The following is a 115343-nucleotide window of genomic DNA, read 5'->3' as shown; positions in this document are numbered from 1 at the left end:
GTTTCAATGCAAACGCTCGAGCGATACCCACCCGCTGCTGCATGCCTTGGGAGAGCTCAGTCGCTTTTTTGTGAAAGTCATTACCTAGCCCGACTTTGTCCAGGTAGTATTTGCAGATTTCTAGTTTTTCGGCCTTTGATGCCGAAGGAAATACCTGCTTGACGCCTATCAGTACATTTTGCAGCGCGGTAAGCCAGGGCAGTAAGCTGGGAGACTGAAATACCACAGCCCGATCTGGGCCTGCTTCTCGCACCGGTTCTCCGTCTACGTAGATGGTGCCTCCGCTGATTTCATTGAGGCCGGCGATCATGGTGAGTAGTGTGGATTTACCACAGCCCGAATGCCCGATGATGGATACAAATTCGCTCTGCTTGATTTCGAGTTGTAAATCATCCAGTACCACGTAATCTCCTGTGGGCGTTGGGTAGACTTTTTGGAGGTTTTCACACACCAGCATGTTGGGCATGTGATCCAGGTGATGGTTTACCTTGGGTGCTTCTTTTAGTAATGCTTCCATGAGTGTGTGGTTTTAGAAATATTTGACTTGTACTTTTTTCTTACGTTTTCTGAAAATGACCCTGCCGGGCATGGTGGGCTTTAGGTCTGGTAGCATGTAGCGCTGATCACTTACCTGTTTGCGGGTGGCCCCTACATCCATGAGGTACTCCAGGATGTTGTTGCGTAGGTGTTTGTACGCCTCATCCTTGTTAATTTCGGTAACGTCGCGTGGACGCTCAAACCCTACTTTGAACTCCGGCCCGAGGGTAGCTTTTGGTCCCGGAGTAAGCGGAATGATGCGATCGGCCATTAGGATGCCTTCGTCTACGTCGTTGGTAATGAGAATAGCCGTTTTTTTATCCTGATTCCAGATTTTGATGATTTCCTCCTGAAGCGAACCGCGTGTAAGGGCATCCAGAGCCGAAAGGGGCTCATCCATCAGAAGTATCTCTGGATTCATGGCAAGGGCACGGGCTACTGACACTCTTTGGCGCATGCCACCGGAGAGTTCTGAGGGTTTTTTGTCCAAAGCTGGAGTAAGGTTTACCATATCGATGTATTTCTTGATGTGTTCGTCTCGCTCTTTTTTGGAGAGCTTTGGGAAAACTTCGTCTACTGCCAGTTTCACATTGCTATAGACCGATAGCCAGGGGAGCAATGAATAGTTTTGAAATATCACTCCTCGATCCGGTCCTGGTCCTTCGACAGGGCTGCCGTGAAGCAATACTTCACCCTGGTCTGGGAAAAGCAGCCCATTGATCAGGTTGATCAAGGTGGTCTTGCCACTGCCAGAAAACCCTACGATTGCTACAAATTCTCCCTCGTTGACCGACAGATTAATGTCTGAAAGTACCTCTATGAGGCTGCTGCCTGATCCAAATGATTTGGATACATTTTTTAGTTCGAGTATTGGCATATCAGGCGGTGGTTTTGTTGAAAGTCATCAGGTTTTGTACGCTGAGCATGATGCGATCTAGCAGAAATCCGATCGTCCCGATCACAAACATGGCTACAATGATTTTGGCGTTGGAGTCGTTGGCACCATTTTGAAATTCCTCCCAAACAAATGAGCCGAGTCCCGGACTTTGTGCTAAAAGCTCTATGGCGATGAGCACCATCCACGCTACGGATACGGTGATACGCAGCCCCGTGAAAATCAACGGAAGAGAGGCTGGTAGGATGATTTTGAAGATGTTTTGACCGATGTTGAGCTTGAGTACCTTAGCTACGTTGATGTAGTCTTTGTCTACGCTGGCCACTCCCATGCTTGTGTTGACCAGGGTGGCCCACATAGCACATAGCCCTACACTGATAAATGAAATGATAAAGGACTTGTCCATGGTGGGGTCTGTGATGAGCGTTTTTACGATCATAAAAACCAGTAAAAGCCACACCACAGGAGATACGGGTTTGAAAATTTGGATGAGCCAGTTGAATGCGGTACGCAGGGAGTCACTTAGCCCCATAATGATGCCGATGGGGACTGCTATGAACATGGCCAGTAGGAATCCTGCCGCTACTGTTTTTAGGCTTGTGCCGATCTGATCTACAAATGAAGGGCGGCCGGTATAGGTAATGGGAGCCAGGCCTTGTGCAGCGCGCTGTTCATTGGTGGCGGCTACTTTCGATTGAAATTCTTCTTTTTTCTGTGCGATTTGCACATGATCTGCCCAGAGAGCTTTGTAGGCAGCCCATACTTTGGCTGGTGAGGGTAAGGTGTTTGGCTGACAGCTAATGTCTCCAGACTCAATGCATGCCTTCATGGCAGTGGCGGCCGCTTCGCCCTGTTCTGTACGTGCTTTTTCTATACGTGCAGATGCCTCGCTGTTGTAGAGAGCGGTGGCCCCAGTATGCCATATCAGCACAAAGATGAATATGGATGCCACGGGCAAAATGGCTTTTTTTAAGAAAAGTGACGCGTTTTTTTGTGGTTCCTCACCGCTGATGAGTCTGATCAAAGGCTCTAGAAATCCAAGCCCGATAAATCGGAGAGTTTTGATGATTTTAGTTTTCATGTGTAGAGTGATATGTGTTGTTGGTATAATCGCTTTAGCTGTGTGGAGGTATGGGAGGTGGAGAGGGGCGGCCGTCACCGTTACCCTCTCGCACCAACCTCTACACATTAGATTCCTTCGTCTTTGTTGCCAATTGCGAAGCTGTTGATGTATCCAAGGGGATCTTTGCCGTCATAGGTTTGCCCATCTATGAATTCATTCGTTGCGGGTTTGTAGCCGTCGGTTTCCGGTAGGTCTTCAGCGGGAATGTGTCCTTCTTCTACCAGTAGTTTAGCTGCTTTGCTCCAGATGTCCGGGCGGTAGATGTCTTTGATAGTGCTGTGGTACCAGTCTGCAGGTTTGCTATCGGGAATTTGGCCCCATCTGCGCATTTGGGTCAGGAACCAGATGCCGTCTGAGTAGAAAGGATACGTGGCGTTGTATCTGTAAAACACGTTGAAATCAGGCATAGAGCGCTTGTCTCCTTTTTCGAACTCAAATGTGCCCGTCATGGAATTGGCGATCACTACCGAGTCTGCTCCCACATACTCCGGCATGCTGAGGATCCCTACAGCTTTAGGGCGGTTGCCTGGGGTGTCTAGCCACTTTGCCGCACGGATGAGTGCCTTGGTGACGGCCGTGGCGGTGTTCGGGTACTGATCCACAAATTTTTTGGTCATGACAAATACTTTCTCAGGGTTGTTTTTCCAGATGTCGTAATTGGTGGTCACAGGTACGCCTATGCCTTTAAAAACTGCTTGCTGATTCCAGGGCTCACCTACGCAGTAGCCATAGATGGTTCCCGCTTCTAGAGTGGCTGGCATTTGAGGTGGAGGTGTTACCGAGAGGAGTACATCTGCATCTACCTGCCCTTGAATGTTATCGGCGGTGTAGTAGCCAGGGTTGATGCCAGCGGCAGCCAGCCAATAACGGATTTCGTAGTTGTGGGTGGATACGGGAAAGACCATGCCCATTTTGAAGGGACGTCCAGCAGTTTTAAATTCTTTGACTACCGGAGCGAGGGCATCTGCAGTGATTGGGTGTACGGGTTTGCCCGATTCATCTTTGGGTACATTAGGCTTCATTTTGCTCCATACTTCGTTGGATACCGTGATGCCGTTTCCGTTTAGGTCCATGGAAAAGGGTGTGACCAGCTCAGCCTGACGGCCAAAACCCGCGCCTGCCGCTATGGGCTGACCTGCAAGCATATGTGAGCCATCCAGCTGCCCATCGATTACTCTGTCGAGTACGTTTTTCCAGTTGGACTGAGCTTCGATGGTTACAAATAGCCCTTCATCTTCGAAGTATCCTAACTCTTTGGCTATAGCCAAAGGTGCCATATCAGTAAGTTTGATAAACCCAAAGGTGAGCTGTGGCTTTTCGATGGCCAGTTTGGCAGCAGTGGTTTCTGTCGCTGCTTCTACTGAAGCTGTCTTGTTTTTAGCGGTGCTGCCTGAGCACGCTGCCCAGATGAGGGCAGACAGTGCTAGTACTATGGTGGATTTGAATAATTTCATGGTTTAGTGTTTTTATGCTAGTGGTTATTTATTTGCTAGTGAAAAAGGTGGGCTTGAAGGTGATCATGGTCCATGCCCAGCATTGGAGCGCGCTTTTGTCTCCTCCACGTAGGGCTTCCATGGTGTCGGTGGCAAAAAGCTGAGAGTAGCCCAGGTTCCAGACCACCCCACCTTTGAGCTTTTTGGCATATACCAGGTCTACCTCAGTTCCCATGGTTTTGCCTAGTTCTTGTCCTTCTGCATTCAGCTGTGTAGAGCCAGTCATAAACTCGTGTATGTGTGCTTTCAATGCTCCTCCAGCTACTTGAAAGCTGGTCTTTAGGTAGATGTCTGTGACGCCCACGTTACCATTAGCAGGACCTACGAAGAAGTAGTCCATGAATCCATTGTGTGCGTGGTTGGTGCCAAAGTCCGGGCTGAAATTGGTGATGTCAGAGGACGTGTCATCGTCATCTTTTCCAGAGATGTATTCTACTCCTATAGTGAGTGGTGTCACTGGTGTAGCTAGCGTGGCATTGATTCCTGCGAGCATGGCATTCACTTTGCTGGTGCCTAGTTCGCCTGTCTGGTAATAAAAGTCACCGGCAAGTTTGAGTCCGCCTAGCTTTTTAGAGGCTACCAGACCAAAGGTTTGCTTAAATGATACCGTAGTATCCGGGTTTTGGTAGCCTGCATTGAATGCAAGCAGGGAAAGCGAGCCGGTTTCGAAGGATTGGTTGTACCAGGCGTATTGAAAGGTTTTGTAGTTGCCTCCTACACTATAGTAGCCGGCACCATCTCCCTGTAAGAATGCAGGTTCGGGTACGTCATCGTCTTGATTGTAAGCCAATCCTGTGTGGAGTTTAGTAGCTCCTTTTTCGTAGAGAAATAGAAGAGCATCATGTCTGCGGCCTTGCTGTGCCCATTCCAGCCCACCGAGAAATCGCTGGTTGTCATAGGAGATGATCTGACGACCTACTTTTACAGAAAATGCAGGTGAGAAATAATATTGTCCCCAGGCTTCGCTGATGAATGTTTTTCCATATTCTTCTTTGAATATTTGTGGTGTTTCGCCCCAAAAGCGGATGTCTTGAAAGGCCAGCTTAAACTTGAAGGTAGAATCTGAGTAATTGAAGTAAAGCCTGGAGCGTTGCTCGGTGAAAAATGAAGCCTCTCGACTTTCGTCTGTGAGCGTTTTAAATCCATTTCTGAATTCAGTTCTTGGTCTGACTTCTCCGGTGATGGAGAATTGTGCGGTGGCATTGTAGCTAAGCAATCCCAGAAGGAGCACGGTTAGGTAAGCTAGTTTGTTCATGTCTTTGTGTTTTGCAGTTATCATTTGCTTTTGAGATACGTATAATTACGTAGATGATGCAAACATAGAGGCACGAACAGTATCTGTTTGTGTAGTAAGTGCAGGGTTGGTGGGGCTTTATAGCACAAAAAAACCTGCGATAGCGCAGGTTTTAATCATAAGTTATTGTTTGGTAGCTTGTTAGCTGTCAAGGAAGTAGTTGTGCACTGAGATTTCTTTTCTAAGTAAATCTACGTTTGTGATGCCTATTTTTTTGTTTTTAGTGATGATCAGTCCTTCTTTCTTTAGAGCTGACAGTACACGGGTTACCTGTTCGTCTGTAGTGCCGGCAAAATCAGAAATCTCCTTACGGGAAAGCTGTAAATTGAGTAATTCGCGTGATTGGCCAAATTTTCGGTTGATGTAAAGGAGGGCATCGATTACTTTTTCTCTTACCGTCATTTGCGCAAATTTTTTCACTTTGGTTTCACTGCGATTGAGCTCTTCGGCGTAAAAAGTCATCAGGTCGTAGGTGAGTGCGGGTACCTGATGTAGCATGGCGGTCATGGCTTCTGTAGAAAAGTTGCAAAGTGTAGTGTCTTCTAGCGCTACTGCACTTATTTGGTAAAATTGGCCCACTCCAAAGCCGCGATGCCCTATCGTTTCGCCTTTGGTGGTGAAGCGAACAATTTGTTCTTTGCCGTTCAGGCCTGTTTTCGCCACTTTTACTTTACCTTCACGGATAAAGTAGAGCCCGTGGACAGGTGCTCCTTCTATGATGAAACTTTGACCCTTTTTGCACTGCAACGTGTTTTTTTGGTCCATAAAGGTTTTCATTCCTTCATGACGGCTGTTGCGCTTGATGATGCAATGTTCGTTGTGGCAAGTGGAGCAGTCCATGATCGTTTCATTTAGATAATTACGTAAAAATACGTAATTAATATTTAATCATCTACGTATCTCTTGTGCGTATCAATTAGATTTGTAGAAATGGAGTACAGTTTATTGATCATTTTATTTGTGGTATCCGTCCTGTATGCCTCTGTGGGGCATGGGGGTGCCAGTGGGTATTTGGCTGTGCTGGCGTTGTATGGTTTTTCTCCTGCATGGATGAAGCCTACTGCGCTCCTGCTCAATTTATTTGTGGCGGGCATTGCCTTTTGGCAATTTTACCGCAATGGGTATTTCAAGCGAGACTTGTTTCTGTTGTTTGCCGTTACATCTATACCTGCAGCATTTGTGGGGGGGATGATTGATCTGGACCCTGTCCTTTATAAGAAGGTGTTGGGGGTATTGCTGGTTTTTGCGGTTCTGCGCTTGTCGGGAATTTTTGGCGAGCCAGTAGATGGACAAAAGGATATACATGGCCCTCTGGCCCTGATAATAGGCTTAGTAATTGGCTTTTTTTCGGGTATGATAGGTATCGGCGGAGGCATTATACTGAGTCCGGTCATCATGTTGCTGGGCTGGGCCAAGGCAAAACAGACGGCAGCCATCTCGGCATTGTTTATCTGGATCAATTCGCTCTCCGGTCTGGCTGGCAGCGCAGTGACGGGAATTTCTGTGGGATGGGAAGTGATGCCCTACATCGCGGTAACGCTGATTGGAGGACTTTTGGGTGGCTATATGGGCAGTTTTAAGACTTCAGATCGAACACTTAAATACGTACTCTCAGCCGTTTTGGCTTTGGCATCTTTAAAACTAATTATATGGTAAGGATTACGATGTATTATTTCGGGCTCATTGCTGAAAAAGCAGGTGTGGCCACTGAGCAGCTGGAGTTGCTGCAAGGGGCAGATGTGGAGTCAGTACATCAGGCGCTGCAGGAGAGGTATCCTTCTTTGCAGTCCGACAGCTATCAGGTGTCTGTCAATCGAAAAATCTGTACGAACGGCCCTGTAAGCGAGGGTGATGAAGTAGCTATTTTACCGCCTTTTGCGGGCGGGTAATTGATAAAATTGAGACTAATGAAGAAAAAGCCTAAGAACATTTTTGTGGAAGGAGCCATTCCTCCCGAGAAGCTGGCGACATCAGTGGCCAATCATCAGGATCGCACCAACATTGGTGCGCATAGCATTTTTCTGGGGCAGGTGCGTGCCGACGAAATCGATGGGAAAGTAGTGGAGGCTATCGAGTTTTCAGCTTATGAAGAGATGGCCAACGAAACGTATGCAGCCATCCGTGAAGAAGTCTTCGAGAAATTTGACCTTACCTGTGCGCACGTGTACCATAGTTTGGGTACCATTCCGGTAGGGCAGTTGTGTTTTTATGTTTTTACTTCGTCGCAGCGAAGAAAGCAGGCCATGGCTGCAACGGAATATTTTGTAGAAGAAATCAAAAAGCGTGTTCCGATATTCGGGAAGGAACTTTTCGAAGGAGAGGGGCACCAATGGAAAGTAAATAGCTAAATGGTAGACATTACACATAAGTCCACAACGCTGCGAGTAGCTACCGCTCAGGCAATAGTACGCGTGAGCAAAGAAGAGACCATCCAGTCGATCAAGGAAAATCGGGTGCCGAAAGGAAGTGTATTGGATATGGCCAAAGCTGCAGGCTTGCTTGGAGTAAAAAAAACATCGGAGCTACTACCTGACTGTCATCCACTACCTATCGAGTTTACAGGCATTGAATACGAATTTGATGGGTTGGAGATCCGTGTGCTGATGACGGTAAAAACCATCTACAAAACCGGGGTGGAAGTAGAGGCTATGCACGGAGCCAGCGTAGTGGCGCTTACCATGTATGACATGCTGAAGCCTATCGATAAAGGTGTAGAGATTTCGAACATTAAACTGCTGACCAAAAAAGGCGGTAAATCTGATCGTAATCCAAACACTTCCGGATTGAGTGCACACATAGTCGTCTGCTCCGATAGCATTGCTCGTGGTGAGAAAGAAGATCGGGCCGGTAAAGCCATTCAAGCTAAACTGGCGAGCTACGGGCTTACACAGTCTTCTTATCAAATCATTCCGGATGATCCGGACAAGATTCGCAATGAGCTGGAAAACTCGGATGCATCACTTGTCATATTCACAGGTGGCACAGGCGCAGGTCCAAGAGACAGTACGCCAGATACGCTGGTGCCGATGCTGGATACCCGCCTGGATGGTGTAGAAGAAACGATGCGGCGTTATGGGCAGGATCGCATGCCGTTCGCGATGCTGTCTCGCTCGGTGGCAGGGATACGAAACCAGCAGGTTGTGCTTGCTGTTCCGGGCTCTACCAATGGTGCCACGGAGGCAATGGATGCTGTATTGCCAGGCCTTTTTCATGTTTTTCACGTACTAAAAGGAGGGAGACACGACTAATGGCTATTAAAGACACTTTCGGACGGACACATACCTACTTGCGCATTTCGGTTACGGACTTGTGTAACCTGCGCTGTTTTTACTGTATGCCAGAGGAAGGTGTGGAGCTTACAGATAAAGCACATCTGATGACTTTGGAGGAGATCGTAAGCATAGCCGGTGAGTTCGTAAAGGAAGGTGTGGACACCATCCGGCTAACCGGAGGAGAGCCGCTAGTGCGTAAAAATTTTGCGTTTCTGATCGAAGAACTAGCAAAGCTTCCAGTCAAGCTTAAGCTCACCACCAATGGAATCCTGCTGGATAAGTATTTTGAGCTGTTCGAAAAAGTAGGGCTGAAACATCTTAACATTAGTCTGGATAGCCTGGAACAAGCCAAAGCGGCATTTATAACCAAGCGAGATTATTTTGAGCGCATCATGCGCAATATCGAAACGGCGCTGGAAAGAGGTTTTACCGTTAAGCTCAATGTGGTGGTCATCAAAGGTGTCAACGACAATGAAATTGTGGATTTTGTGCGATACACTAAGCATCGCAACCTATCTGTGAAGTTTATTGAGTTTATGCCTTTCAAAGGCAATCAATGGGACTGGAGCAAAGGGGTAAGTGAAGAGGAGATCTTGACTGATGTGAGAAAAGAGCTTGGAGAGGTGGTAGCACTTGAAAAACCTGCACATAGTACCTCCAATAATTTTCAGGTTCCGGGTTTTGACGGTTCGTTTGGGGTGGTGAGTACCGTGACCAAGCCTTTTTGTCAGGACTGCAATCGATTAAGACTTACTGCTGATGGTAAAATGAAAAACTGCCTTTTTGCTCGCAATGAGACTGATTTACTCTCAGCATGGAGGTCTGGAGCAGCTATTTCACCTCTCATACATCAGAATATTGCTCAAAAGAAATATTCGCGAGATGGAATGACTGTGTTTGCAAAGGAGGAGTTTGAGCAGAATCGTACCATGATAGGTATTGGGGGTTAGTCTACAAACAATTCAGATACAAGTACCTCGAACCCGGCTAGCACTTCAGAATTTACTGATTGGCCGTTTACGTACTTGACCGGTGGGCTGTACTTGCCGTCTGCATTTAGTAGGTATGTCTCTACGACCGCCACTTCGGGATAGATAACCCAATACTCCTTCACCCCATTTTCTTCATAGAGCTCAAATTTATCTTTGAGGTCTTTGGCCGCCGTACTGGGGGAGAGGATTTCAATAATCAGATCTGGGGCACCATTGCACCCTGCATCATCAAGCTTTGTGTGGTCGCAAATCACACAAAGGTCGGGCTGCACCACGGTATATGTTTTCTGGTCGTTGGTATTTGGGAAGCGCACATCGAAAGGAGCTGCATAGACTTTACATGTCTTTCCTTTTAAGAAGTTTCCGAGGGCCAGACTTAATTCGCGGCTTACTTCCTGGTGTTTCCTACTGGGTGCTGGAGACATTTTGAAGAGCTTACCTTTGATCAGTTCTACGCGCTCTTCGAAGCTCCACCGCAAGTAATCCTGGTAGGTGTATATAGCATCTGGCTCCAGTGCGGAGATGTCTGTGATTTTGGTATCGGTAGACTTGTAAGGTTTCATGGAAATGTTCTTACTTTAAAGTTAACGATCTGCAGGCAATAGTGCTATTGATCTTTGCTTGTGCTAAGTTCGTTTAATAAGAAAGAAGCTCAATACCACTAAATGATATAGCTATGATTTCAGTAGAAGACGCATTGGATCATGTCAGCCGTCAGACGGTAAATAGGAGGTCCAGCAAACGAAAAGTAGAGGAGGCTACAGGATGTATCCTTGCTACCGACATTAAGGCCCCCATCCATATACCCATTTTTGATAACTCAGCGATGGATGGTTATGCGCTGGGCAGCGCGGGACGCTCCTTTACCCTTGTGGGTGAGGTGGCTGCCGGTGTGAACCCTGAGGAGGTCTTAAAGCCTGGTGAGGCTGTGAGGATCTTTACGGGAGCAAAAGTTCCAGAAGGTACTTATGCCGTGGTGATGCAAGAAAAAGTAGTAGCCAAAGAAGGTGAAATCACGCTGGAGGAAGACGTGGTAGAGGGCGCCAATGTGCGAAAAGCTGGGGAGGAAATCCATGAGGGTGATGTGGTTTTTCAACAAGGCCATTTGCTAAATGCTGCTACCGCTGGCTTGCTTTACACACTGGGGATTACTGCGGTAGAGGTGTATAAGCCTCCAAGAGTAGGGCTGATGGTGACTGGCAATGAGTTGGTGACACCCGGAGAGCCGCTGGGGGCTGGCCAAATCTATGAAAGTAACGGAGGAATGCTCAAAGTAGCTCTGGAAATGGCGGGTGTGACCAACATACAGGTACGTCAGGTGAAAGATGACCTGGAAACTACCCGAGCCACAGTAGCAGAGCTGCTGCATACAGTAGATATACTGCTCGTTAGTGGTGGTATTTCTGTTGGGGACTATGATTTTGTAAAGCAGTCGCTGGAGGCCAATGGAGTAGAGGAGGTCTTTTACAAAGTAAAACAGAAGCCTGGCAAGCCTTTGTATTTTGGTAAACATGAATCCTCTTATGTCTTTGCGCTTCCTGGAAATCCAGCTTCATCGCTGAATTGCTTCTATGTATATGTCAGGCCGCTCATTGAAAATTATCTGGGAGTCAAGTCCTCGCGTCAGTTTGAGGAGGCGGTCTTGAGTCATGCTCACGAAGTGAAAGGGGATCGTCCCGTGTTTTATCGATCCAAATTAGCGAAAGGGCAAATCGAAATTCTGGGTAAGCAAAGCTCTTCTATGCTGCATTCATTTGCTTTGGGCAATGCGCTGGTTTACCTGCAGCCGGGATCATATCCGAAAGGTGCATCCGTACCTTACATTGCTTATTAGTGTCTCACTTTGCCTGCTTGAGCACCCGGGCCATGGTGGCTATCTGCCCACAGTGCCACATAGTGTGTTTGATGTTCCAGTCCAGCGACTCAAATTTGGTCTTGGCTACTGGGTGAGGGGTGCGTGTAGGCTCCAGCGGCTTGAGTAAATCTTGTGTAGTAAGCTGGCGTAGAATTCCTAGTGATTCCAGTTGGATTTGATCCAGGTGGTTGCTTAAGTTTTCTGGTTTTTCGGGATGAGTTCCCGAGTAATTATCCTTATACAACCGATCATATGTTTTTATGGGCACCTGTTCTAAAATATGGCTTTGGTGTCCGGTGATGGTGATGATAGCATGCAAATATGTGTGAGTGACCAAGTGACCCACCTGCCAGGAGATAGAAGAGTCAATAACCGGGACCTCTTCTTCCCAGTACTTTTCTGGTATTTGAGATACAAGTGTTTTGGACCAGTGATAAGCATCCAATGTTTGTTTTTCCAGAAATTCTACCTGATTGATTTTGACCATTTGTGTTGGGTTGTCGCCTGATAGAGGATAACGGAAAAATGAACTGAAAATTATGTGTGGACTATTTGTCGTAAGATTAATTATTGCATTTAAAACTGAAACCCGAAAGTCACGCTGGGCAGGTTTTCTTCTTTGGTGAAGGCCATGTTGAAGGTAAACACAAAGCGATTGATGGGTGCGAGCCATAGCCCGACACCATGCCCGCGGTGCCAGGTTGTTGAGGATTCGTCCTTGAGCCAAACTCGCCCTACATCATGAAAACCGAGTATGCCTATGGTAGCTGGGAAAAGATAGGTTCTCATGGTAAATAGCCGGATACGTACGTCGAGGTTGTGATAAAAAGACGCCCTCCCGATGAAGCGGGTACGGCGATAGCCTCGGAGGGTTTCGCGGCCCAGAGTGGCTCCATTAAAAAACTGGAGCGTACCCAATGTCCATTCTGCTCCTATCCGGTTTGCGATGGTGAGCCGGGAAGGGTTAGAAGAGGAGAGTAAAAACCTGAAGTCTGCCGCGATATGGGAAAAGTCGGCCTGAGCAGTATTCATTCCATAATATTTTGCATAAGAAAACCCAGCGTAAACTCCCCTTGTTGGCAACGCTTCATGATTGCGTGTGTCGGCTGTGATGGCTGATCGGAGACCAATAAAATGGTGGGCCTTCTGAAGTGCATTGGAGGGTACTTCTTCCGATTGGGTGTAGATGTATCCGTCGCCTGTTTCATCTTCCATTCGGAAATAAAGGTGCTCAGGGCCAATGCGCAGATTGCCTTTTGGTCCCAGATTGTAGGTCAGGTTTACAAAGCTTCGTGCTTTTTCATAGCGTATGCGGTAGTAGTCTATAGGGTCTTCGAAAGAACCTGCCTCTCCTTTGCCTTCAAAATCAAAATTGGATTCATTGCCAAAGCCGAAAAAGTTGGACACTCCATAGGGGCGCTGTAAGTCAAAGTTGGCATTGAGGTCCCATTCGCCAACCACGTCACCGAAGGTGACATCATAATTAAAGTTTAATGCCCCAGTAGCAAAGGCTCTATTCGCTTTAAGCTTATGCCTGGCGGCAAAAGGGTCCTTGCGCCAGCCTTCTTTGGTGTATATAAACCCTGCGCCGAGGTAGAGCCCATCGTCAAAATTGAACTGGGCACTGAGGAGCGGTAAAAACTTGTTGTACTTAAATGCCGTGCGGTTGTAAGCGTTGATGCTGATATCGTCATCTAAGTGGTTTCTGGTTTCTTTTGATGCATAGAGTTTTGTGTTGTTTTTTAAGTCATATACATGTGTCAGTTTATTGGGGCCGCTCACGGTGGATTTGTCCAGGATTTCATCTTTGCCTTCACCTCCGATGATTCGTATTTTCAAGCCATTCCTGGCATCACCTGTCACTTCAAAATAATCTTGCCCGCCTCTGCCATATATACGGACCTCTTTAGTGAGGTTATGATCAAAGGTCCGGTCATAGAGCATCTGCTTTTGTTCGTCATCCTTTTTTTGCTTGTAGATGGTTATCCGTGTGCTATCATTCATCCGTTCCACAAAAACCTGTTCATGTTTGTCGGAGCAAGCAACGGTGACGGATTGGGAGATAAACTCATAATGAATGCGTGCAAAGCGGCGCATGTCATCTCTTCTGGCTTTCAGGATATTTGCAGTTTGCTGTGCCGAAAGTTCTTGAATAGTGTCTGGCCAGACGCGGAATGCTGCCTCGATGATGCTGTCAGTGAGGTGCTTTTCGATAAAGTCTATTTGTTTTTCCCAATCTGTCCAGGAGAGACCATTGAGAAATGTACGGTCAAAAAACCGGGCGCTGGTGTTGAATCCTGGTGGATAGTCCATTTTTGCTTTGAACCCTTCAGTATTTGGTAGTGCAAATTTTCGGGAGGCTATCCAGCCTACCAGTCCTTCACTGTCGAAAAATGCCTGGTCTCTGTCTCTCGGGATCGGCCGCCAGATGTGTCCCTTGGGCTCTTTATCAAATCGCACCCATCGCCATTGGTCTTCATGGCGATCCCAGTCGCCTATGATCATGTCAAAGAGCCTGTTGCGTAAAGCAAAAGCCTGATCCACGATTTCGTCATTGTCTTCTTGCAAGATCTCGATCAGGTCGGGTGTGCCTTCTATTTCTTCACCACCTCCAAAATACGGCTCATGAGCAGCCTCATCGTTTGGGCGCTCTTCGTAGAGCACAGGCAGGTTAGCAAAGAGTCCCTGATACTTGCCAAAGCGCTCGTCGTTTGGAATGAAAACCAATTGAGGGTTGGTGTGGTAGATGCCCAGGGCGTCTGCAAGTGGAGGTATGGCAAATGCGCCATATGGGTTGGCCGCAGAGATTTGGTCCTGTACTATATCAGATGCCAGCGTCTCATGCAGTGCCTGTGGGAGCAGTTTGTCAGTGTATTTATCCAGAGACCGGAGCACATACTGTTTTCCGTTCTTTGCTTCCAGGCGGAGAGATCTGGTTTGGTTGCCACCTCCTAGCTTTACTATTTTCAGCCCTCCGTGTTCCCGACCTATGTTAAACACTGGCATTTCCACCGGAGTAGTCCAAAGTTTGCGATAGTTTTTTCCCAGCCAGTAGTTGTGGGCTTCACCATCAGATTCATATCGGTCACTGATAGCCGATATCACTGTACTGTCCTGAAATGTACTTTCGGCAGTTACTGGTGGATACGTTTCTACGTTCTTATGATACAATGGCTTGTGGTAGATGGGTTGCTGAGTGTCGCCATTGTAAAACGTAAGCGATACGGTATCGCTGGTTTGGAAGCTTAGCTTCGCAAACCCATGGGCCTGAGCAAAAAATTGGGTACCAAACCCGGCAGCAACATTGGAAACTTTAGACCCAGAACCACTTACTACAAAATGTAAGGAATCTCTGGTGATGTACTGCAACGAATGCTCATGACCGCTCACATATACAGTGTTTTTTGCCTCTCCCATGGCCTTTACCAATGCATTTCGAATCATTTTGTAGCGAGGATTTGGGAGGTCTTGTCTGCTACCTAGTAGTGACCTGAATAGCGGGTAGATACTGCCTATTACAGGTAGAGGCACCAGAAGTTTTTTGTTGAAATCCGTGAGTGGGAAAATGTGCTGCTTGAAGGTGTATTTGCTGCCGTGCGGGCCAAAAGAGTACATAGGGTGGTGGCCGGCTACTACCACATGTTTGTGGTCATTTCTGCTTATCAGGTCTTTTAATTGCAAAATGGCGTCAGCACTGGAGGAAGCATCGCACCCGTCATTTTCGTCGGGTTTGTCCCATTTGTGGAGAAAATACTGCGTATCGATGATTACGAGCAGGATTTCTGGTGACACATCTACTTCTAGTGGTCCCGGGCAGCCACCCCGAGGTAAAAATACTGTGGGCGTTCCCATGTAGTCGTCTACGTATCGCTGCATGTTGCGCAGCTGCTGCCATCCCTCTCGTTCGGAGTTGGCCCAGTCATGGTTGCCCGGAATCATGATGGCTCTTCCGGGAAAATCCTTCATGATCGACAGAGAGGCGTTGAGCTTGGCTTCCATGACTTTGCGCTGAGGGTGCTCTCTTTCAGGGAGGCCTTCGGGGTAGATATTGTCTCCCAGAAAAATCAAGATGTCGGTGCTGTCTGCTGTTTGGGTGACTTCTCGCAGATAATCCAGCGTGCTGTCCCCTTGCAGGTTGGGTTTGCCGGCATCTCCTATCAGGTATATATCAATTGGAGTCTGGCCATATGCTATGGCCGAAAGTAGCAATAGCGTAGATGCGATTAGTTTTTTCATTTGAACAATGGACTGAATCGTATGATGTATCCTTTGTCTCCTTCTCCCTCTGAGCTGATGTACAGGTGGCCTTCAGGAGAGAACGATATGCCTTCGGGCTGACTCAATATTCTGGGAGCAATGGGGTAGGTGGCTTTTATGTCTCCTTCAGGAGAAAGCACAATTAGCATTTTCCCTGTGGATGCCAGTAGGTAGAAGTAGCCATCCAGTGGGTTGAGAGCGATGGCAGACGGCTCAAATTTGATGCGATCTTTGTCATACTTATAATCTCTATTGGCTTCAAAAAAGTCGTCCATTTTTCCCGCAGAGACTTCAAATATTGGTTCCTTGATGAGTTTTTTCTTTTTCAAATCAAAGGCATAGATGGTTTTGCCTTTTGCGTTTACACCTTTGATGTCCTCTTCTTCTTTGCAGGCAATTAACAATCGGTGATGTGTGGGGTCATACCCGAGTCCTTCAGTATCATTTTTAGTGCTCAGGGGCGTCTCGTATTTTTCAGTTTTTGCTTCCTTTTCACTGGTGTACCTAAACTCGTATACATCACCGTCGCTTTCTAGTGCGTAGACTGTGTCGTTTACATACTCCACCCCTTCAAAATCCCCCGGATCACTAAAGGTAATGGCATGCACGATTTCGCGTTTATCCAAATCGTACACATACACACGTCCGCCTTCGTCTTCCACGCAGAGTACGGTAGAGGCATTGAGGTGTGTAAGGCCTGATACCTCCGACAGTACATAGGGAAGAAAATGTTTTTCTTCAGGGCGCTTGAGGTCATAATAGACATTTACATGGTCTGTGATTAGAAACAGGCTATCTGCGCGCTCTCGAAAAGAGGTCGGGGTACAGCTGGAGGTGCCCAAAATCAATATGCTTAGAATAAATATCACACCTGTAGTAAGAAACAAGGCAGTGGATTTGTTATATATGTACATTCGGAAAATTCAATTCTTCAGAGTAGGACCAAAAATATTTTATAATGGCTAACGATAAAAGCCGGAAAATGGATGGCGCAAGATCAGAACTCTTGAGTCGAGCGCAAAAATTTGCTGAGAATATTCTTACAAACGAATTGCCAGAGGCCATCAAATATCATTCGGTGGAGCATACCCGTGATGTGGTGCAGGCAGCTCGCGAGATTGGGCAAGCCAGTGCTGTAAGTGCTGAGGACCTGGAGATTGTGGAGTTGGCGGCATGGTTTCACGACCTGGGCTACCGTGAGACCATTGATAATCATGAAGAAGTGAGCGCCGAGATAGCGCTGGAGTTTATGGGCGCTCAGGGCGTGGATGATGATACTGCTGCCAGGGTAGTGGGCTGTATTATGGCCACCAAGATGCCTCAGTCGCCACGCAATCCGCTGGAGGAGGTCTTGTGTGATGCTGATTTGGCACATCTGGCCAAAGACAACTATTGCGATAGGTCCGAACTACTACAAGAAGAACTTCAAAAACTAAATGGTAAGAAGATATCTGATGAAGAATGGTATAAAGGAAATAAGGATTTTATCACCGAGCATCGTTTTTTTACTGACTATGCACGAGCGCAATTTGCTGACAAGGTGAAGGCAAACCTAAAACTGGTGAACGAAAGGTTGAGCACAATGAACCAACAGGATGATCAGGTACAGGATCTGGAGCAACAGGTGAAAAAGCTCAAAAAGAAGGTGAAGAAAGCAAAGGCCATCAAGCCTACACGAGGCATAGAAACGATGTTTCGGCTTACCTCAAAAAATCATTTGGATCTGAGCGCCATGGCAGATACCAAAGCCAATATCATGATTTCGGTTAATTCTATTATTCTGTCTGTGTTGGTGTCTGTATTGTTTCGGAAGCTGGAAGAGTACCCACATCTCATCGTGCCTGCGATCATCATGACACTGGTTTGTTTATCTACCATCGTGTTTGCCATTTTGGCAACCTTGCCCAATGTGTCTAAGGGTACGTTTACCGAGGAGGATATTACGCGCAAGCGTACCAATCTGCTCTTCTTTGGTAATTTTCATAAAATGGAGCTCAACAAGTATGAGTGGGCGATGAAGGAGATGATGAAAGATGGAGACTATCTGTATACCAGTTTGATCCGTGATATTTATTACCTGGGAGTAGTCCTTAGTAAAAAATACAAGCTGCTGAGAATCTCCTACACCATTTTTATGTTTGGGTTCGTGGTGGCAGTGTTGTCTTTCGCTGTGGCGGAAATATTTTTCAAAACACCGTATCCGTACTAGTGTACTTTGATGATCTCGATTTCTTCATCCAGGCCTTTCATTTTCACCAGGCCTTTGATTTCAAAAGTTTGGATTTTGTCTTTTAGCAGGTTGAAAAGCTGACGAGAGATCAACACGGTGCTGTTCAATTCTTTGTTGAGCTGTTCTATGCGGGATGCGATGATTACCGGCGTACCGGAAATGGAGAGTTGTTTGCGCGTTTCTGTACCAATGTTGCCCACCAGTACCTCTCCGCAGTGCAGTCCCATGCCTATTTCTAAGGTGGCATGCTCGGGGCTTTTTGTTCGAAACTCGCCCAAAAAGTCCAGTATTTTTTCTACCGCCATCCAGGCGCAGTTATAGTGTGTTTTGTCCGTAACCGGAGCGCCAAAAGTGGCCATAAGTCCATCACCCGTAATCTGATTGACAATGCCTTTGCTTTCGTTGATAAGCTCGATCACTGGTGAGAAAAACTCATTTTGAAATTTATTTACTTCCTCTGGCGACAGATGCTGTACTCGCTGAGTGAAGTCCCGGATGTCTAGAAACAGAATGGTCACGTCTAGTCGGGCGGAAAAGTCTTTCTTTTCCTTGAGAGCCACTACCATTTCTTTGCTCACCTGCTGGTTAAACAACCCTTCGATCTCCTCTTTTTCTCTGATTTCTCTGTTGGTTCGGCTGAGTCGTATTTTCAACTCATTGGCTACCAGTCCTGCCAGTATACCTGCTAAAAAATACATCAGTGAGCGGAGGTAGTAGGTCACCATGGGCAGGTGAAAGTCGATGGGGTACTGGGCGGTGACCCAATAAGTATACCCCATAAAAAACAGGGCGATCAGTAGCCCCATGGCGGCACTCACCCAAAAGTCCAGGTGCAGTGGCGATACGATGATCAGGATGTAGTAAAGAAAGATGATGGGAGAGTCTAACAATGCGCTGGTTTCTTCCACCTGAGAGGCCACTACCAGCCATGCAGAAGGGATAAATACCTCCAGTAGTACCGTGTACCAGTAGTACTTTCTGGGAAGTTTTCGGTTGTGTTTTTGAAGCTGTATTACCCACCGCCTACCGATCATAAAGGTAATGACCATGGATACTGTGGCGATGATGATCAGCGGGTAAGAAACGGGGTTTTTGAATGTGTCGCGAAGAATCTGGTAATGCGAAAACTGTATGAAAATTGTAACTAAAGTAGTTGTGAGCAAAAAGCCTATAAAGACTTCTAGTCGTTTTTTTTCTGACTTTAGTATTTCGGCATCCAGGTAGTTGGCTTGCATAAAATCGCGCTCAGGTAATTATGTGGTGATTTGGGCTGACCCAAATACACTAAACTCCTTTTGACGGAAAAAAGATACGCAAATTTTGGTGGTCGTTTAGAGTGTCTGAGCAATACCTTCCCGGTCTAGCTTTTTGAGTAGTTCGGTGATGTTGTTCACTTCTAGCTTTTTCATGATGTTAAACCGATGTGTTTCAATCGTTCGGATGCTTTTGCCGAGCTGTTCAGCAATGTCCTTATTGGACACTCCTTCGTAAATGAGTTTTAAAATTTGTTTTTCGCGCTTGGTGAGCTGGTAGTCAGTGTTGGCTGCAGGTTGAGCTTCGGTGGCTGGTTTGCCTGAGACAAACGAATTGACAATGGTGGTAGAGATGTCGCCACTGAAGTACTTCTGCCCACTGTGCACCATTTTCACTGCTTTGTTAAACTCTGTCTTGTTGGTGTCTTTGAGCAGGTAGCCGTCCGCACCGAATTGCACGGATTTGAGTACATACTCAGAATCGTCATGCATGGTAAGCATAATGATTTTCACAGAAGGGTCATCGGATTTGAGCTTTTGAGCTACTTCCAGACCATTGAGTAGTGGCATGCGAATGTCTGCTACCAATACATCCGGGGCAGTCTGGTGCATTTTGTCGATGGTTTCCTGGCCGTCAGAGGCTTCCCAGATGACTTCTATATCCGGGTCGTCTTCCAGTACCATTTTGATGCCATACCTTACTATTTCGTGATCGTCTGCTAGTGCTACCTTAATCATTTTTGTCCAGGGATAATGTGATGGATATTTTGGTGCCTTTGTCCAATTCGGTCTCTAAGTTAAAAACTCCTCCGATATAAGAGGTGCGCTCTTTCATGTTGAAGATGCCGTGGCCCGCTTTTTCGAAGTGGCCACTGCGCTCTACACGGCTAAAGTCAAACCCACGGCCATCGTCTTCTATGCTGATGACCAGGGAATTGATGTTGTGAGCAAATCGTACGGTTATGTTGGAAGCCTTGGCGTATTTGAGTGCATTGTTTACCGCCTCTTGAATGATCCGGTAGAGGTTGGTTTCGATGTTGCTCTCCAGGCGATTGATAAATCGTGTTTCGTTAATAAACGTCAGTTTCGCCTTGGCTACGGTATTTATTTCTTCGCAAAACTTATTGACTGCAGGTACTAGTCCAAAGTCGTCCAGGCTGCTGGGGGTGAGGTTAAATGAGACCCTTCGTACCTCCTGAATGATGCTTTTCATGAGGCCTTTGGCATCTTCCAGTCGTTTTTTCATTGGTCCGGATGTGGGGCCAAAAGATTCTAAAAGCAGCTTCATGGCTGAGAGCATTTGTCCTACACCGTCGTGGATTTCTCGAGACAGGCGTTTGCGTTCTTCTTCTTGCCCTTGCAGGATCAGTGCCGAGCGATATTGCTGCTCTTTTACAGATTTTTCGATACGTTCTTTATTGATCTCGCGAGATCTTATTTTCGCTTCTTTCAGCTCTGTAATGTCTCGTGCTATCCATTTGATTTCGTTGGCCGAATGGATGGGAATGAGAAAAGATTCCAGCCAGATAAAATCCCCGGGCTCTGTGATTAGACGAATTTCGCCGCTCCAGTTTTGTTTCTTTTTTAGAATAGGGAGTAGTCCATCTATAAAGTCTTGCTGGTAGCCACTATCGGCGAGTAAAAATCGAATAGACGTGGGAGGTAAGTTTTCTTCCAGCTCCATAAGCTCTATAAACTGTGGAGCCAGGTAGGTGAATTCTCCCTTTGCATTAAGCGAGGCAAACAAAGAGGGGGAATTTGGCTGAACGTTTACAGCTTCCAGGTCCTGATAAGATTTGCCCAGTTCGTCGTAAAGCTTGGAGAGCTCGCGAGTCATTTTCTGGGAGGCTTTTTCAGAGTCCAGAAGCTCCTGTACAGTGGCGCGAATGCTTTTGGCGAGTGGAGTAAACACAAAGATCAACTCCAGCACTATGATGAGTATCGAAATAATGAAGAGGTATATTTCGGTGTGCCGTAGTGAGCGTACTTTGTCCTGAGCTTCTAGGTCACGCTGCAATACGATACGGTCCATGCCCTGCAAAAACGCGTTTTCATGCTGTAGGATTTTCTCTACATGTTTGTTGATCTGGGCGTTAGTAAGATCCGGAGCCAGTAGGGCGGAGGCATGCTGGTAGATTTGTTCGAAATGTGGGTTGATTTCTGCGAACATGCCCTGAATAATGGCAGATGGAGGCTCTCCAGTCTGTAGCGAGTCTTTGCCCGTTTGCAGTTTTTCATGGGCAGATTTCCAGAGTCTAAGGGCCTCCTTTAGCTCTTTTTTGTTCGCAGTTTCATTTCCTGTTTGGGTTTGTATTTTGAGGGCAACCTTACTGATTTTTTGGCTCAGCATGCGCTGGCGCCCTGCGATATTGATAATGTGGGAGTCGTCTTGCTGCCTGCTGATGGAGGTTTGAATCAAGATCTGACTAACCACAATGCTCAAGGCTATGCAGCCCAGTGCAATGAGGTAAAAAAGTCCTAGCTTTTTGAAGCGTTGGTGTGCCATAGCGTTTTGAAAGAGGGATCAGGGGCTGCATAGTCCCTGATCCGGAGCTAAAAGTAAATATTTGCTGGCACGATGTGTTATGGATTTACGTATTTTTACGCAAACCCTACATAAACCGTCTCGTTTTCAACTTTTACGGGATAAGTAGCCAGTTTGCATTCATTTCCGTTGAGGTTTTCTCCGCTTTTGAGCGAAAAGGTTTTCTTATGAAACGGGCAGGCTACTTTAGGTTCTTCTCCTTCGCTACCTACCATGCCTCTGCTAAGGATCATCTGATGCTTGTGAGGGCACAGATTTTGGGTGGCGTACCATTCTTTTCTTTGTGAGAAGTTAAACACGGCAATCTGAAGACCTTGATAACTGATGCACAGCCCTCCATCCTGAGGGAAGTCTGTTACTTTGCAGGCTTCATGCCAGGTGGTCACTTCGTCTGGTGATACGGTTTTATAGTTGAGCAATTCTGATGTCATAGTGTTATTTCGTTTCGTTGGCAACCAGTCCCCATTCTGCTGGCTTTTTCATTTCCCTCATGGGTACAAAGTGCTGGGTAGGGTCGTGATCGTCGGTATTGGCAAAATGCTTGAATTTGGCTTGCATGGTTGGGTTGCTGATTGCTTCTTTCCATTCGCAGTGGTAGGCTGCGATGAGCGCTTGCATGTCTTTTTCTAGCTCTTCGCCAAGGCCCAGGCTATCGTTTACTACCACATCACGTAGGTAGTCGATGCCTCCTTCCAGTTTGTTGAGCCAAACGGAAGTTCTGTTTAGCGGTTCAGCCGTTCGTATGTAAAACATCAGGAAGCGATCCAGGTACTTAATGGCGGTCTTTTCATCTATGTCACCGGCGAGTAGCTGAGCATGTTGAGGATTGGCTCCTCCGTTGCCACAAACGTAGAGGTTGTAGCCTACTTCGGTAGCTATCAGTCCAAAGTCTTTGCCCTGAGCTTCCGCACACTCACGCCGGCAACCGGATACGCCCCCCTTGAGTTTGTGGGGAGAGCGGATGCCTTTGTATCGATTTTCGATCTCGATGGCAAACCCCACAGAATCATGAAGGCCGTACCGGCACCAGGTGGACCCTACGCAGCTTTTTACAGTGCGAAGGGCTTTACCGTAGGCATGGCCGCTCTCAAAACCTGCGTCAATTAATTCGCGCCATATTTTCGGCAGGTCATTGAGGCGGGCCCCAAATAGATCGATACGCTGGCCTCCGGTAATTTTTGTGTACAAGTCGTATTTTTTAGCAACAGCTCCGATGGCAATGAGCTTGTCAGGGGTGATCTCTCCTCCGGGTACGCGTGGTACCACAGAGTAGCTACCTCCTTTTTGGATGTTGGCCAAGAAGCGGTCATTGGTATCCTGAATGGTGTCTTGCTTGAGAATGGGCTCGTTCCAAATACTGGCGAGAAGAGAAGCCACTGCTGGCTTACACGTTTCACATCCATCCCCAGAGCCATATGCTGAGAGTAGCTCAGCATAGCTTTTGATGTTTTTTACTTTGATGAGGCTATAGAGCTCCTGACGCGTATAGTCAAAGTGCGCACAAATGGTTTTGCGAACCGTTTGGCCCATGGCTTTGAGTGTGTCAGTAAAAATATCAGCTACCATTGGTGAGCAAGCTCCGCAGCCTGTGCCGGCTTTGGTGCAGCTACGTACCTCATTTAAGTCGGTGAGCTCTTTGTCTTTGATGGCGCACACGATATCTCCTTTGGTTACATTTTCGCAAGAGCAGATCTGAGCAGTGTCTGGAAGCTGCATTTCGGTGCCACTGTCGCCACCGCGTGCTCCCAGGATCAGGTCTTCAGGGTTTGGCGGTAATGCCATGCCATTTTGGGTGATCTGTAGGAGCATGCCGTAGGCTTCAGAATCACCGACCAGGATGCCTCCAAGCAATTTTTTGCGGTCCGATGACAGATTTATGCGCTTGTAGGTGCCGGTGTTTTTGTCTTCAAAAGCAATAGGAGTGGAGCCAGGTGTATCGCCAAGTGCATCCCCAAAACTGGCTACATCTACACCGATGAGCTTCAGTTTGGTAGACATGTCAGCTCCCGTGAAGGTTTTATTGCCAGTGCCTATAAGTTGCTCTACTACCGTATCGGCCATGTCATAGCCCGGCGCGACAAGCCCATAGACCATGTCATTGTAGGATGCTGCCTCACCGATAGCAAATATGTTGGGGTCATTGGTTTGTAGTTGTTCATTTACTTTGAAACCTCCTCGTTTTCCTGTTTCCAGTCCTGTTTTCTCTGCCAACTCATCACGGGAGATAATACCGCAGGAGATTACGAGCATGTCCGTTTCCAGAGTGGTGCCATCGGCAAAATCCAGCCCGTCTAGCTTGCCATTGCCACGGATTTGTGAGGTGTTCTTGTTGAGTAATATCTGTATGCCCAGGGACTCTATTTTGCTTTTGAGCATGTCGGACCCTGCCTGATCCAGCTGGCGTGGCATCAGTCGCGGAGCAAATTCGATGACCTGTGTATCCAGGCTGAGGTCCATGAGTGCTTTGGCTGCTTCCAGTCCGAGCAGGCCGCCTCCGAGCACAGCACCTCGCTTTACGGTTTTAGCGTAGGCTATGATCTGCTCCAGATCTTCGATAGTGCGATAAACGAAAACCCCTTTTTTATCCACGCCCTGTATAGGTGGCACCATGGGGCGAGACCCTGTGGCCAGTATGAGGTAGTCGTAGGATTCTGTATCTCCTGTATGCGTCTGTATGGTTTTTTGGTCGCGGTTTATGGTAGTGACAAGCTGTGAGGTTTTGAGCGTGACCTGATGTTCGTCATACCAGCTGCGTGGGGCCATGTAGAGGTCTTCTTCAGACTGGTTGGTGAAATACTCACTCAAATGGACTCTATCGTAAGCTGGTAAAGGCTCTTCTCCGTATACTATTAAGGAGATCTGGGATGCGTCTGCTTTAGCGCGAAGCTTTTCGCAAAACTTATAGCCTACCATGCCATTTCCGATGACGATTACCTTTTTCATACGCAATTAATTTTTACGTAAAACTACGTATTAATACTTAAAAAATGAAAATGAAAATACGTATATTTACGAAAATAATTTAAAAGCTATGTCAAGACTTATAGTAGTAGGAGCAGGACCTGGAGACCCGGAATTAATTACGCTAAAGGCAGTAAGTGCCTTAAAATCAGCAGATGTGGTGCTTTATGATGCGTTGGCAAATGAGGAGTTGCTAGATATATGCGCTCCATATTGTGAGAAAATTTACGTAGGTAAAAAATGTGGTTTGCATCAGTTTCAGCAAGTGCTGATCAATGATATGATTGTAGACTATGGTAAGAAATATGATACGGTGGTGCGGCTCAAGGGTGGGGACCCGTTTGTATTTGGGCGCGGCTATGAGGAGCTCGCTCATGCCAAAAGCCATGGTATGGAGGTAGAGGTAGTGCCGGGGATTACCAGTGCACTAGCTGTGCCGGCTTTGTCACAAATTCCTGCTACTTCTCGAGGAGTGTCCACAAGTTTTTGGGTAATGACGGGTACTACTACCAGTTTGGAGGTTTCTGATGATTTGCGAATAGCTGCTCGTTCGCAGGCTACCCTTGTCATTCTCATGGGCATGCGTCAGTTAAACACCATCGTGGAGCGCGTGGCTGATGTGCGGGGGCAAGACGAGCCAGTGGCTATTATCCAAAATGGAACCCTTCCGGAAGAGCGATCAGTATGGGGAACGCTGGCTACTATACAAGATCAAGTAGAAAAAGAAACCATCGGTTCGCCGGCAATCATCGTAATAGGTGAGGTGGTGAAGCTTGGGAAAGGGGTTTTAGGAGAGCTTTCTGCAGTAATTAGTGCGTCAGGAAATTAAATTTGGAATTAAGGTAGGGTATTTTTGAAGGTTGCCTTTTTATCATCAACCAAACAAAAATATCTTATGAAAAAGTATCGCGTATTATCTGGTTTGCTATTGAGTGCTATACTGACATTTTCAGCATGTGATGCTGTAGAGGATGCGGTGGCAGATCAGCAGGAAGAGGAAGAACAGCAAGAAGGGGATAAAGGACCGGACATAAGTGTGCTGGCGGAGAAGTTTTACTACGACGAATCCGTGACTGTAGTGGTAGGTGAAAATGAGCTCACCATCACTTCGCACAATGAGCCTGATCACAAGAGCATGTATTATGCTCAGAATCATGAACTCTACGAGCCTTATAATGAGCCTAATAATCCTGATTTTAAGAAAAACCCTAACAATATAGAGGCGCAAGATATTGTTTTCAAAGTGCCTAGATATCCAGCAGAGGCTACTACCAAAGAGTCCACCCCTATGGGTCCGATGGGCATTGCTATAAATGGTGTGGTGCTGTTTAATCAGCAAGCGGCACCCGGAGATGACATTCTGGACGAGCTCAATACCTTTGATCAATACGAAGGTCATCCACAAGACCGGGGAATGTACCACTATCACAACGAGCCTGTTTACCTCACCGCTTCCAAGGGTAATTCCGCCTTTATTGGGCTGTTGATGGATGGATTTCCTGTATACGGACCAGAGGAGAATGGTAAACGAATCACCAATAGTGACCTGGACGATTATCACGGCCATGTGTCTGCTACAGCGGAATTTCCAGATGGCATTTACCACTACCACATTACTGATGACCTCCCCTGGATCAATGGGGATGGCTTTTTCGGAGCGACTGGTACGGTGACCTTCTAGAAAATGAAATCATTAAGCTTATTTACGATCATTGTTTGGCTGGTACTGGGTTGTGCGGGCGTGCCTTCAGTAGAGGTATCCGAAAGCCGTTCGGATGTTGCGTATGATCCAGCCGGAAGGGTGCTTCTCAAGGAAGCACCCTTTTCTGGATACCTGGTGAGTTATTATCCAGACGCGACAATGAAAAAGAAATCAGGATACTTGAATGGATTGAAAGAGGGGCCATCCTGGACCTTTCATCCAGATGGAAGTATCCGCTCAAGGCGGACTTACCTGGCCGGCGAAAAACACGGTACCCATAGAGGATATCATGAAAACGGTGCCAGGCAGTTTAAATACCACTTTGAAAATGGCCTTAGCGTAGGCACCCACGAAGAGTGGTATGACGATGGAAGCCCTGCGAGGCTCATGAACTATGTGGAGGGCAGGCCTTTTGGTACTCAAAAAGTCTGGCGTCCGGATGGTAAACTTCGCTCCAACTATGTAGTGCGCGAAGATGGAAGGCGTTATGGGCTGGTGGGCATCAAGCGATGCAAAAACATCGATACAGAGGCGGAGCGAATTAAGAAACTAAGTAGTGCAATTTATGCAAAGAAATAAATGGATCGGATGGATACTCATTCTGCTGGTTTTGGCGGGTTGTAGTGCGAAAAATCAAGGGCCTACGGAGGTGCCTTTGCCTTATTATAATCAGGCGGACTTCACTCCAGAATGGATCGAGCGCTCGTCGGCTAGTGGCTTACATGCCATCGGAGATTTCAACCTGACCAATCAGCTCGGTGAGCCCGTAACCCGTGATAGTCTTTTAGGGAAAATTTATGTAGCCAACTTTTTCTTTACGATTTGTCCTACTATTTGTCCGCGGATGGCCAGCAACCTGGATCGGGTGCAGCAGGCATATCTGGATGACGATCAGGTGATGCTAGTGTCTCACTCGGTAATGCCCTGGGTGGATAGTGTGGCCGTTCTTAGGGACTATGCAGCCCAAAGAGGAATCCTCAGCCACAAATGGCTGCTACTTACGGGTGACAAAAAGCAAATTTATCAGTTAGGTAGATCGTCGTACTTTGCTGACGAGGGTTTTGGTAAATCCGTAACCGATGAAAGTAACTTTTTGCACACCGAAAACATCGTGCTAATAGATCCTAATATGCACATCCGAGGCGTCTATAATGGCACTTTGCCATTGGAAATGGCCCGGCTGATCGAAGATATCGAAAAGTTGAAACGTGAACAGTCAGCGACTTAATTGTCGCTGAGTTTCACTTCTTCCAGTATAGATTCTCCCCTGGAGCCATCATTGTCCCACTGCCATTGCTCATGTAGTTTGATACGGCCATCTTCAAGGATCTCGGGCTGCGATACACACTTGCCACTTTTTATCTCTCCATGTTCGTTTACATGCTGGTAGGAAAACTCCAGCGTGCCGTCTTCTTTTACTACACCAGTGATGGTGCCAAGACGGATTTTGGAGCCCTGATATACAGCCCAGAGCACATCTCCCTCCTGAGAGTAATGAAATAGGGTATTCTGATCCACTTCGCCAGTAGCACTGTTGTCTACGGCCTTGAACTTCTTCTTGTGATAATTAATCTTCAACGATTCGTAGTTTAGCAAAACTCAACAATAATGTCTTTTCTCCCGCTTTTTCAAAATCCACGCGTGCCTTCTTGTTGGCACCTTCCGCGTCAATTACTGTGACTTTACCAAAGCCAAACTTAGGGTGCTCCACCAGCATGCCTTCAGCAAGTTTAGAGGTGTCGCTAGGTTTAAAATCTGCGCTTGGTTGATGTTGGGGTGCCGAAGCAAATTTGCGATTGCTACGGTCTTTCTTGAGGTTATTTACAAAGTTTTTGGTCACGTAGCTGTCCGCCGATGATAGCGGAGCTGTGCTCGAAAACTTCTTATTTACTTTGATAAACTGAGGATCTACTTCCTCCAAAAACCGGCTGGGCTCACAGGCTTTTAGCCTTCCAAATCTATACCGGTTAAGTGCATAGCTTAGGTGGAGCTTTTTCTTTGCTCTGGTGATAGCTACATAAAACAGGCGTCTTTCCTCCTCCAGGTCGGCCCGACTGCTGAGCATCATTTGTGATGGAAACAGCTCCTCTTCCAGGCCTACGATGTACACGTAGTTAAACTCCAGTCCCTTGGCCATGTGGATGGTCATCAGCGTGATGGCTTCCTCTGGGTCGGCATTGCGATCTTCGTCTGTGAGTAGCGTAACCTCCTGTAGGAAAGCGCTGAGGCTTTTGTCGGTGCGCTCAGGATCATCGGTAAATTCCTTGATGGCATTGAGGAGTTCCTGTACGTTTTCGTACCGGCTCATGCCTTCTATGGTCTTGTCGGCATAGAGCTCCTTGAGGATACCAGTGTTTTTGGCTACCTGCGCTGCACAGTCGTAGGCGTCTTTCTTTTCAGCTGTGAGGCGAAAGCTTTTGATCAGGCTCACATACTCTTCCACCTGCTTGCCTCCACGTCCGCTTATATAAAACTGTGCATTGTCCATGATGTCCCATAGCGACTTGCCGTGCTCTGCAGATGCTACTACTAGTTTTTCTACGGTGCCAGGACCTATGCCTCTTTTGGGGAGGTTGATGCTTCGCCGCATGGCCTGCTCGTCGTTTGGGTTGACGATAAACCGCAAATAGGCGATCAGGTCCTTGATTTCTTTGCGCTGGTAGAAGGATAAGCCACCTACCACGCGGTATTTGAGGTTGTTGCGGCGCAAGGCTTCCTCCATCGCACGAGACTGACTATTGGTACGGTAGAGGATGGCAAAGTCATTGTTTTTTGCCTGACTTTGCATCTTGGTTTCAAATATAGAAGAAGCAATCAGTTTGCCTTCTTCGTTATCCGAAGTAGCTTTTATCAGCTCTATGAGGTCACCGTCTTCATTGTCCGTCCAGACGTTCTTTTTCAGCTGCGCGGTGTTTCGGTTGATTACCGAGTTGGCGGCATTTACGATCGTTTTGGTGGATCGATAGTTTTGCTCCAGCTTGATCACTTTGAGGTCGGGGTAGTCCCGCTCAAAATTGAGAATGTTTTGAATGTCTGCTCCCCGGAACGCATAGATACTTTGTGCGTCATCACCTACTACGCAGATGTTTTCGCGCACTGCCGCCAATTTCTTGGCAATCTGGTATTGGGAGATGTTGGTATCCTGAAACTCGTCGATCAGCAGGTAATGAAAGCGCTGCTGGTATTTGTTGAGCACTTCGGTGTGTTCTTGTAGCAGTACATTGGTATTGAAGAGCAAGTCATCAAAATCCATCGCATCTGCCTTGTAGCAGCGTAAGGCATAGGTTTGGTACAACTTTCCCATCTCAGGACGCATGTTTGATGCATCATCCTCGGTAAAAACGGGATTATTGATGTAGTCTCTCCAGCTGATCAGTCGGTTTTTGGCGGCTGAGATTCTATTGAGCACCACGTTTGGTTTGTAGAGCTTGTCGTCTAGTCCTTGTTCTTTTACGATTTGCTTGATGAGCGTTTTGGAGTCATCGGTATCGTAAATGGTGAAGTTGCTGGAGTAGCCGAGCTTAGATGCCTCAGCTCTCAGTATGCGTGCAAAAACGGAGTGAAACGTGCCCATGTACAGGTTTTTGGCTTCTCCGCCCACTACGCCTTCTATCCGCTCACGCATTTCACGTGCTGCTTTGTTGGTAAAGGTCAGCGCCATGATGTTGAAAGGATCCACCTTGTGAAACTTCATGAGATGAGCAATCCGGTAGGTCAAAACACGGGTTTTGCCTGAGCCTGCGCCAGCTATCAGCATGGTAGGTCCTTCGGTATTAACTACACCTTCACGTTGAGGGGGATTGAGCTCTTTCAGATAGTCGTCCTGCACTTCACTTGCCATCCCGCAAATCTAATTTTAATCGAGCAAACCCTATGGAGAGAATGTAAAAAATCAGGCGTCAGCAGGACTACTTTTGGCGTGATGCCGAAAGAATGTGAGGGGCTGGTCAATCATAAGTGTTTCTTAGGTGTTGTATCTGTAAACTGATGGCTATGAGGTTGATGATTTTTACCGCTGTGTTGTTGGGAACATATTTTGCAAAAGCCCAATACTACTTTCTTGGCACTGCTGCGCCCATGCAGGATGGATGCATACAGCTAACTCCTGATCAGCCCTATGCAGAAGGCTTAGCCTATAACCATTCGCCTTTGGATCTTACTCGCTTTTTTGAGATTCAGTTTGATTTGTATCTCGGTGATAAAGATGAGGGCGCTGACGGTATCACTTTTGTGATCCACAATGATCAGCGGGGCTATGATGCGTATGGGCAGTGGGGAGAGTGTATGGGCTACGGTCAGTTCAACCCTTTCAGTCAGGGGGTGGGGATAGCACCGTCTGTGGCTGTGGAGTTTGATACCTATCCAAATTCCGTTCAGAATGACCCAATGTGTGATCATGTGGCTTATTTGGAAAATGGTGTGAGCAGACATCAGGAGTCCTGGTTTGGATCAGATAGCACTTACAATATAGAGGATGACTATCTGCATGATTTTCGATTTCGGTGGCGACCGGAAGATCAGCTTATTCAGGTGTTTTGGGATGGGCGTGAAGTTGTGCGGCGAAAAAGAGATTTAATCAACGATGTTTTTGGAGGAGCTACCCAGGTAATTTGGGGTTTTACTGCTTCTACAGGGCGCGCACACAATTTTCAGTATTTCTGCCTGCGGAAATTTGCCGGTTACGTTAGAGTAGAAACCGATAAAAATGGTTGAGAACAACCATGATCAAAAAACTAACCGCAAGGCCAATCTCTACGATCAGCCATATCGTTTTCCAGTTTGTTCTACCTTTTTTCACAAGGCTATGTATGGGTTCTTGCAATTTGAAAATTTGATGTTCACCGTACATAAAGGATGAATGCGAAGTTACTCAATCATTAATTAACGATTACTTCCGTGTTAAAAAACTATCTATTGGGAATGTTGATTAGGAAATCGTTTCGTAAGAAATCTGGTAGATTCGCCTTATGAACCCAGAACCGGAAATCTACTTTCACGTGGGGTTGGGCAAAGTTGCGTCTACTTGGCTTCAAAAAAAAGTTTTCCCAAAACTAAAAGGACTCCAATATTTTGGTCCACATCGCTACCGTAAGGTTAAAAGCTTGTTACCAAAAGCAGGGTCTGGTAAAGTGCTGGTGTCGCGTGAGTTTGATCGACAGTTAGAGGAGGAGTTGCGAGATTTCGGACAGCATTATCCACGTTTTCGAGTCGTGGTGATTTTTCGTAGGCATGATGAATGGATAGCCTCCCAGTATCGGCGCTATGTAAAAAATGGCTGGTTGGGTACGTTTAGTGATTTTTATGACCTGGAAAGCGATCAGGGGTTTTGGAAGCGAAAAGAGCTTGATTACCGGATGAAGATTGAAACCATAGAGCGTATATCAGGTCAAAAGCCCGTCGTTTTGATTTATGATGATTTAAAGAATGATCCTCGTGCATTTGTCGCAGCACTAGCTGATAGTTTGGGTGTCAAGCCTCCAGCACGGCTTTTTACGGGGAAGGTTCATGCCTCCTACAGTGAGAAACAGCTAAAAGTTTTGCAGGCTTTTTGCCGCCGATTCATAGGAAGGGTGCCGCAAGGGAAATCCAACAAACTCTTGCACTGGTTGACTTATAAGCCGTATTGGGCTGTGAATCATCTCGTGCTGTACGGGGCAAGTTTTTGGCCGGTTAGCTGGATGAGCTCTGATCCATTGATTCCAGAGGGCCAGTTGGAGGCCGTTCGCACACATTTTGCGGAAGATTGGAAATACATCCAGACAATTAGCCAGCCCATCGACTAGCTGATGATAGCTGACAAACGCTTGAAAAGGCTTTCGGGGGAGTTTTCTATTATTAGTGAATTTCTGGTGTTCTGGTCCAAGAAACCTTCTGTTACCATCTGGTCGATAAAAGCAAAAAGCTTGTCGTAATACCCGTCAGTATTTAAAAATGCACAAGGTTTTTGGTGGTAGCCGATTTGATGCCAGGTGAAGACCTCTACAATTTCCTCCAATGTGCCTATGCCTCCGGGTAAGGCAATGAAGCCATCGGAAAGCTCTGCCATCAGCGCTTTGCGCTGGTGCATGGTGTCTACCACATGGAGTTCAGAAACCTCGGTGTGTGCTACTTCCGCTGTTTTAAGTTTTTTGGGGATAACCCCGATCACCTCTCCGCCATTTGCCAGGACCCGATCTGCCAGAATGCCCATCAGGCCCACTCTGCCACCACCAAAGACGGCTCCAATGGAGCGTTCTGTAAGTGCGTCTGCTAGTGCCTCAGTAGCGTGCATGTAGGAGGAGTTGTTTCCGGTTTTGGAACCACAAAATATGGCCAGGCGATTGATGTTCATTTTAAGGCTTTAGATTAAAAATAGGCATTCTATTTTTGTTCGAACCTTTTTGGGACCCAAACAATTTATGACTTCATTCATTCTCACCTTAAAAAAAAGAAGACTATGCAATATAGAATGCTTGGCCGCACAGGACTCAAAGTATCAGAAATTTCATTAGGAACCTGGCAGGTAGGTGGAGGCTGGGGTGGTGCATTTGATCGCAAGGCTGCAGATGCCATCATCCAGACAGCCATAGAACATGGTGTGAATTTTCTGGATACTGCGGACGTATATGACGATCAGCAAAGCGAGCGTGCAGTGGCTGATTTTGTGAAAAAAGACAGGGATAAGCTGCTAATTGCTACCAAAATAGGGCGGAGGCTGGACCCACATACTGCAGACGCTTACACTCCCGATGCGATGGAGGAGTTTGTAGATGATGCTCTGAAAAATACAGGCCTCGATTACCTTGATTTGGTGCAGTTGCACTGTCCACCTTCGCCGGTATATAAAGATGATGAACTTTTTGCCCGACTGGAAAAAATCCGTAGCTCTGGTAAGGTTCGTCACTTTGGAGTAAGTGTGGAAAAAGTAGAAGAGGCGATGGCTGCTGCAGATTATGAAGTGGTGGAAACCGTTCAGATCATTTTTAATATGTTTAGACAAAAACCTCTGGATGACTGTTTTTCGGTGCTTAGAGAACGTAATATTGGGATAATTGCCCGAGTGCCATTGGCTAGTGGACTGCTGAGCGGAAAGATGACTGCCGACCGAGAGTTTGATACCAATGACCACCGAAACTTCAATCGAAATGGTGAAGCATTTGATAAAGGGGAGACTTTTTCAGGGGTGCCATTGGATATGGGATTAAAGGCTGTAAGCGAGCTAAAAACGCTCTTTGGAGATGAGGAATTGTACAAATATGCGTTACGTTGGATTTTGAATTTTGCGGAGGTGAGTACGGTGATCCCAGGAGCGAGTAGGCCTGAGCAGGTGATCAGCAATGTCAAGGCAGCGTCTTTGCCAGCATTTAATGAAGATCAGCTCAAATCTGTGAAAAAGATTTATGATGAGTACATTCGGAGCGCTGTGCACGAGAATTGGTAATTTGCTGCTTATGTATTACATTTGTAATACAAGTTTGTGAGTCATGAAAAAGAAAATGTTAAATGTGCGCCTGGATGATACCACCGAGCAAAAACTAAAGCAGTATGCTCAGGATCATGACATGTCCAAGTCGGATGTGGTGCACGATGCCTTGGAGCAGTACCTCACCAAAAAAGAAACCGAACAGCGTCCTTTTGCTTTGGGGCAGGATTTATTTGGTGTGGCGGGTTCGGAGGCTACAGACCTTTCTAAGACCTACAAGTCACGCCTTAAAAAGCTTTTGAATGAGAAACACGCTCATTGATGCAGGGCCACTGATCGCACTTTTCAATAAGTCCGATCAGTATCATCTGGCGGCAGTACGGTTTTTGGAGGATTATAACGGCTATTTGATTACCACCTGGCCGGTGATCACAGAGGCTTGCCACATTTTGGGCTTCAATGTAAAGTGTCAGCTTGCACTGCTGGAGTGGGTGCGCAGAGGAGGTGTGCGTATTTTTGACTTGAACGAATCACATCTCTCACGTCTCATTCACCTCACTGAAAAGTACGATGACGTGCCTATGGATCTCGCGGATGCCAGTCTCATTATTGCTTCTGAAGAGACTGTATGTCACAAGATAGCCTCCATTGATTCTGATTTTTACATCTATAGAGATATCCGCAATAAGTATCTGGAGAATGTGTTTGGAAACAACTTGGGTTAAAAAAATTACGCGCCAAGTGGCGCGTAATCTGAAGAGGATTTTGAAGAAGTAAATAGATACTCAATCACCTCTAAGTTCGGGAAAATGCCAGCCAATAGCAATACCCAGAAGGGGGTATTTCTGTAGACTATTTTTTCAGTTTGATGTTGTAAAGGTCCAGCCGTCGATCTTTTAAGTTTCTCACACTACCAAATTCATGCAACTCTTTGAGTAGCTCCAGGTCCAGGTCGCCAATGACGGTCATTTCCGTATTCGGAGTAGCTTCTGCCTTGATGGCATTCGTAGGAAATGCAAAATCTGAAGGTGTGAATATCGCGCTCTGCGCATACTGGATGTCCATATTGTTAACCTTCGGGAGGTTTCCTACACATCCCGCAATAGCCACGTAGCATTCGTTTTCAATTGCACGAGCCTGCGCACAGTAGCGCACCCGGTTGAAGCCATTCTGGGTGTCGGTGAGGAATGGGACGAACAAAATCTGAACACCCTGCTCAGCATACAATCGTGCGATCTCCGGAAACTCTACATCATAGCAAATAGTAATGCCAATTTTACCTGCATCCGTATCAAAAACCTTCACTTTGTCACCGCCTTCCATGCCCCAGGAGGTCTGCTCAGAAGGTGTGATGTGAATCTTTTCATAGCTATCCCACGAGCCGTCTCGTCTGCACAGATAGGAGACGTTATAGAGCTTTTCGTCTTTGATCTCTGGCATGGATCCGGCGATGATGTTTACATTGTAAGCGATCGCAAACTCCACAAACTTTTCTCTGAGCTGGTCGGTGTATTTGGCTAAGCCGCGGATGGCCTCTGGCTCTCCAAGGTGGTTAAACTCGGCCATCAGCGGAGCATTGAACAGCTCGGGGAATAAGATGAAATCGGACTGATAATCTCCAAAAGCATCAATAAAGTACTCCATCTGCTCTACCAGAGCATCGAAATCTTTTAGCGGTCGCATCTGCCACTGCACAAGACCTACGCGGATGTACGTCCGAGGCTTATTGATCAGTGTTTCTTCCTCCTGGTAGTAGATGTTGTTCCATTCCAGTAGTGTGGCATAGTCTTTCGACTGATTATCGCCGGGGAGGTAGTTTTTCAGGATCTTTTTCACATGGAAATCATTCCCCATCTGAAAGTTCAAAATAGGGTCATGGATTTGCCGGTTTTTTACTGCGTCTATGTATTGCCGTGGAGTCATTTCATCGGCATGTTTTTCGTAGTTCGGAATTCGTCCACCAGCTATGATAGACTTGAGGTTCAGGTTTTCGCAGAGCTCCTTGCGGCCGTCATAAAGCCTGCGTCCCAGTCTCATGCCTCGATATTCGGGATGCACAAATACATCTATGCCATACAGGACGTTGCCATGGGCATCGTGCGTGTCGAAGCTCTCATTTCCGGTGATCTGGTTGTAGCTGTGGTTGTCACCAAACTTCTGATAATCTACGATGATTGCCAGGGCAGCAGCCACCATTTTGCCTTCTACCTCTATACAGAGCTGGCCTTCAGGAAAGATCTGGAGAAGTTTCTTGATGTCCTTTTTTTCCCAGTAGGGATCTTCCACACCCACATATGCCTGGGTCATGATCTCCCTTAGTTCGGGATAATCCGAAATTTGCAGGTTTCTCAAATGTACATTGAGGTTTACTGCCTGATCGTCGTTTGTACTCATAGTGGTAATGATAACCTGAGAAATTCTGATTTGGTTAATCGCTGTTAAAAAGAATCTTTACACGGTAGCCTTACGTTAGCTATTTCCATAAATTTGTCAAAAATCAAGAGAACAAGTAGCATGCAATACTACAATACGCTGATCGAAGCGATCGGTAACACCCCGCTGGTAAAGCTCAATAGCGTAACCAAAGGAATCAAGGGCACAGTGCTGGCCAAAGTGGAGTATTTTAACCCTGGCAACTCTGTGAAAGATCGTATCGCCCTGAAAATGATAGAAGATGCGGAAAAGGACGGTACACTAAAGCCTGGAGGAACCATCATAGAAGGTACATCTGGCAATACCGGAATGGGCCTGGCGCTAGTGGCTCAGGCGAAAGGTTACAAATGTATTTTTACCCTGGCTGATAAGCAGTCTCAGGAAAAGATAGACATCTTACGAGCTGTGGGAGCTGAAGTTATTGTATGCCCTACCAACGTGCCTCCAGAGGATCCACGGTCTTATTATTCTGTAGCGCGTAAGCTCAATGAAGACATTCCAAATTCGATCTACCCAAATCAATACGACAATCCGTCCAATGCCAGGGCGCATTATGAAACAACAGGGCCAGAAATTTGGCGAGATACCGATGGTAAAATCACACACTATGCGGCTGGAATAGGTACCGGGGGTACTATTTGTGGTACTTCCAAATATCTAAAGGAACAGAATAGTCAGGTGACATCCATTGCCATAGATTCCTACGGCTCGGTTTTCAAAAAATACAAGGAGACCGGAGTGTTTGATGAAAACGAAATCTATCCATACCTCACAGAGGGAATTGGTGAGGATATACTTCCTAAGAACGTAGATTTCGATATGGTAGACCATTTTGTAAAGGTGACCGATAAGGACGGTGCTGTGATGGCACGTAGACTGGCGAGAGAAGAAGGTCTTTTTACAGGCTGGTCGTGCGGATCTGCTGTGCATGGAGCGTTGGAGTATGCTCGTGAAAACCTCAAAGAAGATGATGTGATGGTAATCTTGCTGCCGGATCACGGAACTCGATACCTGGGAAAGGTTTACAACGACAACTGGATGAAGGATCATGGCTTCCTCGAGTCCAGACAGTTTGCTACAGCACGTGATATCATTACCAGCCGCAACGGAAGTGCCGGACTAACTACGATAGCCAAATCGGTGACTGTAGGTGAAGCTATACTTACGATGAATAAAAACGGAATAGATCAGGTGCCTGTGGTAGACGGCAATGGTGAGTTTGTGGGCAGCCTAAATGATACAAAAGTGCTGAAAAGTTTGCTGGAAAATCCGGAGATCAAAAAACAGCCTGTAGGAGAGGTGATGGACGCTCCATTTCAGTTTGTGGGTATGGACAACACCGTGGATGTGCTTTCTTCGCTCATCAACAAAGATGCTCATGCCCTGCTGGTGCGTGACGAGCAGGACGAGGTGCACATCATCACTAAAAGTGATTTATTAATGGCTATTAGTAGCTAAGTCAAATCATTTTGTGTTTCATGGTTGATTCCTTACATTTGAATCAACTAAAACAATTCTTTAACTCTTTGCTTGCAAACCCCTTTTCCATACGCGAAAAGGGGTTTTTTCATGTTTGGTGAATTAGCTACTTTGCCGTCACTTCTTTGATAGCGTTGTGCAGCGTATCAGAAGACATGAGGTCTGCTTTACTCAAAAATTTATCAATAGGGATTTGTGCGTCAGTATTCGCGCTGAGGTGTCCAGATATTACGATAATCTTTGGGAATTTGTCGAGCGTTTCGAGCGCTTCGAATCCAGAAAGGTACGGCATCTCTAGATCCAGGAGTAATACATCCGGCTTTGCTTTTACACAAGCCATTACACCCTCTACAGGATTTTCATAGGTACCTACTAGTTCTACATCGTCCATGTCATTGCAAAATACAGCAAGCATCTTCAAGAACAGCGAATCATCGTCGATTGCTAGACATCTGGTCATTGATCTGGTTACATTTGGTTTTACCCTTCGAATATATCCATTTTTATTCTGAACCAGTCGTCTACTCCGAATACTGTCGTAAATCTTTTATTCTGCGAGATTTTTACAGGTTTTTTTATGAATTGGGTAACGATCGCGCTTGAATGTCGTTCCTTTTTGAGTTACATGACTTATTGAAATTATCGTAGATGAGATATTTAGAATTTAAAAATGGAGACCGAGTGGCTTCATTGGGGTTGGGTACCTGGAAATCTGCCCCAGGAGAAGTGTATGATGCAGTGAGAACGGCTATTAAGATTGGCTATCGTCACATCGATTGTGCGGCGGTATATGGCAATGAAGCCGAGATAGGAAAAGCTTTTGCGGATGCCTTTAAGGATGGCGATGTGAAGCGTGAAGAGCTGTGGGTGACTTCCAAGCTGTGGAATACAGCGCACAAAAAAGACGATGTGAGACCGGCGCTGGAGCAAACACTTAAAGATTTGCAGCTGGATTATTTGGACCTGTACCTTATTCATTGGCCCATAGCCATGAAGCCCGGGGCGGGTTTTCCCCAAAGCGCGGATGATTTCCTTACATTGGCTGAAGCTCCGCTAGAAGATACGTGGCAGGAGATGGAGGCGGCTCAGGCTGATGGACTTGTAAGACACATTGGGGTGAGTAACTTCAATATAGCAACCATAGAGCTCATTGCTCAGTCAGCTAAAGTGATGCCTGAGATGAATCAGGTGGAAATGCATCCTTTCTTACCACAGCACAAGCTTGTTAATTACTGTCAGTCTAAGGGCATACACCTCACTGCTTATTCACCGTTGGGGTCATCGGATAGGCCACGCAAGCAGGAGAATGAACCTTCACTGATGGGCCATGAGGTGGTGAAAACCATTGCCGATGCTCAGGGGGTGACGGCCGCTCAGGTGCTACTTGCCTGGCAGGTAAATCGTGGGGTAGCGGTTATTCCCAAGTCGACCAATGAGGGCCGATTGAAGCAAAACCTCGAAGCAGCCAGTATTGAGCTTTCGGAAGACCAAATGAAACATCTCAATGATCTGAATGAAAGCTTTAGGTACATAGATGGGACCATTTGGACGATAGAAGGCTCTCCATATGCACTGGAAGACCTGTGGGAGTTTTAAAAATTTGGTAGATCCAGATTTAATGTTTGAGCAATTCTTTTAAACTCTGTATGAAAAGCTGATCGGAAGGTCAGCTTTTCGTTTGTAGTAGGGTGAGTGATGGTAAGCGCTGCTGCGTGGAGCATCATTTGCTCCAGTTGCCAGCGTTCTTTGAACAGTCTGTTTTGCTTGTTGCAGCCATGCGGGCGGTCACCAATGATGGGGTGCAATATGTGCGCGAAATGCTTACGGATCTGGTGCATACGACCAGTTTCGGGGCGCACACGTACCAGTGAATAACGAGAGGTAGCATGTTTGCCAAAAGGAACATCTACTTCAGTTTGCGCTATCGTCTCATAATGAGTGATGGCATCCTGTAGCTTTCCGTCTTCGCGTTTTAGCGCATAGTCTATGGTAGCATTTGCTTGCGTGTAGCCACGTACTATGGCGTAGTATATTTTTTCGGTGGTCTTCTCTGCAAACTGCTGTTGAAGCAGTTTGTGTGTTGGTTCGTTGAGAGCGAATAGCAGGCAGCCAGAGGTCTTGCGGTCGAGCCGATGGGCTGGGTATACGTGAATGTCCAGCTGATTTCGCAGCTGCTGCACCGCAAATTCGCTCACATCTCTGGCAATGGGCGAACGATGAACCAATAAGCCAGGAGGCTTGTTTATTACTACCAAATCATCGTCTTGATGTACGATCTCTAACATTCCGAATACTACAGTTTTTACAAATCTGAAATATATTTTAGGTTTGAAGGACAAAAAAGAGAACAATTCACTTCACTCTTGTTAGCTTTGAGTTTCAATTCATTGTGAGTCAATCAAATACCATAACAGTTTATCAGCCCCTTTTGCAGGCCATCGCCTACAAGATGCTCGGGTGTATGCACGATGCTGAGGATATGGTGCAGGACGCCTTCCTGAAGTACCTGTCTGTGGATCACCAAAAGATTGAAAACACAAAAGCCTATCTCATACGATCGGTGACCAATAATTGCTTAAACCATCTAAATAGCCTTAAGGAGAAGAAAAAGGACTATTTGGATTCGGTAAAGCTTCCTGAGTTGTTCGAAAAGCTGGATTTTTCTCATTTGGACCTCAAGCATGAACTAGACGCAGCATTGGGTGTTTTGCACAAAAAGCTGGGCCCTTTGGAGCGTGGGTTGTTTTTGTTGAGAGAAGGATTCGATTTTGAGTATGACGAACTGCAGCAGATTTTCAATAAAAAGAAAGATCACTGCCGGCAGATGGTTTGTAGAGCTAAAGAAAAGCTCAACAAAGAGACCGAAAGATTTACTTATTCCTTTGATTCCGAAAAATACTTCGAAGCACTACGAAAAGCCTGTGCAGAAGGTAGTTTCGAGGAATTACTCACGCACATCGTAGGCGACAGTCAGCCAGAAAAATAATTTTTTTTAAATTTTTTTCGGCTTTTTGTCACAAAGCCAATTCCACATTGTCTTGTATTAAAAAGGGGGAGCCCTAATTAGACTAGAATTTCAAAATTTATTTAATACAGTTCAATGGAAGTAATAATCCCATTCTTTATAGCGCACTGGTACTTGTCGCTATTTTTCCAAACTTTCTTTTTGCATAGATATGCAGCACACAAGGCGTTCACCATGAGCCCGTTTATGGAGAAAGTGTTTTTTGTACTTACCTGGATCTTTCAGGGATCAAACTATCTGAGTGCGTATGGATATGGTGTGATGCACCGCATGCACCATGCATTTGCGGACACGCCCAACGACCCACACTCTCCGAAGTATGACGAGAGCATCTTCAAGATGATGTGGAAGACGAAAACGATCTATTCGGACATCACCAGTCAAAAAGTAGAAGTAGACAAAAGGTTTACTGATGGTGTGCCTGCATGGCATTCATTTGATAAGTTTGCTCGCTCATGGGTATCTCGTGTTTTTTGGGGTGCTTCTTATTTCATGGTATACTGGTTCTATGCTGACGCCTGGTGGTTGTGGTTATTGCTGCCTGCGCAGTGGATGCTGTCGCCTATTCACGGAGCCATCATCAACTGGTTTGCACATATCTATGGCTACACCAACTTCAAGGTAGGAGATACTTCTAAAAACTTCCTTCCGTTTGATTTCTTGATGATGGGTGAAAGCTATCATAACAACCACCACAAGCACGGTTCGCGTGCAAACTTCGGTGGTGTGAGATGGCACGAGATTGATCCTACTTATCAGGTGATCAAGCTGCTCAACTTTGTGGGTGTCATCCAGATGGCCAAGCAAAAAGAAGTGAAGATGGATAAGATAGAAAAGAAGAAGGCAGCTTAAGCAGCTAAAACATAATTGTATTAAAAGCCGTTTCGGAAATACTGAAACGGCTTTTTTATGACCTTTTGCCTCTAAGCTTATGAATTGGATACTGGCAGTATTGATTTTGACTTTTGCTCAGCAATCGCGCACGCTTACCTTGCAAGTCACCGGGGTGGAGGCGGCTGGAGGCACTCTTCGTGTGGCTGTGTATGATAGCGAAGAGAATTTTATGAACGAAGAACAAATTGCTCATTTTGCAGAAGAACGGGTAAAGGATTCAGGACCCCAAAAAGTGACGCTGCAGCTACCAGATGGTGTATATGCCCTGGCCATCTACCATGATCTAAACGACGATCAGGAGCTCAATACCAATCTCCTCGGCGTACCCAAAGAGGCATATGGGTTTTCCAATAATGTGATGGGGACTTTTGGCCCGCCATCTTTCCAGGAAGCGAGTTTTTCCGTTTCTGATGATACTATATTGGCGATAGACTTACGCTAAAATGGGTTTTCTATAAACGCCCGCAAGTGCTCTACTTGCTGATCGGACATTTTTTCAAGCGTGTAATGCGGCATGTATTCCTGGTGGCCGTATTCGGCGTAAGTTCCTTTTCGGATGATTTCATATAGCGACTGTTGGGTGTTTGCTGGGATGTGCTTTTTGAGCCAGTTGTAGGTCAGTGAGGTGTTGTCAAAGACTACATCGCTTTCGCCTTCTGGTCTATGGCAATGCTGGCAACCCAGTTGGTAAATGGCTTTTCCGAGCCTTCGATCACCCTTATAGGGATATCCGGCCTCCTTGTCTTGAGGCACCTCCCCAAATGTGGCCGGTGATAATACCAAATAGCTCTCTTTGATGAGGTTAATTTTTTCGCTTGCGCTGAGCTGTTCACTTTCTATAAGTGAGCTCGTTTTTTCACTAAGGTTTAAATCTCCAAGCTTCATTTCCAAGGACCAGAAGTAAGCCAGTATTTGCTTCATTTCCCAGTCATTGACCTCACGTCCCTGAGCGCAGACCGTAGCGCAAAGTTGGACCGATTCCTTCAGGCTATTGCGCGCAGGCTCGACCAGTTGGCCATATTTTTTTTCATAGTCTCCATTGTACCAGGTTTCACGATTTACAATACCCCAAAAGGTAGATGCCTGTAGGTAAGGAATCTGATTGGCAATAGCAAAGTCCAAACGTGCGTCCGGATCTACTAGCGTTAAGTCGGGGTCCTCGCGAACAGTATTGTGGCAGCTGGTGCAGGTATAGTATTTGCTGATGTAGGCAGATTTGGCGCCGCTAGGCAGAACCGTACGCCCTTCCGTGACGAGCTCTCGCCCGGCTTTGATCATTTCGGGGGTTGGTTCCAGGTAATGAGCAGGCTTTTCGGCCCCTAGAGTAAACAGCACTTCGGAAACGGGTGTGTCGTTCGTCCAGCTTGTATGTGGAGCTTTTAGTGAAAGGACTGCAGAGAGGGAGGTGAGCCCAATGAAGAGTGTGAGTACCTTTTTCATCTGATGTTCCTTCCTTTTACCGTAAAGTCTCTAGTGATGTTGAAGCCAAAATGGATGCCTCCGTCTAGCCAGTTATCAGCAGTTTCAGCAATAAAGAATTTTTCGATCATGCCACGGCTATTGCTCAGGTGAAGCTGAAAAACATGGCCTTTGGTATCTATCTGCACCCCAAAAGAAAGGGACTGAAAATACGCTATGCTTGGCCCAGACCCATCGGGAAGTTGATCGGTTGGAGTGGCGTAATATTCAACCGACAAGCTCCAGTTTTTGAGAGGCCGATACTGGCCTGCAACGCCTATTGACAGGATATCATTCTTTTCGTCATCTTGCACCAGATTTCGGTGCAGGTAGGTGGGCATCAGCTGTGCGCTCAATCTAGGGCCAAATTTTCTGGCTAGCAAGAGTTGAGTAGTGTACGACATTTTTTGGCGCCATACCAGATCCACCCCATCAAAACGTTTGAGGGTTTTCCACGCCGCTGTGCCTAGCAGTGATGCCGTGATCGGTATATTTCGGTCTCCGGTGGATTGGGCGAGAAACTTGTATTTGAAGTATCCATCTATTGTTTTTTGATTGGTGCTGCGCCCAATTCCCAGTGTAAGGTTTTGAGTGAGACCATAGTCCAGTCCCATACGCATAGATGCATTGTCTAGTCCCCACATGTTATAAGCACCATCATTGAGGGTGCCAAAGCGGTGTGAAATGATAAAGGTAAGGATGCCTTCCATGTTGGTTTCTACTGAGTGACCATTGACGATGCGCGTGTCGTCAAAGGTTTGGTAGGCATACTGTGTTTGTGCGAGGCTTGTCAACGACCAGCAAAAGAGTAGCGAGTATAAGAGGTGTTTCATGTGTGTGAAGTTGTGTGTAGCTACATGCTTTATTAAAGGTAATCAAATATATTCCTGACGCGAAATCAGCTAAGCTGCTCACATAGGATATACGACCGATTGCATTGGAATAGATGCGCTGGCATAAATTGGGCAGAAATAATCATCGTTTATTCGTAAGACCTAAAACCAACTAATGCTACTCTTATGATCTGGAATTACCTAAAAGTCACCTACCGTACTTTTCTCCGACAAAAAGTGTATTCACTTATCAATGTCACAGGCCTGGCTATTGGTTTAGCGTGCTTTGTACTTATCTACCTCTACATCAGTGATGAGCTGAGCTATGACAAGTTTCATGAGAAATCACATCGCACTTACAGACTGATTGAGCACTTTGAAAGTGAGGGAGTAGGAGAGCATTCGGCTTCTCAGCCTTTTCCGGTAGGTCCCACACTCAAAAATGATTTTAGCAGACAGATAGAGACGTACGTTCGGCTTTTCAACTTTCAGTCTCCATCTCTCGCGCTGGCCAACCGGAAGCTGGATAAGTCATTTAATGAATCGCGAATCTTTTTTGCAGATTCCACTTTTTTCGAGGTATTTGATTTTGAGCTGATCAAAGGCAGTAAGGCTACTGCGTTGGACGAGCCCAATTCGATACTGCTGACTGAGTCTATGGTAGAGAAATACTTCGATGGGGAAGACCCTATGGGACAGCTGCTGGAGTTTCAGGGAAACCAAAACCTGAAAGTCACAGGAGTGCTGGCTGATGCCCCGCTCAATGCCCATTTTCAGTTTGATTTTATAGGATCTTTTTCGAGTCTGAAGTCTTCTTTCGGGGGTGGGTATCCGCGTACCTGGTATTGGAATCCATGCTGGACCTATGTGGTGTTGGATGAAAACACGCAGCCTGATCATTTGGAGGAGCAGTTTCCTGCTTTTGTAAAAAAATACTTTCCCGGATTTATCGTGGATGATGTCACACTGGAGCTTCAGCCTTTGGAAGACATTCATTTGCATTCCAGGCTAGATTATGAGATCCTGGCCAATGGCAATGAGGCTAATTTGAAAATATTTGGTCTGGTGGCCATTTTTGTGTTGCTTATTGCCTCCATCAATTTCATCAATCTGAGTACGGCACGCGCCAGTAAACGCGCCAAAGAAGTAGGGGTGCGTAAATCTCTAGGTAGCGGAAAAAAGCAGCTCATTCGTCAGTTTGTATTTGAATCCGTATTGCTGACAGCTCTGGCTGTGGTTTTTGCCATACTCATCGTTGGGCTGGTACTGCCGTCATTTAATCAGCTTACCGAAAAAGCCATCGATGTGGCGGTTTTGGCACAGGTACACGTCATTCTGGGATTGGTGGTGCTTACGTTGGTGGTAGGTGTGCTCTCAGGCTTTTATCCGGCGTTTGTGCTTTCCTCTTTCAATACGGTGCTGGTATTAAAAAATGCCTATCAGCGAATGGATGGCTTTAGTTTCCGACGGGTATTGGTGACAGTTCAGTTTGCAATATCTATCATGCTGATTATCGGAACGATTATAGCGATGAAACAGCTTCAATTTTTGCAAAATGATGAGCTTGGATTTAGTAAAGATCATGTAGTGATGCTGCCCGTCATACGTTCACCAATGGCCAAACATTACGAGCAGTTTAAAAACCGAGCCTTACAGAGCCCGAGGGTTCATTCAGTGACAGCTGTGGAAGAAATAGTAGGTGCCAAACATCAGGTGGCCAATTTTCAGTTTGAAGGTGTGGACCAATCAAAGCCCTATCCGCGGTTTGTGGTGCGTCATGATTTTACCGAAACGATGGGGATCGAAATGGCTGCTGGTCGTGATTTTAGCTATGAAGTTCAGACAGATGATTCGCTAGCTCTGGTAGTGAATGAAACGCTTGTACGTAGCATGAACTGGGGTAGCCCGGAAGAAGCCATCAACAGACGATTTATGTACCGTGGCCAGCTTAGGGGTAAGGTAGTGGGCGTAGTGAAAGATTACAATTTTGTGAGTAAGCATCACCCCATTGCGCCGTTGGTAATTACGCTAAACTCTCACCCGGGTGCTTTTAATTTATTTGTGAAGTATGTGGCGGTGAAAATAGATGGAGCCGATATGCGATCGAGCATAGAGGACATTCGCGAAGCCTGGTATGCTGTAATGCCTGAGCGTCCGTTTGACTACTTTTTTCTGGATGACCGACTCAATGACTCCTATAAAGCAGAGCAAAAACTAAGTGTAGTAACCATGATCTTTTCTGGGCTTGCAATTATTGTAGCCTGTCTTGGGTTGTTTGGTTTGGCTACCTATTCAGTAGAGCAGCGCAAAAAAGAGATTGGTGTGCGTAAGGTTTTGGGCATTAGTACCTCACAAATATTGATGTTGCTTTCAAAGGAATTTGTGTTGCTCATCTGTTTGGCCTTCGTGGTAGCTGTACCTTCTGCATATGTTTTGCTTCGTGGTTGGCTGGATGGCTTTGCCTTCCGTACAGATATAGATGCATGGCCTTTTGTGGCAGCTGGCGTGCTTACCATGCTCGTGGCAGTCTTTACGATCAGTTTTCATGCATTTCGTGCCTCCAGAATCAACCCTGCTGAGACCTTAAAGTATGAGTAGATGCCGTCTTTTTGTGGAAAAGGAGCTGATGTCCTCTTTTAAATAAAACGTATTGAAAAACCCATCATGCTCAGGGTAGTGAGTGTTTCGGTGTATGAAGAAATGCGTTATTCAATGGTAATGCGTTTTGTTTCGCTGGTTTTTTGGGTCCTTCTTGTTGATTGTTTTGGGTAGGTTTTGAGAAAGAAATTCCTAACAAAAGGCCAATTCTTGTGGTCAGAAATTCAAAAAGAGCTATTTTGGATAATCAACCTTAAAACCTGATTTAGAATGATTACTACGATGCGCAAATTAGTGTACTTTGGAGGAGTGTTCATTGCCTTCCTGGGTATCTTTATGCTGTTAACCAAAAACGAATTAGGATACATTCCCGAAGCTCTCGAGATATCATTGCTCAGCCTTATTTTTGTGATAGGCGTCATGCTGGTGGTAATTATTTCCAAAAGAGGGTTAGGTGGGTGAATGCATAGAATATGTCTGAGGTAGTAAAAATCCTGTATGTCGATGATGAAAAAGGTAACATCGATTATTTCAGGTCTGTATTTAGAAGGGAGTATGAGATTATCACTGCCAATAGCGGTGAAGAAGGTCTGGAAATACTTTTAAATGATCAGGATATTCCTGTTATCCTAACCGATCAGCGCATGCCACGCATGACGGGGGTGGAGTTTTTGAGGAAGTCCATAGATATATCAAGAGACAGCATTCGTATTCTGGTGACGGGCTATGCGGATATGGAAACCGTAATCAATGCCGTAAACCTTGGTCATATCTATTATTACATATCCAAGCCATGGACCTATGATGAGATGAAAATCATCATAAAAAGAGCAATTGAGACTTACAGACTCAGGCTGATTAATAAGGAGTTGCATCTGCAGTCTGAGCGGATGGAAAAAGACCGGGTAGTGGCGCAATTGGAAAACCTAAGAAATCAGGTAAATCCCCACTTTCTTTTTAACTGCCTCAATACGCTCCATGCTTTGGTGCATGACAATGACCTGGCCAGAGACTTTGTCAAAAACCTTGCGAGTACTTACCGCTACTTGTTGGAGCACAATGAAAACCTGGTTCCGCTGCGCTCAGAAATCAATTTTGTTCATAATTACATCTATTTGCAGAAAGTACGTTTCAAAAATGCATTCAAGTTTGAAATGTCAGTAGAGGACGAGCACATGGACTGCATGCTACCCAATGCATCATTGCAGCTATTGGTGGAAAATACACTCAAGCACAATATCGCTACCAAGGAAAAACCGCTTACGGTAAACGTGTTTGTGGAAGATGATTGGCTGATAGTGCGCAACAACTACCAGCCCAAAGATGCACGACATGAATCTACTGGCGTGGGGCAGGAAAATCTTAAAAAACGGCTCAGCTATCTGACAAAAAAAGAACCTGAGTTTTATTTAAATGGGGATTTTTACATAGCTAAAGTTCCATTATTCGAAGATAAATCTTAACTTGATTCAAAGCGTTTCTATATGTTGAGTGTAGTTATAATAGAAGATGAGCCTCTAGCAGCAGAGGATCTGGAGAAGACCTTGTCATCCGTGGATACCGAAGCACAGGTAGTGGCCAAGCTGGACAGTGTAGAGTCTGCGACTAACTGGCTAGAAAACAATGAGGTAGACTTGATTTTGTCAGATATTGAGTTAGGAGATGGCTTGAGTTTTGATATCTTTCGTCAGGTTAATAGCAAGACTCCCATTATCATTACCACTGCTTATGATCAGTATGCTATTCGTGCATTCAAAGAAAATAGCGTAGACTACCTTCTCAAACCAATCGACAAGTCAGAACTGGCAGCAGCCATTGCCAAGTACAAAGACTGGAAACAAAGTGAGCAGGAGTTTGATATGAGCAACTTGCTGGATGTACTGCGTCCCAATGCTGGTCAAAAGTATCAGGAGCGGTTTTTGGTGACTTTGGGAGAAAAAATCCACTCTATACCAGAGCCTGATGTAGCTTATTTTTTTAGTGAAGATCGATATACCTTTTTAGTCACCAAACAGGGTACTCAGCATATCATCAATACTAATCTGGGCGATCTGGAAACTAATCTGAACCCTAAGAAATTTTACAGGATCAATAGAAAATTCATCATCAGCTATGCGAGTATCCAAAACATGGTTTCCTACTCAAAAAGCAGGGTGAAGATCGATCTGGTACCTCCACCACCCAAGGCCATGGAGGTGATCGTCAGTGTGGAACGTTCTGGGCCATTTAAGCGCTGGCTAAACGACTAGTTGCTGCGGTTTGTCAGGTTACAGAGTAAAGAGCAATCCATAGTTTTTTGCCATTTTAGGAAACCTCTGGGTGTTTTGGTAGTTAGAACATCTAAGCGAACCTACAATCTGAATGTCTCATACAGAAACCTTGACCTCCGTAGAGGAGCTGTCCCTTGCCCAAAGATTTCAGGATGTCAGAGCGCAGACAATGCGTTTGGTAGCACCCCTCGAAACGGAAGATCTGGTGGTACAACCAGCGGAATTTGTAAGTCCTGCGAAATGGCACTTAGCGCACACTACCTGGTTTTTTGAAGTTTTTGTCTTGCAAGCTTCATCTCCATCTTACCAACTCTTTCATCCAGACTTTCCATTTCTATTTAATAGCTACTATGTGTCTGCTGGCGACCGGTGGACACGAGCTGAGCGTGGCTTTCTCACACGACCTACAGTAGCTGAAATTTTGAAATATCGGACTTATGTGGAAGAGCATCTTCTAGATTTTCTTAGCAGAGAAGATCTCTCGCCGGAGCAGCAACACGTGATGGAAGTAGGTCTGCAGCACGAGCAGCAACATCAGGAGCTGTTGCTCTATGATATCAAATATATTCTGGGGTATAATCCCCTCTTACCGGTTTATGATTCCACATTAAATGTACGGCATAGCGCCACAGGTCTTTCCGATTGGGTTGCTATCGAAAAAGGAAACTATCTCGTTGGTTTTGAGGGAGAGGGTTTTGCATTTGATAACGAATTTGGCCGCCATGAAGTGCATCTTGAAGCCTTTGAGATTGCTGATCAGCTGCTGACAAACGGTGAATACCTGGAGTTTATGGAAGCCGGAGGTTACGAGGACCACCGGCTGTGGCTATCAGAAGGTTGGGACTGGGTGTCGGAGCAGTCGCGTAAGGTTCCCCTCTATTGGTATCAGGAAGATGGGAGGTGGATGCAGTACACCCTTGCTGGTGCCAGAGCATTGGATTTGAATGCGCCAGTTGCACATTTGTCATACTTTGAAGCGGATGCTTTCGCGCGCTGGAAAGGATGCCGTTTGCCTACTGAGTTTGAGTGGGAAGTGGCGCAGGCGCATCGCCAGGGGGCTGATGTTGGAGGATTTGTAGAAGACCAGCTTAGCGAACCTTGTAGTGTGGCCGGAGGGTATCTCGGTAATCTGTGGGAATGGACCTCTAGTGCTTATCTGCCGTACCCATTTTATAAAGCTCCAAAGGGGGCTTTGGGAGAATACAATGGCAAATTTATGATCAACCAAAAAGTGCTGAGAGGAGGATCTTACGCTACCCCTCGGTCTCATATACGGCCTACCTACAGAAACTTTTTTCACCCACAGCTGCAATGGATGTTTAGTGGTGTTCGGCTTGCAAAACATAAGTAATAGTCTATGTCTTTGACCTTAAAAGAAACCCAAACTATGCTGGATCCACTGGCTCGCGATGTGAAAATCGGCCTTACTTCACAGCCCAAGCGGCTCTACTCTAAGTATTTTTACGACGCACGAGGTGATGGCTTGTTTCAGCAAATTATGGCACTCGAGGAATACTATCTCACCAGAGCAGAGTTGGAGGTGTTTCAAACACAGAAAGAGCGACTTTTACAAATCATTGGAGGTGAAGAGACTTTTCAGTTGGTGGAGCTTGGCGCTGGAGACGGTCAGAAGACTAAAGTGCTGCTCGAGTACTTCCAGCAGCAAAATGTGGACTTTTCTTACTGCCCGGTAGATATATCCGAAAATGTTTTGCAGCAGCTAGAAAAGCGAATGCGGGCAGAAATTCCTGATCTTACCATCAAACCTTTGGCGGGCGACTATTTTGATGTACTGGCGGACCTTAAGTTTAAAAATCATAGTAAAACTGTGGCCTTTTTTCTTGGCTCAAATATTGGGAATTTCTTAGCTGACAAAGTGCAGCAGTTTTTGGTAAGTATTCATGACAACCTCCGATCTGGGGATTACCTGATGATCGGTTTTGACCTAAAAAAAGACCCGAAGACCATACTAAAAGCTTACAATGACTCCAAGGGAGTGACCAAAGCGTTTAATCTGAATCTGCTCAAAAGGATTAATAACGAGCTCGGAGCTAATTTTGACTTAGATAAATTTCAGCACAATCCTGTCTATGACCCACAGACAGGTGAGTGCAGAAGCTATCTCGTGAGCACCGAGGAGCAGGAGGTGACCATAGCAGCGATTGAAAAGACCGTACACTTCGATGCATGGGAGCCCATCTTTATGGAAGTTTCTAAAAAATATGCACCTAAAGAGATCGAAGAACTAGCTCAGGCTACCGGTTTTAAAGTAGTAGAAAACCTGTATGATAGCCAAAAACGCTTCGCAGACTCCGTTTGGCAGGTAGTTTGATATTTTCCGGACGACTTTCTTTTGATTTAGAAATAAGCAGCTAAATTTGCGTCCGCTACGCGCACGTGGCGGAATTGGTAGACGCGCTAGGTTGAGGGCCTAGTGACCGTTTTAGGTCGTGGAGGTTCGACTCCTCTCGTGCGCACATTTAAAATAAAAATCAAAAAGTCCGGTCTCAAAACAGAGCCGGACTTTTTTTGTTAAATTCAATAGATATGAACGTAGACGTTAAACTGTTAAAGGCAATTTGTGAAGCTCCTGGAGCCCCAGGTTTCGAAAACCCGGTACGGGAGCTCATCATCCAGAAGATTAAAGATCACGTAGACTCTTATACCATAGACAACATGGGCAATGTAATCGCCCTCAAAAAAGGCGTGCGCAACCCAGATGAAAAGAAAGTGATGGTGGCCGCTCATATGGATGAGATCGGATTTCTCGTTTCACATATAGATGACAATGGGTTTATCCGCTTTCAAACCCTGGGAGGGTTTGATCCCAAGACACTGACCGCCCAGCGGGTAATCATCCATGGCAAAGAGGACGTGATCGGCGTGATGGGGAGCAAGCCTATTCATGTGATGAAGCCAGAGGAGCGCAACAAGCCTCCGAAAATTGATGAATATTTCATCGACTGTGGGATGAGTAAAGAGGAGCTGGAAAAAGTTATTGAGATTGGCGATCCGATCACCCGTCAGCGTGAGCTTATAGAGATGGGGCAGTGTGTCAACTGTAAGTCTATAGACAATCGGGTGTCTGTGTACATTCTCATTGAGGCACTCAAACAGCTTAAAGACCCAGCGTATGACGTGTATGGCGTGTTTACCGTGCAAGAAGAAGTAGGAATCCGTGGAGCCAATGTAGCGTCTCACTCGCTCAATCCTGACTATGGGATCGCCCTGGATACCACAATAGCATATGATCTACCCGGTGCTCAATCGCATGAGCGTGTGACAGAGCTTGGGGGTGGAACTGCAGTGAAAATCATGGATGCCATGACCATCTGCGACAGCCGCATGGTAAAGTTTTTGAAAGCCACGGCCAACAAACACGAGATCAAGTGGCAGCCAGAAATATTAGCTGCTGGAGGTACTGATACCTCAGGCGTGCAGCGTATGGGCAAAAACGGATCCATTGCTGGTGCTATATCTATACCTACGCGTCATCTGCATCAGGTCATAGAGATGGCCCACAAAGAAGATATTGTAGCATCTACTCAGCTGCTGGTCTACGCACTCGAAGAGCTAGATACGGCTAGCTGGGAATATTAAACCCTAAAACCTATGAACAAGCGTTTTCTGATTGGAGTGATTGCAATGCTGGTGGTTACACTGGCATGGACTCAGCCTACTATCCGGCTGGCTGGAGTAGTCGTGGATCAGGAAACGCTTGATCCTATTTTCGGTACCACCATTTTTAATAAATCTCGAGTAGGAGGAGCCGTTACTGACAGTGCGGGGTTTTTTCTCACAGAAGTGATGCCGGGTGACACTCTGGAGTTTAGAGATGTGCGCTATGTCACTTCCACACTGGTAGTGCCCGAGATATTGCAGGCTACCGACTATGGTATCATACAGATGATGGCGCCAAATACGGTGATGTTGGAGGAGGTGAGTATATTTTCATTTCCCACCGAAAGAGAGTTTAGAGAAGCATTTTTGGCCTCCAGGCCGCCCAAAAACCTACAACAACGAGCCGAAGAAGCAAAGCAAGACCTGATGAAGACCATTAAAGAGTCTTACGAAGACGACAAGTATTTCTATGAAATGTGGTCAGACAGGCGGTTGTATGAGCTGACCGGACAGATACAGCCCAATCACTGGTTAGACCCCTTTCGTTGGTCAGAATTTGTAGAGCGCCAGTTTGCAAAACCTGAAAAAGATGACTGATTTGAGTCATAGGGGCATTGCAGCTTTTTGATTGAGTGAATCCAGTAAAGAGCGAAAGGCTTCAGTATCATATTTAGCCATTCCCTGTTGCTTTACAGCAATTTTGCCGTCAGGAGAGATCAGAAAGGTAGTAGGGATGGATCGGGTGCTATAAATGTCTGGTAAGTTGGATTTTAAAAAGTATATGGGCACTTCATAGCCTTTGCGTTCTACGAAATTAATTGCTTTTTGACGGTCCTTATCTACTGATAAAAGCACAAAATTCACTTCTTTTCCTTTTTTCTGAAATAAGCTTTCAATATCAGGCATTTCAGCTACACATGGCGGGCACCAGGTAGCCCATAAATTCAAAAAGACAGTTTTACCTTTGTATTCTTCAAAATGGATGGTGCGACCGGCGGCATTGACCAGCTGAAAGTCGTAAGCGGCCGGCTGGTGTTCTTCCTCCAGATCAGGCTGCATGATGCCAGTGGTTAGCACCAGTCGTTGTATTTGCCCGATCACTTCAGTGTGCAAACCACTGAGGTAAAGTCCGCCTGCTACTACTACCAGTACCGTCCACTCGATGAGCTCTCTTTTATAGGTTTTCTTTGCCATTTTCTTTCATTAAAATTATTGGTAGAATACTAACGTAATCCTTTCTGATAAAATCAGAGAAATGATAATTTTGGCGCCCGATTGAAATGAGCACGACGATTGCCCCATTTTAGATTGGTCACCAGACAGCAAATACCAAGCATCCTTGCTGTCTGCATATGCAACAAGTAACTTATAAAATTCAACATGATCAATTACGCAGCGAAGATAGCCCAGGAATTATCCCTTCAGCCCCGATTTGTGGAGGCTACGATCGAATTGTTAGATGGAGGTGCTACTGTGCCGTTTATTTCTCGTTATCGAAAAGAAATGACTGGCTCTATGGATGAAGTAGAGGTGGCCAATCTACGTGATCGACTCACCCAGCTGCGTGATTTGGATAAACGCCGAGATGCGATATTAAAATCCATTGACGAGCAGGGCAAACTCACTCCAGAACTTAAAAAGAAAATAGAAGGAGCTGAGACAATGGCTGCTCTGGAAGACTTGTACCTTCCTTATAAGCCTAAGCGAAAAACGAAGGCCTCAGTAGCTAAGGAAAAAGGCCTGGAACCGCTAGCCAAAGTGCTCTGGGAGCAAGGTGGAGGCAATCCGGAGCAAGCAGCTGAGCAATACATCAGTGAGGAAAAAGGAGTAGAAGATGTGGCTGCGGCACTTCAGGGTGCAAGAGACATTATGGCTGAGTGGATCAGTGAAGATGCCGAGGCACGAAAGAAAATAAGAGACCTCTTCAAGCGGGAGGCCATCATCACTTCGCGTGTACTCAAAGGCAAAGAGCAGGAAGGTCAGAAGTACAAGGACTATTTTGAATGGGAGGAAGCCTTGAAAGACATCCCTTCACACCGCTTGCTTGCCATCAGACGTGGAGAGCGTGAGGGCATCCTTACTATGGATACGAGCATCGCTGAGGACACAGCGTTTGATGTGCTGAGGCGACAGTTTGTTACCGCTCATAATGCCGTGAGTGAGCAGGTAGAGGTCGCCATGAAGGACTCATACAAGCGACTAATCAAGCCGAGTATAGAAACAGAAGCTCGACTAGAGAGCAAAAAAGCTGCAGATGCAGAGGCCATTTCAGTATTTGCAGAAAACCTGAAGCAGCTGCTTATGGCAGCTCCTTTGGGACAAAAAGCCGTAATGGCGATAGATCCGGGATTCCGAACCGGCTGCAAAGTGGTATGTCTGGACCGGCAGGGTAAATTACTGGAGCATACGGCCATTTATCCGAACGAACCACAACGTGATACTCAGACCGCTGGAGCTGTGGTAGCAGCATTGTGTCAAAAGCATAGCATAGAAGCGATAGCGATAGGAAACGGAACGGCAAGTCGTGAAACAGAGCAGTTTGTAAAGAGCTTGGGACTTCCTAATAGCATCATCATTGCCATGGTCAATGAAAGTGGAGCATCCATCTACTCGGCTTCAGAAGTAGCCCGTGAAGAGTTTGCGGACTATGACGTGACTGTAAGGGGATCGGTATCAATTGGCAGGCGTATGATGGATCCTTTGGCGGAGCTAGTCAAGATCGATGCGAAATCTATAGGCGTAGGGCAGTATCAGCACGACGTGGATCAAAATGCACTGAAGCACTCGCTGGATGATGTAGTGATGAGTTGTGTAAACGGTGTAGGTGTGGAGCTCAATACCGCAAGTAAGCAGCTGCTGACGTATGTGTCTGGTCTGGGACCACAGCTTGCAGAAAACATTGTGAAGTATCGCAATGAAAATGGGGCTTTTCAAAGCCGTGCAGATCTTAAAAAAATCCCACGTCTCGGAGACAAGGCTTTCGAGCAGGCAGCAGGGTTTTTGCGCATAAAAGGGGCTAAAAACGTGCTGGACGAAAGTGCCGTACACCCTGAGCGGTATGAAACCGTGAATACCATGGCCAAAGATCTGGGCTGTACTGTGGCTGATCTGGTCAAGGATAAAAACCTGAGAAGCAAAATAGATCTTAAAAAATATGTGTCTGAAGGACTGGGACTGCCTACCTTACAAGACATACTGGAGGAGCTGGCCAAGCCTGGTCGTGACCCTCGTGAGCAATACGAGGCGTTTGCGTTTGCAGACAATGTGCACGGTATCGGAGATCTATCTGTAGGGATGAAATTGCCTGGTATAGTAACCAATATCACCAAGTTTGGAGCGTTTGTAGATGTAGGAGTACATCAGGACGGGCTGGTGCATGTAAGTCACCTGTCGGATAGCTTTGTGTCGGACCCTGCCAAAGCTGTGAAGCTTCAGCAAAAGGTGCAGGTGACGGTGTTGGAAGTGGATGTACATCGAAAGCGCATATCACTTTCCATGAAGTCTGATCCGTTTGGGAAACCGGCACCTAAAAAACGCAAGCGAGAAGAAAAAGAGCCAGAAGGTGACCTTCAGGCAAAACTGGCAATGCTCAAAGGAAAATTTGGAAGTAGATAATGAAAAATCAATTGCTCTATCTGGTGGTCGTTGTGGTAGGTCTTATGGCCTGCGAGGAGGAGATGTTTTATCCTTCAGGACTCTATGCATCCCAGGTAGAGCGGTTGCTCACCAAAGGTGATACTGGCCAGTGGACGCTAGTGCATAAAGAGGTGGATGGCGAGGAGCAATCGCTGGATGATTGCACAGCCCAGCATCAGTTGCACTTCTATGAGCAGGGAGATAGTATAGCTGTGTATGAAATTTCTACGTGCGATTCTCCGGATTCTATTTACTATGGAGCTATGTATGCTTCTGCTACGGATGAGGACCAGGGCAACCCCAATTTGTTTTCAGATTCGCTGGTATTTTCAGGAGGTACGCAGCAGTTTGTGCTGGTAGATTATATTACCTCCACCAAGCTGTATTTTACAAATCCACGAACCAATACCTACTGCCAGTATCGATTGAGTGAATAGTTAATAGGAGTTTACCACATTGGCAAGGTGTGCTACTACTACGCCAGCAGTTTCTGTTCGTAAGATGTTCTTGCCCAGGCTAATCTTTTGAAATTGCGCTTTTTCGGTAAGGGCTACTTCTTCTGCTGAGAAATCGCCTTCCGGGCCAATCAGTACAGCAGTGTGGGCGTTTGGGGGCATGACACTGGCCAGATAAGGCAGGTCTGGAGCTACATAAGCTATGAACTTATGATCGCTTGCATCCACCGTTTGCAATGCCTCCGGAAGCGGAGTGAGACCGTTGATTTTAGTGAGAAACCCACTTTTTGATTGCTTGAGTGCGCTTAGCGCCTTTTTTTCTAATCGGTCGAGGCGAAGCTTCCGGCGTTCGCAATTGGATGTGAGTACAAAGGAAATTTCGTCAACACCCAGTTCGCATGCTTTTTCCACAAACCACTCCATGCGATCCATGTTTTTGGTAGGAGCTATGAGAATATGCTGTCGAAAAGACCTGGCTGCTTTGCGGTGACTGGATGAAATCTTGAAATCACATTGCTTGCCAGAGATACTGCTAAGCGTGCAGGTGAAGAAACCACCTCTTCCATCCAGAATTCCGATTTCATCACCCACTCGGTGCCTCAGTACTTTGATACAATGCTGGTACTCCTCATCGCGTAGGAATTGTGCGCCGTTTTCCACCTCTGGCTGATAAAAAAAATGCATTTATATAATTTCAGAATCCGATGGCCTAATTTAGAGAATTACTTTAGAACGCACCTTAATGATTACGTGAGATATGGCGCATTTAAGATACAGCGCGCTTGATTTAGTACAAAAGCGCGAACGAATAGAAGTACGAACTCCTTCGGAGAAGATTTCAGATTATTTTGGCGAGTTGGCTTTTGGGCCCAAGCAGATGAAGGCGGCACTTTCTCCGGAAGTATATGCCAAAGTGGATGCAGCCATTGTCAACCGGGAGAAAATCGATCCGGAAACGGCCAGTGCTGTAGCTGCTGCCGTTCGGGTTTGGGCTATGGACAAAGGAGTAACGCACTTTACCCACTGGTTTCAGCCACTTACAGGAGCTACGGCAGAAAAGCATGATGCATTTTTTGACCCAATCAATGAAATCGAAAACCTTAAAGGTAGTGAGCTGGTACAGCAGGAGCCTGATGCCTCTTCATTTCCTAATGGAGGTATACGTAGCACGTTTGAAGCACGAGGCTATACAGCCTGGGATCCATCATCACCAATCTTTATATACGGCAGCACGCTTTGTATCCCCACAGTGTTCGTGGCGTTTACAGGCGAAGCACTGGATTACAAGGCACCACTCCTGAAGGCCCTCGACGCAGTGGATAAGGCTGCTACCAAAGTTTGCCGACTGTTTGATAGAAACATCAGCAAGGTGAATGCTTTTCTGGGTTGGGAGCAGGAGTATTTTGTGGTGGACAAGGCGCTCTACGAAGCTCGGCCAGACCTGGTAATGGGTGGCCGTACCGTGTTTGGACACAACCCTGCGCGTGGGCAGCAGCTGGACGATCACTACTTTGGTGCTATACCAGGGCGTGTGTATGATTTTATGCGTGACTTTGAGATAGAAGCTCATCGGTTGGGGATACCGCTACGTACACGACACAACGAGGTGGCGCCTGCACAATATGAGGCAGCTCCGATGTTTGCAGCAGTAAATGTGGCTACTGATCAGAATCAATTGCTCAAAGACCTGATGAATCGTGTGGCAGATAAGCACAAGCTGAAAGTGCTCTTTCACGAAAAGCCTTTTGCGGAGCTCAATGGTAGTGGAAAGCACAACAACTGGTCGCTGGTGACAGACTCAGGTATTAATCTTTTTCAGCCTACAAGTAGTGCGCGTGAAAACCTGTTGTTTTTGATTTTTCTGGTCACTACAGTGAAAGCTGTGCATGAGCATGCGGACTTGCTAAGAGCTTCTATAGCTTCTGCAGGCAATGATTTTAGATTAGGAGCTCATGAGGCTCCTCCGGCCATTATTTCTGTGTTTTTGGGCTCTACCCTCACCAAAGTGCTGGACGAGCTGGAGAAAAACGGAAACGTAAAAATCGAGAAAGGTGACAACCTGTACATGAAGCTGGGAATTGATCAGATTCCTGAAATTATACTGGACAATACCGACCGCAACCGCACCTCTGCTTTTGCTTTTACAGGAAACAAATTTGAGTTTAGGGCTGTGGGTAGTGATGCCAATGTGTCTAACCCGATGACTGTCTTGAACCTAATCGTAGCGGACCAGCTGCGGGACTTTTACCGAAAGGTAAACAAGCTCATAGATGGCGGGCAAGACCGAAGGCTGGCGGCAGTGGATGTGCTGAGAGATTACATCAAAACTTCGAAGAAAATCCGTTTTGAAGGTGATGGATACTCCGAGGACTGGGTGAAAGAAGCTAAAAAGCGAGGACTTTCCAATGTGAAAGATACGCCTTATGCGCTAGATTTTTATAAAGATGAAAAAGTCATCAAGGTATTTGAGCGGCACAAGGTGCTGGGCAGGATAGAGCTGGAAGCCCGACACGAAATTATGTTGGAAAACTACATCATGAAAGTGCAGATAGAATCTCGCGTGATGGGTGATCTGGCACATAACCACATCATACCTACGGCCATCGCCTACCAAAATAAACTCATTCAAAATGCCAATGGGCTGAAGGATCTGGGTATTGACTCCTCAGAGATCATCAAGACCATAGAGGAAATCTCCAAGCACATAAGCAACCTGCGCAAACTCGTACACGAGATGATAGAGGCTCGCAAAAAGGCCAATAAAATTGAGGATTCGAGAAAACGAGCCATTGCATATTGTGACGATATCAAACATAAGTATTTTGAGCCTATTCGCTATGCGGCAGACAAGCTAGAGCTGTTTGTGGATGATGAAGACTGGCCGTTGGTCAAGTACCGCGAGCTACTGTTTATTCGATAGAAAAGGAGGCTGGTCAGGAGTGTTTAGTGTTTTTTGTAAATTGATAACAGCAAGGAATAAAAAACACTAAACCCACTTTTCTCATGGAACACTCCACCAATACACATCGAAGGAATTTCTTATTCAAGGCCGGGCTTGCTACAGTAGGGCTAGGCATGGGCTCCGGGTTGGGAGCAGCTACATCCGGCGTGTATCAGCCAGAAGATCTGCATATCGTAGGGCCACGGGCGGGCTACAGTCCGCAGATTGGTACACTAGTATCCATGATGACCTGGATGCGCACTACCGTGCTGCGCAGTGTTCGTGGGTTGAGCGTTGAGGAGCTTGATTTTTTACTGGATGATGAGGCCAACTCTATTGGCGCAATGCTGCTGCACCTCGCTGCTACTGAGCGCTACTATCAGCTCCACACTTTTGAGGGGCTGGACTGGGGAGATTGGCCGCAGGATGAAAAAGAGGCATGGGACGCGGCTTCTGGTCTGGGAGATGCAGCACGTGAGCAAATCAAAGGACAGTCATTAGATTATTATCTGGAAAAATTGAAATCTGTTCGAGAGCGAACTCTTCAGGAGTTTGCCAAACGTGATGACGACTGGCTGATGGCTGTAGATGAGGATTGGTTTTGGGGACGCACCAACAACTATTGTAAGTGGTTTCATGTGTGTGAGCACGAAAGTAATCACAATGGACAGATAAAACTGATCAAAAGCAGGGTGGTGTAAAAAAAGGCCAGATGAAATCACCTGGCCTTAGAGTCGAAAAAAATGAAACGTGATTATTTGGCGGCAATCAATCCATACGACTCGATGATCATGTGTGCTCTATCTGTTTGGAGGTATTTCAGAAATGCATCTACTGCAGGGTCATCGCCTTGTCTGAAATACACTCTTAAACCCCTCTTTAGCGGGTATGAGCCGTTTTTTAAGTTTCTGTGTGTAGGAGCCACATAGCTGCCTTCTGGTGTGCTGTCTTTGGTATGAAGGAGTAGGTTGTGCACACTTTCGGTGAAGTACGCAAAACCTATGAAGCCGATGCAGTGTTTGTTGCCACTTACTTTAGCTACGATCTCTGAGTTGTGGTCTACTACTTCGGCTGTCTTTGCCAGCTCATGTACCGCAAAATGATCTTCAAAAAAGCGTTGTGTACCTGAGTTTTCGTCTCGAATCAATGGAGAAATCAACCCTTTTTCACCCCCTAATTGCTCCCAGTCATAGGTTTTGCCGGTATAAATAGCTTGAACTTGTTCGTCACTAAGAGCGGTGATTGGGTTGTGCTGATTGGTGATAAGTACTATCGCATCATAGGCTACTACTTGTTCGGATACATTGTGTCCGGTGCCCAGTGTTTCGGTTAGGTCAAAAGGAAACGAAGATAAGCCTATATCCGCACTGTGGCTCTCGATAGCCATCAGTCCTGTCCGGCTACCACCCCCTTCAAGCGTTACTTTTATAGTATCCTGAATCTTTTCAAAGTCAGTTTTTAATTCCAAAAACGTCTCGTACATGGATTCACTACCTTTTAGTTTTAAGGTGTGTGAGGAAGGTACATCTGATTGGCAGGCTGTAAGCCAAAAAAGAAAACTAGCTAATAAAATTATTGATTTGTTCATGTCTCTGTTCAAAGCTGCGAAGCTAAAACAGGACAGAATTTGCTCTCGGATTCACTCGTTAAGTTATTGAGAACAAAATGTTGCTTTTCTGTTGATGAGTTAAGTGGGAATGTTACGGTTGGGAAGTGGTTTCTTCGGCTACTGTTTGCTTGATCGTTTCCACAAGTTTTCCTCTTCTGTTAAAGTATTTCCAGGTGCCAGTGGGTACGCCGAGTTCATACACTTCCTCAGCAGCCTTGTTGCCATTGCTGTGGTATCTGATCCACGTGCCATGTTTGATGCCGGCCTGATAGCGCCCATTTTCTTTCAGGTCTCCATCCTCATCAAAATACCTTGCCTCTCCTGAAAGTAGCCCGTTTTTGAATCCTTCATCACTAGCTATGGTGCCATCCTCGTAGTAGCCAATTACATTTCCTGTACCATTGGTCAGTGTGCCGGGGGACAGTTCTTCTCCTTGTATGGTGTAGAAAGGGCTTACTTCGAGTAGCTTTCCGAGTTCCCATACCTGTTCCTGCTGGAGTTGTTCATTTTCATAAAAGAGTCCCCACAAACCGTCTTTGCTATCATGCACATAGCTGCCGATCATGCGTGGCTTCCCTGATGGATGATAGTAGACCCATTGATCCTCTTTTAGCCTTTTGCGGTATTTGCCTTCATAGTCAAGGTGTCCCGCTTTAGTAAAATACTTCCACAGACCAGTACGCAGGTCGTTTTCATACTTGCCTATAGCGTAGAGGTTTCCATTTTCAAAGAAAGAAAGCCAATTGCCCACTTTAAGGCCGTTTTCATACTGACCTTCTACACTTTTTTGTTTGTTGTCAAAATACTCAAAGTAAGGGCCATGAAGAAGCGTGTTTTTAAAGCTAAACTGTTTTTCCATACGCCCATTGGGGTGGTAGGTTTTCCAGGTGCCTGCCTCTAGTCCATTTTGATAGTATTCTTCAGACTTTTTCACTCCAGTGGAGTAGTAGTAAACCCATTTGCCGTGGGCCTTGCCTTTATAGTAGCGTTCTACAAAATTGATGCCTCCGTCAGGATAGTATTCTGACCAGGTGCTATCCTTTAGACCGTTGGTATAATAGCCTTCCAATGCAATAGCACCATTGTCGTAGTATTCCAGGTAAGGGCCGTTGATCGTGTCTTTGATGTAGTAGCTTTCGTTGAGCAGGATGCCATATTTGTCAAACTTTCTACTCATGCCATTTTTCATACCATAGACGTACTTGACACTGGATTTAATGGTGCCATTTTTTGAGTAGTAGTTCCAGACACCACTTTTTTTACCGTCTATTATGGCTCCTTTAAAGGCTGTCTTGCCATTGTCATACGTATAGGTATACACTCCATCAGAGAGCGTGTCTGTTTTAAACAAAAACTGATCTGGTGAGATATCCTGAGCACCTACACTCAGACTAACCAACAGGGATAAGCATAACAGAATTTTCTTCATGGTGCAATCAGCCTCAGAAAGTCATCGAAACACTGCAAAGTAAACGTTTGGAAGTTATCCCACGAAGTTACGGGCAGGTATTTACTGATTTTTATAAATCCATGTCGCTCGATTTGATCGCGCATATTGTCCTGGTTGAGGTTTTTAACCTGCCGGTAATTGGTGTGCTCATAGTGATAATCCCAGGGTTGCGTGTTTACACAAAAATAAAGCTCAGGATGCTCCATGAGTTTTTTAATAAGCGTTTGAGGCTGCTGCAGATGTGGTGGCCCCTGCAGGTGAAGCGTGCAGCTAAAATGGTTTCCCCACCAGAGCATAACACGAAAGGCAAACACCTGCTTCTGTGTGAAGAGTCTGGGGTAGTCTAATATGAAATAGGGGAGCCCTTTGTATTGCTCCCCTTTGGCTATTTTGCCAGATTTCAAAAAAGCACCTTCGGGAAAAACTCCCGGGTCCACTTGCTGGATGTGTGCATGAAGGCTGCGTTCGATTGCTGCCAGGTAGCTAATCACTTTTTCAGACACCTGGTTTTTGACCAAAAGGAAATGGTCGTTGTTCAGTATCTCGAGCTCTTCAGGTGTTGGTTTCATTACCAGCGGATTAGTGCTGATGCCCAGGTGAAGCCACTACCAAAGGCTGCTAGGCATACCAGGTTGCCATCCTTGATTTTTCCTTCCTGATAGGCTTCGCTAAGTGCTATTGGAATGGATGCTGCGGTGGTATTGCCATAGCGCATGATGTTATTGTACACGTTTTCGTCTGCAAGGCCCATTTGTTTTTGGATAAACTGACTAATGCGTAAGTTGGCCTGGTGAGGTATCAGCATATCGATATCACTGGTTTGAAAGCCATTGGTCTGCAAAGCCTCATGAATCACCTGACCAAAACGAGTGACCGCATGCTTGAAGACGAAGTTGCCATTCATGTAGGGGTAATAGCTGGTGTCATCGGGATCGTTTTCTTCCATGATTTGATCTACCCAGCGGTTAGTGGCAGGGCCAATGAGGGCAAGTTCTTTGGCGTGTTTGCCCTCGGAGTGCAAGTGGGTGGAGAGTATGCCTTTTTGGTTGTCTTCGGAGCGGGAAAGCACTACTGCGCCGGCTCCATCACCAAAAATTACGGTAACTCCTCTACCTCGAGTGGATTTTTCCAAGCCACCTGAGTGGTATTCGCTTCCAATGACCAGTACGTTTTTGTACATGCCAGTTTTGACAAACTGGTCAGCTACAGAGAGTCCATAGACAAAGCCACTGCATTGGTTGCGCACATCCAGGGCGCCGATTTCTTTTACACCAAGGAGGTCCTGTACTTGCACGCCGGGGCCCGGAAAATAGTAATCCGGGCTCAGGGTAGCAAATACAATAAAATCGATATCGTCAGGCGTAAGCCCGGCGTTTTCAATGGCCTGGCGTGCAGCCTTTACCCCCATGGTAGAGGGCATGTCGTCAGATTTAGGGTCTATCCAACGTCTTTCTTTGATGCCTGTACGCTCCTGGATCCACTCATCTGAGGTTTCCATGAATTGCTCCAGGTCTTTGTTCGTTACTATATTGTCGGGCACATAGTGCCCAATGCCTGTTATTCTTGAGGTATACATGTTGCTCATTTAGTTTTTCTCTAAATAGCTAATATACATACCTCTAAAGAAAGTTTAATCTGCTACGCGAATTTCTGCACGGCGGTTGAGCGCTCGTCCTTCTTCTTCGGTATCATTGGGCGCTGCAGGTTTAGATTCTCCAAATCCTTTAATGGAAATTCGGTCTGCTGCGATTCCCTGAGTGATTAAAAACTTCTTAGCCGCACGTGCTCTTTGTTCAGAAAGCGTAAGGTTGATTGCTTCTGGGCCAATATTGTCACTATGTCCTTCTAACACTACTTCTATGTTGGAGTCAGTGCTGAGGGTCTTGGCAATTGCTTTTAGCTCACTTTTGGCAGCTGCCGAAAGTTCGTAAGAATTGAATGCAAAGTAAACTTTGCTGATCACTCCCGTGAGGGCAGGCTTAGCTTCACCCTTTTCTGAAGGCTCGCCTTCATAGATTTCAGTATAGTCTTTTTCTTCAGTAGGAGTAGTCGGTAAGGTTACTGTAAAGTCCTTGCTCAGGTAGAGACCATCGTTGGGCACGTAGCTTGTGTAGTTTTCTTCGTGAAGTTGGTCACTGCCCAGAAGTACTTCTGCTCTGAAGTCGTCTTTGTTTGGAATCATCACCTCGAAGTTTCCGTCAGCATCGGTTTCTCCCATAAAAGCTTCATCCTGATAGCTCACCGGATGAAATTTCACTACTGCGCCATTTACCGGCTGTCCATCAGCCGAGACTATACGTCCACGCAAAGGTATTTTTGTGATTTTATGGAAATAGTAGATGTCATATTCACCTACACCGTGCAGGCGGTCAGAGCTCATGTAGCCACTTTGGTCGCTGGGGGTTACTTCAAAGTTGATGTCATTGTCGATGGTGTTGATAGGGAATCCCATGTTTTCAGCGGGTCCCCAAACGCCCAATTTTTCGTCGTATTTCGACATAAATACGTCATATCCCCCCATGGATTCTGGTCGGTTAGAGCTGAAGTACAGTACATCCCCTTTGTGCGATAGAAACGGACTCTCTTCGTCGAAAGCGGAGTTTACTGCTCCAGGTACCGGTCCGGGCTCGGTCCAATTGCCGTCTTTGAGTTCTGTAAACCAAATTTCTTTGTCACGGCGATTGCCAGAAACGAAGAAAATCTTGTCTTCGCTATCATTGATGAAAAAATGAGATTCGATGTGTTTGCTACGGATTTTTGTGTCAAACTCTACAGGAGCAGTCCATGAGTCATTTTTGTATTCGCTATAAAGCAAGGAGCCATTAGAGGCGCTAAAGGTATAAAGCCGCTGACTGTTGTCAATGATCTCTACTTTAGCATTCTCATATTCGAATTCACCAAGATTTTCAATAACCGTAGGCTCAGACCACTTATCACCATTTTTGAAAGAATGGTAGATAGAATATTTGTCTGCTGGATGGTGTGAGTCTTTAGGATTTCTGTCTGAGGCAAAAATGAGCTCATTGTGACCATTGAAAAATGCAGGCGAGATTTCAGAATAATCACTATTTACCCCGGCTGGTAGCATCTCGATTTCATAGTCGTCCGGGTTTTCGTAGTAAGGTCTGGCTTTTTTGATCATTTCGATCATCATTCGAGCTTCTTCCTCTATTACCGGATTGGTATAGTTGTCGATTTTTAGAAATGCTCTTAGTCGCTTTTCAGCTTCATCAAATTCATATCTGTACAGGTGAATGCGTCCTACCCAGTAGTTGTAGAAAATGTCTGTTTTACCAAAAGTAGATTCGAATTTTAACACATCATCAAGGTCTCCGCCACGATTGGTGGTCAGATGTGCAGCGATGTTTTTGTAGTACAGGTGTTCTGTAGCATTGGCATGCTCTTTTTCCAGGTTTACACTGAGGTCTAGTACCTCGCTAAAATCTTCCTTGTAGAATGCTTCTTCGATTTTTTTAAGCAGCTGACCTTTGGAAAGCGCCAGGGTAGTTTGAGCAATAAAAACTACCGCAGCTAGTAAAAATATACGTTTCATAGTTTGCGGTGAATTTTAAGTTTGGATGGATGATTTAATTATTTATTCTATTGTAAAATCTTTGATATGGGTGGTGTTTTGACCACTGGAGTCATGTACTTCAAATTTGTCTGTCATGAGTACCTTACCATCTTTTAGTATTTCTACTTTAAAGATTTCGTCAGCAAACACATCTGTTTGGTAGTACCCACTAGCATCTATGGTGGATGTGAAAAACTCGTCGAGGTACTGTGAAGGTCTAAACCTAATTTCAGCACCTGTTAATGGTGCCTGGGCCGCCTGGTCGAAAATGCGACCTTTTACTTTTACTTTGTCTACATGCCAGAAGAAGTAAATGTCATAGTCTCCTTTAGTATGAAGGCGGTTGCTGACGAAATACCCGGACTTCTGATCTGCATTCATTTTAAAGTGAAATTCTTTGTTTGGTGAATTGATTGGCCAACCCATGTTTTCGGGTTCAGACCAGGAGTAAGTTGCAGCATCGTAGTAGGACACATACACGTCATACTCACCCAAACCACCCGGTCTGTCTGAAGAGAAATAGAGGGTTTGTTCATCCGGAGAGAGGTAAGGGCTGTCTTCGTTGTAGGGAGAGTTGATGCTCAGCGAAAAAGGTGCAGGTTTACTCCATTTACCGTTTTCAGGGTTTTTATACGATTCGAACAGGTCCAGGCCATCGGCACCTTCATCAGACCCGAAGATGATGCGATCTTCATGCTCGTTGATAAAAAAGTGCGAGTGCAGGTGGTTGTTGGATACACGTGCGTCAAATTCTATGGGGAGTGTCCAGGTGTCGCCCGATGCCTGGCTGTAAAACAGGTCACCGCCTTTTTCTTCGCGAAAGAGAAATAGTCTGCCATCTTCGTTTACCACTTCAATGTTGGCGTTTTCCCGAGTGAAGGTCCCCAGATTGGGAACTTCTACGGGTGTTTCCCAGCCATTTTCGCCAGATTTGGTGTAATAGATCGTAAAAGGTCGCTCGCCAGATTTGCCTCTGTTCGAAGCAAAAAGAAGTTCTTTGTTGCCTTCGAAGTATACTGGGGTGAGTTCGGTAGCATTGGAGTTTACAGGGGCTTCGAGCTGGTGGATTTCATAATCATCAGGGTTTTCGAAGAAATACTTGAGTTCTTCGGCGTGATCGATGAGTGCCAGAGTTCTGGGGTCTTCATTGCCAGTATAATCTAGCTTTTGTTTGAAGCGCTCAAATGCCGCGGTGGCAGCATCTATATCGTACCTTCTAAGATGGACAAGGCCTAGCCAGTAGTAGTAATGGTCATCTGTATCTCCATAGGTGTTTTCAAAAGTCAGCAATTGAGAGACGGGTTGGTCATCACCGGCACCGGTCAAAAGCGTATTGATTGTCACCTTGTAGTCTACATCTTCGTAGCCCGGAGCTATTTCTGAAATTTCCTGATAGAGCCCCAATGCTTGTTCGTAGTTGTGAAGGGCAAATTGCGCTTCTGCTTTTTCGTACAACCGGACTTCTTTTTGTCCAACAGCGGTAAAGCAGGCAGAAAAACTTACGATTACAAGTAAAGATTTGAGCGTGGTGGCTACTCTTTTCATCTTTAGAAGGGCTTTTTGCACACCAAGTTAACTAAAAAATGCTGTTCGAATCAGAAGAATTACGTAAGAAAATTTGTGATATCTACTGAATCACTCGTATTTCAATCCTTCGGTTTAGTTCCCGGCCGTTTTTTTCGTCATCATTGGAGGCCAGAGGCTGTGATTCTCCATATCCTTTTGCCTGGAGTCTGTTTTCGGAGATGCCCTTGGTTGTGAGCCATTTTTTCACTGATTCTGCTCGCTCCAAAGATATTTTTAAGTTGTTTGCAGTGTTGCCTACGTTGTCTGTATGGCCGCCAATTTCTATTTTGATCTCGGGGTTTTCACGTAGGTAGTTTAGCAGCCGCTCTAGCTGAGGGTATGAGTCTGCTGTGAGGGTACTAGTGCCAAATTCGAAGTATACGTTTCGCACTATTCGCGTGCCTCTTGCATAGCTTTTGGATGGAACGGACCGAGTGGTGTTTGGCCTAGCGATAGAATTTGTAGGTTTTGTAGTGCTGGTGTCGGTAGCAGTAAGTTCATTCCCTTCCTTTTGAGAAAGGAGAGTAGGAGCTTCTTCTTGTGCACTGCTGTCAGCAGCTGTTGGCTCCTCTTTGCTGGCGTATTTTGCTTGTAGGGCTGCTCGCTCTGCTGCCGTAAGGTCGCTTGGATACACGTAAAAATCCTTAAAATGGGTTACCTGCTCGCCCTTGGCATCATGTATCTCAAATGTTTCGGTGAGCAAAGTGTCATATTTCTGGATGACTTCTACCCGGAACACCTCGTCAGAGATAATTTCAGTGCTGTATTGGCCGGATTCACTGAGAGGAGAACGAAAATATTCTTCTAAATACTGGCTAGGGTGAAATCGAATTTCGCCAGATGTGATTGGTTCTTCCGTTTTGGCATTGATCACACGCCCCTCAATAGATGTTTTTTCAATAGCCCAAAAGAAAAAGATGTCATAATCACCTTTCGTATGAATTCGGTTGGAGGAAAAATAGCCGGAATTCATGTCTGGATTCATTTTGAAATGGATGTCATCATCAGGGCTGTTGATGGGCCATCCCATATTTTCAGGCTCAGACCATTGATTGGTAGCTTTGTCAAATGTACAGACATATATATCCATTCCTCCAAGTCCACCCGGCCGATTGGAACTGAAGTACAGTTTCGTTTCGTCTTGTGACAAAAAAGGGCTGTCTTCGTCATCCACACTATTTATGGTAGCGCTCAGTAAATGTGGTTTTTCCCACTTTCCGGTTTCTGCATTTCGGTAGGATTCCATGATGTCCAGCCCGTTTTTTTTGTTTTTTGCTGCAAACAAAATCCGGTCTTCGTGTTCATTGATGAAAAAATGAGACTCCAGATGCGTGGAGGTGATTTTGCTGTCAAACTCCTGAGGTGTACTCCATCCGTCTGCTTCAGGCTGGCTGGTGTAGAGGTCACCACCTTTTTTGTCCTTGAAAACAAAGAGTCTACCGTCCTCATTGACTACCTCTACATTGGCAGTGGAGCGGTCAAATTCGCCCAGAGCCTGGATCGGCGTAGGGTTCTTCCAGTCTTTGTTTGTGCTCAACAGCGTGTGATAGATCAGGAAAATGTCATTTTTTGCATTGTCTCTATTAGAGGCAAATAGGAGTTCGTTTTTTTCTGCGGAATACACTGGAGTGAGTTCAGCAAACTCAGTGTTAACAGGAGCCTCGAGTTGGTGAATTTCAAAATTGTCGGGGTTGTCAAAATAGCTCACGAGCAATTCGGCTTCCTGAATGAAATTGCGGGTTTCTTCACGGATCTGTTCGCTTTTAAATGCTTTCGATTTTAAAAATGCTTTCCATGCGTTTACTGCTTCGGGAAACATGTAGCGATTGGCATAAATGCGCCCCATCCAATAGTTGTAGAATTTGTCGCTGCGTGCTTTTGTTGTTCGAAATTTGAGGATTTTATCTAGTGATCGTTCCCGGTTTTCTTTTTGAACCAAAAGACTGATTTCTAGTCGGTATTCAGAGTCTTTAAATGATTTGCCTGAGGATTCTATTTGCTCGAAATAGGTGACGGCTGCTTTGAAGTCTTCCGAATAAAAAGCGTCGATTCCGCGTTTGTACAGCTTTTCTGGGTTTTGGGCTACTGCCCCTAAAGCTAACAATAGCAGGCAAAGGGAAAGTATGGATGCGCGATGGTAATTGCTCATGAGATTCTGAGAATTGTGAAACTAAATCTTTGTAAAATTTAATTGCCAGCTGGTTTTGCGCGGTTTATATACTGAAACTTAACTGAACAGGGTGTAATTTCCAAACTGGTCAGATGGTGCCGCCGGTGCAATGAGTTGTTCGCCGTTGTTTTTAGGGGCTGCAAGCAGCGGACTTACTGCATGCATGAGTAGGTTTGATAGATTAAGTTGGCTAAGTAATGGTTGGAGTTTTTCTATGTTAGCATTTTCATCCAGCCATACATCGCATTGCGCTTGGCTAAGCAGTGCGGGCATGTCATCCTGATAGTCGCTGAGTGCTCCAGATGCAGGCACAGTGATCATGTTGAATGTGTAGGCCGTATTTCCTTCCAGATCATCGAACTCTTCCCACACACCAGCAATAGCGAAGGGCGCATTTTCTTTGAAATAGCAGAAGTAGGGAACCCTTTGTTTTTTGGAGACTTGTTTCCAAACGTAAAACCCATTGGCCAATATGAGGCATCGGCTATTTTCGATGGATTTTCTATACATAGGCCGCTGCACTGCAGTACCTACGGGTAGGTTGAATAGCCGCGGGCTGATGGCTTTGTTGTTTGCCATTTGTGAGATGAGCCCCCAGTGAAACAGTTGGATTTCCTCAGGAGCTGCGCTTGTAATCACAGGCAAAAGGTGCGTAGGAGCAGCATTGTAAGTGGTAGTCAATGCTACAGAACTTTTGGTATTAAAATTCTTTTCTAGCTGCTCCTGTGAGCTGAATATGGTATATCGGTCGTACACAGGCGGAAAGTTAATAAGCCAATTTGGCGTTTGCTAAAAGCATTTGCAAAATTCCAGTGCACGTCGCTCTGACCAGTAGTATCCGGAGGTGTCTTTCAGCATAAATCCGACATGCCCGCCATGGCGAGTTGTTTCCATGTGTACCTCTGGTAAGTCTTCTGTGAGCTGATGATCCAGGCTTTCCTTTGTCAGAAAAGGATCGTTTTGAGCATTGAGGATAAGAGTGGGAACTTGTATGCCCTTTAAGAATGATTTGCTAGAGCACTGGCTATAGTAGTCGTTGGCGTCTCTGTATCCATGCAGAGGCGCGGTGTAGTATTCATCAAAGTCTCTAACTGATTTTACCTTACGCAACCATGAGGTGTCTATCGCTTCTGGCATATACAGAGCCTTTTGTCTGATTTTATTCCTTAAAGTCTTCAGAAAGCGACGTTCGTATATTTTAGCACGCGTAGTATGTAGGTTGTCTGCACCGGCTGCCAGGTCCAGTGGAGCTGAAATAGCTACTGCAGATTTGATTTCTGCCGGGCGCTGTGTTTCCCCTAGGTATTTTAGCGTGAGGTTGCCTCCCAGGCTAAACCCGACCAGTCGAATGTCCGAATATCCTTTTTTGATGGCATGACTGACTACCTCGTGTAGATCACTGGTAGCGCCACTATGATAAAATACCGGACGTAGGTTCATCTCGCCACTGCAGCCCCGAAAGCTCCAGCACAACACGTCATAACCGTGCTGGTAAAAAATGCGAGCCATGCCCAGTACATACGGGCGGTCTGAGCTGCCTTCCAGGCCGTGCTGGATGATCACGAGTTGGTTGGAGTCTTGAGTACGCCAGTCCAGGTCTAGAAAATCATCGTCTGAGGTAGTGATGCGTTCGGTACGTGCAGCGGGCAGGTTTTTTATTTTTCGAAATAATGCAGGGAAAATCGTTTCGGCATGTGCCGAAAAAAGAGGGAAAGGACGCTTATAGTTAGAATTGGTGTTAGCTGGCATTGCGAATATTTAAAAACAAGTGCTCAAATTTTGCAATTTATAGTAAAAGATAAATTAAATGGTTAAAGATGTGTTGGAGAAAAACAGACATGACTTAACTTTGAAATTGTTTGAATAAGAGTAAAAAATAACGCATATAAGATGGCTGAAGTAATCAGAATGCCAAAGATGAGCGACACCATGGAGGAGGGTGTGATCGCGTCTTGGATCAAAAAAGAAGGAGATCAAGTAGAATCCGGAGATGTACTGGCGGAAGTAGAAACCGACAAGGCTACGATGGAGCTGGAATCTTACCAAGATGGCGTGCTGCTACACATCGGTGTGCAGGAGCAAGAAGCAGTACCTGTGGATGGTGTGATCGCGATCATTGGTGAAGAAGGTGAAGACATCAAAGACCTACTTAAGGATCTTGAGAGTGGTTCAAACGGAAGTGCAGATTCCAAAGAAGAATCAGAGGATGCTGGCGAAGAGGAATCTGACGATAGTGGTGAAGCAGTAGATACTTCAGACATCAATGCCACTGTGATACGCATGCCAAAGATGAGCGATACCATGGAAGAAGGGGTGATCGCGTCATGGCTCAAGAGCGAAGGTGATCAGGTAGAAGCTGGTGATATGCTGGCTGAGGTAGAAACTGATAAGGCTACTATGGAACTAGAAGCCTATGAAGACGGAACCTTGCTACACATCGCTGTAGAAGCAGGTGGTTCTGTTCCTATCGATGGTGTGATCGCGATCATCGGTGAGGAAGGAGCTGACTGGAAAACATTGCTCAAAGCAGAACAGTCTGGCGGTAAGTCAGAAAAGAAAGCAGACAAGTCAGAAAAGAAAGATACGAGTGCATCGTCATCTGCACCGCAGGCCGAAGCTACAAAAGATACCACCACAGACAGTGGCAGAGTGAAAGCTTCTCCGCTAGCCAAAAAGATGGCTGAAGAGAAAGGGTACGACCTCTCTCAGATCAAAGGCTCTGGTGAAGGCGGCCGCATTGTCAAAAGAGATGTGGAGTCCTTCACACCATCGCAGGCAGCTCCTGCTCCAGCAGCTGAGGAGTCTAAAGCAGCAGATGCAGCTCCTAGCTTCAACTTCCCTAAAGTAACTGCAGAAGAAAGTTATACGGATGTGCCGGCCTCTCAAATGAGAAAAGCCATTGCAAAAGGACTGATGAACAGTCAGTTTGGTGCGCCACACTTCTACCTGACCATGGAAATAGACATGGACAGAACCATCGAAGCTCGCAAGAGCATCAATGAGCTGTCTCCTGTGAAAATTTCATTCAATGATATTGTCATCAAAGCCGTGGCTGCAGCACTTCGTCAGCATCCTGATGTGAATACCTACTGGATGGACGATACCAAGAGCATCCGTCGAAATGATCACATCAGCATCGGTGTGGCCATGGCCGTAGACGAAGGCTTGATCGTGCCAGTGGTGAAATTTGCGGATACCAAGAGTCTGGCTCATATCTCCTCAGAGGTAAAAGAGTTTGCAGGTAAGGCAAAAGCTAAGAAAATCACTCCAGATGAGATGTCGGGCAATACTTTCACAGTTTCCAACCTGGGTATGTTCGGGATTGAGGAGTTTACTTCCATCATCAATGCACCAGAATCTTGTATCCTCGCTGTAGGGGCAATCAATCAGGTGCCAGTGGTGAAGAATGGCGAAATCGTGCCAGGCAATACGATGAAAGTGACTCTTACTTGTGATCACAGAACAGTGGATGGTGCTGTGGGAGCTGCTTTCCTCAAGACCCTCAAAGGGTTCCTGGAAGATCCTGTGAGAATATTGATCTAACGAATCTCAAACCATAAATTAGATGTCCCGTTAGTGAATGACGGGACATTTTTTATTTACAAGCATTGATACCAAGATGGAAAAGATTAAATCGACAACAGTCGTAGCTATAAAACACAATGGTCAAATAGCCATTGGGGCAGATGGACAAGCTACCATGGGCAATACCGTGGCTAAGAGCAATGTGAAAAAGATCCGAAAGCTCCAGGAAGGCAAGATCATCACGGGATTTGCCGGATCTACAGCAGATGCTTTTACCCTGCTAGAGCGGCTCGACGAAAAGCTGGCCACCTATACTGGCAATATGAAGCGAGCAGCAGTGGAGCTGGCCAAAGACTGGCGCACCGATCGCTATCTGCGTAGGTTGGAAGCCATGATGATCGTAGCAGATAAAAACGAAATACTCGTGATCTCGGGGACGGGTGATGTATTGGAGCCAGACGATGATATCGCTTCGATTGGTTCTGGAAGCATGTATGCTCGCTCTGCCGCTATGGGCCTCAAGCGCCATGCGACTAACCTTACTGCAGAAGAGATGGTCCGCGAAAGCTTGAATATTGCCGCAGACATTTGTATCTACACTAACCACAATCTGGTGGTGGAGACGTTGTAGAAAAAGTTTAAGTTTTGCGAAATCCCGATTGGTTTGACTGATCGGGATTTTTTTATACAAATAATGAAGTGTGTATATGATACCAATGTGCGGAAAAATAATTTGAAGAAAAGTTGAAGGAAACGCATCCATTCTTATTTTTGTCGCAAAAATTAAGAACTATGAGAAAACTATTTTTACCGCTAATGATTAGCATGGCCGTGATGGCTTGTACCGATGACAGTACCGATGAAGGCACACCTGAAAATGAATCACCTTTAGAGGCAACAGGGTGTCAATTTACCGGCACGTACAATGAATTTGAGGGAGATTCCGAAGAAGTAGTAGTAGCCTACGATGCGGATGGCAAAGTGACCAAAATTACTGAGACTTTCACAGAAACGACGGATGGAGTGGAGAGCACATTCTCGACGGAGTACCGGTCTGTTTATTCTGGAGAGCTCCTTACCGAAGTTCAGGTTTACGCAGGTGGTGAACTTACACAAAGCGTGAAGATCACTTACGAAGAAGAGCAGGTTGCTCAAATCAACATAGAGGATGTAGACGACCCGGACATTGAGCAATTTCGATTTGTCTATGATGGCGAAGAGCTGTCGGTTGTAGAAAACTGGGACAATTACTCTGATGAAAGCAGTGATGAATTTACGCGCTATGCTACCTATCGTTATTTGTACGAAGAAGGAAACCTCAAAAAAATCACCTATATATTAGAAGGGGAGTCACAACCTTCAGAGACCAATGTATACACTTATGATGATCAGATTAACCCAATTCAGGGCAATCTTGCATGGCTAATATATGCTGATAACTATGCAGCCTACGTAAGTGCTAATAATGTGGTTACCCATACAGAAACTTCTACTAGCGACGGTGAGACGGAAACTGATTTGTATAATTATTCTTATGTGTTTAGCGACAAAGGTCTGCCTACTAAAGTGACCATTTCAAGTGAAGGAGATTCCGATTGGAGCTATGACCTGACTTATCAGTGCAACTAAGTTTTAGATAACGTGAATAATTGAAAAGCCCCTGCTGAGTGATCAGCAGGGGCTTTATTCGTTTAGGTAGGTTTGTTTAATAGTTGAAATCACTTAAACATATCCTCCGATGGTCAACCATTCTAGAACTGTACTTCAGGAGCTTTTTCGGCGCCTGCATCAGCTTCAAAAAGTGGCTTGCGCTCAAAGTCGAACATGCTGGCATAGACCCGCTCCGGGAAACTTCGAATGTACGTGTTGTAATCCTGAGCAGATTCATTGAATCTACGACGAGCTACCGCTATACGGTTTTCAGTCCCTTCTAGCTGCGCCTGAAGTTCCAAAAAATTCTGATTGGACTTCAGCTCGGGGTACTTTTCTACGGTAACCAGTAATCTTGAAAGCGCACCATTCAGTTGTCCTTGGGCAGCCTGGAATTGCTGTAGTTTTTCAGGCGTGAGGTCTCCTGCATTTAGATTGATGCTGCTGGCTTTGGAGCGAGCTTCTGTCACTTGAGTTAGCACGTCTTTTTCTTGTTGTGCAAATCCTTTCACTGTATTTACGAGATTCGGGATCAGGTCATTTCTGCGCTGATATTGTGTTTCTACGTTAGACCATTGGGTATTTACGGTTTCTTCTTTGGCTACCATGGTATTGTACTTCCCCGTAATCGAGCTATACAGCCAAATGCCCACGATAGCGATTACAATAAGAACGATCCATTTTTTATTCATATCTCTGGTTTTTAATATTTAGCTTACGTTTTTTTGATACACAAGGATAAACGAACTAACGATATTGTGAAAATTCGGCTGCTTTTTCCCGCACTCTTCTTTCTGATATTTTGGACGGCATTGGGTCAGGATGTGCCTTTGCCTGACCTCAGGACTCGTGTCACGGACCAGACAGGTACTTTGGCAGCTTCAGAGCAAAAGGCTTTGGAGCAAAAACTTGCTGCTTTTGAAAAGCAAAAAGGTAGTCAGGTGACAGTGGTACTTATCCCCACTACCGGCGATGAGACCATAGAGCAATATACGATCAGACTCGCTGAGCAATGGAAGATAGGCCGCAGTGGGGTAGATGATGGTGTTATCATGCTCTTTGCCATGGAGGATCGCAAGATGCGGATAGAAGTAGGCTATGGGCTGGAGGGCGCACTTACTGATGCGCTATCCAAACGGATCATTGCCAATGTGATTACTCCAGAGTTTCGCTCCGGGCACTTTTATAAAGGTATAGACCGGGGGCTAGAAGTAGTGCTTAGTGCTATTTCAGGGGAAGAATTGCCTCCTGTGGTACACAGGCAGCGGTCGCCGAGTAGTCGATCTAATAAAGGGCCGACGATGCTGGTTGGGCTGCTGGGTGTGGTTGGGATTTTTCTGGTGATCATCCTAAAAACGTTCCTGGCGAAGAAGTTTGGAAGTACAGCAGGCACGCTGCTGAGTGCATTGGCCGTGTTTTTGGTGATTTGGGCGCTGGTGAATATGTTGGCAGGGATTATCGTAGCAGTAGTGAGTTTGTTTATGATGGCGGGCTCTGGTCGCGGAGGTGGCGGCTCACGTGGAGGTGGTATGTACTGGGGCGGAGGCTTTGGTGGTGGCTACGGCGGAGGATCCTCGTATGGCGGAGGCGGATTTGGTGGCTTCTCCGGAGGTGGTGGAGGCTTCGGAGGCGGAGGTGCTTCCGGAGGCTGGTAGTTTTTGGTTTGGCGTTTTGAATAAGAAATAGATGAGTAAGTATACGTTTACAGACGAAGAAAAAAAGGCCGTAGAGCAGGCTGTAAAAGACCTGGAAACGGTCTCTTGTGGAGAAATTGTTCCGTTTTTTGTTCGGTCTAGCGATGAATACCGGGAAGCCTCCTGGTTTCTAAGTGTCGTCATGGGGATCCTCACAATAGGCAGTATTGCGATGCTCTCGTACTTGTGGTTGTTGCCGTTTCAGATTACTCCACTGGAGCAATCCCTGCTCATATTGGCAGTGATGGTGGTTGGTTATTTTCTACCCATGGTGTTTCCTACAATCAAGCGCTTTCTGGTGTCCAAAGATCGTCAGTCAGTGCGTGTACAGCAGCGGGCTATGGAAGCGTTTTTGTCTGAGCAGGTTTTTGCCACCGAAGAGCGCGTGGGGGTCCTGATTTTTATTAGTAGGCTTGAGCATCAGGTATTGGTGCTGGGGGATGAAGGTATCAATATAAGGGTGAAACCAGATGACTGGCAGCACGTGGTAGACGAAGTGGTAAAAGGAATCAAACAGCACGAAATCGGGCAGGGACTGGTTCGGGCCATCGAGCTATGCAAGGAGCTATTGTTGGCCAATGGTTTTAAACGCAAAAGTACTGACACCAACGAGCTGGATGATGGTCTTCGGATAGAGGATTAAAGGCTATTTGTACTTTTCCAGCAATTCAATAATCTTTTCTTTTTGCTCGATGTTTTGCAAGATGAGCTGCTGTACCTTTCGCTTGATTTCGCGGTGTAGCGGCGTGTCGTCCAGTCGATCGATCAAGGCCAATACGTCTTGTGATTCGTATTTCGCAGGTGGTTCTGCTGCTATTGTGGAGCCTGTGAGCAAGTAGTCCATGCTCAGGCCATATAGTACCACGAACTTATTTTTGATGTCATCGGGCATGTGGTTGTTTCCAGCCTCGTAGGCTGCGAGTGTAGCTCGCTTGATGCCTAGTTTTTCAGCACATCGGAGCTGTGAGTCGCCATTTTCTTTTCGGATTTGCGCTATGCGCTTACCGATCTCCACCTTGAGTTCGTGCATTAATTGCGATTTATCTGACAATTAATGTTGTGATATATTGCAATTGTTATAAAACACAACTATTATTGTCTAACGGATTGATACAAAACCTAACTAACCGTTCAAATGTACTCAAAGTGTAAGCTTAATGGAATACGTACGTCCAAATGAAAAAGACCTTTTGCTCATTGGATGATTGCGTGCAGCACTTGATAGCGGAGCATATCTCCCGGGAGTTGTTTTTTACCGTCAACCGGACCTTGTGTGCTCGGGTTATTTGTGAGGTACTGCAAGTGCATGATGTGGATGTAGAGTGGAGCAGCAATGACGAATATCATCTACATGCAAATGGTAAACTAAGGGAGGCTTCCCGGGAGATTGCTGCGAGGTTTTAGCTGGTTCGTGGTTAATTATGATTGGCGCAGGACCTGTTAGCAAAATGCTATCACAATTGGTCACCTGCTGACAGGCCTGTGTTGATCATTTCCAGGGGTAACAATACCTTTTGAGATAGTTTTCTGATGGTGAAATATTGCGGGTGTATTAAAAATAGAAAGCCTGGATGGATCGGATGATCATTAGTGAGCCACTTATCACCATAAAAGCAATGGCCCATTGTCTAAACCGCTGGTCGGTAATTCGGGCGAGTATCTTTTTACCCACCACATTTCCAATGGTGATGCCTACTCCTAGTGCGATGGCCAGCTGCCATTCGTAGCTACCCATGAGGCCAAACCAGGTATAAGATCCTATTTGGGCAAGACCCATCAAAAAGCTATTAGCGGTTTTCGTAGCTACCAAGCGTTCCTTGCTGATGTTGAGGTTGAGAAAAAATGGGTTGAGTACGGGGCCTACAGCGCCAATGAGCGTACCAATGATCGAAACTACCAATCCTAAAGGTGCCAACATGGGGTAAGTCATGGGGAAGGATGCTTTCTTTTTACCCCATCGATACTGAAAGACGGTGCTTACCAAAAACATGCCGATCACAACCTGTAGTAGCTGTAGGTTGGTTTTGCTAAATAAATAGCCCGATAAGATGGCACCCGCTAGTGCAAAAGGCGCATACCAGCATACTGCTTTCCATTGGATATGCTTCCAGAATAACCACAGTTTTATAGGTCTTCCAAACAGGTTACCCGTATTGAGCACGGGAGCAGTGTTAGGGACACCAATGAGCCAGTTGAGGATGGGAACCATCATGAGGGCACCCCCACCGGCGGTGAGTACGGAGATGCTGAAAGCTACTGCCCCGGTGAGCAGTAGCCACAGCATGGTAGATAGTTCTAGCGTTTCCAATAGGAGAGATCCAGGCTTAGTGAAAACTTATAAATAGTCCCTCTGAAGGCCTATTCGTCTTTGTGATCATCACCATGGTCTACAAAAGGCACCCCATTTTCGTCGGATTGACAGCAGTAGGGCAGTTTGCTATGAGCCTTAGCATCCCTTTTCAGGCTGTCTGCATCGTATCCGATGAGGGTGATACGCTTTCGGATGGTTTCTGGAGAAGTCTTTTTACTATTGAAAGTGACCAAAAGTTTTTTGGTGTCCAGGTCCAGTGTGGCACTTTCTACACCTTTCTCGAAGGCCATGTCTTTCTCTATCGTATACTGACACATCTCACATACGGCAGATGTTTGTATTTCTATTTTTTGTATTTTCTGGGCATTAGCCGAAAAAGAAACAGCCAGGAAGCAGGTGGTAACTATCAATAAATATTTCATTGCTATTGGGTTTATTTAAGTAAAAGTAGAAAAGGATTTTTAATGTATACTAGTCGATTTTATACCGGACACCGAAGTAAATCACTCTGCCCGCTACGGGACCCCATACGAGCGACCCATCAAAGTTTTCACCAAAAGGGTTTTCAGGGTCGATGATGGGATTGTCCTGACGAAAATCGAGGAGATTTTCGCTGCCTATATACACATTGCCCCAGCGAAATGCACGGCTTACCTGAGCGTTGATGTTGGTAAAGTCTGGTGCATAGTCCTGCTGTTGGAAGGCTTCCGGTTTTTCGGATGTGTCTGGCAGGCGCTTCTTGCCGTACCATTGCAGTGTGAGGTCGGCTTGCCAGATATCATACTTACTAGAGTAGGACCAGTTCCAAAAGAATCTATTTTTCGCTACAAAAGGCAAGGGCTGTAGTTGATCATTGATTGTGGCTTTTACATCATAGAGCTTGTAGGCCGCTTTGGTAGAAAGCCTCGGCGTTACTTTGTAGTCGGCTTCTAGTTGTAAGCTGCTGGCGTAGGATTTCCCATCCAGATTATAAAAACGCACCTCCTGAGGGTTTTGGTCCATGTCGGTGATTACCTGATTTTCAAAAATAGTATAGAAGTAATCTGCCGTGAGGTTGAGCCTTTTACTACCAATGGTAACCTCCTGTACCAGGCTTCCGCCAAGGTTCCAGCTTTCTTCGGGCTGTAGGCTTTCTTCTACCACGAGCCTTCTGGAAGAAACCAGTGTTTGGTTGTTTTCAGGAATGATATTGGACGTGCGGTACCCCTTACCTGCTGCGGCTCTCAGTGTGGTGCCCTTACCGAAAGCGTATTTGGTGTGTATGCGTGGGCTGTGATAGATGCCATAGAGGTTGTGAAAGTCTAGTCTGGATCCCAATACCAACGTAAACTGGTCATTGGGCAGGTAGGTGTATTCGAAAAATCCACCCGGCACAATTTCATTTCTGGCAAATAGTGAATCAGCAAATTGCTCATCATATAAGTCTACCAGTAGGCTGCCACCCAATTTATACTGGTGAAAGCTATTACCTAAGATGTTTTGGTGTATTAGGTTGGTGTAGAGTGTTTTTTCTTCTCCTATATAGCTTCTTCTCCCAAAGCCCGACGTTTGTTTTTGATAGGAAAGTGAATAGAGCAGTCCCCAGCCTTTGTAAGGTGCCTCGGGAAAAAGAAGTCCGAACTTTCCAAACAGTTCTGCTCGGGTGGTTTCGCTGCTGTAGCCGTAGAGATCGCTGGTGCTGGTATCATCTCCAAAGTCAAACCCCAGCTGCCCACCGGCCTTTTGGTCTTTGAGCACATGCAGGCCTATTTGGCTTCTTACCCGATCGCCCATGTATTTGTATCGGTTGAGTACGTTTATCTGGCGCGCTTTGGGGAGGTCCATAAAGCCATCGTTGTTTTTGTCCCGGTCTGCGGCAAAGTAGTCAGTGTGTGCCAGTATGCCCGTCGACCACTTGTCGTTTAGTTGCACTGTGGCGTTTGCGTTGAGCTCCGTGCGGCCAAAAGAATTGGCGTAGGCATTGAGGTAGAGCTTTTCTGCTGTTTCTGGTTTTTTATACTCCAGGTTGATTTGTCCCGTCATGGATTCAAATCCGTTCACCACGGACCCTGCTCCTTTGCCCACATCGATAGACTGTATCCAGGTGCCGGGCACGAGGTTGAGGCCAGCTCTGGAGGTGAGTCCACGTACCAGAGGCATATTTTCTCTATTGATAAGCGTATATTTTCCGTCAAGGCCGAGCATACGGATCATTTTGGTGCCTGTGACCGCATCTGTAAATGATACATCCACGGAAGCATTGGTTTCGAAACTCTCCGAAAGATTGCAGCAGGCAGCTTTTAGTAACTCTTTTTCAGTGATTACTTCTGAGTGGATAGGTTGTAGTTCGTCTATGAACGTAGCGCTTGACTCCACCGTGACGGCTTCCAGCTCCGTGTCTGGTTGGAGCTGAATGTCGAGCTTTTGACGATTAGCCACGGCCAATACTTTCGTCTGAAAACCCACAAAGCTTATTTGCAAGCTATCCTCTGGGGATGCATTGAGTTCAAACTGTCCATGGATATCGGTAGTGGTACCCGTGGTGGTACCAACGATGGTGACTGAGGCCCCGACCAATGGTTCGTTTTCATTGTCTTGCACTGTGCCGGTGATCAGCTGTGCGGCTAGTGATAATGGAAGTATATAAAATAAGAATAGAATGTTTTTCATTTCTCAATTGGTTTTAGAAGTTATAAATAGACCGTACCAATCCTTAGGGATTGGCTTTAAAACCAATTGGTATTATATGCGAAAAACTTGAATAGCAGTATGTAATGTCCGGTTGTGAAGCCGGGTAGGGGGTGGCCTCACAGCCATTGATGAGTGGCTGATAGGGTTTTGAAGGGGTGCAGACCAGTGAGTTATAGCCATTGGAGCCGCAAAAATCACCGGTACATCAGGTGACTGATCGCTGAGGTGGGGGGTGATTTCGGCCTTAAAGGTTTTGATTTCGAGGCTGCAGCAGTTTACATCGATGCGTTCGTGGTGGTCATCGCCTTGAGGCACACAGCATTTAGCCTTTGTAAATACACTCGTTTTCGTGACATCAAATAAGAAACATGTATGTACGAAAACTGGCACATACAAGGTGGCGACCAGTATGGCTAATGTGAGGCTATATGCTAAAAATCTTTTGAGCATCTGCAGAGTCTATACGCAACTACTGACTAAACGTTTGCTTTGCCTCTAAAAGTTCGTACTACGAGCCATACGATGATGAGGGTGAAAATGATCAGCAGGGTGCCTTTCCACCATATTTCCAAGTTGGCAGCTTTGCCATTGATTTTGATTTCAATGCTGCTTTCTTCGGCTTTTTCCTGGGCGAATGCCACGATAGTCATCAAAGAAGCGAGTACAGATGCCAGAAACCTTTTCATAAAAATGCTTTTTTGCTGTTGAGGAGCTAAGGTAGCCTATTTTCTAGGTTTTGTCAATTTCAAGATTTGTGGAGCATGTAGAACGTTCGAAATTGTTTTTAAAAGTGCTGGGAACGGCTATATTTGCAATCCGATTTTTGAGGGGAGCTTATCCCCAAAAAAAAATCACAGGCACCCATAGCTCAACTGGATAGAGCGCTGGATTTCGGCTCCAGAGGTTGAGGGTTCGACTCCTTCTGGGTGTACTTTAAGGCTTCTCAGTTTTTGGGGAGCCTTTTTTTGTGATTTAGAAGGGATTTATAAGTAGCAGATTCGCTTAGTTTTCAGGATATAAGATCAGTTTCGGTAGCTTATGCAATAGTCGGTATTCTGTTCAATCACCCTTTTTTCCTTCCAACTAGCTGATTTTTGTTAAATTCGAACTGCCCCAGAAACTGATAAATCATTTTTACTTTATGAAAAACAACAGAAGAGACTTTTTATCAAAAGCGGCAGCTTTGGGGGCACTGAGTGCCTTGCCTTTTTCGCTCAGCGCAAAAGATGAACAACCAGCTAAGACGAAGCCTCTACCTTCGCTCAAAGGACGAAAAGTTCTTTTTGTTTACGGAGGATGGGACGGACATGAGCCTTTGAAATACAAAGAATACCTGGGGCAGTGGCTTCAGGATGAGGGTGCTGATGTTACCTTTTCGGATACCCTGGAAATTTATGAAGACGCAGCTTTCATGGAGTCTGTGGATCTTACTGTGCAGATCTATACCATGAGCAAGATCACCAAAGAGCAGGAAAAAGGGCTTGTGAGTGCGGTGAAGTCTGGTATGGGGTTGGCCGGCTGGCATGGTGGTCTGTGTGATGCATTTCGCCAAAATGTCAACTACCAGTACATGACTGGAGGCCAATGGGTAGCACATCCAGGAGGTGTGATCGATTACACCGTGGATATCATAGATAAAAAAGATGAAATTACTGCCGGGCTTAAAGATTTTGCCATCACTAGTGAGCAATACTATATGCATGTGGATCCGAATGTGAAGGTGCTGGCTACTACCACGTTTGGTGGTGATGTAGACCCCTGGATAGAGGGTGCTGTGATCCCAGTGACCTGGAAAAAGATGTTTGGTAAAGGCCGAATCTTTTACACATCAGTGGGGCACAATCTCAAGCACATCACTGAGGTGCCAGATGCTATAGAGATGCTGCAGCGCGGCATCAAATGGGCCAGCGCTAGCAAGTATAGTGAGCCCGAAAAGTGGCTAAAGGCAGCATACGCTAAAAAGTAATTGTCCAGAAGCGGGTGTTTTGCCGACAGGCTACTTTAGATGCAAGGTAGCTGAAGGGGTAGAGCGCCCGCTTTCTTTTATGAAATAGTGGGGCATTCCTGCCTGCTGTGTCTACAGGGCTGTATAATTTTGCTGCCATGACTATCGAAGAAGTGCATCAACTCCTCCAAAACCGTCGATCTGTGTATCCCAACCAGTACCTGGACAAGGTGATACCAGACCAGCTGATTCGCAATATGCTGGAGAACGCCAACTGGGCACCTACCCACAAGTTTACCGAACCCTGGAGGTTTAAAGTAATCAAAGGTGAAGTGCAGAAGAAGTTCGGCATTTTTATGGCCGAAAAGTATCGTTCACTTCACGGATTAGAGTCCTTCTCTGTAGCCAAATACGAAAAGCTTAAAATGAATCCCCAGCGTGCAGGAGCTATAATCGCTATCTGTATGCAGCGTGACCCACGTGGGCGTGTTCCGGAGTGGGAAGAGGTAGCGTCTGTGGCCATGGCTGTGCAAAATATGTGGCTTACGGCCAGTGCGTATGGTATAGGAGCTTACTGGAGCTCGCCGGATTTGCTCAAGTATTTCCATGAATTCGAGCCACTCGCTGAAGGCGAGCAGTGTATCGGTCTTTTTTACATGGGGTATGCCAATATCCCTGCCAATAAGCCACCACGGGGACCTGTGGAAGATAAAGTAAAGTGGTTGGGGTGACAGCAAAGACTTGTTGCAACAATAATCCAATCAGAGAATTTGCATTCTCTATTTTTGTCATGTGAAAACAACGATAGTATTTATAATCCAAATGATGTTGGCGGTCTTTGCATGTCTTGCAAATGATGCCGACGATCAACAATTCAAAGTAGGATTTTCCCAGCCAATTATGGCTGATGACTGGCGTCAGACGATGTATAGCGAAATGCAGCGCCAGTTGATTTTTCATGACAATATTGAGTTGCTTTTTCGAAATGCCGAAGCACAAACAAGCACTCAGATTGCGCAAATTCTTGAGCTTGTAGAGCTGGGGATAGATTTGTTAATTGTTTCTCCAAATGAAGCGGCTCCCCTTCAACCCATTATAGAGTCAGTTTACGATCAGGGTATACCTGTGGTCATTCTGGATAGACGTATCAACTCCAATAAGTATACGGCCTATGTAGGAGCCGATAATCGTTTGATCGGAGAGGAGGCTGGTAAATACATCGCCAGACTTCTGGGCGGAAAGGGGGATGTTTTAGAGGTTTATGAATCGTTGACCATCACGGCATTTTCTGATCGACACAAAGGGTTCCGAAAGGTGCTCGAACAATACCCCATGATTTCTACTGATTCTGTACGGGCTATGAGTTGGGGGGCAGATGATTACCGTACATCTATTTCGAACAATACATATGATGTTGTATTTGCAGCCACAGATGTAGCTGCAAGGTTTGCTTATGATATTGCCGCGGAGGTTGGCGCTGACATGCATACGGCATTCATTGGTATAGATGCTTTGCCTACTCCTGGAGGAGGATTGGAGTTGGTAGAAAAGGGTGTACTTACAGCTTCTATTCTATACCCCACTGGTGGAGATGTGGCCATAGAGGTTGCGGCCAGGATACTGAACGGTCAGCCATTTGAGAAGGAGAATACACTGCAGACGATGGTGATCGACTCTACCAATGTAAAAATCATACAGATGCAGGCGCAGAAGTTGCTGGATCAGCAAAAGGATATTCTAAACCTTGCAGGTAAGCTAGACGTCATCGAAGGGGTATTTCAGACACAAAGAACTCTGACATACCTGTTTGCACTCACGATGCTGGTGAGTATCATTATGACGGCTTTTGTACTGAAGGCGCTGGTGGAAAAACGGCGAACCAACCAGGAATTACAGCTAAAAAATGAACAGGTATTAGCCTATAGCCAACAGGCCGAGGAAGCTACTCAGGCTCGTTTTCGTTTTTTTACTAATATTTCTCACGAGTTTCGTACTCCGCTTACTCTTATCAAGGCACCAGTGGATGAGTTGCTGGAACGCAAAGAAGTAGCCCCATTCCGTAAGGACTTATCCCTGATACGAAAAAATACTTTGCGGCTATTGCGTCTGGTAGATCAAGTGATGGATTTTCGAAAGATTGACAATGCCAAGATGAAATTGCAGGTAAGTTATCAGCTAGTGGTGCCATTTCTAGAAGATATCCTGGATGCTTTTGAAAAATTGGCTAATGACAATGGTGTGACTGTGAAGCTTGTGGCTGACCAGGAGGACCTTATGTTGTGGTTTGATCAAAACATGATGGATAAGGTATTCTTTAACCTCCTGTCCAATGCTTTTAAGTTTACCTCCAGAGGAGGGAGTGTTTTGGTACGCGTGAAATCCAGTAGTCTGGAAGACGAAGTGGTTATATCGGTGGAGGATACTGGCAGTGGAATGGCTCCGGAGCATGTTTCTCATGTGTTTGATCGGTTTTACCAGGGAGATGCTAACCGGAGCCTGGGTACAGGAATAGGTTTGTCACTTTCTCGTGAGATTGTAGAGCTACATCAGGGAAAAATCACTGTACAAAGCGTACTGGGGAGAGGGACCCGGTTTGATATTCATTTAAAGAAAGGGGATGACCATTTGGCGGACATGGAGCGGCTGGCCGTGGGAAGTGCAGTCGTACACAGAGAAGAGTCACTGGTATATGAGCAGCCTGATACAGATGCCAACGATGCTCAAACTCAAGTGCATGATCGGACTATTTTGGTAGTGGAAGATAATGACGAGCTACGTGATTTTTTGGTTCAAAAACTTGCCAGCAGTTATAATATGCTGGAAGCAGCTCGCGTTCGTGATGGAGTGAGGTCTGCGCAGGAGCATGTTCCTGATCTTATTATATGCGACCTTATGCTGCAGCATGAACTTGGTTATGAAATTATCCAGACGCTCAAAGAAGACCTTCGAACTTCTCATATCCCTATCATCATTTTATCAGCTAAAAATACTACGACCGATAAAATTAAAGGGCTTCGCCTGGGTGCGGATGATTACATCACCAAGCCCTTCGATTTCACATTGTTGAAGGAGCGTATTCAGACTTTACTTACCAACCATCAAAAATTACGGGAGCACTATGTACACGAGCTCCCGGTGGAAGCATCGAATCCTTCTAAATCAGGTTCCAGGGTGGATAAGAAATTTGTTCATGAGTTTACGGCGCTGGTAGAGCAAAATATCAGCAATCCATCTTTTGGAGTCAATGAATTGGGGCAAGAATTAGGTCTGTCGCGGGTACAACTTTACCGCAAAGTGAAAGCTTTGCTTGGATACAGCGTAAATGATTATATCAACAGTGTAAAACTAAAAACTGCCCGGCATTTAATTGCAGAAGGCAAGCTCACCTTTTCTGAGATCGCTCATCGTGTGGGGTTCTCTTCCTCCTCCTATTTTTCCACTGCATTTAAAAATCAGTTTGGTATGACGCCTTCAGAGTACAAAGCTCAGATCGAAAAATAGAGTTCTGTTAGTTGTACGTTTATGATACGATTTTAAAAACATGTATCAATATTGAAAGCTCTTTTGATTAATTCATAATTAAACAAGCGTTTCGATTTGTTAAAAAATGCCTTTCATAGTTAATGAGGGGTGTTTGTATCAAAATTGTAATTGATTGGTACTGCATTGAAAAGTTTGGCTTCAGGGTGCGGCTAACTTGGAGGTAAAGTTTTCAAAACATGAACGCACGTACATTATATTATGCATTAGTGGTAGGGCTGGCCGGGTTTCTTTTCGGGTTTGACACTGTAGTGATCTCTGGTGCCAACCTCCCCATAAAAGAACTCTGGCAAACATCGGACTGGTTTCATGGTACTTTCATCATGTCCATGGCCTTATGGGGAACAGTTGTAGGTGCACTGTTGGGCGGCTATCCTACCGATTATCTGGGGCGTCGTACTACCTTATATTGGATTGGGGTATTGTACCTCGTTTCCGCTCTTGGCTCTGCTTTGGCTACCGACCCTTATATCTTTTCTTTTTTCAGATTTATTGGTGGTTTGGGGGTAGGCGCTTCTTCCATTGCTGCACCAACCTATACCTCCGAAATAGCGCCACCAAAACACCGTGGAAGACTGGTTGCATTGTATCAGTTCAATATTGTTTTTGGAATCCTCATAGCCTTTATTTCCAACTACCTATTACAAGGTGTGGGTGGGGCCAATGACTGGAGGTGGATGCTGGGCGTAGAGGCTATTCCGGCAGCTGCGTACATTATTATGGTTTTGGGTGTGCCCCAAAGTCCCCGATGGGTTGCCATCAAAAAGAATGACAATGAAAAAGCGTTGCGAATTTTGGAGCGTTCGTCGAGCGCTCAGGCAGCGAGGCAGCAGCTACAGGCTATATTGGATGACAATAAAAAGGAACAAACTGATCAGAAACCCGTGTTCTCCAGGAAATATTCTTACCCATTAATTCTGGCTTTTTTAATCGCTTTTTTCAATCAACTTTCGGGTATAAACTTTATACTCTACTACGCCCCGGAGATCCTCGAAAAAGCAGGATTCGCAGCTTCAGAGTCGTTGTTTAGTGCTATTTCTATAGGAGGCGTCAATTTGCTGTTCACTATGCTGGGACTCTACCTCATTGATAAGGCAGGACGTAAACAGCTCATGTATATCGGCTCGCTCGGATATATTATAAGTCTTTCATTTACTGCCTACGGCTTCTATTTCGATGCGAGTGCAGGGTTTAAATTGGCCTTCATCCTGTTGTTTATCGCTTCACATGCCATAGGTCAGGGAGCTGTGATTTGGGTGTTTATTTCTGAAATTTTCCCAAATAAAGTGCGGGCGTTTGGGCAGGCCTGGGGCTCTGGCACGCACTGGGTGTTCGCTGCACTGATTACGCTGTTTGGAGCAGTATTTATCTCGGTATTTGAGCCGTGGCAGGTATTTGCCTTCTTTGCGGGCTTTATGGTATTGCAGCTGCTGTTTGTAGCGTTTATGATGCCCGAAACTAAAGGCGTTTCGCTGGAAGACCTTCAAAAACAATTGACAAAATTCGATTCTAACTCAACTGAAATCAACGAAACCTACGCTACCAATACGGGTAGCTAAAACATAACGAAACGATGATCACATTTACCAAACATATAATCTGTTTATTGATGCTCATTGGGTTTACTCACTTGAGTGTTGCACAAGAACTCACCGTCAGTGGAGTAGTAACTGACGCAGCCACCGGGGAGACCTTGCCGGGTGCTACTGTTTCCATTGAGGGCACCACTCAAGGTACCATTACCGATATCGATGGTCAATACCAACTCTCAGCAGCTGAAGATGCAGTTTTGGTTTGCTCTTTTGTTGGGTATGAGCCTACACAAAAATCGGTGAACGGACGTGCGGTCATTGACTTTGCACTGAGTGAAGACCTTCAATCACTCGAAGAGGTAGTGGTTGTAGGCTACACTTCCAAGAAAAAGAAAGATCTCGTAGGCTCTGTGAGCGTAGTGGACATGGAAGAAGTTGGTAAGATTGTCTATGCAAACCCACTACAGGCACTTCAGGGACGGGTTGCTGGAGTAAATTTCACGCAAACAGGCGAGCCGGGCTCCGTTGGTACCGGTATCAACATTAGAGGCTTCACGACTTTTAATAACAATACACCGCTTTATATCATTGATGGTATACCGTCAGAAGAGCCACCCAATAACCTAAATGGTAATGATATCGCTTCGATACAGGTGCTGAAAGATGCAGCAGCTTCTATCTATGGAGCACGGGCAGCTGGTGGTGTTATACTAATTACTACCAGGTCTGGTAGAAAAGGGAAGCTAGGTGTGGATGCCGGAATGACACTAGGACAGTCTACAAGAGCCAATTACCTTGATCTCTTGTCTGCGGAGCAGTGGGGTGAAGTCTATTGGCAGGCTTACCAAAACAGTCGTAATGGTACACCGGCATTTACCGGGTACTTTGATCTGGGAGGAAAGCCGGGTATTCCTGCTGATCCTCAGCTATACCAGCCCGATAGAGATGACCCCAGTAAAGATCAGTCTTATCTATACACCCCTCAGGGTACCAACTGGGCAGATGAAATCTATCGAGATGGAATTACTCAGCAGTATTATGCCAATGTATCCAATGGCAATGACAAAGGAAGTGTGATGTTTGGTGCATCCTACTTCAATGAGCGTGGGACCATAATTACTTCGTATTTCAATCGCATCACTGCCCGTGTAAACAGTAAGTACAACCTCACCAAATGGCTCACTATCGGTGAAAACCTAAATATCTCGAACTCCGAGCGAGTGGGTGTGGGAGGAGCCCCAAATGACGTTGTTCGACAGCATCCTGCTTTACCCGTTCGTGATACGGATGGTGATTATGCAGGGCGAGTTGGCGACTTTCCAGACATACGCAATACGGTGAGTCAGTTGGACCGAAATCGTGACAATACGTCCAAAAGCTGGAGGATTTTTGGAAACGCTCACGCGGATCTGAGTGTTCTTGATGCATTGGACTTATTGCCAGCGTCTCATAACTTGAAATTGCGCACCAATCTTGGGATCGATTATAGTGATTATTACGATCAGGTATTCAACTCCAGCCTCCACGAAGGAGTCTATCAGATTGATGACAACAGCTATTTCAACAAGTTTGGCAGAGGGGTGACGGTGACCTGGAATAATTTTGTAGAATATGGTTTTGTGCAGGGTGACCATGACCTCAAAATCATGGGTGGACTGGAAAGTATACAATACAGCTATCGAGACCTGGCAGCAGCCCGCACCGGATATGCCTCTGAGACACCTAGTTATCTGACGGTTGGGGCAGGAGACGATATCCAAATAGCTGATGGTAGCCGTACCAATTGGGGACTCTACTCAGAAATTGCTAGGCTAGACTATATTTTAAAAGGCCGCTATCTGGCCACGGTGCTATATCGACATGATCAAACGTCTCGTTTTGCCACTGATGGAGATTTTCTTACCTACATGGTAGGATGGAGACTGACAGATGAGCCGTTTATGCGTGGGGTTACAGGAAGTACTTTGAATGAGCTAAAACTTCGTGCCAGTTACGGAGAGCTTGGCAACCAGCGTGTGGGTACACTTTATAATCAGGCAACGTTTTACGGTCCAAATGACCTGAATGCAAATTATGACCTCAGTGCTACCAATTCATCTGTTCAGCAGGGGTTTGTGGTACTCACCAGAGGTAATCCATTTCTTCGTTGGGAGACTACCAAAACTATAAATGTTGGTGCTGATATTCGGTTGTTCAACAAATCTGTAGACCTTACCATCGACGCTTATCAAAAGGTGACTACTGATCTTATAAGCAACCCTCCGCTAGCTCTGGCAATAGGAGAAGGTACCGCACCATATGTCAACTCTGCACAAGTGACGAATAGAGGGATTGACTTTAATCTTACCCATTATTATCAGCGGAGTGGTTCGGACTTAAGCATAACGAATTCATTGCAGGTGTCTCATTACCGGTCTGTCGTAGATCAGTTAGATGAGCGCTATCCGATAGGCTATGAAGGCGAGCGGTATTTTGACAATGGAGGTAGAATAGCTGAAGGTCGAGAAATGCGAGAATTTTATGGATGGGTGGCAGATGGCATATTTCAGAATGACGAAGAAGTAGCGCTGCATGCGGATCAGACTGGTAAAGGAGTGGGGCGTATCCGGTACAAAGATATCAATGGTGACACCCTCATCAATGACGAGGATCGTACTTACATTGGGAGTCCACATCCGGACGTTACACTGGGGCTAAACACTTCCGTGAAATACAAAGACTTCTACCTCGATATGTTTTTCTATAGTTCTATCGGGCATGATATCTATAACAATTTACGGGTTACTTCTGAGTTTGCTCAAATAGGTACGTACAACCGAACTACGGCAATACTGGACAGCTGGACACCCGATAATCCGAGTGCTACGGTACCCATGCTCACACTAGACGACCGGGGTAATGATGAAGGTAGAGCATCTAGTTACTTTGTAGAAGATGGTACTTTTCTGAAAATGCGCACCCTTCGTCTGGGGTACAATTTCAAACCTTCGTTTTTAGGTGGGTTTTCGGCCAATATCTATGGAGAAATTCAGAACGTGTTCACCATTACAGACTATTCCGGTATTGATCCTGAAGTTCCTGGAGGGTTTGACAATGGTGTCTACCCGCTACCCCGAACCTTTATACTGGGAGTCAACCTGAAACTTTAATCACGAAGCAAATCACTTAAAATCACAACGCAATGAAAAAGTTATTTAGCATACTTATAGCCGCCGGATTACTGCTTACTTCGTGTAAAGATGAGGTATTGGATCAGGTGCCTCAGGGCGCACTGGCCGAAGGAGTCGAAGTAGATGAACAAATCATGGACAACCTCATTACGGCTGCTTATTCATCACTAACTGCGCGTTTCATCAATTTACATCATGTCACTTTTCAAGGGCCAACTACCAATTGGATAGCAGATGTGCGGTCTGATGATGCCTACAAAGGTGGTGGAGGGATTGTAGACCAGGTGCCTATTCATCAGGCAGAAACTTATGTGCTCAATCCCACAAATGATTTGGCTTTTAACAAATGGCTGAACCTGACGTGGGCCATAGCCCGTACGAATGTAGCCATTGGTAATCTTCAGGTTTACGAGAATGCAAACTATCCCACAACGACTCGCATGGCGGAGATGCGTTTCTTGCGAGCTCACTTTCATTTTGATCTGGTAAGAAACTTCGGAAATGTGCCCTGGTTGGATGAAGAAGTATTGGGGTCAGAAGCCTCCAACACGGAGTATACTAAACAGGAAATCCTGGAACTCATAGAGGCAGACATGCAGTATGCGTTTGAAAACCTTCCTGAAGAGCAGGAAGAAATAGGACGAGTGAATAAGTATACAGCCGCTGCTTATATGGCGAAGGTACTGGTGGAGCAGCAGAAGTGGAGTGAAGTGCCTAAATACACCGATTTTGTAATCAATAGTGGTAAGTATGCTTTGCTAGACGAATTTGAAGATTTGGCAAGCCTGGATTTTGAAAATAGCGAGGAGATTGTCTTTACTGTGCAGTTTGCCAAGACAGAAAACCTGGACCTGGGGCATAATATTGGCAACATTTTAAATGTTACGTTTAGTAATGCTTACCCCGGAGGTGATGACTTCTACCTGGCTAGTCAAAACCTGGTAAATGCCTTTAAAACTGATGCTGCCGGCTTACCGGTTTTTGAAGGGTTTGACAATGCACCTCATGCTACGGGAGCTTCATACAATGGTCCTGTGGATCCACGTGTAGATTTTAGTGTTGGCCGAAACAACATTCCCTGGAAGCAAAGTGGAGTTTACACTTTTGCCGAATGGGGACGTAGCAACGATTATCCCTACAATTATTCATCTAAAAAGCATCTGATTGATGCCAACGATCCGAGGCTCCATGATGGACTGCCGTGGGCTGCATCAGGTCTCAACTATGCTATCATACGCTATGCAGAGGTTTTGTTGTGGAAAGCTGAAGCACTCATCGAGGGTAACATAGACCTGGAAGAAGCTAGAAATCTCATCAACGAGGTACGGGCGCGTGCTAAAAACAGCACCTATGTGCGCACATTGGATGGAGTTTCCGAAGCTGCCAACTATCAGATTGACCTTTATCCTGCTACGGGATGGACCCAGGATTATGCTCGACAAGCATTGCGTCGCGAACGCAGACTGGAGCTCGCGATGGAAGGACACAGAATGTTTGATCTCAACAGGTGGGGCATCACGGCACAGACCATAAATGAGTACCTAAAGGATGAATTTGAGGTAACTCCATATCTGGAAGGTGTAACGTTTGAGGGGGGAACGCATGAATACTACCCAATCCCTCAGGCTGAAATCGATAAAAATCCTGGGCTCTATAAGCAGAATTCAGGCTATTAACAATCATAAATTCCTATTGCACATTTAATTAAACCATTTTAACACTAAATAATTATGAAGAAGTTACTCGTATCGTACGCTATAGTTCTAGTGGCCATAGTAGGCATAGTGAGCTGTGGAGATAGCAATGATGAACCGGCTCCGCCAGCTCTGGAAATTACCACGATCACGGCTACATCTGGAGATGTTTCTCGCACAGGAGTAGTAGATGCCGCTGCTCAGACGGTTGTTTTTCAGCCATTCGCACCACGTACAGACCTTACTTCAGTGGTGATAGAAGTTACACTGCCAGAAGGGGTGACAGTCTCCCCGGCATCAGGTGTAGCGCAGGATTTCTCATCCGGGCCTGTTACCTATACCATATCCAATGGAGTAGAGGAGCTTGCGTTTGAGGTGACGGTGACAGCAGAGTTTGCCGCTTCTATTGCCTTTGTAGGAGATGCCAATGCTTCGGGAAGCATTACGGAGCCAGATATGGCAGCTGCTTTTGCTTTTCTGTCTACAGAGTTTGGCGAAGACCTGGAGTATATCCCATTCTCTTCTGTGAATGCTGATGCTCTCCAATATATAGAAGTGGTAGTTTACTATCAGGATACTGATAAAGGAAACAACCCTGGTATGTTGGAGGCGATACCAGTGTCAGCACAGGCACAAAGTGTGGTAGATGCCTTTAAAGAATGGCATGCCAATGGAGGAGATTTTGTGCTCGCAGGACACGCTACACAATACCTCAATCAGCTGGGAAGAATTCCTGCCGACGGAGATAAGTCTTATGCAGACAATGGATGGGCACCACGAATCTTTGGTAGTGGTGATGGGTTTGACAATCCAGATCAGTGGGGAATCAATGTCAACTTGAATGTAAATAGTATTGAAACCGTTTCGACTACTGATTGGGATCGTTCTTCGCACCCAATTCTAGAAGGGGCTACCTTTAGTGATGTAGCCAATCCTGCAGAGGGAACGACCTATGATCACCCTATTGTCCCATTGATCGCAGCTGGTTACAAAGAAGATCACAACTCCATGTGGGATATCAATGCAGCACCTATCACTGATCATGTAGATGCTTTTGATAAAGCTGATAAGTGGGAGGCTGCTATGGAGGCTACCATTATCGGTACATGGGGACACGTGGTAGACCTTTGTTGTGGAGCGGTAGTGGAACTTCACCCACGCGCTGCAGCAGCAGGTGAGGGTGCGATCATCGTGATAGGCCCGGCAGCATACGAATGGGAGCAGGATGGTAGTGCCAATGCCTTTGTGGACAACAATGCATCACTTACCGTAAATTCAATAAATTATCTAATGTCGAAATAGACCTTGCTAAGAAGGGCGCCATATTGGCGCCCTCTTATAATTAAAATCAATTCAGCCCTCACAACATGAATTACCGATTACTTGGTGTTTTATTTCTGACCACTACCCAAATCCTCGCGCAGGAAGTTTTTCATCTGAACTTTGATGAAAGTAGTGGGACTGCTACCACCATAGAACAGATTAGTGGGCAGCAGCTTTCGATAAACAATCTCTTTGGCAGGCCAGAGCGAATAGCAAGCCCGTCTGGACAGGCCCTCCGTCTGGATGGTTGGTCTACCTATATACAATCACCAAACTTCCACCTGGCTGGTGTTTCTTCCCAAATGACCGTGGAGGCCTGGTATGCTACCGAGGCATTCAATAAGGAATCTTCATCAATTATCGAGTTATTCAATTCCACTCAAAATGAGGGGTTTTACTTAAGCGTGGGGCCTTATGGTGAACTCAATTTCGGCTTTCATTTAGACCACCAACTATACGTACACAACACACCAAGAAAGCTGACTTCTTACCGGTGGCATCACATTGTAGCGGTGATCAATCTGGAGGAAGGATCTTCTAAAATCTATGTAGACGGTGAGTTATGGTTTTTAGAGCAAAACCTTTCAGCCACTGCTATCAGTACAGGGACTGCCACCTTGTATGTGGGTAAAAGAAGCCTCAATCAGGAAGCAAATGGCTTTCAAGTGAATGTGCTCAATGGGACCCTGGATGATGTGAAGGTGCATGATTATGCTCTGTCCGAGGCTCAGATACAGGGGCGCAATGAGTCAGTAACTGCCCGGGAGGTGGCGTTGACCATTGATCCTCAGGAACGATTTGCCGGTGATCATTTACGGCCCCAGTATCATCCCATGCCCAACAACAGCTGGGCCAATGAACCTTATGGTTTAATGTATTACAAAGGGCTGTACCACCTCTTTTTTCAAAAGAACCCTAATGCGCCACAGCTTTATTTTATGCATTGGGGACATCTGGTAAGTGAAGATCTGGTGCATTGGCGCGAAGTAGAAATTCCTCTGCGCCCGTCTCCCGGTTTTGACAACTTCGGGGTGTGGTCGGGGACATCACTTAAAGACAATTCAGGAACACCGTATCTTTTTTACACCGGAGTGGATGGTGCCAAAGCCGGGATTGGCAGTGCAATTTCAGTTGATGACTCATTGCTCCACTGGGAGGAGCACCCACAAAACCCCTTGATTCCTACTGCACCAACTTCGTTTAGACATTTGGATTTTAGAGACCCATACCTATGGGAGGCTGATGGTACTTACTACATGATTGTGGGTTCCGGTCTGCAGGATCAGGGCGGTGGAATACTTTTTACCTACCGCTCCACCGACCTGGTGAATTGGACAATGATTCCCCGGTTGTATACCAACTCCGATACGGAAACATATGGGGAATTTTGGGAGATGCCTACTTTCAAGCAACTTTCAGAGGATACGTACATGCTGCAATTGCTTCCTACTCCTCAGCCTGGAAAGCCAGCCCGTTCAATATACCTTCTTGGATCATGGGAAAACGAGACCTTTACTCCCTTTACCGAAGAGCCACATTCACTCGAACTATTTGACAGCCACATGCTGGCCCCAGCCTTTGGTGTGGATGATGAAACAGGAGATACGTACATAGGCATTATTCCGGAAGATAGGGACGGGGGAGATCAGATAGCCGCAGGCTGGCGGCAGACATTTAGTGTTCCTCGTCAGGTGAGGCTGCTGGAAGACTCTACGCTTGGACAAATTCCTCACCCAAACCTGTGTCGTCTGCGAAAAAATGAAATGAGAGTAGAAAACCTTAAGCTACAAAACGAAGAGAGGAATAATTTATCCGGATTCCACGGCAATCAGATCGAACTGGAGTTTGACATAAAAGCAGACTCGAATAGTAATTTTATCATACAAGTGCTCAAGCACGAAGATGGCCAGGAGACTACTACCATACGATTTGACTATTCGTTAAATAAAATCATTCTGGATCGCAGACAATCCTCACTGTCTAATACCAAAAAAGATACGCGAATTGGTGATTTCGTTTTCAACCCTTCAGATACGCTAAATATTCGCATTTTTATAGATCACAGTACACTGGAAGTGTTTGTGCAAAATCTTACGGTATTTTCCTCACGGGTATATCCCTCCCGTGCCGACAGTGATTTGGTGGACATTGTGTCCATTTCGGGAGGAGTAGAAGTCATCAAAGCCTCCAAATGGGACATGGCTTCTATGCATGAGACAGCCATACGGGACGAAAGTTGTGTTCCACAAAACTTGCCTGTAAGATTTAATAAACTACCTGAAGTGCCATCAGGACCAAATGACCCACTGGGTGCTCCCCAGAATATGGGATGGCAGGTATATCCTAATCCTGCAGATGATGATTTTCAAATTATTTTTTCGGGTGGTATGTCTGCTGAATACTACCTATATACACTATCTGGTTTACAGGTAATGAGCGGATCGTGTAAAGAAGATATTACAAACATTGATGTACATCATATTCCCGCCGGAATGTATTTACTAACTGCTAGTAGAAACGGCTTTTTTTACTCAGAAAAGCTGCTAATAAAATGATAGATAATAAGGACTAAGGGACGTGACTATGTGAAACTAAAAACCCTTATGATGAAGAATGTAATTATTTCAATTTTGGTGCTATTTTGGGTGAGCCTCTGCTTTGCTCAATCACCATTAGTGTATCTAAAATATGATGAAGCAAGTGGAACTCAGGTAGCTCTAGATGATGCAGGGGGGCTGAGTTTTCAAGTGACTAATACTTTTGATAATCCTGAACGAGTAGGTGGGGTAGCAGGAAATGCGCTACGGACCGATGGGTTTTCCACCTGGGCGAGTAGAGATTTGGCTTATGATTTTCAAAGTGAACTGACTGTGGAAACATGGGTAAGTCTCGAGAGCTATCCGTCGGACCATGAGGTGCCCTATGCAAGCCTCTCCCCTTCAGCTATAATTAGTCAGGTAGATGGTGATCTCGGTTATGAGATTGGTGTCAATACCTTTGGAGTATGGTGGTTTTCTGTCAATATTGATGGACAAAAATATACCTGTCAGGCTCCGGAGCCCTTTCCTCTCTACAGCTGGGTACATGTGGCTGGTGTGGTAGATGGAGCAGCCAGCTCTATAAAGCTTTTCTTGAATGGACAGCAAGTGGCTTCCGCAACTATACCAACAAATGGAGTAGTTCATGAAGCAACTAACCCCCTAATTATTGGTAAAGGGAATAATGATGCTTTTAGTGGTATTTTTTTGATTAATGCGCTAAGTGCGGCCATCGATGAAACTAAAATTTTTGCATCTGCTAAAACGGATTCTATCGTTAGTTCGGAATACCAAAGTATGCAAGCTGATTTGCCTACCACCGGTTTTGAATCACTGATTATTTCGGATTCACGATTCGATCATGATTTGCAGCGCCCATTGTATCATGCCATGCCTCCAGCTAACTGGACCAACGAACCACACGGTTTAGTAGAGTATAATGGTGAGTATCATCTTTTTTATCAGCGTACACCAAATGGCCCATTCAAAACAATGATGCATTGGGGACATATGGTAAGTACTGATTTTGTGAATTGGGAAAACCAGAAAGATGCGCTGTGGCCTACACTAGAGAGTTCACCTACCTCGGGATACGATATGAAAGGAATATGGTCTGGTGATGTGGTGGTTGCAAATGACACGGCACATGCATTTTATACCAACGTAAACCATACAGGACCGTACAACCCGGGAATAGCACATGCCTTCAGTAATGATTTAAGATTGGAAAACTGGACGAAAATGGGTCCAGTGATTGATAAGCAAGGAGTGGCAGATTTTCGCGACCCTTATTTGTGGAAAGAAGGCAATACCTGGCACATGATTATTGGGGCCAAGATGAGTTCTGGTAGGGGAGGGCTGAGTTACTACACCTCTAATGATCTAGCTAACTGGACACTGCAGCCTCAGTTTACTTCACTCGACTTTGAGCAGGTGCCACCTTCTCAATCTTTGTGGGAAATGCCTGTTTTTGAACCCATTGGTGGAGGAAAGCATGTTTTGATCGTTAACCCGATTCCTGGTGACGGATATACCCGAGCAGTATATTGGACCGGTGTTTGGTCAGGAGGAATATTTACGCCTGATTATACGCAACCCAAAAATCTCGACCTCATACATGGCCATCTGTCACCTACCGTAGCACGAAATACTGATGGTGAGCTGGTAGGAATAGGTATCGTAGACGAACGTTGGAATTCCGAAGCACAATTAGAATCAGGATGGTGTCACACCTTTAGCTTGCCCAGAGTTTATTCACTATTGAGCGATGGTGAAACACTTGGGCAAAGACCTGCTCCACAGTTGTCCACTTTGCGGATTCCTGGATCAGAACAGCAAGAGACTAGCCTGGTGGTGACCGGAACACAGAAACTTGATGCTGCAGGCAGGTCAATGGAACTCATTGTGGAATTAGATACAAGTACGACAGCCTCTGCATATGGGGTGAATTTCTATGTATCTGAAGACCGTCAGGAAATCACACGTCTTTACTATGATAAGGTTAATCAAAAGATTGTGTTGGATAAGCTGAAGTCCAGTTTGTCACCAAACTCATTTGAGCGAATGGAGTATGTAGAGGATTATGATGAACAGGTTTTTGGTAAACCCTATAAGTTTCATATTTTCCTTGATCACTCTGCCATAGATGTTTTTATTAACGGAAAAGCTGCCTTCTCCAACAGAGTCTACCCCACTCGGCTCCAAAGCAAAGGAGTGGAACTTTTTTCGGATGGGGGTGCCACGACATTTACTGCTGTTCAAAGCTATAAGCTAGGGCCCAATGGCGAGGATGTCCCCATTGAAGATATTTCATTTATCAAAGAGAATGTGATTTTACCTCTTACGACTACCAAATCATTGGTTGCGTCTATTATGCCAGTTAGTGCCACGAACCAACGACTAATCTGGACATCCAGCAACGAGGAAGTTGTAACAGTAATGGATGGTCAGTTGACCCCTCATAAGAAAGGTACCGCGACGATTACTGCAATGTCATCTAATGGTATGAAAGCCGTTTGTGAAGTCAATGTTTGTGAAGCTCCCAATTATCAGGTTTACGATTTTGAAGAGGGAAATCTTATCGGTTGGACTCGGGTAGGAGATGCGTTTATGGCTGCAGATATAACAACCGATTCCGCCTGGTGGGGAGGTGCCTTTAAGCATGAAGGCAACTATCACCTGCACGGTTTTAAAGATGGTGGAGATGAAGGACTAGGTACTTTGACTACTGCTAACTTTACTTTAGGTGCCGATGGTCAAATAAAGTTGCTGATTGGTGGTGGTAGTGATATCGAAAAACTATTTGTAGGGTTGTACCGAGTATCCGATAGTAACTTGGTAGCTAAGGTGACTGGTAATGATCATGAAACCTATACCGAAAAGTGTATTGATGGTACTGAGGCCCTGGGGGAGGTGTGTTATATTCAAGTGCAGGATAGTTCTTCAGCAGGATTTGGACATGTGAATATCGATAACCTTCGAATACCTGTGCAGTCTGGCTCGCCAGTCTCTGTTACGAGTGTGAGGCTAGAGCAAAATACGTTTTTTATGGCTCCACAAGATACGTCGATCATTCAGGCGTGGGTGAGTCCATCCAATGCCACAAACCAGACCATTCATTGGTCTTCAAGTGATACGGGAGTAGTCACCGTAGATAATTCAGGTTTAGCTACAGCTGTGAGTGAAGGAGAGGCCGTAATTACTGCTACCTCTGACGAAGGTGGATTCACTGCTCAGGGAAGCGTTGTGGTGTCCAATCAACGATACCTCAGCTATAATTTTGAGAATGCAGACCTTTCCGGATGGCAAGTTTCTGGTAGTGCTTTTTCAGTGGGTGACGTTACCAATGCTACAGATTGGGGGTGGGGAGGACCCTTCACGCCAGAGGGAACCTACCACCTTTGGGGAGTGGCAGCAGGTGGAGATCAGCAGACAGGTGTATTGCGTTCTCAGGATTTTGTGCTCGGTGGTGATGGGATTATTTCCTTTTTGATAGGAGGAGGTTTTGATATCAATACAGTATACATCGCTTTGGTGAGGAAGTCTGATGGATTGGAACTGATGAAGGCGACTGGTGATGATAATGACAGTGAAGATTATACCGCCCGGCAATTTGATGCATCAGCTTATGTGGGCGAAGAGCTGTATATAAAGCTAGTAGATAATGCCACAGGTGGTTGGGGACATATCAATCTCGATAATCTGACTATCCCTATCGACAACATACCTACCACAGGTGTAACTTTAGATCATACGAATGTGACCATTACGGTAAACCGAAGTTTTCAATTGGAGGCTAATATTTTACCAGGAAATGCTACCAATCAATCCGTATATTGGGGATCCTCAAATCCTGCTGTTGCACAAGTCATAGCTGGGAAGATTTCAGCTATATCTCCTGGTAGTGCCACGATTACAGCAACCACCGTAGATGGGAATTTTTCTGCCCAGGCTTCGGTGACTGTTCATGCCCAGGACTATCTTTTTTATGATTTTGAGTCAGGTGATCTGGCGGGTTGGACTACCACGGGCAATGCCTTCGTTAATGCAGATGTTACATCAGATTCAAACTGGGGCTGGGGTGGGCCTTTTCATCCACAAGGCCAATACCATCTCTGGAGTGTAAAATCAGGGGCTGATGCCGATACAGGAACTTTGCGGTCAGAGGAATTTGTACTTGATGGTGATGGAGTGATTTCTTTTATGTTAGGGGGTGGTTTTGATATCAATACCGTCTTCTTGGGACTGTATAGAGCCTCCGATGACTTGCTCCTAATGAAAGCGACAGGTGATAATAATGATAGTGAGGATTACACCACTAAACATTTTAGTGCTGAAAACTATGTGGGACAAAAATGCTATTTAAAGGCTGTAGATAATGCTATTGGCGGCTGGGGTCACATTAACCTTGATAGTATACGAATACCAGTAGCGAGTGTGGACGTAACAGGAGTGGACCTTGAAAAGAGTGCATTGACCATGGCAGCCAATACCACCACCCGACTGCAGGCAACTGTGCAGCCTGTAGGGGCAACAAACCAAAAGGTAATTTGGAGTTCGTCAAACACAAGTGTAGCTACTGTAGATCAGTTTGGAAATGTGGAGTCAGTTAATCCTGGGAACACAATTATTTCTGTTACCACTGATGAAGGAGCGTTCGTAGCACAAGCAGACTTAACAGTAGAGGATCAACAATATTTGGTTTACGATTTTGAATCTGGAGACCTGTCAGGTTGGACTACCGTAGGTGGTGCATTCACAGTTGGGGATGTTACCAATGCGACCAATTGGGGATGGGGAGGCCCGTTTAATCCACAAGGTAGCTATCATCTTTGGGGAGTAGCATCTGGAGGAGACGCTGATACAGGTAGTATACAAACTGACGATTTTGTTTTGTGGGGAGATGGTAAAATTACTTTTATGATAGGTGGAGGGTATGATTTCAATACCTTATTTCTCGCCCTTGTTCGAAAGTCTGATGGTGCCATACTCATGAAAGCCACCGGTGACGATAATGACAGTGAGGACTATGTTCAAAAGCAATTAGATGCCTCAATGTTCGTAGGAACTACTTGCTATATGAAGCTTGTGGATAAGGCCACTGGAGGTTGGGGGCATATAAATTTGGATAATTTGAAAATACCAATAAAAGGCAATGCTACAGCTCGTAAAAACTCCGAATATCCAATTAACGACAAACAAAACACCGTTAAAATATATCCCAACCCTGTAGTAGATGTATTATACTTTGATCTGCCTGACAATGATGAATATAAAATGAGTGTTACAGGAATGGATGGTAGAAAATTAATGGAAGGCACATTATGTAATAATGAGTTGGATGTTTCTACGCTGGACACTGGGATGTATCTGATTTACATCACTTCCAAGCACTCGAATCACGTATATAGAATTATAAAACGATAATCTCAAGATGAAATTTAGCATCATACTATTTGCGGTCATGCTCTTAGGGTGTACCGCACACGTCAAAAAGCAACAGCCATCTGTTCAAGCTGATGGAGAGGAGTATCGCCCCCAATACCACTTCACTCCACCTGCTCAGTGGATGAATGACCCAAATGGTATGGTGTATTTCGAGGGAGAGTATCACTTGTTTTACCAGCACTATCCAGATAGCAATGTGTGGGGCCCCATGCACTGGGGGCATGCGGTATCTACCGATATGGTTCACTGGGAGCACCTGCCAATTGCGCTTTATCCAGATTCGCTAGGATACATCTTTAGCGGGAGCGCAGTGGTAGACCGGCATAACACCACTGGTTTTGGTGCCAACGATAAACCCGCTATGGTGGCAATTTATACTTACCATGATCCTGTGGGAGCAAGCGAAGGTCAAATTGATTATCAAACCCAGGGAATAGCCTACAGCCTGGACAAAGGACGCACCTGGACGAAGTATGAAGGCAATCCAGTGCTTCCCAATCCCGGGATTATCGACTACCGGGATCCTAAAGTTTTTTGGTATGACAAAGACCAAAGTTGGCGCATGATACTAGCTGTGAAAGACCGGGTGCATATTTATGCATCACCAGATTTAATCAATTGGGAAAAAAAAAGCGAATTTGGTGCCGAAATAGGAGCTCATGGTGGTGTGTGGGAATGCCCGGATTTATTTGAGCTACCTATAGCTGGTGGCGAGTCTAAATGGGTGATGCTCGTGAGCATTAATCCTGGTGGTCCTCAGGGAGGGTCTGCCACCCAGTATTTTGTAGGAGCGTTTGACGGTGATGTGTTTACTCCAGAAGACGAGCAGACACGATGGTTGGACTATGGAGCAGATAATTATGCTGGGGTTACCTGGTCAGATATTCCTGATAGTGATGGCAGGCGTTTGTTTATCGGATGGATGAGCAATTGGCAGTATGCCAATGTAGTGCCTACATACACCTGGCGCAGTGCGATGACCATTCCGAGGGAGTTGGTGTTGCTCAAGCAAAAAAACAATTACCTGTTGCAATCAAAACCAGTGCAAGAACTGCAGTCACTGATAGTTGGTGAGCAGGCTATGGGATCTGATCTAAAGCTAACCAGTGCAACACAAAAGATAATGGTAAATAAAGTGGCTCAGGGTACCAGAGTAAGCATAAAAAACGCTCAGGGCGAAATGCTGGTCATAGTCATAGAAGAAGAGCAACTGGTAGTCGATCGATCCAAAGCTGGAAAGTCAGCCTTTAGTGACGTATTTGCTGCCAGACATACCGCTTCATTGGGTGACATAGTGCCGGTCACACTGACTGTATATATGGATAGGAGTTCGGTAGAGGTATTTGTCAATGAGGGAGAACTGGTCATGACCAATTTGGTATTTCCAGAGCATAGTTTTGAAAGGGTGCAATTATCCGGCCCTGGCCAAATGAAGATGGTTGCATTGAAAAGTATTTGGGGGGAGCAACAAGAGGAATTATGAGTGCAATGAAAGTACTGGCGTTTGGAGAAGTACTCTGGGATTTTATCGAAGGTGAAAAGCACTTTGGAGGAGCACCGCTCAACTTTGCCGCACATGTAGTGCAGTGTGGTGGCGAATCTGCCATAGTGTCTGCTGTAGGCAAAGATAAACTTGGTGAAGAGGCATTGATGCGAATGAAAGCACTCAATGTGTCCACGAAGTGGGTGCAGCAAAATAACCACACGACCGGACAGGTAATGGTTGTTCTCGAAAATGGCCAGCCGAGCTATCGTATTCGCGAAGATGTAGCCTATGACTACATAGATGCTGAGATGCTAGATATTTCTGATTTTAGAAATTTTAAGGCCTTTTATTTCGGCACCCTGGCTCAACGAAATGAGCAATCGCGCATTGCACTGAACCAGATTATAGGGCAGTCCACATTTGAAACCGTATTTTTTGATGTTAACCTCAGAAAAGGTGGCTTCACGAAAGCAATACTGGAACAGTCCTTTGTATTGTGCACCATTGCCAAAATGAACGATGATGAAGTTGTGGTGATGAGTAAACTGCTTTACGATAAGGTGATGGATATTGGTGGGTTTATAACTCAGCTCCAAACAGATTACCCAAATATCAAGACCTATATCATTACTCGGGGAGGCGAAGGATGTACCATAGTAGAAGGTGCAGTGCGCAGAGAGGTGGAGAGTAAGGCTGCGAAAGTAAAAGACACTGTAGGAGCGGGTGATGCATTTTGTGCGGCATTTCTTACTAGTTACTTGAAAACCGGAGATGCTCTCAAGTCGGCTCGTATGGGCAATTTGGTAGGTGGGTTTGTGGTGTCTGAAAGTGGCGCTGTGCCTTTATATCCACCTGGCCTTAAACGAAAAGTTGAACTGCTTTCTGAGGGCTAGTTTTGTCGGTCTTTCTTACGCCTGGCACGTTTGCGCTGGCGTTGGTTCTTTTTTCGCTGGCGGTCTTTGATCAGCACCGTACGTACCGATACACCTACCTGGTTTTTGATCCATGACTCACGGCCTGCCAGGTTGATGTTGGGCTTATAGTCTAACGACACGCTGAAGCCTAACAGCGTAAGTTCTGCACCTACCATCAGGTCTATGCCTAGCGTTTCATTACCATAAGTGGTGATTACTTCTTGAGTGGAGCTTACTTCTTTCTTGCTTTCTTCGAGTCCGAGGGATGCACCTGCACCTGTAAAGATGGTGAGCCGTTTGGAGAGCAGTGGGTAATGGCGCCGGATCAGTAGGTGTGCGGTATGGTTTCGGCTGAGGTCACTCTGTAGGATGCCCTCAGCGGTGATTCTTTTAAATAGTCGCTGCTCGGCCGTGATACCTATGGTGCGGGTGATGTCATTGCCCAGTCGTAGCCCGAGCGTGGTGCCGTATTTTTGGCTGTAAGCACCCAGTGATGCCAGGATGACGAGTGCCGTCAAAAGTCCCTTCATGTCGTTTCTCTTCCTTAGTCCTCCACGCTAACGGTAAAAGTGAAGATTTCGTGTGTAGGGATTGCGGTATGGTGGAGCGTTTTTAGATCGAAAAATGACGGCCTGCTAACAGTTTGCGCTTGTAGTGCAGCTGTACCAGGCCGGTATCGAATGATTTGGTTTTGATCAGCTCTAGCTGCTGCTCGGGTCTATGATCTTGAAACAAGCGGACACCCTCCCCAAGTAAGATAGGTATGATGGAAATAGTCATTTCATCTACCAGATCTTGTTTTACGAGTTCGTTGACTACCTCTGCGCCCCCATCGCAATAGATGTTTTGGCCATCCCTGGTTTTGAGATCTCGTACAAGGTCCGCTGGATGGCCCGTGTAAAAGGTCGTACGACCACTGCTGGGCCTGGGTGTACGGGTGATGACATACACATCGTGCTTCCCATTGTCGTAGTGTTCGGAACCTATCGCCTTTACCACATAATCGTACGTCTTGCGGCCGATGATGATCGTGTCTACGGTGCTGATAAACTCCATGTAGCCATAATCTTCACCTTCTTTTTCTACGAGTTTGAGAAACTCCAGGTCATCATTTGGCTTGGCAATGTAGCCATCGAGGCTGGTAGCGATGAATAGAGAGAGTTTGCGCATGGAATTAGTTTCAACGAGTCCGGACTAGCGACCAAGTTAATACAATATCGTGGTATTGGAGTGTTTGACTTGTTGGGCAAAATACCGGGTGAAGAGAAAAATGCTGTTGGCGATTATTCGGATGACGAAGCTCTTCCTTACTGGTCTCCAGCTGAGATCGGTCGAATCTGAGGATGCAGCATCTTCTACTCTTGTTTCCTATTTAGGAAACAATTAACTTTATCATAAAAACGCATTGTGAAGGATAAATTTCGCGTAGCATTTCTGGAAGAGGCCGCTGAGTTTATAGAAGAACTCGAGGATAAGGCTCGGGAAAAAATCCTTTTCAATATCTGGAAGTCACGTCGAGTTAACGATAGGGAACTTTTTAAAAAGCTAAAAGGAGAGGTTTGGGAATTTCGAACGCTCTATCGTAAGACTTACTATAGACTTTTTGCTTTTTGGGATAAGTCTGATAAACATGACACTTTGGTTATATCAACACATGGGATGATAAAGAAAACCGGGAAAGTGCCTAAATCTGAAATTGAAAAAGTGGAACGCTTGCGGGTGCAGTATTTTAAGGATAAGAAAAAATGAAGGATATGAAAACTTATTCACTTGAGGAATTAACGGATAAGCACATAGGCAAAAAGGGAACTCGGAAACGAGATGCTTTTGAATATGAGTTGCGTATGGATTTGTTAGGGCAGGCAATAAAAGAGGCCCGCAAGAAACGAAATCTTACACAAGAACAACTCGGTGAACTTGTTGGGGTGAAGAAAGCCCAAATTTCCAAAATTGAGAATAGCTTAACTGATGCCCGATTTGAAACCATTATTAAGGTTTTTCGAGCGCTCAATGCAAAGGTTAATTTTAATGTTGAACTTCTGAATCAGCGCATGGATATCGCATAAGGTATTACTGGCGAATAAATCAAGGTAATCATGTTTGATTTTCACCTTCCCTCCGCCGAGGGGAGGATAGATATACCCGGGGGACGCTTAAAAACACCGGGGACACCTCATAGATCCCGGGGGAAGGGTTAATAATTCGGGGGGAGCAGTCTAGTCGCCTGGGGAAAGGGTAAAGGTCCCGGGGGGAGCCTAAAAAACGCCAGGGGAAAGACAAAAAGTCTCAGGGGAAGATAAAAGTGTCGGGGAGTGGTCAATGGCACTGCGAACGCTGCGGAGGATCAGGATTACTTTTCATTGGATACGAGCGAAACGCTCGCGCCAACGAGGCTTACTACACAATACTCAATGCTAAGCAAGGACCACTCAATGCCTAACAAGCGGCGCTCAATGTACAACAAGGACCCCTCAATGCTAAGCAAGGACCTCTCAACGTCCAACAAGCGGTGCTCAATGCTAAGCAAGGACCTCTCAACGTCCAACAAGTGGTGCTCAATGCTAAGCAAGGACCCCTCAATGCGCAACAAGTGGTGCTCAATGTTTAGCAAGGACTCCTCAATGCGCAACATGAAGCCCTCAATGTTTAGCAAGGACCGCTCAATGTTTAGCAGAGGTGGGTGGGGACCCGTCCTAAAATTACTGGGACCCTGACAGGTTTTGCCTTTGCCGACCTCAAACCTTGAAGGTTTTCAAAACCTCCAGGGTTTATTGGGGATGTTCTGTAACGGAATAGGTTAGTCCTCCCCATCTAAACTTTTGCCTCACCGAAAATTACTCGGTGCCTGGCCTGTCTTTTTCTTAAAGATCCGGCTGAAGTAATGGATGGAGTCAAACCCCAGCTCAAAGGTGATTTCCTTAATGCTCTTGTCGGTAGCGATGATCAGCTCCTTGGCACGCATGATTTTGAGGTCCAGGTAAAACTGATGCGGGGCAATGCCCGTGTAGAGCTTAAAGGCCTTGCGGAAATAGGAATAACTCACCGACTGCTCCCGAGAGAACGCCTGAAAATCCACTTCGCTGTGCACATGCTTCCACATGTAGTCTTTCGCACGACTTACCAGCTGCTCCACGTGTATATTATCGATCAGTCGAGCCTTCTCCTGGGCGGCTACATAGCCCAGCAGTTTTAGAATCAGTCCCGAAGCGATCTGATGGTAGGCTGGCTTTTGTTCGGCTACCAGGTCATGGATTTTCTGGTAAGTATCTATAAACTCCATCTGGTTTTCACTGTAGTGCACAGATGCGTGGTGTTGCCCAAAAGTACTCGCAATGAAATGCGCTGCCAGATGCCCATTGAAACCTACATAATATTCCGTCCAGCCAGTCGCCGGGTCGGGGCGATACCGGTGGCGGATGTCCGGCTCCACGAGCAGCAGTGTTCCGGGCTTCACGTCATAGCTGCCATGTGCAGTTTCATAATGTCCAAATCCATCCGAAATGAAAATGAGCTGGTACTCACTCAGCACCCTCCCGGACTCCCATTCAAAGAAGTACCCCGATGGATGAGCTTTTTGAGGATAAACAGACCCTGGAGCGGCGGTGTGCCTGCCGCTCACCGTCAGGTATAGCCCCCACTGCTTGTCCTCAGGGCTGGAGGTAGTGTAGGAAAAATAGTCATTCATAAGCTCATGTCAAAAAGTGCAAACGTAATGCCATTTGATGCAAAAACATATGATTATAACACTCTAAATTCGTTTTACTGAAAAATCAGCAAAATCAAAATAAGTAATTAAGGACGTATTAGACGATTTCAAATAGTAGTAAGATGAAGTTAAAAGAATTCAAACACGTAGACTATCTCTGGGATGATGCCCAGGCAGATAAATTGGGAGACGATCAGGTAGCACTTTTCTTGTACCGATCCAATATCCTTGGTCAGGACCTGCGCATCACCAACTATGGTGGGGGCAACACTTCCTGCAAGACCATGGAAAAGGACCCGCTGACGGGTGAAGAACGCGAAGTGCTGTGGGTAAAAGGTTCTGGAGGAGATATCGGAACGCTTACCAGAGACGGAATTGCAGGCTTGTATACAGACAAGATCAGAAACCTGAAAAACGCCTACCGTGGTATTGAGTTTGAAGACGAAATTGTACCCCTTTACTACCACTGTCTGCACGATCTGGACAGCCGCGCACCTTCTATCGATACGCCGCTACACGGATTGTTGCCATTCAAGCACATCGATCACCTGCACCCCGATGCATTGATCGCCGTGGCTGCCGCCAAAGACAGTGAGGCCATCACCAAAGAAATCTGGGGAGACACCATGGGTTGGGTTCCCTGGCAGCGTCCCGGTTTCGACCTGGGCCTACAGCTGGAAAAATGCCTCAATGACAATCCGGGTATCCGCGGTATCGTGCTGGGAAGCCACGGACTGTTTACCTGGGGAGACACCAGCTATGAGTGTTACATGAACAGCCTCGAAGTGATCGAAGCTGCATCCAGCTATATCGCTGAGCGCGAAGGTGCCAAAGGGCCTGTATTTGGAGGTTCGCGCATCGAAAGCCTTCAAGGTGATCAGCGCAAAGCTCAAGCGTCACAACTTGCGCCGGTATTGCGAGGGCTTTGCTCTAGCTACAACAAAATGATCGGTCACTTCACCGATGACGAACGGGTGCTTCAGTTTGTGAATAGCAACGACCTGGACCGACTGGCACCACTGGGTACTTCATGTCCTGACCACTTCCTGCGTACGAAGATCCAGCCTTTGGTGCTTGAAATCGCACCTGATGAGGACCTTTCAGATCCAGCAGCCATCAAAGAGAAAATCACACCTGCTTTTGAGCAATACAGAAAAGAATACGAAGCATACTACCAAAACTGTAAGCGCGACAATAGCCCGGCTATGCGTGACCCGAACCCTGTAGTGATCCTTTACCCGGGTGTGGGCATGTTTACGTTTGCCAAAAACAAGCAGACCGCTCGCGTGGCATCTGAGTTTTACATCAATGCTATCAATGTGATGCGTGGTGCAGAGGCCATCACCGAGTATACCGCACTTCCCCGTCAGGAAGCCTTCGATATCGAATACTGGCTGCTCGAGGAAGACAAGCTCAAGCGTATGCCTCCGGAAAAGCCCCTTTCACGAAGAGTGGCTATCATCACCGGTGCAGGTGGTGGTATTGGCAAAGCCATTGCTGATAAACTGGCTGCAGAGGGTGCCAATGTATTTCTCACAGATATAGACGATGACCGTCTGCAGGTGGCAAACGCTACTTACAAAAGAGATATTTCGGCTTATGGTGTATGCGACGTGTCTGACGAAAGCTCCATCGACAAGGCTTATAAGCAAGCAAGTCTCGAGTTTGGAGGGGTAGATATTGTGGTGCATTCGGCAGGTCTGGCGATTTCCAAGCCATTGGAAGATACTACACTCAAAGACTGGAACATCCTCCAAGATGTACTGGTAAAAGGTCAGTTTAACATGGCCAAAAAAGGTGTGGAGATCATGAAAACGCAAGGTTTTGGTGGCGATATCGTCAACATAGCCAGTAAGAATGGACTCGTAGCAGGTAAAAACAATGTAGGCTATGGCACGGCCAAAGCTGCACAGCAACACATGACAAGGTTGCTGGCTGCTGAGCTCGGCCCTCACAAGATCCGCGTAAATACCGTAAACCCTGATGGGGTGATCGTAGGTAGCAAAATCTGGGAAGGCGAATGGGCTGAAGGTAGAGCAAAAGCCTATGGTATCACCGTGGAGGAGCTTCCGGCATTTTATGCGAAGCGAAACCTGATGAATGAAATCATCCGTCCTGAGGATATTGCCAATGGTGTTTTTGCCGTGACAGCCATACTGGACAAGAGTACCGGCAATACGATCAACGTAGATGGTGGAATGGCTGAAGCTTTTGTAAGATAATGCGAATTAGCAAAGAACATATAGCCGCTCACAACGAGGAGCATCAGGCAGATAACGAAGCGCACTTAGCTTTTTTAGACGCGCAGTTGAGTAAGCAGGGAGTCACACTCTCCCTGTTGCTTGATCAGCTGAAAGACTTTCAGGTAGCCATCCCTAGCTGGGCACTGGGTGCCGGAGGTACGCGCTTCGGGAGATTTTCGATTGGTGGGGAGCCAGGTAGTCTGGAGGATAAACTGGATGACGTAGGTGTGATCCATGCACTTACTCAGACTGCAGGAGCCATTTCACTGCACATTCCGTGGGATATTCCCAAAGACACAGCCGCGATCAAGCAACGTGCGGAGGAGCATGGGATTGTTTTTGATGCCATGAATTCCAACACCTTTCAGGATCAGCAGGGGCAGCCGTTTAGTTACAAACACGGCTCGCTGAGCAATTCTGAAAAAGCAAGCAGACAGCTGGCAATTGATCACAACATCGAGGTGATCCAGTATGGACAGGAGCTGGGTAGCAATGCACTCACCGTATGGTTGGCAGACGGAGCATCTTTTCCGGGACAAAACAATTTCCGAAAGGCGCTACAAAACACGCAGGAGTCCCTGCATGAAATCTACAGCCACCTGCCACAAGACTGGAAGCTACTGGTAGAGTATAAGCCATACGAGCCTAACTTCTACTCCACGGTCATCCAGGATTGGGGTACCTCGCTCATGCTAGCCGAAGGCTGTGGAGAACGAGCACACACGCTGGTGGATTTAGGACATCACCTGCCCAATACCAACATTGAGCAAATTGTAGCTACCTTGATGGCCAAAGGCCGTCTTGGAGGTTTTCACTTCAATGATAGCAAGTATGGTGACGATGACCTTACCTGTGGTAGCATCAAGCCTTATCAGCTGTTTTTGATTTTCAATGAGCTGGTATATGGTATGCAAAACAATGATGCAGGGAATCCTCCACTGGCCTGGATGATCGATGCCAGCCACAATGTGAAAGACCCGATCGAGGACCTGATGCAGTCACTGGAAGCCATTAGCATCGCCTATGCGCAGGCCTTGCTGGTAGATCAGCAGGCGCTGGAAGAAGCACAGCGCAATCATGATGTGACCATGTGTCAGGAAATCTTGCAGCGAGCCTACCGTACCGATGTGCGCCCCATAGTGGCGGCCGCTCGTGCCATGGCAGGTGGAGCGCTAGATCCTCTGGGGCTGTATCGCAAGCTGGATGTGCGTGGACAACTGATAGGAGAGCGAGGTAAAACAGTGGTAGCTACAGGATTGTAATCCATGAAAGTAACGGCAGTATTTGATATAGGTAAAACCAACAAAAAGTTTGTGCTTTTTGATCAGCAGCTCAATGAGCTTCACAAGGAGTACATCACCATTCCTGAAATACAGGATGAAGATGGTGATCCATGCGATGATTTGGAAGCCATTGTATCCTGGATGCATGCACAGCTCGATCCGGTGCTGGCTGCTGAGCATTACGACCTTCAGTCGATTAATTACTCAACATACGGCGCTAGTCTGGTTCATTTAGATGAATCAGGCCGGCCCGTAAGTTGTTTATACAATTACCTCAAGCCGTATCCACCGGAATTGCTGGATCAATTTTATAGTGATTACGGACCTAAAGCGCAACTAGCTGCTGCAACAGCATCACCACAAATGGCGATGCTCAATTCCGGCATGCAGCTTTATTGGCTCAAGCATCGAAAGCCTGAAGTTTTTAAGAAAATTCATCGATCGCTACATTTCCCTCAGTACCTCAGTTATGTGTTTTCTGGTCAGCAATTCAGTGAGTATACGAGCATTGGTTGCCATACCAATCTTTGGGATTTTGCCCAAAATGACTACCATCAGTGGGTGAAGGCAGAAGGATTGGATCAGCTGATGGCGCCTATTGCGGAGCATCAGTGGGTCAGTGCTCACCTTGGCGGAAAAGAGGTACAGGTAGGTGTGGGCATTCATGACAGTTCGGCGGCCTTGCTGCCTTACCTCAAGATGAGTGAGGAGCCTTTCGTATTGCTTTCTACGGGCACATGGAGCATTGCCATGAATCCATTTAGTGAGGAGCAGCTTACTGAGCAGCACCTGGCCAGCGACTGCCTCAATTTTCTTCGGACAGATGGAGCACCCGTTCGGGTGTCCAGGCTTTTTCTAGGAAGTGAGTATAGCCATCAGGTGCAGGTATTGGCGGATCATTATGGGGTGTCTGAGGACCGGCACAAGCAGGTCACTTTCGAACCATCGCTGATCAAAGAAATGCCTCGCAGGTTTCGCATGGAGATATTAGATCGAGGCACAATTCCCAATCCGGAGCAGACCGATTTAACGGGCATCGCCACGTATGAAGCGGCCTATCATCAGTTGATGGTGGAGCTGGTAGAGGTGCAGGTGGCTCAGCTCCAGCTGGCATTGGAAGGAGCAGCTATCGCAAAAATCTATATCGACGGGGGATTTGCAGACAATCAGGTGTTTGTGCAGTTATTGCAAAATGCCTTTCCCCATCTGGAAATACGGACCATCTCCGCTCCGCTGGGATCTTCGCTGGGTGCGGCCCTGGAGGTTGCAGATGAAGCACTGAATAGTGATTTTTATAGCCAGTATTTTCTAAACGAAAGCCATTAACCTCCACACATGAAAGAATATATCAACTCCAACTACCCGGATATTCCTTACCTACGAGAGCGAGCTCGCAAACGCATTCCGCGATTTGCATTCGAATACCTGGATGGAGGCTGCAATGCAGAGGTAAACCTCAAGCGCAACACGGATGAAATCCGCGACTTGCAGCTCAAACCCTATTACTTACGGGAGGTGATCAACCCGTCGCTGGAGGTGGAGCTAATGGGCAAAACCTATGCGGCACCTTTTGGTATTGCTCCTATAGGTTTGCAGGGGCTTATGTGGCCCCGGGCATCGGAGATTTTGGCCAAAGCCGCTTTTGAGCATAACATCCCTTACATACTGAGTACGGTAGGTACTGCCAGTCTGGAAAAAATCAGTGAGATCACCGAGGGAAATGCCTGGTTTCAGCTGTATCACCCAGCAGAGGATAGCCTGCGCAAGGACCTGCTCGACCGGGCAGCGGCAGCAGAGTATCCGGTATTGGTGGTGCTGGCGGATGTGCCCACATTTGGGTACCGATCCAAGGAGATCATCAATGGACTTTCTATACCTCCAAAGCTTACCCTTCGAAACATCCTGCAAATCATGGGATGCCCCAAATGGGCTATACATACTTTGCTGGCAGGTACTCCGGAGTTTAAGACCCTCAAGCCCTACATCCCCAAAGGGATGAGCCTCAAGCACCTGGGGCTTTTTATGAATAAGACTTTTGATGGGCGGCTAAATGAAGACCGCCTGAAAGCCATTCGTGATCAGTGGAAAGGAAAGCTGGTGATGAAAGGCGTGGCTAGCACCGAGGATGTGGAGAAATGCGTAAAACTCGGCCTGGATGGCGTCATCGTCTCCAATCACGGCGGACGTCAGCTCGATCATGGGGAGTCTTCCATCGGCGCTTTGCATCCTATCGTGGAGCAGTACAAGGACCAAATAGCCATCATGATGGATAGTGGCATCCGTACAGGGCCAGACATTGCCTCCAGCCTTGCGGCTGGAGCGGAGTTTGCCTTTTTGGGCAGGTCCTTTATGTATGGAGTATCTGCGTTGGGAAGCAGGGGAGGAGATCACACCATTTCTATCCTCAAAAAACAACTTTATCAGGTCATGAGCCAGCTGTGCTGTGCGCAGCCTCAGGAGCTTAGCCATCACCTGATCAAATCTTAATTTTTAAACCGTTTCACATTAACCTATACCATGGAAGAACAACAAGCAGTAAGCAGCGGAGAGTTTGAAAGAGAACCTGTCCCACAGTCGAAGCTCAAAAGCTGGAAGAATTTTTTGGGCATGTATGCCGGTGAGCATGCTGCCGGTACCGAGTTTGTCATTGGTCCATTGTTTCTGACCACTGGCGTCAGTGCTTTTGACCTGATCATTGGGCTGCTGGTAGGCAACCTGCTGGCCGTACTTTCCTGGAGATTTCTTACTGCCGAAGTGGCGGTGAAGCACCGGCTTACTTTGTATTATCAGCTGGAAAAGATCTGTGGCAAAAAGCTTGTGAGTATTTACAACCTGGCCAATGGGGTGCT

General features: G+C 46.0%; 100 protein-coding genes and 2 tRNA genes (2 of these 102 cut by a window edge). 59 read left to right on the top strand and 43 right to left on the bottom strand.

All coding sequences use genetic code 11. The features are described from left to right. From C7460_RS00705 to C7460_RS00680, 6 genes are all read right to left on the bottom strand, one after another. Positions 1–517, bottom strand: partial view of an ABC transporter ATP-binding protein gene (locus C7460_RS00705; protein WP_115866136.1) — the 5' portion only. Its footprint begins 302 nt before the window's first position; 517 of the gene's 819 nt are visible here — the first part of the coding sequence; its start codon is at positions 515–517; the stop codon falls past the left edge of the window. Between the two features lie 12 nt (positions 518–529). Continuing rightward, entirely contained in the window at positions 530–1414 is an 885-nt protein-coding gene (locus C7460_RS00700; protein ID WP_115866135.1) for an ABC transporter ATP-binding protein, read from the bottom strand. Position 1415: 1 nt separating this feature from the next. After that, positions 1416–2513: an ABC transporter permease gene (locus tag C7460_RS00695; RefSeq protein WP_115866134.1), complete on the bottom strand. Its 1098-nt coding sequence runs from the start codon at positions 2511–2513 to the stop codon at positions 1416–1418. Between the two features lie 107 nt (positions 2514–2620). Beyond that, the gene (locus tag C7460_RS00690; RefSeq protein ID WP_115866133.1) at positions 2621–4009 is read right to left on the bottom strand and encodes a CmpA/NrtA family ABC transporter substrate-binding protein; all 1389 of its coding nucleotides are present in this window, start codon (positions 4007–4009) and stop codon (positions 2621–2623) included. A 28-nt stretch (positions 4010–4037) separates the two neighbouring features. Beyond that, complete coding sequence (locus C7460_RS00685) at positions 4038–5303, bottom strand: alginate export family protein (protein ID WP_115866508.1); 1266 nt, start codon at positions 5301–5303, stop codon at positions 4038–4040. A gap of 180 nt (positions 5304–5483) precedes the next feature. Further along, positions 5484–6182, bottom strand: a complete 699-nt coding sequence (locus tag C7460_RS00680; protein ID WP_221409414.1) for a Crp/Fnr family transcriptional regulator — start codon at positions 6180–6182, stop codon at positions 5484–5486. Positions 6183–6272: 90 nt separating this feature from the next. Between C7460_RS00680 and C7460_RS00675 the strand changes: the two genes are divergently transcribed. Genes C7460_RS00675 through moaA form a run of 5 tightly spaced genes read left to right on the top strand, consistent with a single transcriptional unit; the run spans position 6273 to position 9564 of the window. Continuing rightward, positions 6273–6998: a sulfite exporter TauE/SafE family protein gene (locus tag C7460_RS00675; RefSeq protein ID WP_115866132.1), complete on the top strand. Its 726-nt coding sequence runs from the start codon at positions 6273–6275 to the stop codon at positions 6996–6998. After that, entirely contained in the window at positions 6992–7231 is a 240-nt protein-coding gene (locus C7460_RS00670; RefSeq protein WP_115866131.1) for a MoaD/ThiS family protein, read from the top strand. Before C7460_RS00675 ends, C7460_RS00670 begins: the two co-directional genes overlap by 7 nt. Positions 7232–7249: 18 nt before the next feature. Then, positions 7250–7690: a molybdenum cofactor biosynthesis protein MoaE gene (locus C7460_RS00665; RefSeq protein WP_115866130.1), complete on the top strand. Its 441-nt coding sequence runs from the start codon at positions 7250–7252 to the stop codon at positions 7688–7690. Continuing rightward, a complete protein-coding gene (gene moaCB / locus C7460_RS00660; protein WP_115866129.1) occupies positions 7691–8590 on the top strand; it encodes a bifunctional molybdenum cofactor biosynthesis protein MoaC/MoaB in 900 nt (299 codons plus the stop codon). Continuing rightward, positions 8590–9564 carry a GTP 3',8-cyclase MoaA gene (gene moaA, locus C7460_RS00655; protein ID WP_115866128.1) on the top strand — a complete coding sequence of 325 codons (975 nt, stop codon included), beginning with the start codon at positions 8590–8592 and terminating at the stop codon, positions 9562–9564. The genes moaCB and moaA overlap by 1 nt, the downstream gene beginning before the upstream one ends. On the opposite strand, the gene C7460_RS00650 is transcribed toward moaA, so the two are convergent. Beyond that, complete coding sequence (locus tag C7460_RS00650) at positions 9561–10169, bottom strand: Uma2 family endonuclease (RefSeq protein WP_115866127.1); 609 nt, start codon at positions 10167–10169, stop codon at positions 9561–9563. The two genes, moaA and C7460_RS00650, sit on opposite strands and share 4 nt — an antisense overlap. Before the next feature lie 113 nt (positions 10170–10282). On the opposite strand from C7460_RS00650, the gene C7460_RS00645 reads away from it, so the two are divergent. Next, positions 10283–11440, top strand: a complete 1158-nt coding sequence (locus C7460_RS00645) for a molybdopterin molybdotransferase MoeA (RefSeq protein WP_115866126.1) — start codon at positions 10283–10285, stop codon at positions 11438–11440. A gap of 4 nt (positions 11441–11444) precedes the next feature. Here the strand turns inward: C7460_RS00645 and C7460_RS00640 are convergent, their stop codons facing one another. The 3 genes from C7460_RS00640 to C7460_RS00630 all read right to left on the bottom strand — a co-directional run bounded on the left by C7460_RS00640 (position 11445) and on the right by C7460_RS00630 (position 16632). After that, positions 11445–11948, bottom strand: a complete 504-nt coding sequence (locus C7460_RS00640) for a DinB family protein (protein WP_170147836.1) — start codon at positions 11946–11948, stop codon at positions 11445–11447. 89 nt (positions 11949–12037) lie between these two features. Then, the gene (locus tag C7460_RS00635) at positions 12038–15697 is read right to left on the bottom strand and encodes a metallophosphoesterase (protein WP_115866124.1); all 3660 of its coding nucleotides are present in this window, start codon (positions 15695–15697) and stop codon (positions 12038–12040) included. Further along, on the bottom strand, positions 15694–16632 hold the full coding sequence (locus tag C7460_RS00630) for an SdiA-regulated domain-containing protein (protein ID WP_115866123.1): 939 nt from the start codon (positions 16630–16632) through the stop codon (positions 15694–15696). The genes C7460_RS00635 and C7460_RS00630 overlap by 4 nt, the downstream gene beginning before the upstream one ends. A 44-nt stretch (positions 16633–16676) precedes the next feature. Between C7460_RS00630 and C7460_RS00625 the strand changes: the two genes are divergently transcribed. Then, on the top strand, positions 16677–17927 hold the full coding sequence (locus tag C7460_RS00625; protein WP_245986111.1) for a Pycsar system effector family protein: 1251 nt from the start codon (positions 16677–16679) through the stop codon (positions 17925–17927). Here C7460_RS00625 and C7460_RS00620 read toward each other — a convergent pair. The 5 genes from C7460_RS00620 to nirB form a co-directional block, all read right to left on the bottom strand. Beyond that, positions 17924–19183, bottom strand: a complete 1260-nt coding sequence (locus C7460_RS00620; protein ID WP_115866122.1) for an adenylate/guanylate cyclase domain-containing protein — start codon at positions 19181–19183, stop codon at positions 17924–17926. The genes C7460_RS00625 and C7460_RS00620 overlap by 4 nt on opposite strands. 96 nt (positions 19184–19279) lie before the next feature. Then, positions 19280–19939, bottom strand: coding sequence for a response regulator (locus tag C7460_RS00615; RefSeq protein WP_115866121.1), 660 nt, complete (start codon positions 19937–19939; stop codon positions 19280–19282). After that, positions 19932–21707: a sensor histidine kinase gene (locus tag C7460_RS00610; protein ID WP_115866120.1), complete on the bottom strand. Its 1776-nt coding sequence runs from the start codon at positions 21705–21707 to the stop codon at positions 19932–19934. The genes C7460_RS00615 and C7460_RS00610 overlap by 8 nt, the downstream gene beginning before the upstream one ends. Before the next feature lie 95 nt (positions 21708–21802). Further along, entirely contained in the window at positions 21803–22177 is a 375-nt protein-coding gene (nirD, locus tag C7460_RS00605; RefSeq protein WP_115866119.1) for a nitrite reductase small subunit NirD, read from the bottom strand. A 4-nt stretch (positions 22178–22181) separates the two neighbouring features. Then, positions 22182–24689, bottom strand: coding sequence for a nitrite reductase large subunit NirB (gene nirB, locus C7460_RS00600; protein ID WP_115866118.1), 2508 nt, complete (start codon positions 24687–24689; stop codon positions 22182–22184). Between the two features lie 88 nt (positions 24690–24777). On the opposite strand from nirB, the gene cobA reads away from it, so the two are divergent. The 4 genes from cobA to C7460_RS00580 all read left to right on the top strand — a co-directional run bounded on the left by cobA (position 24778) and on the right by C7460_RS00580 (position 27637). Next, complete coding sequence (cobA, locus tag C7460_RS00595) at positions 24778–25536, top strand: uroporphyrinogen-III C-methyltransferase (RefSeq protein ID WP_115866117.1); 759 nt, start codon at positions 24778–24780, stop codon at positions 25534–25536. Positions 25537–25602: 66 nt separating this feature from the next. After that, positions 25603–26388, top strand: coding sequence for a YHYH protein (locus C7460_RS00590; protein WP_115866116.1), 786 nt, complete (start codon positions 25603–25605; stop codon positions 26386–26388). A gap of 3 nt (positions 26389–26391) precedes the next feature. After that, the gene (locus C7460_RS00585) at positions 26392–26988 is read left to right on the top strand and encodes a toxin-antitoxin system YwqK family antitoxin (protein ID WP_115866115.1); all 597 of its coding nucleotides are present in this window, start codon (positions 26392–26394) and stop codon (positions 26986–26988) included. Beyond that, positions 26975–27637 (top strand): SCO family protein, encoded by a 663-nt coding sequence (locus C7460_RS00580; RefSeq protein WP_115866114.1) that lies wholly within the window; start codon positions 26975–26977, stop codon positions 27635–27637. Before C7460_RS00585 ends, C7460_RS00580 begins: the two co-directional genes overlap by 14 nt. On the opposite strand, the gene C7460_RS00575 is transcribed toward C7460_RS00580, so the two are convergent. After that, positions 27634–27987 (bottom strand): n-acetylglutamate synthase, encoded by a 354-nt coding sequence (locus tag C7460_RS00575; RefSeq protein ID WP_245986104.1) that lies wholly within the window; start codon positions 27985–27987, stop codon positions 27634–27636. The two genes, C7460_RS00580 and C7460_RS00575, sit on opposite strands and share 4 nt — an antisense overlap. Next, positions 27977–30250 (bottom strand): ATP-dependent helicase, encoded by a 2274-nt coding sequence (locus C7460_RS00570; RefSeq protein ID WP_115866113.1) that lies wholly within the window; start codon positions 30248–30250, stop codon positions 27977–27979. The genes C7460_RS00575 and C7460_RS00570 overlap by 11 nt, the downstream gene beginning before the upstream one ends. 152 nt (positions 30251–30402) lie before the next feature. Here C7460_RS00570 and C7460_RS00565 point away from each other — a divergent pair, with 152 nt between their 5' ends. Both C7460_RS00565 and C7460_RS00560 read left to right on the top strand, forming a co-directional pair. Then, positions 30403–31122, top strand: coding sequence for an L-type lectin-domain containing protein (locus C7460_RS00565; protein WP_115866504.1), 720 nt, complete (start codon positions 30403–30405; stop codon positions 31120–31122). A 254-nt stretch (positions 31123–31376) separates the two neighbouring features. Next, the gene (locus C7460_RS00560; RefSeq protein WP_115866112.1) at positions 31377–32192 is read left to right on the top strand and encodes a hypothetical protein; all 816 of its coding nucleotides are present in this window, start codon (positions 31377–31379) and stop codon (positions 32190–32192) included. On the opposite strand, the gene C7460_RS00555 is transcribed toward C7460_RS00560, so the two are convergent. Beyond that, positions 32189–32740 (bottom strand): LOG family protein, encoded by a 552-nt coding sequence (locus tag C7460_RS00555; protein ID WP_115866111.1) that lies wholly within the window; start codon positions 32738–32740, stop codon positions 32189–32191. The genes C7460_RS00560 and C7460_RS00555 overlap by 4 nt on opposite strands. A gap of 105 nt (positions 32741–32845) precedes the next feature. Between C7460_RS00555 and C7460_RS00550 the strand changes: the two genes are divergently transcribed. Genes C7460_RS00550 through C7460_RS00540 form a run of 3 tightly spaced genes read left to right on the top strand, consistent with a single transcriptional unit; the run spans position 32846 to position 34536 of the window. After that, a complete protein-coding gene (locus C7460_RS00550; protein ID WP_115866110.1) occupies positions 32846–33829 on the top strand; it encodes an aldo/keto reductase in 984 nt (327 codons plus the stop codon). A gap of 43 nt (positions 33830–33872) precedes the next feature. Beyond that, positions 33873–34133, top strand: a complete 261-nt coding sequence (locus C7460_RS00545; protein ID WP_115866109.1) for a DUF6364 family protein — start codon at positions 33873–33875, stop codon at positions 34131–34133. After that, complete coding sequence (locus C7460_RS00540) at positions 34114–34536, top strand: type II toxin-antitoxin system VapC family toxin (RefSeq protein WP_115866108.1); 423 nt, start codon at positions 34114–34116, stop codon at positions 34534–34536. The genes C7460_RS00545 and C7460_RS00540 overlap by 20 nt, the downstream gene beginning before the upstream one ends. Positions 34537–34663: 127 nt before the next feature. On the opposite strand, the gene C7460_RS00535 is transcribed toward C7460_RS00540, so the two are convergent. Continuing rightward, entirely contained in the window at positions 34664–36205 is a 1542-nt protein-coding gene (locus C7460_RS00535; RefSeq protein ID WP_115866107.1) for a bifunctional GNAT family N-acetyltransferase/carbon-nitrogen hydrolase family protein, read from the bottom strand. A gap of 120 nt (positions 36206–36325) precedes the next feature. Between C7460_RS00535 and C7460_RS00530 the strand changes: the two genes are divergently transcribed. After that, the gene (locus tag C7460_RS00530) at positions 36326–37702 is read left to right on the top strand and encodes a cystathionine beta-synthase (RefSeq protein WP_115866106.1); all 1377 of its coding nucleotides are present in this window, start codon (positions 36326–36328) and stop codon (positions 37700–37702) included. 127 nt (positions 37703–37829) lie between these two features. Here the strand turns inward: C7460_RS00530 and C7460_RS00525 are convergent, their stop codons facing one another. After that, positions 37830–38183 (bottom strand): LytR/AlgR family response regulator transcription factor, encoded by a 354-nt coding sequence (locus C7460_RS00525; RefSeq protein ID WP_115866105.1) that lies wholly within the window; start codon positions 38181–38183, stop codon positions 37830–37832. Positions 38184–38371: 188 nt separating this feature from the next. Between C7460_RS00525 and C7460_RS00520 the strand changes: the two genes are divergently transcribed. Beyond that, positions 38372–39319 (top strand): aldo/keto reductase, encoded by a 948-nt coding sequence (locus tag C7460_RS00520; protein ID WP_115866104.1) that lies wholly within the window; start codon positions 38372–38374, stop codon positions 39317–39319. Here the strand turns inward: C7460_RS00520 and C7460_RS00515 are convergent. Further along, positions 39316–40008, bottom strand: a complete 693-nt coding sequence (locus tag C7460_RS00515; RefSeq protein WP_115866103.1) for a pseudouridine synthase — start codon at positions 40006–40008, stop codon at positions 39316–39318. The two genes, C7460_RS00520 and C7460_RS00515, sit on opposite strands and share 4 nt — an antisense overlap. A gap of 104 nt (positions 40009–40112) precedes the next feature. Between C7460_RS00515 and C7460_RS00510 the strand changes: the two genes are divergently transcribed. From C7460_RS00510 to C7460_RS00500, 3 genes are all read left to right on the top strand, one after another. After that, on the top strand, positions 40113–40709 hold the full coding sequence (locus tag C7460_RS00510; protein ID WP_115866102.1) for a sigma-70 family RNA polymerase sigma factor: 597 nt from the start codon (positions 40113–40115) through the stop codon (positions 40707–40709). A 114-nt stretch (positions 40710–40823) separates the two neighbouring features. Then, the gene (locus C7460_RS00505; protein WP_115866101.1) at positions 40824–41600 is read left to right on the top strand and encodes an acyl-CoA desaturase; all 777 of its coding nucleotides are present in this window, start codon (positions 40824–40826) and stop codon (positions 41598–41600) included. A gap of 79 nt (positions 41601–41679) precedes the next feature. Next, on the top strand, positions 41680–42084 hold the full coding sequence (locus C7460_RS00500) for a DUF2141 domain-containing protein (RefSeq protein ID WP_115866100.1): 405 nt from the start codon (positions 41680–41682) through the stop codon (positions 42082–42084). On the opposite strand, the gene C7460_RS00495 is transcribed toward C7460_RS00500, so the two are convergent. Further along, a complete protein-coding gene (locus C7460_RS00495; RefSeq protein ID WP_115866099.1) occupies positions 42081–43082 on the bottom strand; it encodes a c-type cytochrome in 1002 nt (333 codons plus the stop codon). The genes C7460_RS00500 and C7460_RS00495 overlap by 4 nt on opposite strands. Next, the gene (locus tag C7460_RS00490; RefSeq protein WP_147302808.1) at positions 43079–43933 is read right to left on the bottom strand and encodes a DUF5777 family beta-barrel protein; all 855 of its coding nucleotides are present in this window, start codon (positions 43931–43933) and stop codon (positions 43079–43081) included. The genes C7460_RS00495 and C7460_RS00490 overlap by 4 nt, the downstream gene beginning before the upstream one ends. Before the next feature lie 186 nt (positions 43934–44119). Between C7460_RS00490 and C7460_RS00485 the strand changes: the two genes are divergently transcribed. The 9 genes from C7460_RS00485 to C7460_RS00445 all read left to right on the top strand — a co-directional run bounded on the left by C7460_RS00485 (position 44120) and on the right by C7460_RS00445 (position 53019). Further along, on the top strand, positions 44120–46531 hold the full coding sequence (locus C7460_RS00485) for an ABC transporter permease (protein WP_115866097.1): 2412 nt from the start codon (positions 44120–44122) through the stop codon (positions 46529–46531). Positions 46532–46813: 282 nt separating this feature from the next. Continuing rightward, a complete protein-coding gene (locus C7460_RS00480) occupies positions 46814–46993 on the top strand; it encodes a hypothetical protein (RefSeq protein WP_221409413.1) in 180 nt (59 codons plus the stop codon). Between the two features lie 11 nt (positions 46994–47004). Continuing rightward, positions 47005–47994 carry a histidine kinase gene (locus C7460_RS00475; protein ID WP_115866095.1) on the top strand — a complete coding sequence of 330 codons (990 nt, stop codon included), beginning with the start codon at positions 47005–47007 and terminating at the stop codon, positions 47992–47994. A 21-nt stretch (positions 47995–48015) separates the two neighbouring features. Continuing rightward, complete coding sequence (locus tag C7460_RS00470; RefSeq protein ID WP_245986102.1) at positions 48016–48780, top strand: LytR/AlgR family response regulator transcription factor; 765 nt, start codon at positions 48016–48018, stop codon at positions 48778–48780. A gap of 112 nt (positions 48781–48892) precedes the next feature. Next, positions 48893–50152, top strand: coding sequence for an ergothioneine biosynthesis protein EgtB (gene egtB, locus C7460_RS00465; RefSeq protein WP_115866094.1), 1260 nt, complete (start codon positions 48893–48895; stop codon positions 50150–50152). 6 nt (positions 50153–50158) lie between these two features. Continuing rightward, entirely contained in the window at positions 50159–51133 is a 975-nt protein-coding gene (gene egtD / locus C7460_RS00460) for an L-histidine N(alpha)-methyltransferase (protein ID WP_245986099.1), read from the top strand. Between the two features lie 59 nt (positions 51134–51192). After that, positions 51193–51278, top strand: a tRNA-Leu gene (locus tag C7460_RS00455). A 70-nt stretch (positions 51279–51348) separates the two neighbouring features. Further along, positions 51349–52401, top strand: coding sequence for a M42 family metallopeptidase (locus tag C7460_RS00450; RefSeq protein WP_115866093.1), 1053 nt, complete (start codon positions 51349–51351; stop codon positions 52399–52401). Between the two features lie 12 nt (positions 52402–52413). After that, positions 52414–53019: a peptidase associated/transthyretin-like domain-containing protein gene (locus tag C7460_RS00445; RefSeq protein WP_115866092.1), complete on the top strand. Its 606-nt coding sequence runs from the start codon at positions 52414–52416 to the stop codon at positions 53017–53019. 6 nt (positions 53020–53025) lie between these two features. Here C7460_RS00445 and C7460_RS00440 read toward each other — a convergent pair whose 3' ends face one another. Continuing rightward, entirely contained in the window at positions 53026–53616 is a 591-nt protein-coding gene (locus C7460_RS00440) for a TlpA family protein disulfide reductase (RefSeq protein ID WP_115866091.1), read from the bottom strand. A gap of 186 nt (positions 53617–53802) precedes the next feature. Here C7460_RS00440 and C7460_RS00435 point away from each other — a divergent pair, with 186 nt between their 5' ends. Together C7460_RS00435 and C7460_RS00430 are read left to right on the top strand one after the other, a co-directional pair. Next, the gene (locus C7460_RS00435; protein ID WP_115866090.1) at positions 53803–56037 is read left to right on the top strand and encodes a Tex family protein; all 2235 of its coding nucleotides are present in this window, start codon (positions 53803–53805) and stop codon (positions 56035–56037) included. Beyond that, the gene (locus tag C7460_RS00430) at positions 56037–56495 is read left to right on the top strand and encodes a hypothetical protein (RefSeq protein ID WP_115866089.1); all 459 of its coding nucleotides are present in this window, start codon (positions 56037–56039) and stop codon (positions 56493–56495) included. The genes C7460_RS00435 and C7460_RS00430 overlap by 1 nt, the downstream gene beginning before the upstream one ends. On the opposite strand, the gene C7460_RS00425 is transcribed toward C7460_RS00430, so the two are convergent. After that, the gene (locus C7460_RS00425) at positions 56496–57197 is read right to left on the bottom strand and encodes an RsmE family RNA methyltransferase (protein WP_115866088.1); all 702 of its coding nucleotides are present in this window, start codon (positions 57195–57197) and stop codon (positions 56496–56498) included. It abuts the gene before it with no gap. A gap of 73 nt (positions 57198–57270) precedes the next feature. On the opposite strand from C7460_RS00425, the gene C7460_RS00420 reads away from it, so the two are divergent. Both C7460_RS00420 and C7460_RS00415 read left to right on the top strand, forming a co-directional pair. Then, positions 57271–59433, top strand: coding sequence for a glutamine synthetase III family protein (locus C7460_RS00420; protein ID WP_115866087.1), 2163 nt, complete (start codon positions 57271–57273; stop codon positions 59431–59433). An 83-nt stretch (positions 59434–59516) separates the two neighbouring features. Continuing rightward, positions 59517–60155, top strand: coding sequence for a DinB family protein (locus C7460_RS00415; RefSeq protein WP_115866086.1), 639 nt, complete (start codon positions 59517–59519; stop codon positions 60153–60155). Positions 60156–60208: 53 nt separating this feature from the next. On the opposite strand, the gene C7460_RS00410 is transcribed toward C7460_RS00415, so the two are convergent. The 9 genes from C7460_RS00410 to C7460_RS00370 all read right to left on the bottom strand — a co-directional run bounded on the left by C7460_RS00410 (position 60209) and on the right by C7460_RS00370 (position 71572). After that, the gene (locus C7460_RS00410; RefSeq protein ID WP_115866085.1) at positions 60209–61042 is read right to left on the bottom strand and encodes a substrate-binding domain-containing protein; all 834 of its coding nucleotides are present in this window, start codon (positions 61040–61042) and stop codon (positions 60209–60211) included. Positions 61043–61154: 112 nt separating this feature from the next. Next, positions 61155–62492, bottom strand: a complete 1338-nt coding sequence (locus C7460_RS00405) for a toxin-antitoxin system YwqK family antitoxin (protein WP_115866084.1) — start codon at positions 62490–62492, stop codon at positions 61155–61157. Further along, positions 62489–63082, bottom strand: a complete 594-nt coding sequence (locus C7460_RS00400) for a hypothetical protein (RefSeq protein WP_115866083.1) — start codon at positions 63080–63082, stop codon at positions 62489–62491. Before C7460_RS00400 ends, C7460_RS00405 begins: the two co-directional genes overlap by 4 nt. After that, entirely contained in the window at positions 63082–64089 is a 1008-nt protein-coding gene (locus C7460_RS00395; protein WP_115866501.1) for a 3-oxoacyl-ACP synthase III family protein, read from the bottom strand. The genes C7460_RS00400 and C7460_RS00395 overlap by 1 nt, the downstream gene beginning before the upstream one ends. 54 nt (positions 64090–64143) lie before the next feature. Further along, positions 64144–66066, bottom strand: a complete 1923-nt coding sequence (locus C7460_RS00390) for an OmpA family protein (RefSeq protein ID WP_115866082.1) — start codon at positions 66064–66066, stop codon at positions 64144–64146. 42 nt (positions 66067–66108) lie between these two features. Continuing rightward, entirely contained in the window at positions 66109–67632 is a 1524-nt protein-coding gene (locus C7460_RS00385) for a PD40 domain-containing protein (protein WP_115866081.1), read from the bottom strand. 82 nt (positions 67633–67714) lie between these two features. After that, the gene (locus C7460_RS00380; RefSeq protein WP_115866080.1) at positions 67715–69802 is read right to left on the bottom strand and encodes an OmpA family protein; all 2088 of its coding nucleotides are present in this window, start codon (positions 69800–69802) and stop codon (positions 67715–67717) included. Positions 69803–69880: 78 nt separating this feature from the next. Beyond that, the gene (locus tag C7460_RS00375; protein ID WP_170147835.1) at positions 69881–70579 is read right to left on the bottom strand and encodes an SOS response-associated peptidase; all 699 of its coding nucleotides are present in this window, start codon (positions 70577–70579) and stop codon (positions 69881–69883) included. A 33-nt stretch (positions 70580–70612) separates the two neighbouring features. After that, positions 70613–71572, bottom strand: coding sequence for a YheT family hydrolase (locus tag C7460_RS00370; RefSeq protein WP_115866078.1), 960 nt, complete (start codon positions 71570–71572; stop codon positions 70613–70615). A gap of 141 nt (positions 71573–71713) precedes the next feature. On the opposite strand from C7460_RS00370, the gene C7460_RS00365 reads away from it, so the two are divergent. The 3 genes from C7460_RS00365 to C7460_RS00355 all read left to right on the top strand — a co-directional run bounded on the left by C7460_RS00365 (position 71714) and on the right by C7460_RS00355 (position 74977). Further along, positions 71714–73366 carry a pyruvate dehydrogenase complex dihydrolipoamide acetyltransferase gene (locus tag C7460_RS00365; RefSeq protein ID WP_115866077.1) on the top strand — a complete coding sequence of 551 codons (1653 nt, stop codon included), beginning with the start codon at positions 71714–71716 and terminating at the stop codon, positions 73364–73366. Positions 73367–73442: 76 nt separating this feature from the next. Beyond that, positions 73443–73979: an ATP-dependent protease subunit HslV gene (hslV, locus tag C7460_RS00360; RefSeq protein ID WP_115866076.1), complete on the top strand. Its 537-nt coding sequence runs from the start codon at positions 73443–73445 to the stop codon at positions 73977–73979. A 161-nt stretch (positions 73980–74140) separates the two neighbouring features. Continuing rightward, the gene (locus tag C7460_RS00355) at positions 74141–74977 is read left to right on the top strand and encodes a hypothetical protein (protein ID WP_147302807.1); all 837 of its coding nucleotides are present in this window, start codon (positions 74141–74143) and stop codon (positions 74975–74977) included. A 122-nt stretch (positions 74978–75099) separates the two neighbouring features. On the opposite strand, the gene C7460_RS00350 is transcribed toward C7460_RS00355, so the two are convergent. Then, a complete protein-coding gene (locus tag C7460_RS00350) occupies positions 75100–75690 on the bottom strand; it encodes a LemA family protein (RefSeq protein ID WP_115866074.1) in 591 nt (196 codons plus the stop codon). Positions 75691–75756: 66 nt separating this feature from the next. Here C7460_RS00350 and C7460_RS24340 point away from each other — a divergent pair, with 66 nt between their 5' ends. Next, a complete protein-coding gene (locus C7460_RS24340) occupies positions 75757–76653 on the top strand; it encodes a TPM domain-containing protein (RefSeq protein ID WP_262511838.1) in 897 nt (298 codons plus the stop codon). Positions 76654–76684: 31 nt separating this feature from the next. Then, complete coding sequence (locus C7460_RS00340) at positions 76685–77335, top strand: TPM domain-containing protein (protein WP_115866073.1); 651 nt, start codon at positions 76685–76687, stop codon at positions 77333–77335. Between the two features lie 3 nt (positions 77336–77338). Here the strand turns inward: C7460_RS00340 and C7460_RS00335 are convergent, their stop codons facing one another. Then, positions 77339–77722, bottom strand: a complete 384-nt coding sequence (locus C7460_RS00335) for a helix-turn-helix domain-containing protein (protein WP_115866072.1) — start codon at positions 77720–77722, stop codon at positions 77339–77341. A gap of 146 nt (positions 77723–77868) precedes the next feature. Between C7460_RS00335 and C7460_RS23450 the strand changes: the two genes are divergently transcribed. Further along, positions 77869–78096 (top strand): hypothetical protein, encoded by a 228-nt coding sequence (locus tag C7460_RS23450; protein ID WP_147302806.1) that lies wholly within the window; start codon positions 77869–77871, stop codon positions 78094–78096. 148 nt (positions 78097–78244) lie between these two features. Here C7460_RS23450 and C7460_RS00330 read toward each other — a convergent pair whose 3' ends face one another. The 4 genes from C7460_RS00330 to C7460_RS00310 all read right to left on the bottom strand — a co-directional run bounded on the left by C7460_RS00330 (position 78245) and on the right by C7460_RS00310 (position 82359). Continuing rightward, the gene (locus C7460_RS00330) at positions 78245–78976 is read right to left on the bottom strand and encodes a sulfite exporter TauE/SafE family protein (RefSeq protein WP_221409412.1); all 732 of its coding nucleotides are present in this window, start codon (positions 78974–78976) and stop codon (positions 78245–78247) included. Between the two features lie 74 nt (positions 78977–79050). After that, positions 79051–79425 carry a heavy-metal-associated domain-containing protein gene (locus C7460_RS00325; RefSeq protein WP_115866070.1) on the bottom strand — a complete coding sequence of 125 codons (375 nt, stop codon included), beginning with the start codon at positions 79423–79425 and terminating at the stop codon, positions 79051–79053. Positions 79426–79474: 49 nt separating this feature from the next. Further along, on the bottom strand, positions 79475–81652 hold the full coding sequence (locus tag C7460_RS00320; protein WP_115866069.1) for a TonB-dependent receptor plug domain-containing protein: 2178 nt from the start codon (positions 81650–81652) through the stop codon (positions 79475–79477). A gap of 497 nt (positions 81653–82149) precedes the next feature. After that, a complete protein-coding gene (locus tag C7460_RS00310) occupies positions 82150–82359 on the bottom strand; it encodes a hypothetical protein (RefSeq protein WP_115866067.1) in 210 nt (69 codons plus the stop codon). Positions 82360–82530: 171 nt separating this feature from the next. Between C7460_RS00310 and C7460_RS00305 the strand changes: the two genes are divergently transcribed. From C7460_RS00305 to C7460_RS00250, 12 genes are all read left to right on the top strand, one after another. Further along, positions 82531–82604, top strand: a tRNA-Arg gene (locus tag C7460_RS00305). Between the two features lie 210 nt (positions 82605–82814). After that, positions 82815–83639 (top strand): ThuA domain-containing protein, encoded by an 825-nt coding sequence (locus tag C7460_RS00300; RefSeq protein WP_115866066.1) that lies wholly within the window; start codon positions 82815–82817, stop codon positions 83637–83639. Positions 83640–83776: 137 nt separating this feature from the next. After that, positions 83777–84349 (top strand): nitroreductase family protein, encoded by a 573-nt coding sequence (locus tag C7460_RS00295; protein WP_115866065.1) that lies wholly within the window; start codon positions 83777–83779, stop codon positions 84347–84349. A 61-nt stretch (positions 84350–84410) separates the two neighbouring features. Next, positions 84411–87119 carry a hybrid sensor histidine kinase/response regulator transcription factor gene (locus C7460_RS00290; protein ID WP_147302805.1) on the top strand — a complete coding sequence of 903 codons (2709 nt, stop codon included), beginning with the start codon at positions 84411–84413 and terminating at the stop codon, positions 87117–87119. Between the two features lie 218 nt (positions 87120–87337). Continuing rightward, positions 87338–88717 (top strand): sugar porter family MFS transporter, encoded by a 1380-nt coding sequence (locus tag C7460_RS00285; RefSeq protein ID WP_115866063.1) that lies wholly within the window; start codon positions 87338–87340, stop codon positions 88715–88717. 14 nt (positions 88718–88731) lie between these two features. After that, the gene (locus tag C7460_RS00280) at positions 88732–91839 is read left to right on the top strand and encodes a SusC/RagA family TonB-linked outer membrane protein (RefSeq protein WP_115866062.1); all 3108 of its coding nucleotides are present in this window, start codon (positions 88732–88734) and stop codon (positions 91837–91839) included. A 32-nt stretch (positions 91840–91871) separates the two neighbouring features. Then, on the top strand, positions 91872–93536 hold the full coding sequence (locus tag C7460_RS00275; RefSeq protein WP_115866061.1) for a RagB/SusD family nutrient uptake outer membrane protein: 1665 nt from the start codon (positions 91872–91874) through the stop codon (positions 93534–93536). 54 nt (positions 93537–93590) lie between these two features. Then, positions 93591–94856, top strand: a complete 1266-nt coding sequence (locus C7460_RS00270) for a DUF4960 domain-containing protein (protein WP_115866060.1) — start codon at positions 93591–93593, stop codon at positions 94854–94856. A 65-nt stretch (positions 94857–94921) separates the two neighbouring features. Beyond that, positions 94922–97432 carry a GH32 C-terminal domain-containing protein gene (locus tag C7460_RS00265; RefSeq protein ID WP_115866059.1) on the top strand — a complete coding sequence of 837 codons (2511 nt, stop codon included), beginning with the start codon at positions 94922–94924 and terminating at the stop codon, positions 97430–97432. Positions 97433–97480: 48 nt separating this feature from the next. Continuing rightward, positions 97481–102841 carry an Ig-like domain-containing protein gene (locus C7460_RS00260; RefSeq protein ID WP_115866058.1) on the top strand — a complete coding sequence of 1787 codons (5361 nt, stop codon included), beginning with the start codon at positions 97481–97483 and terminating at the stop codon, positions 102839–102841. A 7-nt stretch (positions 102842–102848) separates the two neighbouring features. Continuing rightward, positions 102849–104345 (top strand): glycoside hydrolase family 32 protein, encoded by a 1497-nt coding sequence (locus tag C7460_RS00255; protein WP_115866057.1) that lies wholly within the window; start codon positions 102849–102851, stop codon positions 104343–104345. Next, positions 104342–105241, top strand: a complete 900-nt coding sequence (locus tag C7460_RS00250; RefSeq protein WP_115866056.1) for a PfkB family carbohydrate kinase — start codon at positions 104342–104344, stop codon at positions 105239–105241. The genes C7460_RS00255 and C7460_RS00250 overlap by 4 nt, the downstream gene beginning before the upstream one ends. Here the strand turns inward: C7460_RS00250 and C7460_RS00245 are convergent. Continuing rightward, the gene (locus tag C7460_RS00245) at positions 105238–105792 is read right to left on the bottom strand and encodes a hypothetical protein (RefSeq protein WP_115866055.1); all 555 of its coding nucleotides are present in this window, start codon (positions 105790–105792) and stop codon (positions 105238–105240) included. The two genes, C7460_RS00250 and C7460_RS00245, sit on opposite strands and share 4 nt — an antisense overlap. An 82-nt stretch (positions 105793–105874) precedes the next feature. Beyond that, positions 105875–106432 (bottom strand): dihydrofolate reductase family protein, encoded by a 558-nt coding sequence (locus C7460_RS00240; RefSeq protein ID WP_115866054.1) that lies wholly within the window; start codon positions 106430–106432, stop codon positions 105875–105877. Between the two features lie 237 nt (positions 106433–106669). On the opposite strand from C7460_RS00240, the gene C7460_RS00235 reads away from it, so the two are divergent. Both C7460_RS00235 and C7460_RS00230 read left to right on the top strand, forming a co-directional pair. Next, positions 106670–107011, top strand: coding sequence for a type II toxin-antitoxin system RelE/ParE family toxin (locus C7460_RS00235; RefSeq protein ID WP_115866053.1), 342 nt, complete (start codon positions 106670–106672; stop codon positions 107009–107011). Between the two features lie 5 nt (positions 107012–107016). Continuing rightward, a complete protein-coding gene (locus C7460_RS00230) occupies positions 107017–107328 on the top strand; it encodes a helix-turn-helix domain-containing protein (protein ID WP_115866499.1) in 312 nt (103 codons plus the stop codon). Between the two features lie 758 nt (positions 107329–108086). Here C7460_RS00230 and C7460_RS00225 read toward each other — a convergent pair. Further along, positions 108087–108947: a helix-turn-helix transcriptional regulator gene (locus C7460_RS00225; protein ID WP_115866052.1), complete on the bottom strand. Its 861-nt coding sequence runs from the start codon at positions 108945–108947 to the stop codon at positions 108087–108089. A gap of 143 nt (positions 108948–109090) precedes the next feature. Here C7460_RS00225 and C7460_RS00220 point away from each other — a divergent pair, with 143 nt between their 5' ends. The 5 genes in view from C7460_RS00220 to C7460_RS00200 are tightly spaced (at most 30 nt apart) and all read left to right on the top strand, a layout consistent with a single transcriptional unit that may run on beyond the window. After that, on the top strand, positions 109091–111190 hold the full coding sequence (locus C7460_RS00220) for a bifunctional aldolase/short-chain dehydrogenase (protein WP_115866051.1): 2100 nt from the start codon (positions 109091–109093) through the stop codon (positions 111188–111190). After that, a complete protein-coding gene (locus C7460_RS00215) occupies positions 111190–112473 on the top strand; it encodes a TIM barrel protein (RefSeq protein ID WP_115866050.1) in 1284 nt (427 codons plus the stop codon). The genes C7460_RS00220 and C7460_RS00215 overlap by 1 nt, the downstream gene beginning before the upstream one ends. A 3-nt stretch (positions 112474–112476) precedes the next feature. Then, on the top strand, positions 112477–113820 hold the full coding sequence (locus C7460_RS00210; RefSeq protein WP_115866049.1) for an FGGY-family carbohydrate kinase: 1344 nt from the start codon (positions 112477–112479) through the stop codon (positions 113818–113820). A 9-nt stretch (positions 113821–113829) separates the two neighbouring features. Then, positions 113830–114981, top strand: coding sequence for an alpha-hydroxy acid oxidase (locus C7460_RS00205; RefSeq protein WP_115866048.1), 1152 nt, complete (start codon positions 113830–113832; stop codon positions 114979–114981). A 30-nt stretch (positions 114982–115011) separates the two neighbouring features. Next, a protein-coding gene (locus C7460_RS00200) for a purine-cytosine permease family protein (protein WP_115866047.1) crosses the window boundary here: on the top strand, positions 115012–115343 show its start. The gene runs 1030 nt beyond the window's last position; 332 of the gene's 1362 nt are visible here — the first part of the coding sequence; the start codon lies at positions 115012–115014; the stop codon falls past the right edge of the window.

The organism is Marinoscillum furvescens DSM 4134, from assembly GCF_003386095.1.
In the GTDB taxonomy this organism is placed as follows: domain Bacteria; phylum Bacteroidota; class Bacteroidia; order Cytophagales; family Cyclobacteriaceae; genus Marinoscillum; species Marinoscillum furvescens.
This window is presented reverse-complemented; position numbering and strand designations above follow the sequence as displayed.

What these genes read in the sequence shown, in the direction of transcription:
- C7460_RS00700 (WP_115866135.1), bottom strand. Translation starts at nt 1,414, where the DNA reads ATGCCAATACTCGAACTAAAAAATGTATCCAAATCATTTGGATCAGGC.
- C7460_RS00695 (WP_115866134.1), bottom strand. Translation starts at nt 2,513, where the DNA reads ATGAAAACTAAAATCATCAAAACTCTCCGATTTATCGGGCTTGGATTT.
- C7460_RS00690 (WP_115866133.1), bottom strand. Translation starts at nt 4,009, where the DNA reads ATGAAATTATTCAAATCCACCATAGTACTAGCACTGTCTGCCCTCATC.
- C7460_RS00685 (WP_115866508.1), bottom strand. Translation starts at nt 5,303, where the DNA reads ATGAACAAACTAGCTTACCTAACCGTGCTCCTTCTGGGATTGCTTAGC.
- C7460_RS00680 (WP_221409414.1), bottom strand. Translation starts at nt 6,182, where the DNA reads ATGGACTGCTCCACTTGCCACAACGAACATTGCATCATCAAGCGCAAC.
- C7460_RS00675 (WP_115866132.1), top strand. Translation starts at nt 6,273, where the DNA reads ATGGAGTACAGTTTATTGATCATTTTATTTGTGGTATCCGTCCTGTAT.
- C7460_RS00670 (WP_115866131.1), top strand. Translation starts at nt 6,992, where the DNA reads ATGGTAAGGATTACGATGTATTATTTCGGGCTCATTGCTGAAAAAGCA.
- C7460_RS00665 (WP_115866130.1), top strand. Translation starts at nt 7,250, where the DNA reads ATGAAGAAAAAGCCTAAGAACATTTTTGTGGAAGGAGCCATTCCTCCC.
- moaCB (WP_115866129.1), top strand. Translation starts at nt 7,691, where the DNA reads ATGGTAGACATTACACATAAGTCCACAACGCTGCGAGTAGCTACCGCT.
- moaA (WP_115866128.1), top strand. Translation starts at nt 8,590, where the DNA reads ATGGCTATTAAAGACACTTTCGGACGGACACATACCTACTTGCGCATT.
- C7460_RS00650 (WP_115866127.1), bottom strand. Translation starts at nt 10,169, where the DNA reads ATGAAACCTTACAAGTCTACCGATACCAAAATCACAGACATCTCCGCA.
- C7460_RS00645 (WP_115866126.1), top strand. Translation starts at nt 10,283, where the DNA reads ATGATTTCAGTAGAAGACGCATTGGATCATGTCAGCCGTCAGACGGTA.
- C7460_RS00640 (WP_170147836.1), bottom strand. Translation starts at nt 11,948, where the DNA reads ATGGTCAAAATCAATCAGGTAGAATTTCTGGAAAAACAAACATTGGAT.
- C7460_RS00635 (WP_115866124.1), bottom strand. Translation starts at nt 15,697, where the DNA reads ATGAAAAAACTAATCGCATCTACGCTATTGCTACTTTCGGCCATAGCA.
- C7460_RS00630 (WP_115866123.1), bottom strand. Translation starts at nt 16,632, where the DNA reads ATGTACATATATAACAAATCCACTGCCTTGTTTCTTACTACAGGTGTG.
- C7460_RS00625 (WP_245986111.1), top strand. Translation starts at nt 16,677, where the DNA reads ATGGCTAACGATAAAAGCCGGAAAATGGATGGCGCAAGATCAGAACTC.
- C7460_RS00620 (WP_115866122.1), bottom strand. Translation starts at nt 19,183, where the DNA reads ATGCAAGCCAACTACCTGGATGCCGAAATACTAAAGTCAGAAAAAAAA.
- C7460_RS00615 (WP_115866121.1), bottom strand. Translation starts at nt 19,939, where the DNA reads ATGATTAAGGTAGCACTAGCAGACGATCACGAAATAGTAAGGTATGGC.
- C7460_RS00610 (WP_115866120.1), bottom strand. Translation starts at nt 21,707, where the DNA reads ATGGCACACCAACGCTTCAAAAAGCTAGGACTTTTTTACCTCATTGCA.
- nirD (WP_115866119.1), bottom strand. Translation starts at nt 22,177, where the DNA reads ATGACATCAGAATTGCTCAACTATAAAACCGTATCACCAGACGAAGTG.
- nirB (WP_115866118.1), bottom strand. Translation starts at nt 24,689, where the DNA reads ATGAAAAAGGTAATCGTCATCGGAAATGGCATGGTAGGCTATAAGTTT.
- cobA (WP_115866117.1), top strand. Translation starts at nt 24,778, where the DNA reads ATGTCAAGACTTATAGTAGTAGGAGCAGGACCTGGAGACCCGGAATTA.
- C7460_RS00590 (WP_115866116.1), top strand. Translation starts at nt 25,603, where the DNA reads ATGAAAAAGTATCGCGTATTATCTGGTTTGCTATTGAGTGCTATACTG.
- C7460_RS00585 (WP_115866115.1), top strand. Translation starts at nt 26,392, where the DNA reads ATGAAATCATTAAGCTTATTTACGATCATTGTTTGGCTGGTACTGGGT.
- C7460_RS00580 (WP_115866114.1), top strand. Translation starts at nt 26,975, where the DNA reads ATGCAAAGAAATAAATGGATCGGATGGATACTCATTCTGCTGGTTTTG.
- C7460_RS00570 (WP_115866113.1), bottom strand. Translation starts at nt 30,250, where the DNA reads ATGGCAAGTGAAGTGCAGGACGACTATCTGAAAGAGCTCAATCCCCCT.
- C7460_RS00565 (WP_115866504.1), top strand. Translation starts at nt 30,403, where the DNA reads ATGAGGTTGATGATTTTTACCGCTGTGTTGTTGGGAACATATTTTGCA.
- C7460_RS00560 (WP_115866112.1), top strand. Translation starts at nt 31,377, where the DNA reads ATGAACCCAGAACCGGAAATCTACTTTCACGTGGGGTTGGGCAAAGTT.
- C7460_RS00555 (WP_115866111.1), bottom strand. Translation starts at nt 32,740, where the DNA reads ATGAACATCAATCGCCTGGCCATATTTTGTGGTTCCAAAACCGGAAAC.
- C7460_RS00550 (WP_115866110.1), top strand. Translation starts at nt 32,846, where the DNA reads ATGCAATATAGAATGCTTGGCCGCACAGGACTCAAAGTATCAGAAATT.
- C7460_RS00545 (WP_115866109.1), top strand. Translation starts at nt 33,873, where the DNA reads ATGAAAAAGAAAATGTTAAATGTGCGCCTGGATGATACCACCGAGCAA.
- C7460_RS00540 (WP_115866108.1), top strand. Translation starts at nt 34,114, where the DNA reads ATGAGAAACACGCTCATTGATGCAGGGCCACTGATCGCACTTTTCAAT.
- C7460_RS00535 (WP_115866107.1), bottom strand. Translation starts at nt 36,205, where the DNA reads ATGAGTACAAACGACGATCAGGCAGTAAACCTCAATGTACATTTGAGA.
- C7460_RS00530 (WP_115866106.1), top strand. Translation starts at nt 36,326, where the DNA reads ATGCAATACTACAATACGCTGATCGAAGCGATCGGTAACACCCCGCTG.
- C7460_RS00525 (WP_115866105.1), bottom strand. Translation starts at nt 38,183, where the DNA reads ATGACCAGATGTCTAGCAATCGACGATGATTCGCTGTTCTTGAAGATG.
- C7460_RS00520 (WP_115866104.1), top strand. Translation starts at nt 38,372, where the DNA reads ATGAGATATTTAGAATTTAAAAATGGAGACCGAGTGGCTTCATTGGGG.
- C7460_RS00515 (WP_115866103.1), bottom strand. Translation starts at nt 40,008, where the DNA reads ATGTTAGAGATCGTACATCAAGACGATGATTTGGTAGTAATAAACAAG.
- C7460_RS00505 (WP_115866101.1), top strand. Translation starts at nt 40,824, where the DNA reads ATGGAAGTAATAATCCCATTCTTTATAGCGCACTGGTACTTGTCGCTA.
- C7460_RS00500 (WP_115866100.1), top strand. Translation starts at nt 41,680, where the DNA reads ATGAATTGGATACTGGCAGTATTGATTTTGACTTTTGCTCAGCAATCG.
- C7460_RS00495 (WP_115866099.1), bottom strand. Translation starts at nt 43,082, where the DNA reads ATGAAAAAGGTACTCACACTCTTCATTGGGCTCACCTCCCTCTCTGCA.
- C7460_RS00490 (WP_147302808.1), bottom strand. Translation starts at nt 43,933, where the DNA reads ATGAAACACCTCTTATACTCGCTACTCTTTTGCTGGTCGTTGACAAGC.
- C7460_RS00485 (WP_115866097.1), top strand. Translation starts at nt 44,120, where the DNA reads ATGATCTGGAATTACCTAAAAGTCACCTACCGTACTTTTCTCCGACAA.
- C7460_RS00480 (WP_221409413.1), top strand. Translation starts at nt 46,814, where the DNA reads ATGCGCAAATTAGTGTACTTTGGAGGAGTGTTCATTGCCTTCCTGGGT.
- C7460_RS00475 (WP_115866095.1), top strand. Translation starts at nt 47,005, where the DNA reads ATGTCTGAGGTAGTAAAAATCCTGTATGTCGATGATGAAAAAGGTAAC.
- C7460_RS00470 (WP_245986102.1), top strand. Translation starts at nt 48,016, where the DNA reads ATGTTGAGTGTAGTTATAATAGAAGATGAGCCTCTAGCAGCAGAGGAT.
- egtB (WP_115866094.1), top strand. Translation starts at nt 48,893, where the DNA reads ATGTCTCATACAGAAACCTTGACCTCCGTAGAGGAGCTGTCCCTTGCC.
- egtD (WP_245986099.1), top strand. Translation starts at nt 50,159, where the DNA reads ATGTCTTTGACCTTAAAAGAAACCCAAACTATGCTGGATCCACTGGCT.
- C7460_RS00450 (WP_115866093.1), top strand. Translation starts at nt 51,349, where the DNA reads ATGAACGTAGACGTTAAACTGTTAAAGGCAATTTGTGAAGCTCCTGGA.
- C7460_RS00445 (WP_115866092.1), top strand. Translation starts at nt 52,414, where the DNA reads ATGAACAAGCGTTTTCTGATTGGAGTGATTGCAATGCTGGTGGTTACA.
- C7460_RS00440 (WP_115866091.1), bottom strand. Translation starts at nt 53,616, where the DNA reads ATGGCAAAGAAAACCTATAAAAGAGAGCTCATCGAGTGGACGGTACTG.
- C7460_RS00435 (WP_115866090.1), top strand. Translation starts at nt 53,803, where the DNA reads ATGATCAATTACGCAGCGAAGATAGCCCAGGAATTATCCCTTCAGCCC.
- C7460_RS00430 (WP_115866089.1), top strand. Translation starts at nt 56,037, where the DNA reads ATGAAAAATCAATTGCTCTATCTGGTGGTCGTTGTGGTAGGTCTTATG.
- C7460_RS00425 (WP_115866088.1), bottom strand. Translation starts at nt 57,197, where the DNA reads ATGCATTTTTTTTATCAGCCAGAGGTGGAAAACGGCGCACAATTCCTA.
- C7460_RS00420 (WP_115866087.1), top strand. Translation starts at nt 57,271, where the DNA reads ATGGCGCATTTAAGATACAGCGCGCTTGATTTAGTACAAAAGCGCGAA.
- C7460_RS00415 (WP_115866086.1), top strand. Translation starts at nt 59,517, where the DNA reads ATGGAACACTCCACCAATACACATCGAAGGAATTTCTTATTCAAGGCC.
- C7460_RS00410 (WP_115866085.1), bottom strand. Translation starts at nt 61,042, where the DNA reads ATGAACAAATCAATAATTTTATTAGCTAGTTTTCTTTTTTGGCTTACA.
- C7460_RS00405 (WP_115866084.1), bottom strand. Translation starts at nt 62,492, where the DNA reads ATGAAGAAAATTCTGTTATGCTTATCCCTGTTGGTTAGTCTGAGTGTA.
- C7460_RS00400 (WP_115866083.1), bottom strand. Translation starts at nt 63,082, where the DNA reads ATGAAACCAACACCTGAAGAGCTCGAGATACTGAACAACGACCATTTC.
- C7460_RS00395 (WP_115866501.1), bottom strand. Translation starts at nt 64,089, where the DNA reads ATGTATACCTCAAGAATAACAGGCATTGGGCACTATGTGCCCGACAAT.
- C7460_RS00390 (WP_115866082.1), bottom strand. Translation starts at nt 66,066, where the DNA reads ATGAAACGTATATTTTTACTAGCTGCGGTAGTTTTTATTGCTCAAACT.
- C7460_RS00385 (WP_115866081.1), bottom strand. Translation starts at nt 67,632, where the DNA reads ATGAAAAGAGTAGCCACCACGCTCAAATCTTTACTTGTAATCGTAAGT.
- C7460_RS00380 (WP_115866080.1), bottom strand. Translation starts at nt 69,802, where the DNA reads ATGAGCAATTACCATCGCGCATCCATACTTTCCCTTTGCCTGCTATTG.
- C7460_RS00370 (WP_115866078.1), bottom strand. Translation starts at nt 71,572, where the DNA reads ATGCCAGCTAACACCAATTCTAACTATAAGCGTCCTTTCCCTCTTTTT.
- C7460_RS00365 (WP_115866077.1), top strand. Translation starts at nt 71,714, where the DNA reads ATGGCTGAAGTAATCAGAATGCCAAAGATGAGCGACACCATGGAGGAG.
- hslV (WP_115866076.1), top strand. Translation starts at nt 73,443, where the DNA reads ATGGAAAAGATTAAATCGACAACAGTCGTAGCTATAAAACACAATGGT.
- C7460_RS00355 (WP_147302807.1), top strand. Translation starts at nt 74,141, where the DNA reads ATGAGAAAACTATTTTTACCGCTAATGATTAGCATGGCCGTGATGGCT.
- C7460_RS00350 (WP_115866074.1), bottom strand. Translation starts at nt 75,690, where the DNA reads ATGAATAAAAAATGGATCGTTCTTATTGTAATCGCTATCGTGGGCATT.
- C7460_RS00340 (WP_115866073.1), top strand. Translation starts at nt 76,685, where the DNA reads ATGAGTAAGTATACGTTTACAGACGAAGAAAAAAAGGCCGTAGAGCAG.
- C7460_RS00335 (WP_115866072.1), bottom strand. Translation starts at nt 77,722, where the DNA reads ATGCACGAACTCAAGGTGGAGATCGGTAAGCGCATAGCGCAAATCCGA.
- C7460_RS23450 (WP_147302806.1), top strand. Translation starts at nt 77,869, where the DNA reads ATGAAAAAGACCTTTTGCTCATTGGATGATTGCGTGCAGCACTTGATA.
- C7460_RS00330 (WP_221409412.1), bottom strand. Translation starts at nt 78,976, where the DNA reads ATGCTGTGGCTACTGCTCACCGGGGCAGTAGCTTTCAGCATCTCCGTA.
- C7460_RS00325 (WP_115866070.1), bottom strand. Translation starts at nt 79,425, where the DNA reads ATGAAATATTTATTGATAGTTACCACCTGCTTCCTGGCTGTTTCTTTT.
- C7460_RS00320 (WP_115866069.1), bottom strand. Translation starts at nt 81,652, where the DNA reads ATGAAAAACATTCTATTCTTATTTTATATACTTCCATTATCACTAGCC.
- C7460_RS00310 (WP_115866067.1), bottom strand. Translation starts at nt 82,359, where the DNA reads ATGAAAAGGTTTCTGGCATCTGTACTCGCTTCTTTGATGACTATCGTG.
- C7460_RS00300 (WP_115866066.1), top strand. Translation starts at nt 82,815, where the DNA reads ATGAAAAACAACAGAAGAGACTTTTTATCAAAAGCGGCAGCTTTGGGG.
- C7460_RS00295 (WP_115866065.1), top strand. Translation starts at nt 83,777, where the DNA reads ATGACTATCGAAGAAGTGCATCAACTCCTCCAAAACCGTCGATCTGTG.
- C7460_RS00285 (WP_115866063.1), top strand. Translation starts at nt 87,338, where the DNA reads ATGAACGCACGTACATTATATTATGCATTAGTGGTAGGGCTGGCCGGG.
- C7460_RS00280 (WP_115866062.1), top strand. Translation starts at nt 88,732, where the DNA reads ATGATCACATTTACCAAACATATAATCTGTTTATTGATGCTCATTGGG.
- C7460_RS00275 (WP_115866061.1), top strand. Translation starts at nt 91,872, where the DNA reads ATGAAAAAGTTATTTAGCATACTTATAGCCGCCGGATTACTGCTTACT.
- C7460_RS00270 (WP_115866060.1), top strand. Translation starts at nt 93,591, where the DNA reads ATGAAGAAGTTACTCGTATCGTACGCTATAGTTCTAGTGGCCATAGTA.
- C7460_RS00265 (WP_115866059.1), top strand. Translation starts at nt 94,922, where the DNA reads ATGAATTACCGATTACTTGGTGTTTTATTTCTGACCACTACCCAAATC.
- C7460_RS00260 (WP_115866058.1), top strand. Translation starts at nt 97,481, where the DNA reads ATGATGAAGAATGTAATTATTTCAATTTTGGTGCTATTTTGGGTGAGC.
- C7460_RS00255 (WP_115866057.1), top strand. Translation starts at nt 102,849, where the DNA reads ATGAAATTTAGCATCATACTATTTGCGGTCATGCTCTTAGGGTGTACC.
- C7460_RS00250 (WP_115866056.1), top strand. Translation starts at nt 104,342, where the DNA reads ATGAGTGCAATGAAAGTACTGGCGTTTGGAGAAGTACTCTGGGATTTT.
- C7460_RS00245 (WP_115866055.1), bottom strand. Translation starts at nt 105,792, where the DNA reads ATGAAGGGACTTTTGACGGCACTCGTCATCCTGGCATCACTGGGTGCT.
- C7460_RS00240 (WP_115866054.1), bottom strand. Translation starts at nt 106,432, where the DNA reads ATGCGCAAACTCTCTCTATTCATCGCTACCAGCCTCGATGGCTACATT.
- C7460_RS00230 (WP_115866499.1), top strand. Translation starts at nt 107,017, where the DNA reads ATGAAAACTTATTCACTTGAGGAATTAACGGATAAGCACATAGGCAAA.
- C7460_RS00225 (WP_115866052.1), bottom strand. Translation starts at nt 108,947, where the DNA reads ATGAATGACTATTTTTCCTACACTACCTCCAGCCCTGAGGACAAGCAG.
- C7460_RS00220 (WP_115866051.1), top strand. Translation starts at nt 109,091, where the DNA reads ATGAAGTTAAAAGAATTCAAACACGTAGACTATCTCTGGGATGATGCC.
- C7460_RS00215 (WP_115866050.1), top strand. Translation starts at nt 111,190, where the DNA reads ATGCGAATTAGCAAAGAACATATAGCCGCTCACAACGAGGAGCATCAG.
- C7460_RS00210 (WP_115866049.1), top strand. Translation starts at nt 112,477, where the DNA reads ATGAAAGTAACGGCAGTATTTGATATAGGTAAAACCAACAAAAAGTTT.
- C7460_RS00205 (WP_115866048.1), top strand. Translation starts at nt 113,830, where the DNA reads ATGAAAGAATATATCAACTCCAACTACCCGGATATTCCTTACCTACGA.